This is a genomic window from Acidovorax sp. GW458-11-26-14-TSB4 (assembly GCF_059423865.1).
The window spans coordinates 1-111,396 of record NZ_JBWKYR010000004.1 but is presented as its reverse complement, the minus strand read 5'-3'; the positions used below and the strand labels follow the sequence as shown (position 1 = coordinate 111,396).

Annotated in this window: 97 protein-coding genes and 4 pseudogenes (1 of these 101 only partly in view); 46 read left to right on the top strand and 55 right to left on the bottom strand. The window is 68.7% G+C overall.

Going from position 1 to position 111,396, the window contains the following annotated elements; all coding sequences use genetic code 11:
* Positions 1-760, top strand: the 3' portion of a protein-coding gene (locus AC07X5_RS11085; protein WP_494770184.1) for a porin. Its footprint begins 272 nt before the window's first position; the window shows 760 of its 1,032 coding nt (coding positions 273-1,032); its start codon lies beyond the left edge, outside the window; its stop codon occupies positions 758-760.
* Positions 761-774: 14 nt separating this feature from the next.
* Positions 775-1,749, top strand: coding sequence for a Bug family tripartite tricarboxylate transporter substrate binding protein (locus AC07X5_RS11080; RefSeq protein ID WP_494770183.1), 975 nt, complete (start codon positions 775-777; stop codon positions 1,747-1,749).
* A gap of 277 nt (positions 1,750-2,026) precedes the next feature.
* Here the strand turns inward: AC07X5_RS11080 and AC07X5_RS11075 are convergent, their stop codons facing one another.
* On the bottom strand, positions 2,027-2,617 hold the full coding sequence (locus tag AC07X5_RS11075; protein ID WP_494770182.1) for a hypothetical protein: 591 nt from the start codon (positions 2,615-2,617) through the stop codon (positions 2,027-2,029).
* 683 nt (positions 2,618-3,300) lie between these two features.
* On the opposite strand from AC07X5_RS11075, the gene AC07X5_RS11070 reads away from it, so the two are divergent.
* Entirely contained in the window at positions 3,301-4,491 is a 1,191-nt protein-coding gene (locus AC07X5_RS11070; protein ID WP_494770181.1) for an MFS transporter, read from the top strand.
* A gap of 19 nt (positions 4,492-4,510) precedes the next feature.
* On the opposite strand, the pseudogene AC07X5_RS11065 reads toward AC07X5_RS11070, so the two are convergent.
* From AC07X5_RS11065 to AC07X5_RS11055, 3 pseudogenes are all read right to left on the bottom strand, one after another.
* Positions 4,511-5,320 (bottom strand): annotated as a pseudogene (locus tag AC07X5_RS11065) (aminotransferase-like domain-containing protein); the annotation flags it as partial.
* A gap of 264 nt (positions 5,321-5,584) precedes the next feature.
* Positions 5,585-5,905: pseudogene (locus AC07X5_RS11060) on the bottom strand (aminotransferase class I/II-fold pyridoxal phosphate-dependent enzyme); the annotation flags it as partial.
* Positions 5,906-6,004: 99 nt separating this feature from the next.
* Positions 6,005-6,238: pseudogene (locus AC07X5_RS11055) on the bottom strand (GntR family transcriptional regulator); the annotation flags it as partial.
* A 106-nt stretch (positions 6,239-6,344) separates the two neighbouring features.
* Between AC07X5_RS11055 and AC07X5_RS11050 the strand changes: the two are divergent.
* Positions 6,345-7,010 carry a pyridoxamine 5'-phosphate oxidase family protein gene (locus AC07X5_RS11050; RefSeq protein ID WP_494770180.1) on the top strand — a complete coding sequence of 222 codons (666 nt, stop codon included), beginning with the start codon at positions 6,345-6,347 and terminating at the stop codon, positions 7,008-7,010.
* On the opposite strand, the gene ispF is transcribed toward AC07X5_RS11050, so the two are convergent.
* The 3 genes from ispF to AC07X5_RS11035 are packed head-to-tail and all read right to left on the bottom strand — an operon-like array spanning position 6,998 to position 10,381.
* Positions 6,998-7,477 (bottom strand): 2-C-methyl-D-erythritol 2,4-cyclodiphosphate synthase, encoded by a 480-nt coding sequence (gene ispF, locus AC07X5_RS11045; protein ID WP_409960745.1) that lies wholly within the window; start codon positions 7,475-7,477, stop codon positions 6,998-7,000. The genes AC07X5_RS11050 and ispF overlap by 13 nt on opposite strands.
* A 32-nt stretch (positions 7,478-7,509) precedes the next feature.
* Complete coding sequence (locus tag AC07X5_RS11040) at positions 7,510-8,409, bottom strand: IspD/TarI family cytidylyltransferase (RefSeq protein WP_494770179.1); 900 nt, start codon at positions 8,407-8,409, stop codon at positions 7,510-7,512.
* Positions 8,410-8,455: 46 nt separating this feature from the next.
* The gene (locus AC07X5_RS11035) at positions 8,456-10,381 is read right to left on the bottom strand and encodes a DUF4253 domain-containing protein (protein ID WP_494770178.1); all 1,926 of its coding nucleotides are present in this window, start codon (positions 10,379-10,381) and stop codon (positions 8,456-8,458) included.
* 166 nt (positions 10,382-10,547) lie between these two features.
* On the opposite strand from AC07X5_RS11035, the gene mfd reads away from it, so the two are divergent.
* The 5 genes from mfd (at position 10,548) to AC07X5_RS11010 (ending at position 17,370) form a co-directional block, all read left to right on the top strand.
* On the top strand, positions 10,548-14,027 hold the full coding sequence (gene mfd, locus AC07X5_RS11030; protein WP_494770177.1) for a transcription-repair coupling factor: 3,480 nt from the start codon (positions 10,548-10,550) through the stop codon (positions 14,025-14,027).
* A gap of 53 nt (positions 14,028-14,080) precedes the next feature.
* Positions 14,081-14,863, top strand: a complete 783-nt coding sequence (locus tag AC07X5_RS11025) for an AraC family transcriptional regulator (protein ID WP_494770176.1) — start codon at positions 14,081-14,083, stop codon at positions 14,861-14,863.
* Positions 14,864-14,970: 107 nt separating this feature from the next.
* Positions 14,971-15,954, top strand: a complete 984-nt coding sequence (locus AC07X5_RS11020) for a Bug family tripartite tricarboxylate transporter substrate binding protein (RefSeq protein WP_494770175.1) — start codon at positions 14,971-14,973, stop codon at positions 15,952-15,954.
* A complete protein-coding gene (locus tag AC07X5_RS11015) occupies positions 15,947-16,867 on the top strand; it encodes a PhzF family phenazine biosynthesis protein (RefSeq protein WP_494770174.1) in 921 nt (306 codons plus the stop codon). Before AC07X5_RS11020 ends, AC07X5_RS11015 begins: the two co-directional genes overlap by 8 nt.
* Entirely contained in the window at positions 16,864-17,370 is a 507-nt protein-coding gene (locus tag AC07X5_RS11010) for a RidA family protein (RefSeq protein ID WP_494770173.1), read from the top strand. The genes AC07X5_RS11015 and AC07X5_RS11010 overlap by 4 nt, the downstream gene beginning before the upstream one ends.
* A gap of 152 nt (positions 17,371-17,522) precedes the next feature.
* On the opposite strand, the gene AC07X5_RS11005 is transcribed toward AC07X5_RS11010, so the two are convergent.
* Complete coding sequence (locus tag AC07X5_RS11005) at positions 17,523-19,892, bottom strand: putative bifunctional diguanylate cyclase/phosphodiesterase (protein WP_494770172.1); 2,370 nt, start codon at positions 19,890-19,892, stop codon at positions 17,523-17,525.
* Positions 19,893-20,180: 288 nt separating this feature from the next.
* Here AC07X5_RS11005 and AC07X5_RS11000 point away from each other — a divergent pair, with 288 nt between their 5' ends.
* From AC07X5_RS11000 to AC07X5_RS10990, 3 genes are all read left to right on the top strand, one after another.
* The gene (locus tag AC07X5_RS11000) at positions 20,181-21,098 is read left to right on the top strand and encodes a diguanylate cyclase domain-containing protein (RefSeq protein WP_494770171.1); all 918 of its coding nucleotides are present in this window, start codon (positions 20,181-20,183) and stop codon (positions 21,096-21,098) included.
* A gap of 5 nt (positions 21,099-21,103) precedes the next feature.
* Positions 21,104-25,612 (top strand): PAS domain S-box protein, encoded by a 4,509-nt coding sequence (locus tag AC07X5_RS10995; RefSeq protein ID WP_494770170.1) that lies wholly within the window; start codon positions 21,104-21,106, stop codon positions 25,610-25,612.
* A 165-nt stretch (positions 25,613-25,777) separates the two neighbouring features.
* Positions 25,778-26,761: a Bug family tripartite tricarboxylate transporter substrate binding protein gene (locus AC07X5_RS10990; RefSeq protein ID WP_494770169.1), complete on the top strand. Its 984-nt coding sequence runs from the start codon at positions 25,778-25,780 to the stop codon at positions 26,759-26,761.
* Here the strand turns inward: AC07X5_RS10990 and AC07X5_RS10985 are convergent.
* The 3 genes from AC07X5_RS10985 to AC07X5_RS10975 all read right to left on the bottom strand — a co-directional run bounded on the left by AC07X5_RS10985 (position 26,712) and on the right by AC07X5_RS10975 (position 29,429).
* On the bottom strand, positions 26,712-27,527 hold the full coding sequence (locus AC07X5_RS10985; RefSeq protein WP_494770168.1) for a CPBP family intramembrane glutamic endopeptidase: 816 nt from the start codon (positions 27,525-27,527) through the stop codon (positions 26,712-26,714). The two genes, AC07X5_RS10990 and AC07X5_RS10985, sit on opposite strands and share 50 nt — an antisense overlap.
* Before the next feature lie 12 nt (positions 27,528-27,539).
* Positions 27,540-28,211: a hypothetical protein gene (locus tag AC07X5_RS10980; RefSeq protein ID WP_494770167.1), complete on the bottom strand. Its 672-nt coding sequence runs from the start codon at positions 28,209-28,211 to the stop codon at positions 27,540-27,542.
* Between the two features lie 435 nt (positions 28,212-28,646).
* Complete coding sequence (locus AC07X5_RS10975) at positions 28,647-29,429, bottom strand: hypothetical protein (protein ID WP_494770166.1); 783 nt, start codon at positions 29,427-29,429, stop codon at positions 28,647-28,649.
* A gap of 176 nt (positions 29,430-29,605) precedes the next feature.
* Between AC07X5_RS10975 and AC07X5_RS10970 the strand changes: the two genes are divergently transcribed.
* On the top strand, positions 29,606-31,966 hold the full coding sequence (locus AC07X5_RS10970) for a DNA polymerase II (RefSeq protein WP_494770165.1): 2,361 nt from the start codon (positions 29,606-29,608) through the stop codon (positions 31,964-31,966).
* On the opposite strand, the gene AC07X5_RS10965 is transcribed toward AC07X5_RS10970, so the two are convergent.
* From AC07X5_RS10965 to AC07X5_RS10945, 5 genes are all read right to left on the bottom strand, one after another.
* On the bottom strand, positions 31,963-32,382 hold the full coding sequence (locus AC07X5_RS10965) for a hypothetical protein (RefSeq protein WP_494770164.1): 420 nt from the start codon (positions 32,380-32,382) through the stop codon (positions 31,963-31,965). The two genes, AC07X5_RS10970 and AC07X5_RS10965, sit on opposite strands and share 4 nt — an antisense overlap.
* Positions 32,379-33,836 (bottom strand): carotenoid oxygenase family protein, encoded by a 1,458-nt coding sequence (locus AC07X5_RS10960; protein WP_494770163.1) that lies wholly within the window; start codon positions 33,834-33,836, stop codon positions 32,379-32,381. Before AC07X5_RS10960 ends, AC07X5_RS10965 begins: the two co-directional genes overlap by 4 nt.
* A 111-nt stretch (positions 33,837-33,947) precedes the next feature.
* Complete coding sequence (locus tag AC07X5_RS10955; RefSeq protein WP_494770162.1) at positions 33,948-35,150, bottom strand: alpha/beta hydrolase family protein; 1,203 nt, start codon at positions 35,148-35,150, stop codon at positions 33,948-33,950.
* 62 nt (positions 35,151-35,212) lie between these two features.
* Complete coding sequence (locus AC07X5_RS10950) at positions 35,213-36,859, bottom strand: serine hydrolase domain-containing protein (RefSeq protein ID WP_494770161.1); 1,647 nt, start codon at positions 36,857-36,859, stop codon at positions 35,213-35,215.
* Between the two features lie 47 nt (positions 36,860-36,906).
* Positions 36,907-37,869: a LysR family transcriptional regulator gene (locus AC07X5_RS10945; protein WP_494770160.1), complete on the bottom strand. Its 963-nt coding sequence runs from the start codon at positions 37,867-37,869 to the stop codon at positions 36,907-36,909.
* A gap of 112 nt (positions 37,870-37,981) precedes the next feature.
* Between AC07X5_RS10945 and pdxA the strand changes: the two genes are divergently transcribed.
* A complete protein-coding gene (gene pdxA, locus AC07X5_RS10940) occupies positions 37,982-39,730 on the top strand; it encodes a 4-hydroxythreonine-4-phosphate dehydrogenase PdxA (RefSeq protein WP_494770159.1) in 1,749 nt (582 codons plus the stop codon).
* Here pdxA and AC07X5_RS10935 read toward each other — a convergent pair.
* Entirely contained in the window at positions 39,678-40,148 is a 471-nt protein-coding gene (locus AC07X5_RS10935) for a MarR family winged helix-turn-helix transcriptional regulator (protein ID WP_494770158.1), read from the bottom strand. The two genes, pdxA and AC07X5_RS10935, sit on opposite strands and share 53 nt — an antisense overlap.
* A 71-nt stretch (positions 40,149-40,219) precedes the next feature.
* Here AC07X5_RS10935 and AC07X5_RS10930 point away from each other — a divergent pair, with 71 nt between their 5' ends.
* A complete protein-coding gene (locus AC07X5_RS10930; protein WP_494770157.1) occupies positions 40,220-41,134 on the top strand; it encodes a haloalkane dehalogenase in 915 nt (304 codons plus the stop codon).
* On the opposite strand, the gene AC07X5_RS10925 is transcribed toward AC07X5_RS10930, so the two are convergent.
* Entirely contained in the window at positions 41,085-42,062 is a 978-nt protein-coding gene (locus AC07X5_RS10925; protein WP_494770156.1) for a tripartite tricarboxylate transporter substrate binding protein, read from the bottom strand. The two genes, AC07X5_RS10930 and AC07X5_RS10925, sit on opposite strands and share 50 nt — an antisense overlap.
* Positions 42,063-42,215: 153 nt before the next feature.
* Here AC07X5_RS10925 and serB point away from each other — a divergent pair, with 153 nt between their 5' ends.
* Together serB and AC07X5_RS10915 are read left to right on the top strand one after the other, a co-directional pair.
* On the top strand, positions 42,216-42,929 hold the full coding sequence (serB, locus tag AC07X5_RS10920; RefSeq protein ID WP_494770155.1) for a phosphoserine phosphatase SerB: 714 nt from the start codon (positions 42,216-42,218) through the stop codon (positions 42,927-42,929).
* An 80-nt stretch (positions 42,930-43,009) separates the two neighbouring features.
* Entirely contained in the window at positions 43,010-43,495 is a 486-nt protein-coding gene (locus AC07X5_RS10915) for a redoxin domain-containing protein (RefSeq protein WP_494770154.1), read from the top strand.
* Positions 43,496-43,541: 46 nt separating this feature from the next.
* Here the strand turns inward: AC07X5_RS10915 and AC07X5_RS10910 are convergent.
* A pseudogene (locus AC07X5_RS10910) lies at positions 43,542-43,988 on the bottom strand (LysR substrate-binding domain-containing protein); the annotation flags it as partial.
* Between the two features lie 34 nt (positions 43,989-44,022).
* Positions 44,023-44,676 carry a lysophospholipid acyltransferase family protein gene (locus AC07X5_RS10905; protein WP_409955608.1) on the bottom strand — a complete coding sequence of 218 codons (654 nt, stop codon included), beginning with the start codon at positions 44,674-44,676 and terminating at the stop codon, positions 44,023-44,025.
* 1,037 nt (positions 44,677-45,713) lie between these two features.
* Between AC07X5_RS10905 and AC07X5_RS10900 the strand changes: the two genes are divergently transcribed.
* From AC07X5_RS10900 to AC07X5_RS10890, 3 genes are read left to right on the top strand one after another with little or no spacing between them, the layout of a single operon-like run.
* Positions 45,714-46,202: a (2Fe-2S)-binding protein gene (locus tag AC07X5_RS10900; protein ID WP_494770153.1), complete on the top strand. Its 489-nt coding sequence runs from the start codon at positions 45,714-45,716 to the stop codon at positions 46,200-46,202.
* Positions 46,199-48,337, top strand: a complete 2,139-nt coding sequence (locus AC07X5_RS10895) for a xanthine dehydrogenase family protein molybdopterin-binding subunit (RefSeq protein ID WP_494770152.1) — start codon at positions 46,199-46,201, stop codon at positions 48,335-48,337. The genes AC07X5_RS10900 and AC07X5_RS10895 overlap by 4 nt, the downstream gene beginning before the upstream one ends.
* A 19-nt stretch (positions 48,338-48,356) precedes the next feature.
* Positions 48,357-49,289: a helix-turn-helix transcriptional regulator gene (locus AC07X5_RS10890; RefSeq protein ID WP_494770151.1), complete on the top strand. Its 933-nt coding sequence runs from the start codon at positions 48,357-48,359 to the stop codon at positions 49,287-49,289.
* Positions 49,290-49,295: 6 nt separating this feature from the next.
* Here the strand turns inward: AC07X5_RS10890 and AC07X5_RS10885 are convergent, their stop codons facing one another.
* Positions 49,296-50,291, bottom strand: coding sequence for a LysR family transcriptional regulator (locus tag AC07X5_RS10885; protein WP_494770150.1), 996 nt, complete (start codon positions 50,289-50,291; stop codon positions 49,296-49,298).
* Between the two features lie 280 nt (positions 50,292-50,571).
* Here AC07X5_RS10885 and AC07X5_RS10880 point away from each other — a divergent pair, with 280 nt between their 5' ends.
* Genes AC07X5_RS10880 through AC07X5_RS10870 form a run of 3 tightly spaced genes read left to right on the top strand, consistent with a single transcriptional unit; the run spans position 50,572 to position 53,679 of the window.
* A complete protein-coding gene (locus tag AC07X5_RS10880; protein ID WP_494770149.1) occupies positions 50,572-51,666 on the top strand; it encodes an aromatic ring-hydroxylating dioxygenase subunit alpha in 1,095 nt (364 codons plus the stop codon).
* Between the two features lie 31 nt (positions 51,667-51,697).
* Positions 51,698-52,678 carry a tripartite tricarboxylate transporter substrate binding protein gene (locus AC07X5_RS10875; RefSeq protein ID WP_494770148.1) on the top strand — a complete coding sequence of 327 codons (981 nt, stop codon included), beginning with the start codon at positions 51,698-51,700 and terminating at the stop codon, positions 52,676-52,678.
* Entirely contained in the window at positions 52,675-53,679 is a 1,005-nt protein-coding gene (locus AC07X5_RS10870; RefSeq protein WP_494770147.1) for a PDR/VanB family oxidoreductase, read from the top strand. The genes AC07X5_RS10875 and AC07X5_RS10870 overlap by 4 nt, the downstream gene beginning before the upstream one ends.
* A 108-nt stretch (positions 53,680-53,787) precedes the next feature.
* Here AC07X5_RS10870 and prpR read toward each other — a convergent pair whose 3' ends face one another.
* On the bottom strand, positions 53,788-55,758 hold the full coding sequence (gene prpR / locus AC07X5_RS10865; RefSeq protein ID WP_494770146.1) for a propionate catabolism operon regulatory protein PrpR: 1,971 nt from the start codon (positions 55,756-55,758) through the stop codon (positions 53,788-53,790).
* Positions 55,759-56,019: 261 nt separating this feature from the next.
* Here prpR and AC07X5_RS10860 point away from each other — a divergent pair, with 261 nt between their 5' ends.
* The 3 genes from AC07X5_RS10860 (at position 56,020) to AC07X5_RS10850 (ending at position 58,431) form a co-directional block, all read left to right on the top strand.
* Complete coding sequence (locus AC07X5_RS10860) at positions 56,020-56,931, top strand: Bug family tripartite tricarboxylate transporter substrate binding protein (RefSeq protein ID WP_494770429.1); 912 nt, start codon at positions 56,020-56,022, stop codon at positions 56,929-56,931.
* Between the two features lie 41 nt (positions 56,932-56,972).
* Positions 56,973-57,833 (top strand): isocitrate lyase/PEP mutase family protein, encoded by an 861-nt coding sequence (locus AC07X5_RS10855; RefSeq protein WP_494770145.1) that lies wholly within the window; start codon positions 56,973-56,975, stop codon positions 57,831-57,833.
* A gap of 133 nt (positions 57,834-57,966) precedes the next feature.
* A complete protein-coding gene (locus AC07X5_RS10850) occupies positions 57,967-58,431 on the top strand; it encodes a group III truncated hemoglobin (RefSeq protein ID WP_494770144.1) in 465 nt (154 codons plus the stop codon).
* 21 nt (positions 58,432-58,452) lie between these two features.
* On the opposite strand, the gene AC07X5_RS10845 is transcribed toward AC07X5_RS10850, so the two are convergent.
* The 3 genes from AC07X5_RS10845 to AC07X5_RS10835 are packed head-to-tail and all read right to left on the bottom strand — an operon-like array spanning position 58,453 to position 59,792.
* Complete coding sequence (locus AC07X5_RS10845) at positions 58,453-59,127, bottom strand: hypothetical protein (protein WP_494770143.1); 675 nt, start codon at positions 59,125-59,127, stop codon at positions 58,453-58,455.
* Positions 59,128-59,143: 16 nt separating this feature from the next.
* Complete coding sequence (locus AC07X5_RS10840; RefSeq protein ID WP_494770142.1) at positions 59,144-59,317, bottom strand: LiaI-LiaF-like domain-containing protein; 174 nt, start codon at positions 59,315-59,317, stop codon at positions 59,144-59,146.
* A gap of 52 nt (positions 59,318-59,369) precedes the next feature.
* Positions 59,370-59,792 (bottom strand): hypothetical protein, encoded by a 423-nt coding sequence (locus AC07X5_RS10835; protein WP_494770141.1) that lies wholly within the window; start codon positions 59,790-59,792, stop codon positions 59,370-59,372.
* Between the two features lie 180 nt (positions 59,793-59,972).
* Between AC07X5_RS10835 and AC07X5_RS10830 the strand changes: the two genes are divergently transcribed.
* Complete coding sequence (locus AC07X5_RS10830) at positions 59,973-61,007, top strand: serine hydrolase domain-containing protein (protein ID WP_494770140.1); 1,035 nt, start codon at positions 59,973-59,975, stop codon at positions 61,005-61,007.
* Positions 61,008-61,024: 17 nt separating this feature from the next.
* Positions 61,025-63,646: a DUF7825 domain-containing protein gene (locus tag AC07X5_RS10825; RefSeq protein WP_494770139.1), complete on the top strand. Its 2,622-nt coding sequence runs from the start codon at positions 61,025-61,027 to the stop codon at positions 63,644-63,646.
* Here the strand turns inward: AC07X5_RS10825 and AC07X5_RS10820 are convergent.
* The 6 genes from AC07X5_RS10820 to AC07X5_RS10795 form a co-directional block, all read right to left on the bottom strand.
* Positions 63,627-64,097 (bottom strand): hypothetical protein, encoded by a 471-nt coding sequence (locus AC07X5_RS10820; protein ID WP_494609975.1) that lies wholly within the window; start codon positions 64,095-64,097, stop codon positions 63,627-63,629. The two genes, AC07X5_RS10825 and AC07X5_RS10820, sit on opposite strands and share 20 nt — an antisense overlap.
* A 4-nt stretch (positions 64,098-64,101) precedes the next feature.
* The gene (locus AC07X5_RS10815) at positions 64,102-64,521 is read right to left on the bottom strand and encodes a hypothetical protein (protein WP_409954778.1); all 420 of its coding nucleotides are present in this window, start codon (positions 64,519-64,521) and stop codon (positions 64,102-64,104) included.
* Between the two features lie 93 nt (positions 64,522-64,614).
* A complete protein-coding gene (locus AC07X5_RS10810) occupies positions 64,615-65,844 on the bottom strand; it encodes a GAF domain-containing sensor histidine kinase (protein WP_494770138.1) in 1,230 nt (409 codons plus the stop codon).
* Between the two features lie 101 nt (positions 65,845-65,945).
* Positions 65,946-66,131: a hypothetical protein gene (locus tag AC07X5_RS10805; protein WP_494770137.1), complete on the bottom strand. Its 186-nt coding sequence runs from the start codon at positions 66,129-66,131 to the stop codon at positions 65,946-65,948.
* A 95-nt stretch (positions 66,132-66,226) separates the two neighbouring features.
* The gene (locus AC07X5_RS10800; RefSeq protein WP_494770136.1) at positions 66,227-66,391 is read right to left on the bottom strand and encodes a hypothetical protein; all 165 of its coding nucleotides are present in this window, start codon (positions 66,389-66,391) and stop codon (positions 66,227-66,229) included.
* Between the two features lie 266 nt (positions 66,392-66,657).
* On the bottom strand, positions 66,658-67,929 hold the full coding sequence (locus AC07X5_RS10795; RefSeq protein ID WP_494770135.1) for an alpha-hydroxy acid oxidase: 1,272 nt from the start codon (positions 67,927-67,929) through the stop codon (positions 66,658-66,660).
* Between the two features lie 102 nt (positions 67,930-68,031).
* Here AC07X5_RS10795 and AC07X5_RS10790 point away from each other — a divergent pair, with 102 nt between their 5' ends.
* Together AC07X5_RS10790 and AC07X5_RS10785 are read left to right on the top strand one after the other, a co-directional pair.
* The gene (locus AC07X5_RS10790) at positions 68,032-68,934 is read left to right on the top strand and encodes a LysR family transcriptional regulator (RefSeq protein WP_494770134.1); all 903 of its coding nucleotides are present in this window, start codon (positions 68,032-68,034) and stop codon (positions 68,932-68,934) included.
* Positions 68,935-69,004: 70 nt separating this feature from the next.
* Entirely contained in the window at positions 69,005-70,021 is a 1,017-nt protein-coding gene (locus AC07X5_RS10785; protein ID WP_494770133.1) for a phosphotransferase enzyme family protein, read from the top strand.
* Positions 70,022-70,042: 21 nt separating this feature from the next.
* On the opposite strand, the gene AC07X5_RS10780 is transcribed toward AC07X5_RS10785, so the two are convergent.
* From AC07X5_RS10780 to AC07X5_RS10755, 6 genes are read right to left on the bottom strand one after another with little or no spacing between them, the layout of a single operon-like run.
* The gene (locus tag AC07X5_RS10780; protein ID WP_494770132.1) at positions 70,043-71,014 is read right to left on the bottom strand and encodes a Bug family tripartite tricarboxylate transporter substrate binding protein; all 972 of its coding nucleotides are present in this window, start codon (positions 71,012-71,014) and stop codon (positions 70,043-70,045) included.
* Positions 71,015-71,061: 47 nt separating this feature from the next.
* Positions 71,062-72,237, bottom strand: coding sequence for a 2-methylaconitate cis-trans isomerase PrpF family protein (locus tag AC07X5_RS10775; RefSeq protein WP_494770131.1), 1,176 nt, complete (start codon positions 72,235-72,237; stop codon positions 71,062-71,064).
* 7 nt (positions 72,238-72,244) lie between these two features.
* On the bottom strand, positions 72,245-73,243 hold the full coding sequence (locus AC07X5_RS10770) for a tripartite tricarboxylate transporter substrate binding protein (RefSeq protein WP_494770130.1): 999 nt from the start codon (positions 73,241-73,243) through the stop codon (positions 72,245-72,247).
* 46 nt (positions 73,244-73,289) lie between these two features.
* On the bottom strand, positions 73,290-73,913 hold the full coding sequence (leuD, locus tag AC07X5_RS10765) for a 3-isopropylmalate dehydratase small subunit (RefSeq protein WP_494770428.1): 624 nt from the start codon (positions 73,911-73,913) through the stop codon (positions 73,290-73,292).
* 14 nt (positions 73,914-73,927) lie between these two features.
* Complete coding sequence (gene leuC / locus AC07X5_RS10760) at positions 73,928-75,343, bottom strand: 3-isopropylmalate dehydratase large subunit (protein WP_494770129.1); 1,416 nt, start codon at positions 75,341-75,343, stop codon at positions 73,928-73,930.
* Position 75,344: 1 nt separating this feature from the next.
* Positions 75,345-76,223: an isocitrate lyase/PEP mutase family protein gene (locus AC07X5_RS10755; RefSeq protein ID WP_494770128.1), complete on the bottom strand. Its 879-nt coding sequence runs from the start codon at positions 76,221-76,223 to the stop codon at positions 75,345-75,347.
* Positions 76,224-76,334: 111 nt separating this feature from the next.
* Here AC07X5_RS10755 and AC07X5_RS10750 point away from each other — a divergent pair, with 111 nt between their 5' ends.
* Together AC07X5_RS10750 and AC07X5_RS10745 are read left to right on the top strand one after the other, a co-directional pair.
* Positions 76,335-77,123: a GntR family transcriptional regulator gene (locus tag AC07X5_RS10750; RefSeq protein WP_409954767.1), complete on the top strand. Its 789-nt coding sequence runs from the start codon at positions 76,335-76,337 to the stop codon at positions 77,121-77,123.
* Between the two features lie 646 nt (positions 77,124-77,769).
* The gene (locus tag AC07X5_RS10745; protein WP_494770127.1) at positions 77,770-78,723 is read left to right on the top strand and encodes a DMT family transporter; all 954 of its coding nucleotides are present in this window, start codon (positions 77,770-77,772) and stop codon (positions 78,721-78,723) included.
* Between the two features lie 10 nt (positions 78,724-78,733).
* Here AC07X5_RS10745 and AC07X5_RS10740 read toward each other — a convergent pair whose 3' ends face one another.
* Complete coding sequence (locus AC07X5_RS10740) at positions 78,734-79,516, bottom strand: AraC family transcriptional regulator (protein ID WP_494770126.1); 783 nt, start codon at positions 79,514-79,516, stop codon at positions 78,734-78,736.
* A gap of 84 nt (positions 79,517-79,600) precedes the next feature.
* Here AC07X5_RS10740 and AC07X5_RS10735 point away from each other — a divergent pair, with 84 nt between their 5' ends.
* Positions 79,601-80,443: a phytanoyl-CoA dioxygenase family protein gene (locus AC07X5_RS10735; protein ID WP_494770125.1), complete on the top strand. Its 843-nt coding sequence runs from the start codon at positions 79,601-79,603 to the stop codon at positions 80,441-80,443.
* A gap of 29 nt (positions 80,444-80,472) precedes the next feature.
* Here AC07X5_RS10735 and AC07X5_RS10730 read toward each other — a convergent pair whose 3' ends face one another.
* The 4 genes from AC07X5_RS10730 to AC07X5_RS10715 form a co-directional block, all read right to left on the bottom strand.
* Positions 80,473-80,961, bottom strand: coding sequence for a hypothetical protein (locus AC07X5_RS10730; protein ID WP_409960778.1), 489 nt, complete (start codon positions 80,959-80,961; stop codon positions 80,473-80,475).
* A gap of 123 nt (positions 80,962-81,084) precedes the next feature.
* Positions 81,085-81,297, bottom strand: a complete 213-nt coding sequence (locus AC07X5_RS10725) for a DUF3820 family protein (protein WP_494770124.1) — start codon at positions 81,295-81,297, stop codon at positions 81,085-81,087.
* A 16-nt stretch (positions 81,298-81,313) separates the two neighbouring features.
* Positions 81,314-81,706 carry a translation initiation factor Sui1 gene (locus AC07X5_RS10720; protein WP_494770123.1) on the bottom strand — a complete coding sequence of 131 codons (393 nt, stop codon included), beginning with the start codon at positions 81,704-81,706 and terminating at the stop codon, positions 81,314-81,316.
* 2 nt (positions 81,707-81,708) lie between these two features.
* A complete protein-coding gene (locus AC07X5_RS10715) occupies positions 81,709-82,200 on the bottom strand; it encodes a DUF2721 domain-containing protein (protein WP_494770122.1) in 492 nt (163 codons plus the stop codon).
* Positions 82,201-82,326: 126 nt separating this feature from the next.
* Here AC07X5_RS10715 and AC07X5_RS10710 point away from each other — a divergent pair, with 126 nt between their 5' ends.
* Positions 82,327-83,634: a DEAD/DEAH box helicase gene (locus AC07X5_RS10710; RefSeq protein WP_494770121.1), complete on the top strand. Its 1,308-nt coding sequence runs from the start codon at positions 82,327-82,329 to the stop codon at positions 83,632-83,634.
* 110 nt (positions 83,635-83,744) lie between these two features.
* On the opposite strand, the gene AC07X5_RS10705 is transcribed toward AC07X5_RS10710, so the two are convergent.
* A complete protein-coding gene (locus AC07X5_RS10705; RefSeq protein ID WP_494770120.1) occupies positions 83,745-84,092 on the bottom strand; it encodes a DUF6172 family protein in 348 nt (115 codons plus the stop codon).
* Between the two features lie 186 nt (positions 84,093-84,278).
* On the opposite strand from AC07X5_RS10705, the gene AC07X5_RS10700 reads away from it, so the two are divergent.
* The 3 genes from AC07X5_RS10700 (at position 84,279) to AC07X5_RS10690 (ending at position 87,483) form a co-directional block, all read left to right on the top strand.
* On the top strand, positions 84,279-84,872 hold the full coding sequence (locus AC07X5_RS10700; RefSeq protein WP_494770119.1) for a LemA family protein: 594 nt from the start codon (positions 84,279-84,281) through the stop codon (positions 84,870-84,872).
* A gap of 29 nt (positions 84,873-84,901) precedes the next feature.
* Positions 84,902-86,002 carry a M48 family metalloprotease gene (locus AC07X5_RS10695; protein ID WP_494770118.1) on the top strand — a complete coding sequence of 367 codons (1,101 nt, stop codon included), beginning with the start codon at positions 84,902-84,904 and terminating at the stop codon, positions 86,000-86,002.
* A gap of 194 nt (positions 86,003-86,196) precedes the next feature.
* Positions 86,197-87,483, top strand: a complete 1,287-nt coding sequence (locus tag AC07X5_RS10690; RefSeq protein WP_494770117.1) for a sensor domain-containing diguanylate cyclase — start codon at positions 86,197-86,199, stop codon at positions 87,481-87,483.
* Positions 87,484-87,507: 24 nt separating this feature from the next.
* Here the strand turns inward: AC07X5_RS10690 and AC07X5_RS10685 are convergent, their stop codons facing one another.
* Positions 87,508-88,893: a DUF2142 domain-containing protein gene (locus tag AC07X5_RS10685; protein ID WP_494770116.1), complete on the bottom strand. Its 1,386-nt coding sequence runs from the start codon at positions 88,891-88,893 to the stop codon at positions 87,508-87,510.
* A 324-nt stretch (positions 88,894-89,217) separates the two neighbouring features.
* Between AC07X5_RS10685 and AC07X5_RS10680 the strand changes: the two genes are divergently transcribed.
* Positions 89,218-89,832, top strand: a complete 615-nt coding sequence (locus AC07X5_RS10680; protein ID WP_409960769.1) for a 3'-5' exonuclease — start codon at positions 89,218-89,220, stop codon at positions 89,830-89,832.
* Here AC07X5_RS10680 and AC07X5_RS10675 read toward each other — a convergent pair whose 3' ends face one another.
* Positions 89,833-91,917 (bottom strand): oxidoreductase, encoded by a 2,085-nt coding sequence (locus AC07X5_RS10675; protein ID WP_494770115.1) that lies wholly within the window; start codon positions 91,915-91,917, stop codon positions 89,833-89,835.
* Positions 91,918-92,022: 105 nt separating this feature from the next.
* Between AC07X5_RS10675 and AC07X5_RS10670 the strand changes: the two genes are divergently transcribed.
* A complete protein-coding gene (locus AC07X5_RS10670) occupies positions 92,023-92,658 on the top strand; it encodes a TetR/AcrR family transcriptional regulator (protein WP_494770114.1) in 636 nt (211 codons plus the stop codon).
* Between the two features lie 7 nt (positions 92,659-92,665).
* Here the strand turns inward: AC07X5_RS10670 and AC07X5_RS10665 are convergent, their stop codons facing one another.
* Entirely contained in the window at positions 92,666-93,061 is a 396-nt protein-coding gene (locus AC07X5_RS10665; RefSeq protein ID WP_494770113.1) for a hypothetical protein, read from the bottom strand.
* Positions 93,062-93,333: 272 nt separating this feature from the next.
* On the opposite strand from AC07X5_RS10665, the gene AC07X5_RS10660 reads away from it, so the two are divergent.
* The 4 genes from AC07X5_RS10660 to AC07X5_RS10645 are packed head-to-tail and all read left to right on the top strand — an operon-like array spanning position 93,334 to position 95,125.
* Positions 93,334-93,999, top strand: a complete 666-nt coding sequence (locus AC07X5_RS10660; RefSeq protein ID WP_494770112.1) for a hypothetical protein — start codon at positions 93,334-93,336, stop codon at positions 93,997-93,999.
* A 19-nt stretch (positions 94,000-94,018) separates the two neighbouring features.
* On the top strand, positions 94,019-94,558 hold the full coding sequence (locus AC07X5_RS10655) for a hypothetical protein (RefSeq protein WP_494770111.1): 540 nt from the start codon (positions 94,019-94,021) through the stop codon (positions 94,556-94,558).
* Between the two features lie 45 nt (positions 94,559-94,603).
* Positions 94,604-94,912, top strand: a complete 309-nt coding sequence (locus AC07X5_RS10650) for a hypothetical protein (protein ID WP_494770110.1) — start codon at positions 94,604-94,606, stop codon at positions 94,910-94,912.
* Positions 94,913-94,915: 3 nt separating this feature from the next.
* The gene (locus AC07X5_RS10645; RefSeq protein ID WP_494770109.1) at positions 94,916-95,125 is read left to right on the top strand and encodes a hypothetical protein; all 210 of its coding nucleotides are present in this window, start codon (positions 94,916-94,918) and stop codon (positions 95,123-95,125) included.
* An 18-nt stretch (positions 95,126-95,143) separates the two neighbouring features.
* Here the strand turns inward: AC07X5_RS10645 and AC07X5_RS10640 are convergent, their stop codons facing one another.
* Together AC07X5_RS10640 and AC07X5_RS10635 are read right to left on the bottom strand one after the other, a co-directional pair.
* Positions 95,144-95,386 carry a SlyX family protein gene (locus AC07X5_RS10640; RefSeq protein ID WP_494770108.1) on the bottom strand — a complete coding sequence of 81 codons (243 nt, stop codon included), beginning with the start codon at positions 95,384-95,386 and terminating at the stop codon, positions 95,144-95,146.
* Positions 95,386-96,576 carry an aminotransferase-like domain-containing protein gene (locus AC07X5_RS10635; RefSeq protein WP_494770107.1) on the bottom strand — a complete coding sequence of 397 codons (1,191 nt, stop codon included), beginning with the start codon at positions 96,574-96,576 and terminating at the stop codon, positions 95,386-95,388. The genes AC07X5_RS10640 and AC07X5_RS10635 overlap by 1 nt, the downstream gene beginning before the upstream one ends.
* A 108-nt stretch (positions 96,577-96,684) precedes the next feature.
* Between AC07X5_RS10635 and AC07X5_RS10630 the strand changes: the two genes are divergently transcribed.
* The gene (locus AC07X5_RS10630) at positions 96,685-97,161 is read left to right on the top strand and encodes an AraC family transcriptional regulator (protein WP_494770106.1); all 477 of its coding nucleotides are present in this window, start codon (positions 96,685-96,687) and stop codon (positions 97,159-97,161) included.
* A gap of 15 nt (positions 97,162-97,176) precedes the next feature.
* Here the strand turns inward: AC07X5_RS10630 and AC07X5_RS10625 are convergent, their stop codons facing one another.
* From AC07X5_RS10625 to AC07X5_RS10600, 6 genes are all read right to left on the bottom strand, one after another.
* Positions 97,177-98,055 carry an NmrA family NAD(P)-binding protein gene (locus tag AC07X5_RS10625; protein ID WP_494770105.1) on the bottom strand — a complete coding sequence of 293 codons (879 nt, stop codon included), beginning with the start codon at positions 98,053-98,055 and terminating at the stop codon, positions 97,177-97,179.
* Between the two features lie 76 nt (positions 98,056-98,131).
* Positions 98,132-98,878 (bottom strand): helix-turn-helix transcriptional regulator, encoded by a 747-nt coding sequence (locus AC07X5_RS10620; RefSeq protein WP_494770104.1) that lies wholly within the window; start codon positions 98,876-98,878, stop codon positions 98,132-98,134.
* 229 nt (positions 98,879-99,107) lie between these two features.
* Positions 99,108-104,759 (bottom strand): DUF4347 domain-containing protein, encoded by a 5,652-nt coding sequence (locus AC07X5_RS10615; protein ID WP_494770103.1) that lies wholly within the window; start codon positions 104,757-104,759, stop codon positions 99,108-99,110.
* A 345-nt stretch (positions 104,760-105,104) separates the two neighbouring features.
* Positions 105,105-106,154, bottom strand: a complete 1,050-nt coding sequence (locus AC07X5_RS10610) for an alpha/beta hydrolase family protein (protein WP_494770102.1) — start codon at positions 106,152-106,154, stop codon at positions 105,105-105,107.
* Positions 106,155-106,320: 166 nt separating this feature from the next.
* Positions 106,321-107,313, bottom strand: coding sequence for a Bug family tripartite tricarboxylate transporter substrate binding protein (locus AC07X5_RS10605; RefSeq protein WP_494770101.1), 993 nt, complete (start codon positions 107,311-107,313; stop codon positions 106,321-106,323).
* A 67-nt stretch (positions 107,314-107,380) separates the two neighbouring features.
* Positions 107,381-108,856, bottom strand: a complete 1,476-nt coding sequence (locus AC07X5_RS10600; protein WP_494770100.1) for an amidase — start codon at positions 108,854-108,856, stop codon at positions 107,381-107,383.
* A 121-nt stretch (positions 108,857-108,977) separates the two neighbouring features.
* On the opposite strand from AC07X5_RS10600, the gene AC07X5_RS10595 reads away from it, so the two are divergent.
* A complete protein-coding gene (locus AC07X5_RS10595) occupies positions 108,978-109,895 on the top strand; it encodes a LysR family transcriptional regulator (RefSeq protein WP_494770099.1) in 918 nt (305 codons plus the stop codon).
* A 4-nt stretch (positions 109,896-109,899) separates the two neighbouring features.
* On the opposite strand, the gene AC07X5_RS10590 is transcribed toward AC07X5_RS10595, so the two are convergent.
* Complete coding sequence (locus AC07X5_RS10590; RefSeq protein ID WP_494609946.1) at positions 109,900-110,316, bottom strand: GNAT family N-acetyltransferase; 417 nt, start codon at positions 110,314-110,316, stop codon at positions 109,900-109,902.
* A gap of 265 nt (positions 110,317-110,581) precedes the next feature.
* Between AC07X5_RS10590 and nth the strand changes: the two genes are divergently transcribed.
* The gene (nth, locus tag AC07X5_RS10585; protein ID WP_409958655.1) at positions 110,582-111,220 is read left to right on the top strand and encodes an endonuclease III; all 639 of its coding nucleotides are present in this window, start codon (positions 110,582-110,584) and stop codon (positions 111,218-111,220) included.
* Positions 111,221-111,396: the final 176 nt, after the last annotated feature.

Here is a 111,396-nt window from a genome sequence, read left to right as displayed (position 1 = left end):
CGGCCTGTACTCGCGCTTTCAGCTGGAGCACCGCTTCGCCGCCGACACCGGCGCACCCAGCAACGCCAGCGTGTACTGGCTGGGCCGCTCGGTGGTGGCCGTGGGCAGCAAGGACTGGGGCGAGGTGTATGCCGGCCGCGAATACTCGGCCGCCTACACCGTGGCGCTGAACGCCGACCCGACCTACTGGAGCTATGTGAGCCAGCTCGGCTCGGCCTACACCTACGCCAACTACACGCCGGTGGCCGCCACGGTGGAAGCCTCCAATATCCGCTGGGCCAACACGGTCGGCTACAAGTCGCCCACCATCGCGGGCGTGAGCGCCGAGATCGCCAGCGCCCTGGGCGAGGGCACGCGCAGCAACGCCACCTCGGGCAACCTGCAGTACAAGAACGGGCCGGTATGGGTGGGTGCGGCGTTCGACCGGCTCGATTCCAGCACCCACATGGAGCTGGTGGCGGGCGGCTACGATTTCGGCGTGGTGCAGGCCAAGGCCAGCATCAGCCGCGCCAAGGGCGGGCTCAACGGCGATGCCACGGCCTACAGCGTCTCGGCCCTGGTGCCCCTGAGCTTTGGCCGCACCTACATCATGTATGGCAGCCTCAAGCCCGCAACCAAGCTCGATTCGCAGATGATCGGCCTGGGCCTGCAATACGACCTGAGCAAGCGCACTTTGCTCTACACCAACCTGGGCACCGCCAAGCGCGACGGGCTCACCCGCACCACGGCGATCGATTTCGGCGTGAAGCACACGTTCTGACCAGGAGGCATGCCATGCAACGCAGACACCTCCTGACCCAGATGACCGCAGCCGCGGCGTGCGCGGCGGCCCCAGGCCTGGTGCACGCCCAGGGCGACAAGCCTATCTCCCTGATCGTGGGCTACTCGGCCGGCGGCAGCGCCGACCTGGTGGCGCGCATCGTGGGGGCAGAGCTGGGCAAACGCCTGTCGCGCACCGTGATCATCGAGAACGTGGCGGGCGCCAGCGGCATGCTGGCCGCGCAGCGCGTGCTGGGCGGCCCCACCGACGGCAGCCTGCTCTACATGGGCGGCACCGACACGGTGGTGGTGCCCATGGTCAACCCCAAGGTCAAGCTCGACTGGGAGAACGACCTGGTGCCCGTGGGCCGCATGAGCACCGTGCCCATGGTCTTCGCCGTGCCCAAGGCTGCGCCGTACACCAGCCTGGCCGACCTGATCGGGGCGCTGCGCAAGGGCGGCAAGGACAGCATCAACTTCGCCACGCCGGGCATCGGCACCATGCAGCACCTGTACGGCGCGCTCATCAACAAGCAGGCAAGGGTATCGATGCTGCACGTGCCCTACCGCGGCGGCACGCACATCACCAACGACCTGGTGGGTGGCCAGGTGGACAGCGCCATGCTGGTGCTTTCCACGGCCATGCCCTTCCTCAAGGACGGCAAAATCAAGGCCCTGTCGGTCTCCGACACGGTGCGTGTGCCCCAGTTGCCCGACGTCAAGCGCATCGGCGAGGAAGACGGCTTCAACGGCATGTCCCTGCCGCTGTGGCAAGGCCTGTTTCTCAAGGCCGGCACGCCCGCCGCCACCGTGGCGGCGTACGACAAGGCCCTGAAGGAGACGCTGGCCCAGCCCGAGCTGCGCCAGAAGCTGCTGGACGCCGGCATCACCGTGGCGCCCCTGGGCGGCCCCGAGTTCAAGGCCTTCATCAAGCCGCAGGCGGCGCTGTACCGGGACATCTTGACCACATCGAAGATCACGATGGAGTGACCGCGGCGCGGCAAGGCCGAGGACCGTTTGCGCAAGGCACCGCCTGTTGGCGCCGATGTAGAAGTAAGCCATTGCTGACCCATGTGCCGACGACCCCGTGAACCACGCGAGTGGCTCTTTACCCACACGCCTGTTGGGTGCGGGGGCGGAACAAGTGGCGCAGTCGAAGGTCGGCGCGGCGGCTCACTCCGGTCTCGGCGGCAGCAAGCCTGACCGTCGGCATCCGTCTGGTCCAGCCCAAGGCGCGATCAATCAGCCTTCGCGGAAGGCGGTTGCCTCAACCCGGTGTCTGCCCCGACTTGGTAGACGCAGCGGACTTCACCAGCCGCGCGATCTCACCACCGCACGCGCTGAAGTTGCTGGCATATTCCTCGGGGTTGTCGAACATCACCTGGGCTTGCATCAGGCGGTCGAGTTCCTGTTTCGCGTAGACCAGGATGCCCGCGCTGTTGCCGCCCGAGGCCCAGGGATAGTCCAGCTCGCGGAACTGGCGCGCGATGTCGCGGTGAATGCGCACATGCGTCTGCTCGTGTTTCATCACGTGCGCATACGCACAGCTGCCCGGCGGGAGCTCGCTGGCCACGCGCAGCACCGGTTTGATGTAATCCAGCCGCACGACGACGCCCTGGCAACTGGTTTGCGGCATCACCGCCAGCTTGGTCTCGACAACGACGTGGCCGAGTTGCGTACCGCTGCGGCCGGCGCCCGCGCCGATCTTCGTCAGTTCGGCGGCGGGTTTGGTGTTGTCCACCTCCGGGTCGGCGAACCAAGCCGCACTGAAACGCACCGCCCTGTCGCAGGGAGGCAGGTTGGCGGACTGCGCCTGGAAGCAGGCGCCGGCCAGCAGCAGAGCGAGGAGGCTTTTCATCGTAACCTTCTAATTATCGGCAAGACGCGCTCGTCCTGAAGCGGTGGCCGCAAAGCGGCTAGCCTGACAGAGGCGCACGAGCATGCCCGGCGCCGGCTGGTCGCCGGTTGGCGTTTTTCACGAACATGGCGTAGAACATGGTAGAAGGCGTTCTCCATGCCTTCCGCCGCAGGCTTGCTCTTGAGCAAGCTCTTCGCTTTGCGGATCAATTGCCGCCTGCGTGCGGTACGAGGCCTCTTCCATCGAAGGCTGGAGACCTGGCAATCAAGTTTGCACCGTCGGCGCTCGGACCGAGATGCTGAGCGAAGTCCGATCGCTGCGACGCGAACACGACTTCTCCCCGGACAACGCCATTGAATCCGTTGGCTTCGCACTATTCGCCGTGCTTCCTTCGAATGCCTTCGCTCGTGCGTTGGACGCACTGCCGCTCGAACTGCGCGAGCTTTGGAGCGGAGTTGGTACGTCCGCATGGAATCTGCCGGCTTCGTCGCGCGAGGCCCAACCATCCGCTCGACCGGACAGCCTGCGGCCAACGAAGCAGACCAGGAATCACCAACGGGCTATCTGGGTGTCGGCCTGTGTGCCTGCGCCCCAAGCCCGCGCACTGCACAATCCCCTGCATGCCACCGCAGCATTCCTCTTCCACGCCCCCTTCATCATCACGCACACGACCCCTCTGGCTGATGCTCCTGGTCCTGCTGTCAGGCTTTGCGCTCAGCCAGGCGTACCGCACCACCGCCTCCATCGTGGCCCAGGGGCTGCAGGCGGACTTTGGCCTGGGGGCCTCGTCGCTGGGCGCGTTTGCCGGGTTGTTCGGCCTGTCGTTCGGCATCGCGCAGTTGCTCATGGGCATTGGCCTGGACCGCTATGGCCTGCGCCGCACGGTGCTGGCGGCGGCGCCGCTGGGCATCGCGGGCGCCGCCTTGTCGGCGATGGCGCCCAGTTATGGCTGGCTGATGGCCGGGCAGGTGCTGATCGGGGTCGGTTACTCACCGGCGTTCGTGGCGTGCACGCTGTTCATTGCACGGTATTTTTCGGTCGAGCGGTTTGCCTTCTACTCGGGCATGAGCATGGGGGTCGGCAGCCTGGGCCTGATCTTCACCGGCACGCCGCTGGCCTGGGTGGTGCAGCACTGGGGATGGCGCACGGGTTTCGGCCTGCTCGCCGTGCTGAGCGCGCTGTCGTGGCTGCTGATCCTAGTGCTGGTGCATGAACCAGCGGTCCCTGATGCACCGCCGACCCCGCAGGAAAGCTGGGGCCAGTCGCTGGCGCGCTTTGCCGAGCTGCTCACCGTGCCGCACACCTGGGGCATCGTGGTGCTGGGCATGTCGTGCTATGCGGCGTTCCTGACGCTGCGCGGCCTGTGGCTGGGGCCCTTGCTGACCGAGCGTTTTGGCTTCTCGCTGCTGGACAGCGGCAATGTGGCGCTGGCGCTGTCGTTGATCGCGGTCTTCACCCCGGCTGCATTCGGGCGCATGGACCCGGGCACCCACCGGCGCCGCGCCTGGATCGGCAACGCCTCGCTGCTGATGGCCAGCCTGTTCGCGGTGCTGGCCTTCCTGCACCACGGTGCCGGCACCGTGGCGCTTATTTTTCTGATGGGGCTGCTGTCCGGCTATGGCGTGCTGCAGTACAGCGACGCACGCGCCTCCTACCCGGCCGAGATGACCGGGCGCGCACTGTCGCTGTACACCATGTCCATGTTCCTGGGCGTGGCCCTGATGCAATCGGTGACCGGCGTGGTGGCGGCCTGGGCCGGGGCGTGGGGCATCGAGCCATACCGGATGGTGTGCCTGGCGATTGCGGCGTGGCTGGCGCTGGCTTCGCTGGCCTTCCGGCTCCTGCCGATATCTCCGCTGATCCAGCAACGCTGAATCCGCTCAAGGCGGCGGTTCAGCCCCGCACCACGCCCGCCAGCTTTTTCACCAGCGGCTCCATGGCCTCTACCGGCACTTGCGCATAGCCGAGCAGAAAGCCGCGCCAGGGCTGGGCGCGCAGGCCCACGGCGTGCAGGCTCAGGGCCGGGGCCATGATGCCGTGCTGCGCCATGAGGCGCGCGCTCAGCGCCACGTCGTCGGCGGCACCATCGTGCAGGCGCAGCGCCAGGTGCATGCCGGCCGTGCCGCCGTGCACGCTGGCCACGCCGCCCAGGTGCTGCGCCAGCGCCGCCACCAGCGCATCGCGGCGCTGGCGGTACAGGCGGCGCATGCGCCGCAGGTGCAGGGCGAACTGGCCGCTCACGATGAATTCGGCCAGTGCGCGCTGCTCTGCCGTGCGCCCGCGCGGTGCGGCGCGGTCCAGCAGCAGCGCCAGCGCGGGGGCCAGGGCCGTGGGCACCACCATGAAGCCGATGCGCAGGCCCGGGAACATGGTCTTGCTGAAGGTGCCCAGGTAGAGCACGGGCGCATCGGGCGCCAGGCCCTGCATGCAGGCCAGGGGCGGGCCGTCGTGGCGGAACTCGCTGTCGTAGTCGTCTTCGATCACCAGGGAGCCGGCCTGGCGCGCCCCGTCGATCAGCGCCAGGCGCCGCGCCAGGCTCAGCACGCTGCCCACCGGGTACTGGTGCGAGGGTGTGGTGTAGACCAGCCGCGGCCGCTGGCGCAGCCAGTCGCTGGCCGAGGGGGCCATGCCTTCGGCATCCACCACGATGCCCACGGTCTTGAGCTGCGCCGCGCGGAAGGCCGCCACCGCGCCCCGAGAGCCTGTTCAAGATCTTTTTGCAGCCGCGTTGGAGTGCAATCGGGATGAGTGGATGCTTCGGATGCGCCGCATGGGCTCATGCCCATGCAAGCAGCCGGGGCGTGCAATCGCCCGATTTCACTCCAACCCGAAGGGCAAGTGCCTTTTCGGGCGGTCTGCGGCGTTGCGGCGCTTGCCAATAGCCGAGCTATTGGCTGCGCACCGCGCCTTGCATCCCATCCCGAATAGGCACTTGCGCGGCTCCAAAAAGATCTTGAACAGGCTCTGATAGCCGGGGTTCTCCATCCACACCTTGTCGCCGGCATCGGCAAACGCGCGGGCGGCCAGGTCCAGGCTGCCTTGCGTGCCGTCGGTGATGAACACCTGCGCGGCATCGACCAGCGCGCCGCGCGCCACGCGCAGGTGGCCGGCAATGGCCTCGCGTAGCGCGGGCTCGCCGGCCGGGTCGGCGTAGTTGAGTTCTGCGGGCGTGAGCGAGGACCAGGCCCGGTCCAGCAGGCGCCGCCAGCGCTGCACAGGGAAATCGCCGAGCGCGGGCACGCCGGGCGCGAAAGCGGCTGCGGTCTCCGAGCCGGGCAGCAGCGGCATGTGCTGCGCGCGCCGCGACAGGCTGGCGCGCGGCGCTGGTTCGCCCCGGGGCGCAGCCCCCAGCAGCCGGCCGGCCAGGGGCGCGACCACGCTGCCGCGCCGGCTGGCCGCTATGAATCCTTCACTCGCCAATTGCTCATAGGCATAGAGCACGCTGTTGCGCGCCACGCCCAGCTCGGCCGCCAGCGTGCGGCTGGCGGGCAGGCGCGCGCCGCTGGCCAGCGTGCCGCTGCGGATGCCCTGGCGCAGGCACTCGTGCAACTGGCGCTGCTGCGGCCAGCGCAGGTGCGCGGCCTGTGCCTTGAAGGCATCGAACAGAAGCTGGAACTCCATCGCGTTTCTGTGGCCCTAGAAAATAGTGGTTCTGTGGGTCTTATTCTGGCACCACGAAGGTCCTACATTCCGATCCCTCAGCAACATCCCACCGGAACCACGACCCGTGAACGACACCGCCGCCACCGCCCTGCCCCCCTCCGACCGCACCCGCGTGCGCCGCGTGGCCGAGAACGCCCGCTACGAGCGCGCCACGCTGCACGCCATCATCGACGCGGCCTACCTGTGCCATGTGGCCTTTGCCGACGACAAGGGCACGCACTGCATCCCCACGGCCTGCTGGCGTGAGGGCGAGCACTTGTACATACATGGCTCCAACGGCGGGCGCCTGGTCAAGTGGCTGGGCAAGGGCATACAGGCTTGCGTCACCATCACCCACCTCGACGGCCTGGTGCTGGCGCGCTCGGCCTTCAACCACTCGATGAACTACCGCTCGGCCATGGTCTATGGCCGCTTCGAACCCGTGGCCGACAAGCACGCATCGCTGGCGGCGCTGATGGACCACCTGGCCGTGGGCCGTCAGGGCGAGGTCCGCGCCGGCAACGACAAGGAGTTTGCGGCCACCACGGTGATGCGCATTGCGCTGACTGAAGCCGCCTGCAAGGTGCGCAGCGGCCCGCCGGTGGACGATGAAGAGGACATGCAGCACCCGGTGTGGGCTGGCGTGCTGCCGCTGGTGCAAGTGCGCGGCGCACCCGTGGCTGACCCGCTGAACGCGGTGACCACGCCGGGCTATGTGGCAGCCTGGGCTGCGGAAGCTCAGGCCTTGTAGATCAAGGCCGCAGCCCGCGCCTCCATGGCAAGCCCCTGGCCCACGGGCCCCAGGCGCTCGGCCGTCTTGGCCTTCACGTTGACCTGATCGGGCTGCACCTGCAGGGCTTTGGCGATGCACTCGCGCATGCCCGGAATGTGCGCGGCCAGGCGCGGGGCCTGGGCCACCACGGTGCTGTCGACGTTGCCGATGGCGTAGCCAGCGGCACGCACGCGGCGCGCGGCCTCGGCCAGCAGCACGGCCGAATCGGCACCGCGGAACTGGGCATCGGTGTCGGGGAAATGCCGGCCGATGTCGCCCAGGCCCGCCGCGCCGAGGATGGCGTCGGTGATGGCGTGCAGCAGCACGTCGGCATCGGAATGCCCGAGCAGGCCCATGGTGTGGGGAATCGTGACACCGCCAATGACCAGCGGGCGCCCTGGGACCAGGGCATGCACATCCCACCCTTCACCAATCCTGAAATTCATGTGTTCCTTCGGTCTCACCCCTGCGGGGCGGATTAAAAAATAGTCTTGCGCCCAGTTTCGCTGGCGCCCAGCCCGCGATCGCCGCCAAAGCGCGACAGCGTGGTGCCGTGGCCGCGCTGCGCCAGCACGGCCTCGGCCAGCGCGAAGTCGTCGGGGTATGTGACCTTGAAGTTCTGCGCACCGCCGGGCACCAGGCGCGGGTGCAGGCCCATGGCCTCCATGGCGCTGGCCTCGTCGGTGACATTGGTGCCCACCTTGGCCAGCGCATCGAGCAGCGGGCCGATGCGGAACATCTGCGGCGTCTGCGCCAGCCATTTGTTGCTGCGGTCCACGGTGGAGGCCACACGCACGCCGCCCGGCCCGTCGATGGAGGTCTTGAGCGTGTCGGCCAGCTGGTGCGCCAGCAGGCCGCCCACGGAATCACCGGCGCAGGCGTCGATGAGCCGGTCGATCTGCTCGGCCGTCACCAGGCAGCGCGCGGCGTCGTGAACCAGCACCCAGTCATCGCGCTGGGCGCCGCGCTCCTGCAGCGCCCTGATGCCGCCCTGTACCGTGGCCGCGCGCGTGGGGCCGCCGCAGTCCACCACGAAGTACGAGGGGTGCGGATGCTGGTCCAGGTACCGGTCGCCCGGCGCCACGGCCACCAGCGTGCCCGCCAGGCGGGCCACCCCCGCAAACGCGGCCAGGGTGTGCATCACCATGGGGTGGCCGGCCACCAGGTGGTACTGCTTGGGCAGCGTGGGGGCCAGTGGCTCGCCCGCGGCCCCGGCCAGGGCGCCAAAGGCAGAGATGGTGGAACCCGCCGGAGCCGCTGGCGGCGCCGCCACGGCGCGCGAGCCCGTGCCCGCACAGGGCACCAGCGCCCAGAAACGCCCCGGCGTGGGGGCATGCGGGGCGGCAAGCGAGGGTTGCAGCAGCGGGTCGATGGTCATGAGGCCGCCATTTTAGGAGGCTTGGCCCCTCGCCACCGCCGATGGGTCACGGCCTTTCGTGCAGGAACCAGGTGCCATGCCCCATCAGGCCCAAGGCATGGTGGCGCAAGGGAATGCCGGGCAGTGTCAGGGTGCAGGGCGCCGCCAGATCGTGCTCACGCGCCAGCTCCAAGGCCGTATCGAAGTCCCCCGGCGGTTGGCGCACCTCGAATTCCAGCATGGTGCCGTAGTGTGCCCACAGCTCTGCGCCATGCCGCTCGCGCCAGCGGCGCAGCAGTGCAATGAAGCCGTCGGCGGGGCCCCGCTCCATGCCGTACCAGTGCAGGTAGGCCAGGGCTTCTTCGCTGTGCGGCGTGGGCAGCAGCACCAGCCAGGCGTTGTCGGGGTCGAAGCGCTCCTGGCGGCCACGCTCGGGGTCGGCCACGCCCTGGGCTTCTTCCAGCGCTGCCAGCCAGCGCTCAAAGCGCAGGCGGTCGCCCGCACAGTCGGCCCAGACGGCGTCAAAACCAGCCTCGTCGGCGGCCACACCCGCGGCATCGAGTTCGCTGCGCCAGGCTTCCACCTGGTCTTCTTCGTCCAGCGGATAGGAGGACTCTGCCAGTTCAGCCAGCAGGTCCTGCGGGTCGAGGCCGCGCGCGGTCGAGACCAGGGAGCGCGGCGACACATCGTCGCGCGCCGCGCCCTGCTCGTAGGGGAAGCGCATGAACAGATCGTCGGCCAGGGCCTCGGCGCCAGGCGCCTCGGAACCCCCGGTCCAGAGGGTGGTCACCACGGGCCAGCGGCCGCTGCCCTGCTCCACCAGTGCCCGCGCCGCCTGCCACAGGGCCTGGCGCTCGCCCACAGGCACCTGCGCGGCCCAGGCGATCTGGCCGCTGTCCGCGCCAGCATGGCCGGGCACCGGCAGCGCCAGCCAGTCCAGCCCCGCCAGGGGCGTGCCCTGCAGGCGGGCCAGCCAGGCTTCGCGCGGCTCCGCAGGGGTGCCTGCGACCTCTGCGGGCGGCGCGGAATCCGCAGGCGCAGGCACGGAGCGTGTGCCCAGGGCCGCGAGCCAGCCGGCCACGGCCGTTTCGTCCAGGCCCACAGCCTGTGCCAGTTGGCCCGCGCGCAGCAGGCGCGCAGCGGCGGGCACCACGGCCAGGTCGAGCAGCCCGGTCGCGGCGGCCCGCGCATCGTGGGCCAGCCAGGCGGCGGCCACTTCCACCGCGTCGCCGTCCCGCCCCTCGTGTGCCAGCAGCAGCCAGGCGGCCTGCCAGATGTTGTGCACCAGGTAGCCACCGGCAAAGCCCGTGGCGCGCAGGTACGCGGCCATGGCGCGCGCAATGGCCAGCGTGCCGGTGGCCTCGGCCGCGGGCGCCACGTCGATGTGTCCGGCAGATTGCAGCTGCGCCAGCATGGCGGCCACCTCCTCCTCGGGCAGGCCCAGGGCGGCCAAATCGTCGGCCGTGGGAACATCACCGCCCAGGGCATCCTGCACGCCAGGCAGCTGCGCCACGCGCGCCTTAAGCACCAGTTCGGCATCCATGCAGAAGGCGCCAAAGGCCGCATGCGGGCGCGGGTCGCCAGCGGCGCCCTGGCGCTGCACCAGCGTGGCCAGGAAGTCGGGCGACCAGCCCTCGCCCGCGGGTGCCAGCTGCAGCCGGCCCGGTTGGGCCAGCGACTGCAGCAATGCCTGCGCTTGCTGGCTGGCCCAGTCGGCCAGCAGGGCCGGGTCCATGGCCTCCTGCCCACCCACGGCCGGGCAAGCCCGGCCCGCCAGCAGCGCCACCGGGGGCAGTAGCCGCTGCACCTGCGTGACCAGGGCGCCGTGTGCGGGCAACCGCCAGGCGCCCTGGGGCACCAGCATCAGCGCCAGGGCGGCCAGGGCTGTTGGCGCGTGGCCGGCCACGGCGGCCAGGCGTGCGCTGTCCAGCAGTTCTTCCAGGGCGCCATCGAGGCGTTTGTCGTGCAAATGGTGCGTGGTCAGTGCGGTCATGAACTCCCCCTTTTGCGGGAGTGTAAGAGCCTCCCATGTCATCTTGGTGCACCGCCTTCGGCATGAAACATGCACAGGTCCTAAAATGGTCTGTTGGCCCCCATTTTGCCCCGTGCGCGCCCTGCGCCCAGGGGATGCGGTGGCCCAGACGACCGACTCCGTCCGCATGGAACTGCCCAAACTCTCCCCCGGAAAACGCTTCACCCTGCCCCGCCCCGTGGGCAGCGCCGATTCGCTGCTGCTGGCCCGCCTGGCCGAACGTGACAAGGCGGCAGGCCGCACCACCGCCATCGTCACGGCCGAGGCCACCGATGCACAGCGCCTCATCGAGGAAATGGCGTTTTTCGCGCCCAGCCTGCGCTGCGCCCTGTTCCCCGACTGGGAGACGCTGCCCTACGACACCTTCTCCCCGCACCAGGACCTGATCAGCGAGCGCCTGGCCACCCTCTGGCGCATCAGCCAAAAGGACAAGGACACCGGGGCCGACGTGGTGCTGGTGCCCGCCACCACGGCGCTGTACCGGCTCGCGCCGCCGTCCTTCCTGGCGGGCTACACCTTCCACTTCAAGGTCAAGCAAAAGCTCGACGAAGCCAAATTCAAGGCCCAGCTCACGCTGGCCGGCTACAGCCATGTATCCCAGGTGGTGAGCCCGGGCGAGTACGCGGTGCGCGGCGGGCTGATCGACCTGTTCCCCATGGGCTCGCTGGTGCCCTACCGGGTGGACCTGTTCGACAACGAGATCGACAGCATCCGCACCTTCGACCCCGACAGCCAGCGCAGCCTGTACCCCGTGCCCGAGGTGCGCCTGCTGCCCGGGCGCGAATTCCCCATGGACGATGATGCCCGGGCCAAATTCCGCAGCCGCTGGCGCGAGATGCTGGAGGGCGACCCCACCAAGAGCCGCATCTACAAGGACATGGGCAACGGCGTGGCCACGGCCGGCATCGAGTACTACCTGCCGCTGTTCTTCGACGACACGGCCACCGTGTTCGACTACCTGGGCGGCGAGGCCACCGTGGTGCTGCACGGCGACCTGGAGCCGGCCTTCCAGCGCTTCTGGCAGGACACGAAAGACCGCTTTCGCCTGGTTCAGGGCGATCCCGAGCGCCCGGCGCTGCCGCCTGAATCGTTGTTCCTCTCGGCCGACCAGTTCTACACGCGCGCCAAGGAGCATGCCCAGCTGTCCATCCGCCCCGGCGTGGAGGACGTGGACGACAACCCGCACTTCCACAAGCTCGGCGACCTGTCGGTGGTGCGCGGGGCCGAGGACCCGCTGGCCCGGCTGCACGCCCACATCCGCAACACCCAGCACCGCGTGCTGCTGCTGGCCGAAAGCGATGGCCGGCGCGAGAGCCTGCTCGACTTTCTGCGCGCCAGCGGGGTGAACCCGCCGGCCTTCGACTCGCTGGCCGAGTTCCAGGGCACGGCCGACGAAAAGGTGGGCATCGCCACCGCCGGCCTCACCGTGGGCTTCAGCTGGGTCGAGGACGGCATCGACTTCGTGACCGAGACCGAGCTGTTTGCCGCCGGCCCCACCACGCGGCGGCGCAAGAAGCAGGAGCAGGTGAGCGACGTCGAGGCGCTCATCAAGGACCTGGCCGAGCTCAACGTGGGCGACCCCGTGGTGCACAGCGCCCACGGCATCGGCCGCTACCGCGGCCTGGTCAACATGGACGTGGGCAACAAGAACCCCGACGGCACGCCCGCCATGCAGGAGTTCCTGCACCTGGAGTACGCCGACAAGGCCGTGCTCTACGTGCCCGTGAGCCAGCTGCAGCTCATCAGCCGCTACACCGGCGTGAGCGCTGACGAAGCGCCGCTGCACAAGCTGGGCAGCGGCCAGTGGGAAAAGGCCAAGCGCAAGGCCGCCGAGCAGGTGCGCGACAGCGCGGCCGAGCTGCTCAACATCTACGCCCGCCGCGCCGCGCGCGAGGGCCACGCCTTCCGCTACAGCCCGCAGGACTACGAGACCTTTGCCAACGACTTCGGCTTCGAGGAAACCGCCGACCAGAACGCCGCCATCCACGCGGTGATCCAGGACATGATCAGCCCCCGCCCCATGGACCGCCTGGTCTGCGGCGACGTGGGCTTCGGCAAGACCGAGGTGGCGCTGCGCGCGGCCTTCGTCGCCGTCACCGGCGGTAAGCAAGTGGCCTTCCTCGCCCCCACCACGCTGCTGGCCGAGCAGCACTACCAGACCCTGGTGGACCGCTTCAGCAAGTGGCCCGTGAAGGTGGCCGAGGTCTCGCGCTTTCGCTCGGGCAAGGAGATCACCGCTGCCATCAAGGGCATCGGCGACGGCACGGTGGACATCGTGGTGGGCACGCACAAGCTGCTCTCCGAATCCACCAAGTTCCACAACCTGGGCCTGCTCATCATCGACGAGGAGCACCGCTTCGGCGTGCGCCACAAGGAGCAGATGAAGGCCCTGCGCGCCGAGGTGGACGTGCTCACGCTCACCGCCACCCCCATCCCGCGCACGCTGGGCATGGCGCTCGAAGGGCTGCGCGACCTGTCGGTCATCGCCACCGCGCCACAGCGGCGCCTGGCGATCAAGACCTTCGTGCGCAACGAGGGCACGGGCGTGATCCGCGAAGCCGTGCTGCGCGAACTGAAGCGCGGCGGGCAGGTGTACTTCCTGCACAACGAGGTGGAGACCATCGAGAACCGCCGCCAGAAGCTCGAAGAGATACTGCCCGAGGCCCGCATCGCCGTGGCCCACGGCCAGATGCCCGAGCGCGAGCTCGAACGCGTGATGCGCGACTTCGTGGCCCAGCGCTACAACATCCTCTTGTGCTCGACCATCATCGAGACCGGCATCGACGTGCCCACGGCCAACACCATCATCATGAGCCGCGCCGACAAGTTCGGCCTGGCGCAGCTGCACCAGCTGCGCGGGCGCGTGGGCCGCAGCCACCACCAGGCGTATGCCTACCTCATGGTGCCCGACACCGAGGGCCTGACCAAGCAGGCCGCGCAGCGCCTGGATGCCATCCAGCAGATGGAGGAACTGGGCAGCGGCTTCTACCTGGCCATGCACGACCTGGAGATCCGCGGCGCGGGCGAGGTGCTGGGCGAGAACCAGAGCGGCAACATGCTGGAGGTGGGCTTCCAGCTCTACAACGAGATGCTGGCCGAGGCCGTCAAGTCGCTCAAGGCCGGCAAGGAGCCCGACCTGCTGTCGCCCCTGTCGGTCACCACCGACATCAACCTGCATGCCCCTGCCCTGCTGCCTGACGACTACTGCGGCGACGTGCACCTGCGCCTGTCGTTCTACAAGAAGCTGGCCACGGCCAAGAACCCCGACCAGATCGACGGCCTGCTCGAAGAGATCGTGGACCGCTTCGGCAAGCTGCCGCCGCAGGCCCAGACCCTCATCGACGTGCACCGCCTGCGCGTGCTGAGCCAGCCCTACGGCGTGGTAAAGGTCGATGCCGCCCCGGGCGTCATCCACATCACCTTCAAGCCCCAGCCGCCCATCGACCCGATGCGCATCATCGAGCTGATCCAGAAGAACAAGCACATCAAGCTGGCAGGCAACGAGAAGCTGCGCATCGAGCGCGAACTGAAGGACCCCAAGGACCGCGCGCAGATGGTGCGGGACATACTGCGGTCGCTGGGGCAGCCGCAGGCGGCAACCGCCTGAATTTGCGTGTGGCGGGCCCATCTGGCACGATTCCCTGCAAAGGTGTTGTTGACATGACAAGCCCCGCTGCCCCGCGCCCACCCCAGCTCTCGCCCAAGCTGCCCCAGTTGGCGGCCCAGGGCTTCGCGCTGCGCCACAGCCGGCAGCCGCATTACGAGTTCGACTGGCATGTGCACGACTGCGCCATGCTGCTGTGGCCGCGCAAGGGCGCGCCGCGCAGCGCCTGGCAGCACGAGGGAGGGTCTGGCGACGGCACCGGTTTCGAGCAGATGCTGCTCACCCGCAGCCAGGCCATCCTGCTGCCCGTGGCCACGGCGCACCGCACCCAGTCCACCACGCAGCAACAGGAGCATGGAGAGCTGTACCTGGCACCCGAGATCGCGTGCACGCTGAACGGGCGCGGCGCCCTGCGGCTCGATGCGGCGGCCCTGTCCATGCTGGACGCGCTGCTGGCCCCCGCCCTCCACCCACGCGCCGCCGAGCCCCTGGTGCAGGCCGTGGTGCGGCAGATCACCCGCGCCCGCCCGCTGGAACTGGCGAGGCCCCGCTCACCGGCACGGCAGATGGCGGCACGCTTTGCCCAGGCGCTGGACTGGAACGAGCCCCTGCCCGGCATCGACGCCATCGCCTGCGAGCTGGGCACCTCCACCCGCCAGTTGCAGCGCGCCTGCCAGGACGAGTTCGGCCAGAGCCCCGTGGCGCTGCGCCGGCAGATGCTGGCCGCGCATGCGCGCCGGCTGCTGACCACCGGCCTGCCGCTGGCGCAGGTGAGCGTGCAATTGGGCTTTGCCACCAGCGGCCACCTCACGCGCCTGCTGAAAGCCGTAGCGCACTGACGCGCTTGCGGCGCCTGTCGCAAATCGGATCGCGACCTGTCGCATCCTGGTTGTCCGGATCGCCCGCCGGTTCCTAGCATGGGACCTCCTTCGTGATGGAGTTCGCCATGCCCGCCTCGCCCCCCGTTTCCCACCTCCGCAGGGCCGCCCTGCTCGCCCTGGCCAGCACCTGCGCGCCCTTGCTCGCGCAGACACCCGCCTGGCCCGCCAAACCCATCACCCTGGTCGTGCCCTTCCGGGCCGGTGGCGGCACCGACCTGGTGGCGCGCGCGCTGCAGCCGCGGCTGCAGAAGGAGCTGGGCCAGCCCCTGGTGATCGACAACCGCGCAGGCGCCGGCGGCACCCTGGGTTCGGCCCTGGTGGCCCGCGCCCCGGCGGACGGCTACACCGCCGGCGTGGCCACCACCAGCACCCATGCGGTCAGCGTGAGCGTGTACCCCAAGCTGCCGTTCGACCTGGCCAAGGACTTCGCCTACGCCGGCTTCATCGGCACCTCCCCCTATGTGCTGGCCACCACGGTCGCCCTGGGCAAGCCCGACACCAAGGCCCTGCTGGCCGCGCTCAAGGCCAGGCCCGAGGGCTTCAGCTTCGCGTCGGTGGGCGCGGGCACGGTCTCGCACCTGCTGGGCGAGCAGTTCAAAACCGTGGCCAAGGTGCCGCTGGTGCACATCCCCTACCGCGGGGCGGCGCCGGCCTACACCGACCTGATCTCGGGCCAGGTGCAGCTGATGTTCGACAACCCCGCCGGCCTGGTGCCCTACATCCGCGCGGGCCGCATCCACGCCGTGGCCACCACGGCGCCCAACGCACTGCTCACTGGCGTGCCCACCTTCCAGCAGCAGGGTATGCCGGGGTTCGACCAGTCGCTGTGGTACGGCATCGTCTTTCCCGCGCAGACACCCAAGGCCGTGGTGGAGCGCTTCAACCAAGCACTCAACAGCGTGCTCTCCGACCGCGCCGTGGCCGCCGAGTTGGCCGCGCTGGGCGTGAACGCCGCACCCGGCACGCCCGATGCGCTGCAAGCCGCCGTGGTGCGCGACACGGCCTATTGGGGCCGCATCGCCAAGACGGTAGGAGCCCGCGTTGACTGAGCACACCCTCCCCTTTCCCGCCTCGCTGCCTGCCGCCGGCCAGGTCGTCCTGATCCGCGTGTTCGTCAACGGCCCGGGCGGCGGCAACCCTGTGCCTCTGGTGGCCGATGCACGCGGCATGGACGCCGCTCAGATGCAGGACATCGCCCGCGCCCACGGGCACGAGTCGGCCTTCGTGCTGCCGGCCGATGCGCCCGGGGCCGACTGGCGCCTGCGCTTTTTCGTGCCGCACCACGAGATGGAGATGTGCGGCCACGCCACCGTGGGCACGCTGTGGGCGCTGCGCCGCTGGGGCCTGTGGACCTCGCCCACGGCCCGCGTGCAGACCCTGAGCGGCCTGGTGGACGTGGAGTGGGACGCGGCACGCCAGCGCGTGTGGATATCGCAGCCCGCCGTGCGCGAAGAGGTGCTGGACGCCAGCGCAGCCGCCCTGGTGGCCCGCACGCTGCACCTTGACGACGCCATGCCCCGGCCCACAACCAACGCCGCCACCAGCCGCGTGAAGACCCTGGTGCCCCTGCCCGATGTGGCCGCGCTGCAGGCCCTGGCGCCGGACTTCGCGGCCATGGAATCCACCTGCGACGCCATTGCCTCCACCGGCCTGTACCCCTATGCGCTGGCCACCGGCGGGCAGGTGGCGGCAGAGCCCACCGTGTTCGCGCGCCAGTTCCCGCGCAAGTCCGGCTACCCCGAAGACGCCGCCACCGGCATCGCCGCTGCCGCCCTGTGGGGCCACCTGGCCGCCGCCGGCACTATCGCCGTGGGCAGCCCCGCCCAGCCCGTGGTCTGCACCGTGCGCCAGGGCGATGCCATGGGCAGCCCCTCGGCCATCGCCGTGCGGCCGCGCTTCGATGCACAGGGCAACGTGGCAGGCTGCTGGCTCAGCGGCGAAGTGGTGGAGGGCATGGCATGAGCCCCGGCGCCTCGACATCACCCGAGCAGCGCCTGGCCGCCGCCGGCCTGGTGCTGCCACCGGCGCCCCAGCCGCGTGGCAGCTATGCACCCTGCCATGTGCACGAAGTGGCGCCAGGCCAGCGCTGGGTGGCCGTGAGCGGCCAGACCAGCCGCGTCGATGGCAAGCCCCTCTCGGGCATCTGCGAGGCCGACGCCGACCTGGAGCCAGCGCGCCACGCTGCACGCGTGGCCATGCTCAACGCCCTGGCGGCCCTGCGCACGGCCTGCGGTGGTGGGCTGGCCCGGGTGCAGCATGTCATGCGCCTGCGCGGCTTTGTGCGCTCGGGCGCCGGCTTTGGCGCGCACCCCCTCGTGCTCGATGCCGCCTCCGACGTGCTGGCCATCGCGTTTCCGCAGCATGCGCTGCCGGCACGCAGCGTCGTGGGCGTGGCCAGCCTGCCCGATGGGGTGTGGGTGGAGCTGGAGCTTGATGCACTGCTCTCACCTGCGACCAGCGGCTAGACATCATGGTCGCATGCAGGGCCTGTTCACACTATTTTCGAGGTCGCGAAGGCCCTGGGCAGAAGAAGGCCCATCTCCGGTACCGTGGATGGCGCACCTGAGTGTGCCGAGCCACATGCGCAAAGCAACTGCCGGGCAGGGAGCGCATGCAATCAGCGCTCCCAGGGCTGATCGACTGCGGCCTCGAACTCCTGCAGCGGGGCCGGCCGGCCATACAAATAGCCCTGGTAGCGGGCGCAGCCATGGCGCGCCAGCAGGTCGCGCTGCTCCACGGTTTCCACGCCTTCGGCGATCACCTGCAGGCCCAGCCCCTGTCCAAGCGCCACCACGGCACGCACGATGGAGGCATCGTTGGCGTTCGTGGCAATGTCGCGCACGAACGACTGGTCAATCTTGAGCTGGTCCAGCGGCATGCGCTGCAGGTAGCTGAGCGACGAGAACCCCGTGCCGAAGTCATCCAGCGAAAAGCTGATACCCAAGGCCCTGAGCGCCTGCATCTTGTCCACCACTTTATCCACGTCCGTGGCCAGAACGCTCTCTGTCAGCTCCAGCTTCAGGCGATGGGGATTGGCCCCCGTAGCGTCCAGCACGCTGCGCACGCTTTGCAGGTAGCCCGGGTCGCTGAACTCCCGGGCGCTCACATTCACAGCCAGCACCAGGTGGTTGCGCTTTGGATGTGCAGCCCACTGGCACAGGGTGCGGCAGGCAGTCTCCAGCACCCATCGGCCAATGGGCAGGACAAGGCCCGTCTCTTCCGCCAGCGGTATGAAACGGGCGGGAGAAACCATGCCCTGCACAGGATGATTCCAGCGCACCAACAGCTCCGCCCCCTGCAGGTTCGATGGCAGATGAACCTGGGGCTGGTAGAAAACCACCAACTGACCCGGGATGGCAGCCCTGAGATCCTGCTCGAACTGCACCCGTTCGTGCAGTGCTTCGCGCATGCTCCGGTCAAATATCGCCACCTGGCCCTTGCCGCGCTTCTTGGCCTCCAGCATGGCCAGTTCGGCGCCCTGCAGTACCTCGTCCGCCGAGGCAGCGTGGTCTCCCACCATGGCCACCCCGATCGAGGCCTGCGCCATGCAGGCACCGTCATCGAGGAGGAACGGCACGTCGAACTGCGACAGTGCGGCGGTCGCCATCGCTGCGGCGCGCCCCTGCGCCAAGCCGGTGCTGTGGCCCAGGCCTTGCAGCAGCACCAGGAATTCGTCCCCACCGATGCGCGCCAGAACGGCGCCTGCGCCCTCCAGTTGGCGCAGGCGGTCGGCCACGGCAACCAGCAGTTGGTCGCCCACCTCGTGCCCTCGGGTGTTGTTGAGCACCGTGAAATTGTCCAGATTGGCCAACAGCAACGCCCCAAAGGAATGGCGCTCGCGTGCGTGCCCAATGGCATCCTGCAACCGGGCCAGCAGCTCACTGCGGTTGAGCAGGCCCGTAAGCCGGTCATGGTGGGCCAGTTGGTCCATGGCAGCGCCCAGCACCAGGGTCTCGTCCACCGCCTTGCGGCGCAGCGGCTCCGGCCTCTGGATCGCATCGCGTGCATGGCCTCTGGCCGCGTCGGCCAGCTCTACAATGGGTCGCACCACGCGCCCCGCCACCAGCCAGGACAGCAGTGCAAACAACGCGGCCAGCAGCGCCGTGGTTGTCAGCATCAGCTTGCGCAGCTGGTAGATTGGCGCATGTGCGGTGTCGATGCCTTCGCGCACCACCACCGTCCAGCCCAGGCCATCGGCGGGAACGGATGCCACCACCTTCTGGGTCGCCACCAGATAGGCCGTGTCGGACTCCATGGCCCGCAGGGAGGCGCTTGGCAGCCTTTTGAGACGATTGGAACTCAGCAGCCATTCTCCCTTGCGATTGGCGATCAGCACTTCGACGGTGTTCTTCTTTCGGCGCTTGGTCACGGTGTCGGAGACCACCTTCTTCACCCAATCCCAGTGCAGGTGCCCAGCCAGCACACCCTGGGCGGTGCCCCGCGGGTCCAGCAGCGGGGCCGCCACATCGAGAAAGCGCAGCGGCTCCCCGTCGGGGCGCGGTGCCAGGTAGCGCGCCAGCAGCACGGCATCGTGCGGGTCGCCGACGAAGCCTCCGCGCAGGCCGGCTGCAAACCAGGGACGCAGCGAGACATCAGCGCCCTGCAGCAGCCCTCCAGAAGCAGCGATCACCTGCCCCCGCGCATCGGCCAGGCCGATCCAGGCGTAGGTGGGCTCGCGGGCATGGAGCTCGTCCATGGACTTGCGGACCGAATCCACATCGATGGCACTGCGGCCGGCGATCATGTCCGCCATCAGGGCCATCTCGCGCTGCCGGTTGTTCATGTCCTCGTTGAGCTCGTGGGCGATTTCGTCGGCCACGGCGTTCAGGGCTTCGCGCGCCGAGCTGCGCAGGCCGTCTTCCAGATGCCACTCCATGAACATCGTCAGCGCCAGCCCCACCACGATGCCCGAGCCGCCCATGACGGCCGAGAAGCGCGCCCGCACACTGCGGAACGGTGAAATCCGGTTCAGCAACCTGTTGATCATGAAGCCCCTCCACAGGGCAGATTCTGGCGGGCAACGGCGGGATTGATAAGCGCTTTGTTGCGCGGCGGGAGATTTCGGCGTCTGGAATTGACGCAGATCAAGCCTGCACGGCAAGGCAAGCTGCAAGCTGCAAACTGCCCGTGAAAATCGAGCATTGGCGTAAGAGCCGTATCAATGAAGAAGCCCTACGCCGCCAGCTTGCGCATGACGAGCTTCCACGCTCCCTGAGAAGGCACTGCGCAAAATGTGCTTGCCTGGGTCGCCGGCGAAATCCAGAATGAGAAACGCATGAACCCGAGCATCCTCATCGTTGATGACAATGCCGCCATGATCCAGGTCCTGTCCGGGATGCTGAAGGGCGTGGCACAACTGCGGTTTGCGACACGCGGCCAGGATGCGCTGGATCTGATGGCACGCTCCATACCGGATCTGGTGCTGTTGGACACCGAAATGCCCGGCATGGGAGGCTATGAGGTATGCGCCGCCATGAAAGCGGACCCCCGTCTTGCCGATATTCCCGTGATTTTTGTCACCAGCCACGGCGAAACCGAAGCCGAGGTCCGGGCGCTGGAGGCGGGTGCCGTCGACTTCATCACCAAGCCCGTGAACGCTGCATTGCTGCTCGCACGCGTGCGCACACAGTTGAGGATAAAAACCTTGACGGATGAGCTGCGCAATCTCGCAACCACCGACGGGCTGACCGGCGTGAGCAACCGCCGCCATTTCGACGAACTGCTGCAGCGCGAGTGGCAACGCTGCGCTCGCAGCGCTGTGCCCCTTTCCCTGTTGATGGTCGATGTGGACCATTTCAAACGCTACAACGACCACTATGGCCACCCTGCCGGCGACAGCTGCCTGAAGGCCGTGGCGCGGGCCCTGCTGTCCGTGGCGCAACGCCCCGGTGACCGCGTCGGAAGGCTGGGCGGGGAGGAGTTCGCCATCCTGCTGCCGGACACCGATGCGGCAGGTGCCATGGATCTGGCCGAACGCGCACTGCAGGCCGTGCGTGCGCTGCGCATGCCCCATGCGCAGTCAATCCACGCAGACCATGTGACCATCAGCGTGGGGGTGGCGACATACCAGGCGCAAGATGGGCCCCTGGGCGATGGCGCACCGCAAAAGCTCATCGGCCAGGCCGACAAGGCGCTTTACGCTGCCAAGAACGGCGGCCGAGATTGCTGGCGCGGTTTCGACCCAGAGGCCTGACAACCGTGGCTCCCGCCTCGCGCCACGCCAACCACAGCGGGACCCGCCTGGCAAGGCACTCGGTACTGCTGGCGCTCCTGGTGGCGTGCCTGACCCTGGTCGCGGCCGTGGTGGCCTACGACAAACGACTGCAGCAAAACCAGGCCACGCTGAGCCAGCGTTTTGAGCGGCTCAAGGGGCGTGTCATGGAGGAGATATCCGTGCGCATGCGCCAGTACGAGTACGGGCTGCGCGGCACCCGAGGGGCGGTGGTGGCGGCGGGGGATGACCTGGACCATGATGCCTTTCTGCGCTACAGCCAAAGCCGTGACTTTGATCGCGAGTTCCCGGGCGCTCGGGGCTTCGGGTACATCCACAGGGTTGCAAAAGAAGACGAGGCAGACTTCGTTCGCAGGGTGGGTGCCGAAGGCTGGACCGATTTCAGCATCCGCCAGTTCGAACCGCATGACGGCGACCGCTACATCATCCAGTACATCGAACCCCTGGGCCGCAACAGCCCGGTCGTGGGACTGGACATCGCTTCCGAGCCTTCGCGCCGCGCCACGGCTTTGACAGCCATGCGCACCGGCCAGGCCGCCCTGAGCGGTCCCATCACCCTGATCCAGGACGCGGGCACCCCCTCTAGCGGCTTACTGCTCATGCTGCCGGTCTACCGCTCCGGGGCCTCGACCGACACCCCGGAAGTCCGCGAGCGGGTGCTGCGCGGCTGGGTGTACGCACCGCTGCAGATGGACGAAGTCCTGCGCGGGCTGGATGTGGAGTCGGGGTATTTCCGGCTGCGCATTCGCGACCGGCAGGCACCCCAAAACCACTGGCTCTATGGCAGCCAGGCAGATACGCCGGCATGGCCAGAGTCCGACGCGCTCACCACCCTGCCATTGTTCGGCCGCGAGTGGGAGGTGGACATGCAGCCCACACCCGCCTTCGTGGCGTCCCTCGACCTTCCGCCGGAGAACCGCGAGGTGGTCATGGTGATCCTGCTGGGCATGGCAGCGGCGGCGCTGGCCATTGCCGTGCAGCACCTGATGCACCGGTCGCGCAGCCAGTCGCTGGAACAGGCCCGGCGGGCGGCGATCGTGCAGGGATCGGACGACGCCATCATCGTGCAGACCCTGCATGGCGTGATCACCGACTGGAACGACGGAGCCATGCGCCTCTTCGGCTACGAGGCAGGGGAGGTGCTGGGCCACACCGCGCAGGAACTCCTGGTGCCTGCCGGGCGCGAGGGCGAGGATGAGTCCATGCTGGCGATGGTGGCCCGGGGCCAGCGGGTCAAGGCCTACGAGACGTCGCGGCGCCACCGCGATGGCACGCTGATCGATGTCTCGGTGTCCGCCAGCCCCATCAAGGACAGCCATGGCCGCATCGTCGGCTTGGCCAAGACCCTGCGCGATGTGCGCGAAATGCGCGCCGCCGCGCTGCGGGTCATCGAGTTGAATGCCAGCCTGGAAGACCAGGTGCGCGAGCGCACGCGCGACCTGGAGTCCGCACGGCACGCGCTGCAGACGGTGCTGGATGCCATGCCCTCACAGATCGGCTACTGGGGCACGGACCAGCGCAACCGGGTTGCCAATCGGGCGTATGGCGAATGGTTCCACATGGACCCCGCCGCAGTGCCGGGCATGCACCTGCGCGACCTGATCGGCGATGACCTGTACGAAGTCTCCGCCCCCCACGTGCAGGCAGCGCTGCGGGGCGAGGCGCGCATGTTCGAGCAGAGCCGGCACGGCAGCGAGGGAGCTGCGCAACGCCATTCCCTGGTGCACTACCTGCCGGATACTGCCGATGGGCAGGTCAAGGGCTTCTACGCCTTCGTGCACGACGTGACGGAGCTCACCGAAAGCCGCCTGCAGTTGGCAGCGGTTCAGCGGGACAACGCGGCGCTGCTGGAAACGCTGAACCAGCACAGCATCGTGTCCGTGGCCGACCGCCAGGGCCGCATCGTGGACGTCAACGATGCGTTTTGCCGCATCTCCGGATTTGAACGCCATGAGCTCTTAGGGCAGAACCACCGCATCGTGAACTCGGGCACGCATGGCGCGGCATTCTGGGTCGACATGTGGCGCACCATCAGCGCGGGGCGCAGCTGGCGTGCCGAAGTGTGCAACCGCTCCAAGAGCGGTGCGCTGTACTGGGTGGACAGCGTTGTGGCGCCGTTCATTGATGCCCAGGGGCGGGTGGAAAAATATGTCTCGATACGGACAGACATCACCGACCGCAAACGCACCGAGATGCAACTGCAAAGCACGCTCACGCTGCTGCGCACGGTTCTGGAAGCCTCCACACAGGTCGCCATCGTGGCCACCGATGAAGAGGGTGTGGTGACCGTGTTCAACCGCGGGGCCGAACTGCTGCTGGGGGTTTCGGCCGACCAGGTCGTCGGCAGGGGAAACGCTGCAGACTTCGTGGAAGCCGGCGAACTTTCGCCGGAGGGCGGCCAGGCAGGAGCAGAGTTGGCTCCCGGGGATGACCTTTCACCCGAGGTTCGGATGGCCCTGATCCATACCGCCAGCCAGGACCCCTTGCGCCAGTGGCGCCTGGCGCGTTCCGACGGAGGCCGGGTGCCCGTGTCGCTGGCGATGACGCGCATGGCCGATGCGTCCGGCACATTCATCGGGTACCTGGGCATCGCCCATGACATAGGCACTCGGCTTGCGCAGGAGAAGTCGCTGCGCAACGCGATGCAGCAGGCGCGGGAGGCCAGCGACGCAAAAAGCCGCTTTCTGGCCAACATGAGCCACGAGATCCGAACGCCGATGAATGCGGTGATCGGTCTGTCCTATCTGCTGGCGCGCACCGCGCTCGACAGCGAACAGCAAGGCATGCTGCGGCAGCTGCAGGTTGCCGGCAAGGCCTTGCTGGCCGTCATCAACGATGTGCTCGACCTGTCCAAGATCGAAGCCGGCGAAGTGGTCCTGGAAAGCCTGCCGCTGGATATCGACCAGATGGTGCGCGAGGTGTCCGCGCTGGTGGAGCCACAGGCCCAGGCCAAGGGCATCGCCTACACAGTGGACGTCCAGGCGCCGCCAGCTTTCACACTGGAGGGTGACATCACGCGGCTGCGCCAGGTCCTGACCAACCTGCTGAGCAACGCGGTGAAGTTCACCGACCAGGGGGAAGTACGGCTCACGGTGCGCTTTGAGGAGCGGGCGGGCAGCACGATGGAGATACGCTTCCTGGTGAGCGACACCGGCATCGGCATCTCCGAGGAATCCAGGCAACGCCTGTTCGCGCCCTTCGTGCAGGCAGACACGTCCACCACCCGCCGCTTCGGGGGCACCGGGCTGGGCCTGTCCATCGTCAAACAGCTGGTGGAGCTGATGGCAGGGCGCGTAGAGTTGCGCAGTGAAATCGGCCGGGGCAGCCAGTTTTTGGTGACCGTGCCCCTGCACCGGTCCATGGGCGGCCAGCCAGCTGCTGCACCCGACGCGCCTCTTCCCGAGGGGCAGGGGCTGAGCGGGGTCTCGCTGCTGGTGGTGGACGACAACGAGGTGAACCAGGAAGTGGCCGCCCGCATCCTGACCAGCGAGGGCGCACACGTCAGCGTGGCAAGGCATGGGCAGGCCGCGCTGGATCTTCTCACCCAGGACCCGCACCGCTTCGATGCCGTGCTGATGGACGTGCACATGCCAGTGCTCGATGGCCTGGACGCCACCCGCCAGATACGCACCGCCCTCGGCCTGGCGCAATTGCCCATCATCGGCCTGACGGCAGGGGTCTCGTCTGCAGAACGCGAAGAGGCCCTGGTGGCCGGGATGAATGCCATTGTCGGCAAGCCATTCGATCCGCCGATGCTCGTCAAAACCATCCGCCGCAATCTGCGGGGCCAGGGCGATATCGCCAGCCAGCACCCGCAAGCGCCGGCCGCAGAGCCCCCCGCCGATTGGCCGAGCATCGAGGGCGTGTCTGCCCGGCTGGCGTTCTCGCGGCTCCAGGGCTCCGTCCCCCTGCTGTGGCAGATGCTGCGCCGGATATCGGACACACTGGACGCCGTCGGCACGCTGCTGGATGCGGAGACACCAGTGCCCGCTTCAGGCACGCAGCCGCCCGCCGCACCGCAATTGGTGGCGTTGCTGCACGACATCAAGGGCATGTCCGGCACCGTCGGGGCCGAACAGATGCACGCCCTGTCCGCGCAGGCGGAAGCATCGGCACGCGGCGGCCAGACCGCGGACATCGCTGCGCTGGCGGCAGCGATGCAGAAGATTGCAAAACGCTGGGCGCTGAAGCCCGATGGCGTTCCAGCGCCCCAACCTGCGGCAGCGCCCGCAACTGCCGAGCCTTTGGCACAAGATACCTGGGAACAGATCACGCAACTCAAGCACCTTCTGGCCACCCAGGACCTTGATGCACTCGACTGGGCCCGCCAGCTCGAACCGGCACTCGCCGCGCATTTGGGGGCCGACCACATGGCCGCCTTGCGGCGCCACATGGAGGAGCTCGATTTTGCCAGCGCCAGGACTGTGCTTGAACGCCTGGTACCGGCATCCGCAACACCGGGGCAGGCAGGCTGATCTGGCGGCCCGCGGGTCAACAACAGGACGGCGCCGAGCGGCCTCCAAGCCCAATTGACGGGGCGCAGCACCCCAGCAGGCAATGTGCGCTGGTACAGGACTTGCATGAAGATGCGCATGGCACACGCCCCCTTCATTCGCCAAGCCTCTGAGGAGCCAAGCACCATGCAACGCCGCAACTTGATTTCCACCTTCGCCTGCGCCCTGCTCGCACCGGGCCTTGCCAGCACCGCCCTTGCGCAAGCCGCAAGCTACCCCGACCGCCCCGTCAAGGTCATCGTGGCCCTGCCCGCCGGCGGCAGCGCCGACATGATCGCGCGCGTGGTCACGCAAAAGATGGCAGCCGAGCTGGGCCAGCCTTTCGTGGTGGACAACAAGGCCGGGGCTTCGGGCCAGATCGGCACGCCCCTGGTGTCGCGCGCCGCGCCCGATGGCTATACGCTGATGGTTTCGCCGGCCTCGTTCCTCACCACCAACAAGAGCATCTTCAAGACCCTGCCCTACGACCCCGAGGCCGACTTCGTTCCCGTCACCAAGTTCGTGAACCAGCCCATGGTGCTGGTGGTCAAGGACAAGCAGAAGTTTCCCACCGTGGCGGCCGTACTGGCCGCCGCCAAGGCCGCGCCCGGCAAGCTGACCTATGCCTCATCGGGCGACGGCAGCCCGCAGCACCTGGCGGGGCTGATGTTCACCACCCGCACCAGGACCGAGCTGCTGCACGTGCCCTACAAGGGCGGCGCCCCGGCCATCAACGACGCCCTGGCCGGCACGGTGGACATGCTGTTCGCCGTGCTGCCCGAGGCGTTGCCGCACATCCAGTCGGGCAAGCTGCACGCACTGGGGCTGATGGCGCCCCAGCGCGTTTCCACCCTGGCCCAGACCCCCACCATGGTGGAAGCCGGCGCGCCCGAGATGAACCTGTCGGCCTGGGTCGGCCTGCTCGCCCCGGCCAAGACACCCCAGCCCATCATCGACCGGCTGCAGCGCGCCGCGCATGCCGCCCTGGCCGACCCCGAGACCAAGGCCAAGCTGGCGGCCAGCGGCATGGAGGTGGCGCCCGGCACCAGCCAGCAGCTCAAGGACGCGATCACGCAGGAAATCAAGGTCCATGCGGAGCTGGTGAAGGCGGCGGGGCTGGCGCCGCAGTAGCGCCATCCCCGGGTTTCGCGCACGCCTCAGCTCCAGCCCCACGGCGAAGCACCAGCACCACCACGGCGATGGAAGCCACATAGGTGCCGCCCAGAAAGACGAGCGCGCCAAGGCTCTGCGGGCCCTTCCCCAGACCATGCGCGATGCTCGAAAAATCCCACAGGGCGTGCAACGCCATCGCCACCCACAGGTTGCCGGTGAGCCGGCGCACGAGGTACAGCCCCGTGCCCGCGCAGAAGGCCAGAACGACCTGCACCAGGGCTGCCGCACCCACACCGAAGAAGGCGTTGGTGGCGTGCAGCAGGCCAAACAGCGCGCTCGACCAGAACCACACCCAGGCCTCGGACCGCAGTGAATGGCGCAGGCCCACCAGCAGGATGCCGCGGTGGACCATCTCTTCGCAGAACCCCACCAGCAGCATGGCGGCGGCCAGCACCAGCACGTGTTCGATGCCGATGGCGGCCCAGACGGTGCTGTACAGGTTCATGCCGATGAACCCGAGCATGGGCACCAGCACTGCGGCCAGGTACAGGGGCTGGCGCAGCGCTGGTTCGCGGGTCGCCAGCGACCACCACCCCGCCAGCGCATTGAAAGCGCACAGCACCATGGCCGCAATACCCAGCGGCACGATGATGCCGCGCAGCAGGTTCGCCTGCGCACCCAGCGCCGCGTAGTCGATGTTCAGGTAAGTCCATGCAGCGAAGACCCAGCCCATGTAGGCAAGGTACACGCCCAGACCGATCCACCAACGGGGTTGAATGCGCATGACGCCCTCGTTTCAGAAGTTGGCGACCAAAGCCACGACCACCAGCACACAGGTGCAGGCCCACACCAGCACACCGAGCGCCATGGCCAGCGCGGCCAGCCGGCCGATGCCGAGCCGGGCCCGGAACCAGGCTGCCTGCACGCCCACCAACCACACGAATGCCAGTGCGCAGGCGATGGCACCAGCCATCGCGTGGGCCGGGCCAGGCATCTGTGTGGCAATGAGGCCCAGTGACACCACCAGCGCGAACGGCGATGTCAGGTAGCACAGGGCAAAAAAGGGCTGCCGCAACGCGCTGCGGGATGCCGCCTGGCGGCGCTTGCGCAACAGCAGCACGGCCGCCGTCAGGGGGATCAGGCTGAACAGCAGGCTGCGAAAGATGAGCAGGTTCTGCGGCGAATCGAGAATGGCCTTGGCCAGGGGCGCCGCACCCTGCGCCTGCGGAACATGCAGTGCCAGCCCCACTGCATTGGCAAGAAAAAGGGTGATCAGCAGCAACAGTGGCGGGCTCACCGCGTCATCGTAGGCAAGGGGCTTGTCTGCGGCCTCTTCCTGCTCGGCATAGGCCATGGCCTGCAGTGGCTGGAAGACAATCCGCAGCAGCGTTCGGGGGTAGAAGAACAGCAGCGCGATCGCCTCGAAGACGAACTCCTCCAGGCTGCGCAGCAACTTCACCAGATCCATGGCGTCCCCTGCCCGGCGTTGCACCGGCTGCACATCAACACGGCCCCGGCATGCCCGCAGGCACGCTCCCGTGCAGCCCTGTCGGCCAGATATTGGCTCCCGATGGATTCCATACGCTGTGGCCTCTGCGAGGCACGAAGTGGGTGGATGGCTGCCATCGTATCAGCGGCTGCCAGCGGCCCCGGGAGCGAGCCCCTGGTTTGCGGCGCAGCCCAAGGTAGTCGATAGCTTCATTTGTATGTCGGCTTGACTTGGGGTGTGCTCACAGCGCTGGGCAAGCCACACCGCAGCTCAAGGTGCCCTGCAGGCGGCGCGGAAGCGCTCAACGGGCTCGCGCCGGCACGCGAAGTGCTTGCCCTGGGCGATGTGGAGACATCGATCACCTGAAGCGCCACGCCCTGCTGCGGGCGCTTGAAGCCGGTGAGGGAGACGCCCTCAATGCCCCCCGAACCGCCCCACCTGCGCAAGCCCGCCCGCAAGGCTCCACAGGGTGATGCACCACCCGTCGCAGCCCTCGCTGACCACCAGCCCTGGCAGGTCGGTGGCTTGGTCGATATCGGCAAAGCTGACGGGCTTGCCGGGTACTTCGCCAAGGTACGACACGCCATTGCCCTTCTTCGCGAACACATGGTGCCTGCGCGCATGGTAGAAAGCGGTGCGATCCTCCACCACCCGCCCGGGCACGATGATGGCCAGGGTTGGGCTGCCAGGCTGGCTCACCACCGATGCCGTGGCGAGCTTCAGTTGCCGCTGCACCGCGCCAAACCGCTTGGAGTCTGAGCGCAGCAGCGCCGCAATGGCCTGCACCTCCGGCGCAGAGATACGGCGCGTGGCCCACCGGGTGGTGCGCACAGGCGCCATGGAAAACAGCCCGAACTGCCGCGTATCCGATTGGGGCGATTCGCCCTGCACCGTGGCTTCGGCCGAATCCCATTGCTCCTGCCCCGAAGCGTTCTTGGGCACATCCATCTTGCACTGGTACTTCACGCCGGTCTGGATGGAAAAGACACCACGGCCCGCATTGCAGTGGCGCGCCAGCGTTCGGACATGGGCGGGGTCGTCGAACTGCACCACCACCGGTCCATCATCGGGCGACAGCCACGCGAAGAAAAGGCCGGGGCGCGCGCTGTGGCTTTCCTTGGCCTCACCGGCAACCGATGGCGCGACGACGGCCAGGCCAAGAATGAGCGCCGGGATTCCCCGCTGAAGCACCCGCATGCTGTTTTCCCCCGCAATGGATCTCGCAAAGCCAGCAGGATAAGCGCAACGCTGTGGCCACGGCCAGAACAAGCTGAGGCAGCCTGTGCATCCCCACCCATCCTTCGGCGAGAATCAGCACCCAAGTCTGCCCGCCCCTCTGCCCCTGCCTGCCTCGTCGTGTGCCGTCCATCCAAATGAAGGGTTTCATCCTCACACGCCACTGGCGGGACACACCGGCGGGCACCGAAATCGAATACTGGCTGGCGACGGACGCCGGCCCGTTGAAGGTGCTGCTGACCGGCCAGACCTCGGTGGCCTTCGTCGAAGCGCGGCACCAGGGCACGGTGGACGCGCAGCTCGTGGCCCTGCCCGGTGTGGAACTGCGCCCGCTCGACCTCAAGAGCTTTCAGCAGCAGCCCGTGATCGGGGTCTACGCCAGGCACTATCGCCAGCTGGGGCGGCTGGCCCACTCGCTGCAGCAGTTGGGCATCTCGCTGCTTGAAGCCGATGTGCGCCCGCACGAGCGCTACCTGATGGAGCGCTTCATCACCGCCGGCGTGCTGGTGGAAGGCGGGCGCAGCGAGGGCAACGGCGCCCGCGTGGACTGCCGGCTGCTGCCCGCGCCCGACTACCGGCCGGCGCTGAAAGTAGTTTCGCTGGACATCGAGACCAGCCAGCACCAGGACCTGTACTCGATTGCGCTCGACGGCATGCCCGAGCGCGTGGTGTACATGCTGGGCGATGCCCCGGCCGAGCCGCAGGAGCCCCCGGGCTTTGCACTGGTCTACTGCGCCACACGCCAGGCCATGATCGAGCAGCTCAACGGCTGGTTCGCGCGCAATGACCCGGACGTGGTCATCGGCTGGAACGTGATCCAGTTCGACCTGCGCGTGCTGCAAAAGACGGCGGACGACTGCGCCACGCCCCTGCTGCTGGGCCGCGAGGGCCGGCCCATTGCCTGGCGCACGCACCCTGGCAAGCAGGGCTACCTCTTCGCGCCCATGCCCGGGCGGGTGGTAATCGACGGCATCGAGGCGCTGCGGGCCGCGGTGTGGAGCTTTGCTTCATTCAGCCTGGAGAACGTTTCGCAGCAGTTGCTTGGCGAGGGCAAGGAGATCGGCGACGAGTACGACAAGATGGCCGAGATCGAGCGGCGCTACCAGCACGACAAGCCCGCGCTGGCCACCTACAACATCCGCGACTGCGAACTGGTGTTGCGCATCTTCGACAAGGCCCGGCTGCTGCAGTTCGCGATGGAGCGCGCGCACACCACCGGCCTGCAGATGGACCACTTCGGCGGCTCCATCGCCGCGTTCAGCCACCACTACCTGCCGCGCATGCACCGCCTGGGCTACGTGGCCCCGAATGTGGGCGAGGTCCAGGGCCGGTCATCCCCCGGCGGCTATGTCATGGATTCGAAGCCCGGCTTCTACGACTCGGTGGTGGTGCTCGACTACAAGAGCCTGTACCCCTCGATCATCCGCACCTTCCTGGTCGACCCGGTGGGCTACGTGGAAGGCCTGCACGCCAGCGACGCGGCGCCGCTCATCAAGGGCCCGCTGGGCACGCGCTTCTCGCGCGAGCGGCATTGCCTGCCCGAGATCGTCACCACCCTCTGGCGCGCACGCGACGAGGCCAAGCGCGCGAAGAACGAGCCCCTGTCGCAGGCGCTCAAGCTGGTGATGAACTCCTTTGCCGGGGTGCTGGGTGCGACGGAATGCCGCTTCTTCAACCCGCAGGTGATTTCCGCGATCACCCTGCGCGGCCATGCCATGGTGAAAGCCACGCGCGAGTTCGTGGAGGAGCGCGGCTATGAAGCCATCTACGGCGACACCGATTCGATCTTCATCTGGCTCAAGCGCACCCACACCAACGAAGAGGCCCACGCCGTGGCCGCCGGGCTGGTCCGGGACATCAATGCCTGGTGGACACGCACCCTGCGCGAGGAGCAAGACCTCGACAACCACCTCGAGATCGAGTTCGACACGCACTACAAGAAGTTCTTCATGCCCACCATCCGCGGCTCGGACGTGGGCAGCAAGAAGCGCTACGCCGGCCTGAGCGTGGACGTGGAGGGCAAGGAGGAAATGGTCTACCGCGGCCTGGAGATGGCGCGCAGCGACTGGACGCCCCTGGCCCGGCAGTTCCAGGAGGGGCTGCTCTCGCGCGTCTTCCAGGGCGCGCCCTACCGGGACTTCGTGGCCGACTACGCCCAGGCCACGCTGGCCGGGCACAAGGACGAGCTGCTCGTCTACCGCAAGCGCCTGCGCCACCGCCTGGACGCCTACGTGGCCAACGTACCGCCGCAGGTGCGAGCCGCCCGCATGGCCGACGACTACAACACCCGCGTGGGCCGCCCCCAGCAGTACCAGAATGGCGGCTGGATCCGCTACGTGATGGCGCTGAACGGGCCCGAACCGCTGGAGACACGCCAGTCCCCCATCGACTACGGGCACTACCTGGACAAGCAGTTGCAGCCGATTGCGGATGCCATTTTGCAGCCGCTGGGCGAGAGTTTTGCCAGCCTGACCTCGGCCCAGCAGGACCTTTTCTAGGCCGACGCGTTCACATGCTGGCCCGCCTGGGCCAACTGCAAACGCCACCGCCATTCGCGTGCCGCCAAGCCGCCCACGAAAGCCGCCTCCAGCACCAGGTGCCCCAGCCCGAGCCAGTTAGCGCTGCCTGCAAAGTGCACGGCCATGGCCACGCAGGCCAGCGCCCATGCCCCGTTGGCCACCACCAGCAGGATGATGAGCGCAAGCGGCCTGCGCCGGCGCAATGCCAGCGAGAAGGAGTAGCTGCCGTAGGCCAGGTTGGCGATGGCGATGAACACGAGCCAATCCGGCGGCAATCCGTAAAGACGCGCCAGCCAGGGCCACAGCAGCATCACCGCGCCACCAGCCAGGGCCGCAGCGGTGCAGTCGATCCACAGCAGGTGCTTTGCAACCGCCGGGGGCGGCCAGCGGCTCATCCCGCCATCCATGCCGGCTTCCACGCCGCATGGAAACCGAAGGGCACCACCTGCGGCAGGTGCAGCGTGGCCAGGCAGCGCATGCTGGCCGGGTCGATCACACCGACCACCGTGCCCGCGTCGCCCTCGGCCAGCGTGGGCACCAGCAGCACGCCGTCGTCCTCGGCGGTGGAGCCTGGGCGGTCCACGAACAGCGGCTCCATCTGCACGGCAGCTTCGCGCTGCCAGGTGCCGGCAATGCGCCCGCCGTCCAGGTCCAGCTTCACCGTGCGGTCGAACATGGGGGCCTGGCCTGCGGGGTCGAAGCCCGCAAACCAGGCATGGCGCGACTGCTTCTTGCCCCAGTAGGCGCCATGCACCGAAGGCAGCTCCACGCTGGCACCGTCCACCAGGGGCCGCGGCTGTGCGTCGCTGCGGCCGGGCTCCAGCCGGTAGCGCTGCACGCGGTGCTGCACGCCCACGGGCTGGCCCGCGCGCAGACGCTCCATCCGCAGCGCGGCAAAAATCTCGGGGCCATCGGTGGTGCACAGGTCCAGCACCAGCGTGGCCGGGGTACGGCCATCGGGGCTGGGCTCGTCCCAGGCCTGCACGGCATGGAAGCCAGTCATGGCCGGCACGGCCCAGCTGCGCACGCTGCCATCGGTGAGCGAGATGGCATCGATGCGCGATCCCGCCTCGCCCTTCCAGGCAAAGCTGTCGATGAAGCCCTTGCCCGAGAATGCCAGCTTGAGCGCATTGAGCCGCATCGCCGGCTGCCACACGATGGCGTGCGTGGGCGTCATCGCAAACGCATGCAGATACCCGGCCTGGCGCACGGACCAGCGCGCCACCACCTCGCGCGTGCGGCTGCCCGCCACGATCTTGAACAGCTTGTAGGTGCACTTGGGCCCGAGCTCCAGGCCCACGTTCCAGTAGGTGCCCTGCGCATCGGTCATGCCATGGGCCGACATCACGTGGATGACCTCGCGGTCGTCGTACACGATGCGCCCCGTGGTGGCCAGCGTGTCGGGGTCGAAGCTGGTGAGCAGCGGCGTCTCGGTCTGCGCCACCCACTGCGAGCCGATGCGCGCCATCACCACCGCCCCGTTGTCCGTCACATTCGGATGGCGCAGGTGGCGCATGCGCGTGAAGAAGCCCGCCGGATCTGCCGTGCCGAAGGCCGCCCGCGCCGGCTTGCGCGCCGCCAGGCTCTCGCGCAGGTCATCGGTCTGCAGGTAGCGGCTGCGGTAGCTGGCGCTGGCCCCGCCTACCTCCCCCGGCGCCAGCCGCACCCGGTGCAGCATGGCCAGGCCATCGAACCAGTGCGCGTAGCTGCCATGCGGCAGATCCCACAGCGCCGGGCCATTGAGCAGCAGGCTGCCGCCGAGCATCCAGGAGGGGACCTGGCCTCGCACCTCGACCGGGGTGTCGGGGAGCTCGCGGGCGGTGGATTGGAGGCCGCGCAGGCGGGTCATGGGGAGGGACTGCATCGGGGATGCGGTCTGGCTGGAGAGCATCATGGGCACTGGTTGAACTGGTTTTATGCGTCCATCATGGGTCAACCCCAGCGAAGGCCGCAGTGAAATTTAACCGGACTGGTTTGACAGATGCCGGCCTTGAACGCCGAGAAGAGGCTGCACAAAAGGGCCCCACAGACCACTGAACCCAAGGATGTTGTGGCCGTCCTGCCCTGCCTCTGTGGCAAGCACACGAAAACTTCCTTGGCCGCCCGCAGCCAAGAAGGCCCCAAAATTCTTGCGGCTGTGGACCAGGCCATAAAACGGGTCATTGTCCGCGTACAGCCAGAGCGTGGGTCCCGTGAAACCAGCGCCCCTCATGGCAAGCCCGCCGTTGATCTCGTCGGCCGTGGCCTGCTCATCCACCCAGCCACCGACGAAGTTGAGGACGCCTTGGAACATACCAGGCCGGGCGCCCGCAGCGGCCAGCGCCAGAAAACCGCCGCGGGAGTGGCCGCCGGTCAGCAACCGATCATGGTCCACATCGGGCCGCTCCAGAAGGTGCGCCACGGCACATTCCACGTCGTGCAGGGCGTGCTCGAAGCCTTCCAATGCGCACTCTGGCCGATGGGAATATCCCGAGCCATCGGGCTCAAGGCCCTCGGCATACACTCCGCCGGACTTGCCACGTCCCCGGCGCTGGGGAAACACCACCATCCAGCCCCGGTCGTTGAAGAACCTGGCGAGGGCCGGGCTGGTCACCGTGCTGGTGAACACAACCGAATCATTACCCATGCCTGTGGAGCCGTGGTGAAAGAGCAGCGTAGGGAAAGGTCCGTGCCCCGGGGGCTTGTAGGTCACCATCTCCAGGCAGATGGCTCGCCCTTCCTGGTCCAGCGCCCCGGTGGGCAGGTACTCGCTCACTCTGTGCCCACCTGCGTACTGCTGCGTGAGTACCCCGGCCATGCGGCCTACTGCATCGCGCCAGAGAAGCTCCACCACATCCGGGTTCCGCATCCTGAAGCGGACGAATGCGCCATCTTGGAGGTTCGCCTGGAGTTCGCCTTCATACCAGTCAGCCACTACCCGTTCGCTCTGCGGACCTCTGCGCGCCGAGGCGCGTGCGCACACGACGATCGCGCCATCTGCAGACACCTTCTCGACGATCAGCTTCACGTCGCTTGTGCGCCCCTGGTCAGCCCATCCCGACCAGGCACCGCACCATGCGGTGATGGAGACCGGCAGACCGGGCGGTGGAGACTCGATGCACACATCAGGCGGCACGATGGCAGGCACCGTGCTCTCGGACGGCTCCGGTTCGAGCGAGGCCATGTAGGCTGGCCATGCCGTCGCCACGCGTTCGTGTTGGAGGCTGGAAGTCGTCACAGAGGTTGTCACTCCGCCCGCCCCCGCACCTGCCCCTTGAACCCCCAGTTGTTCTCCAACCCCAAATTCACCGCCTTGCCGCCGTCCTCGAACTTGAGCGTGACCACCGTGACCTCCCCATCCGCCACCGAGCGCGAGATCAACTGAAACGTCTGCGCATCGAGCCAGTGGCCCTTGACGGCGATGACGGCGTTGGGGCCTTGCGGGGCGGTGCGGTACTTGCCATCCAGCCCCAGCGGGCCGGTGACCGGCTCGCGCGGCACATCGGGGCGGCTGGGGTCAAAGCTGGCCTCGTAGCGCGGGCTCGCGGGGGTGAAGTCCAGCACCAGGCGCTGCAGGCCCAGGGCGTTGCGCTCCAGCAGCCAGGCCTTGCGCGACACGGTGGCGGCCAGCTCGGGCGTGGGGCCCACGGGGTTGGGGCTGGGCTTGTCCACCCCGGCGTCGCGGATGCGGGCGGCGAGCTGGTCTTGCGCGGCGGCATCGGCCGGCAAGGGCTCGCGGGAGCGCACGGCGGCGGTGACGTGGTCGATGAACGCGGGCAGCGGGTAGTTGCGCCGGCCCGTGACGGCGACCACCACGTCGATGTCGGGCAGCACCACGATGAGCTGGCGGTTGAAGCCGGCCGTGAAGTAGGCGCGTTTGGACGGAATGCTCCACCAGCCGTTGGCGTATTTGAAGGCGGGTGCAGCGCTGCCAAAGCCCATGTCCACCACCGGATTGAACACTTGCTCCACCCAGGCGGCGGGCAGCAGTTGGCGGCCGTTCCACTGGCCCCGGCGCAGGTACAGGTAGCCGATGCGCGCCATGTCGCGCGGGTGCAGGTACAGGCCCCAGCCGCCGACTTCCAGGCCCTGCGGGTCCTTCTTCCAGCGCACGTCGGTGATGCCCAGGGGGCCGAACAGGCGCTTTTGCGCATAGGACAGGGTGCTGCCGCCGGTCTTTTGCGCCACGATGGCCGAGAGCAGGTGGGTGTTGCCGCTGTTGTAGTTGAAGCCCGCGCCGGGCGCCTGGGCCATGGGGCGGTCGAGCACAAAGCCCTGCCAGTCGCGCGCGCGGCCCAACTGCAGCATGGTCTCGGGCACGGCGTCGCTGAGCGGCTCGATCCAGTGCAGACCCGAGGTCATGTCGAGCAGATGGCCCAAGGCCATGGCCTTCTTGGCTGCGTCCACATTGGCGACCTTGCGGTCGGCAAAGAATTCGAGCACGGGTGCATCGCGCGAGGCGATCAGCCCGTCCTGGATGGCCATGCCGGTGAGCGTGGCGACGACTCCCTTGGTGGTGGAGTTGACGGCGTGCTTGAGCCCTTCGCGGTAAGGGGCGTAGAAGGCCTCGGCGACCAGGCTGCCGTGGCGGGTGACGAGCAGGCTGTCCATGCCCTGCGCGGCGCCAAAGTCGACGAGCTTGGCCAGCGCCGCAGAGTCCATGCCCTGCGCCTCGGGCGTGCTCTCGGCCCAGTCGTCACCGGGCCAGAGGGTGGTGGACGGCGCGGTCGCCGATGATGCAGCCGATGCGGTGGGCGCCGCGGCGTCCTGCTGCGCCCCTGCCGTGAACGGTGCGGCGGCGCTGGCCAGCAGCACGGCCGTGGCCTGCCGGCGGTTGATCGCTGCGGCTGCTGCCGATTTACCCGTCGCCTTGTCGTGCCTGTGCATTGCCATCGCCAGCCTCCCTTTGCGCATGTTGTGCTGGAATCATATGCGGGCGGCTACGCTTGCCTGGGCCCCCTTTTGGGGGACTGTTGGCGTTTGCCCACGGCGGGCAGCGGTGGTGGCACCAGGCCTTCGCACGCTGCGCGCAGCCACACCAGCACGGTGTGGAAGACATCGCCATCGTCCACGGCCGCGCGCGGCGCCATGAGCTGGTAGCAGCTGCCATCGGCCACAAAGCCGCGCGGCGCGCACAGCACACCGCTGGCAAGGTCGTCGGCCACCAGGGCCAGGGGGCCGATGGCCACGCCGGCACCGGCCACGGCGGCCTGCAGGCTTTGGTAGAAATGCTCGAAGCGGATGGCGCGCGTGGGCTGCAGCGGTGTGCCGGCCAGCGCGGACCAGCTCTCCCATGCGTCCGGCCGGGTGGCGGTGTGCAGCAGCACGCCCTGCAGGGCAGCGCCTTGCTGCGGCCCGAGGGCGGCGGCCACATCGGGGCGGCACACAGGGCCGATGTGCTCGTGCACAAAGGGCTCGGCCAGCACGCCATCGTCCAGTGCAAAGTCGTTGCGGCGAATGGCCAGGTCGATGCCGTCGCGCTCGAAGTGCACCACGCCGCCGGCCGAGACCAGGCGCAGCTCGCGCTCGCCGCCAATGGCCGCCTGCAAATGAGCCAAACGTGGGATGAGCCACCGGATCAGCAAGGTGGGCTCGCACGACAGCACCAGCGGCCGGCCCGGCCCCGCCGTGCGGCGTGCCCGCGCCAGGGCGGCGCGCAGGCGGTCGAGCGTCGCGGCCACGTCATCGGCCAGCACCTGGGCCGTGGGCGTGGCCACTACCGCGCGGCTGCTGCGCTGGAACAGCGCAAAGCCGAGCTCACCTTCCAGCTCGCGCACGGCGCGGCTCACGGCGCCATCGGTCACATGCAATTCGCGCGCAGCGCGCCAGACGCTGCCATGGCGCACCGTGGCCTCGAAAGCGCGCAGGGCGGACAGCGGGGGCAGGCGGGTGTCTGGCGGCATGGTTGAAGGCTTGATTGAGTTCTGCTCAATCATGCCTGAGATCAAATCGGTTTTCTTCATCCCACGAAAAGAGCACAGTCACTGCTTCTGATTGACTGGTATGCAAACGATGATGAGAACTGCAGCGAATGGTGCCCTCCCCCTGGCCATCACCATGGGCGACCCGGCCGGCATAGGCCCCGAGATCATTGCCAAGTGGGCGGCGGCACGCCCCAAGGGGGCTGCGCCGTATGTGGTGCTAGGCGACGCCGGCGCGCTGCAACGGGCGCTGGCACTGGTGGGCGCGCCCTTGCAGGTGCGGCCCATGGGCGACCGATTGGAGGACCTGAACGAAGCCTTGCAGCAAGGCGCCCTGCCCCTGCTGCAGGCCTGCGCGCCACTGCCTGACGATCTGCCCATGGGCCGGGTGGATGCGCGCGCCGGGGCCGCCGCCCACGCCTGCGTGCAGCGCGCCATTGACCTGGCACTGGCGGGCCGGGTGGCCGGCATCGTGACCGCGCCGTTGCACAAGGAGGCGCTGCGCGCCGCCGGTGTGCTGCACCCCGGCCATACCGAGATGCTGGCCGAGCGCGCGGGTACCACCGACTTCGCGATGGTGCTGGCCAATGGCGAGCTGCGGGTGCTGCTGGTCTCCATCCATCTGGCGCTGCGCGACGCGGTTGCCGCGGTGACGCCGGAGAGCGAGCTGCGCGCCATCCGCCTGGCGCACCGTGCCTGCCTGGGCTTTGGCATTGCACAGCCGCGCGTGGCGGTGGCAGGGCTCAACCCGCATGCGGGCGAGGGCGGGCTGTTCGGCCATGAAGACCGGGACATCATCGCCCCGGCCATCGCCGCGGCGCACGCCGAAGGCATCGACGCCACGGGCCCCTGGCCGGGGGACACGGTGTTCATGCGCGCGCGCCAGGGTGCGTTCGACATCGTGGTGGCGCAATACCACGACCAGGGCCTGATCCCCGTGAAGTACCTGGGTGTGGACCAGGGCGTGAACATCACCGTGGGCCTGCCGTTCGTGCGCACCTCGGTGGACCATGGCACGGCCTTCGACATCGCGGGCACGGGCCGGGCCGATGCGTCAAGCCTGGCACATGCGGTAGAGCAGGCGGCCGCCATGGCGGCGGCGCAGGTGCCGCCCGCGCTACCGGACTTCATCTTCATGCTGACCCGGCACGACCGCACCATTGCCGACGCGCTGGAGCAACTGCCCGCCGTTCTGGCTGCGGGGGTGCGGCACATCGGATTCAAGGACATCGGCCTGCCCTGGCCCGAGCTGCAGCACCTGGCCGATGCCATCCACGCGGGCGGCGCGCAAAGCTACCTGGAGGTGGTGAGCCAGGACGTGGCCAGCGAGCTCGCATCGGCCCGCGCCGCCGTGGCGCTGGGGGTGGACGTGCTGATGGGCGGCACGCGGCCCGAGGCGGTGCTGCCGCTGCTGCACGGCCGCCCCATCCGCTACTACCCGTTTGCCGGGCAGGTCACGGGCCACCCGAGCGTACTGCAGGGCAGCGTGCAGGACATCGTGGCCAGCGCGCGCCGCATTGCGGCGATGCCCGGGGTGCATGGGCTGGACTTGCTGGCCTACCGGTTTGCGGGCGATGCGGGCCAGGTGCCGGCGCTTATCCAGCAGGTCTGCGCAGCGGTTGGCAAGCCCGTGGTGGTCGCCGGCTCCATCGACCGCGCCGAGCGTGTCGCGGTTGTGGCCGCGGGCGGTGCTGCGGGGTTCACGGTGGGCACGGCGGCGCTCGATGGGACGTTTGAGACCAAAGAGCCGGGGCTGGGCGCCCAGCTGCTTGCCATCCAGCGGCTTCAGCTCACTCGGCCCCCGACTGCAAGCGCCCCAGCAACCGCGCCAGCGCTTCCTTGACCGCATCGAGCTCTCCCGGCCCTACCAGGGCCGCCCACTGCGCCTCGGTGCGGCTGCCCGCGGCCATGGCCAGCGGCCGGATCTGCTGGCCCCGCGCGGTGAGGAACACCAGGCGCGAGCGCTTGTCCGTGGGGCTGGGGCGGCGCTCCACATAGCCGAGCTTTTCCAGCTCGTCCACCGTCTGCGCCATCGACTGCTTGCGCACGCGCGCCAACTGCGTGAGCTCGCTCACGGGCATGCCTTCGGGCGGGACAAAGGTGAACACGCTGGCATGCGCCGCGCGCACGTCGCCAAAGCCGGCCTCGGCCAGGGCATCGTCCACCGCGCCGGAGAACTGCTGGTGCAGCAGGCGCAGCAGCACGCCCAGGGAGCCGGGTGTGCTGGCGGCGGCCGTGGTGGAAGTGGTCGATGGGTTCATGGCTAATTTGACAGGTACCTGTCCATTTCACTAAACTAGACAGGTACCTTACCATTTTTGAAAGTCGCCTCATGCCCGCCATTTCCGTTCTCGACTCGCAGATCCACTACGAAGACACCGGCACCCCAGGGGCCGGGCCGGCCTGGGTGTTTCTGCATGGCAACCCCGTCTCGTCTTACCTGTGGCGCAAGGTGCTGCCCCGTGTGCAGGGGCTGGGCCGCGGCCTTGCACCGGACCTGATCGGCATGGGGCGCTCGGGCAAGCCCGACATCGCCTACAGCTACGACGACCATGCGCGCTACCTCGCGGCCTGGTTCGATGCGATGGACCTGCAGGATGTCGTGCTCGTGGGCATCGACTGGGGTGCGTCCCTCGCCTTCGACTGGGCGCGCACGCATGCGCACCGGGTGCGCGGCATCGCGTTCATGGAGACCATCGTCAAGCCCATGGCCTGGGCGGACTTCCCCGCAGCGGCACGGCCACGCTTCGAGGCGTTTCGCACGCCGGGGCTGGGCGAGCGGCTGGTCATCGAAGAGAACCAGTTCCTCGCAGGCTCGCTCACCGCCACGGTGCTCACGCCGTTGGCGGCGGCCGACCGTGCGGTGTACGAGGCACCGTATGCCACGCCTGAAAGCCGGCGTCCGCTGCTGGCCTGGCCGCGTGCCATGCCCATCGAAGCGTCGCCCGCCGACGTGGTGGCGCGCGTCGAGGCCTATGGCGACTGGCTGGGCAGGTCCGGTGATGTACCGAAGCTGCTGCTCACCTTCACTGGATCGCCCACGCTGATGATTGGCCCGGCCATGGAGGCCTGGTGCCGCGCCAACATCGCAAGCCTTACGGTGCGGGACTGCGGCGCTGCAGGCCACCTGGCGCCCGAGGACCAGCCCGGGCGCATTGCCGATGCGCTCGTGGCCTGGGCGGCCAGCGCCCTTGTGCCTACTGCTTCTGGATGCCTGCCTGCTGGATCACATCGCCCCAGCGCTTGATCTCGCGCGCAAAGAAGTCGGCCTGCGCCTGGGGCGTGCCACCGCTGGCCTGCACGCCCAGTTGCAGCAGCCGGGCCTTGACATCGGGCGCGTTGAGCGCGGCATTGGTATCCCTGTTCAGCCGCGCAATGATGTCGGGCGGCGTGCCCGCCGGCGCGGCAAAGGCGTTCCACGAGGCCACGTTGAACTGCGGCGCACCGCTCTCGGCCACGGTGGGCACCTGGGGCAGCGCGGGCGAGCGCTTCTCACCCATCACGGCCAGGGCGTGGAGCGTGTTGCCCGAAATCTGCGCCAGCACCGGCGCCAGGATCTCCACGGCCGCATCCACCTGCTCGCCCAGCAGGGCGCTGACCACGGCCGATGTGCTGTTGAACGGCACGATGGCCACGTCGATGCCCAGGCTGTGCTTGAACAGCTCGGCCGCAAGGTGCTGGGTGCTGCCGATGTTGATGGTGCCGATGTTGAGCTTGCCGGGGTTGGCCTTGGCATAGGCCAGCAACGCAGCGATGTCCTTGAAGCGCGACTTGCTGCTGGCGACGAGGGCGATGTCGAAGGTGCCGAGCAGGGACACCGGGGCGAAGCTCTTCACCGGGTCGAACGGCAGGCTCTTGAACAGGCCGGCGCTCACTGCATTGCCATTGGACATGAGCAGCAGCGTGCGGCCATCGGGCGCTGCCTTGGCCACCGCGTCGGCCGCGACGATGCCGCCAGCGCCGGGCTTGTTGTCCACCACGATGGGCTGGCCCGTGGCCTCGGTCATCTTCTGCGCCACCGTGCGCGCCGTGAGGTCGGCCACGCCGCCGGGGCCAAACGGCACGACCAGGCGGATGGGGCGCTTGTCGGCGGACTGTGCCGATACGCCCGTGCAAACGGCGGCGGCCAGCAGCAGCAACAGGGCCCGGCGCTCAGGGTTCAAAGGAAAAGTCATGCTTTGTACTATGACAAAAACGGGATTGTGCTACCACAAGGCACAGGCACTGAGAGCTATGCCCCATCGGCATAGGTACCCGGGCCGTAGGAGGGGGGCACCCTGGTGGGCGATACCATTGGGGGGTTCCGATCTCCGAACCTGCCTCTTTCCATGAAAAACGCCACCGAATTCGCCCCCGGCCTCGTCGTCCAGGGCATCGACGCCCCGCTGTCCCTGTCGAGCTACAAGCTGATCGCCTTCGACATGGACTCCACCCTGATCAACATCGAGTGCGTGGACGAGATCGCCGACGCCGCCGGCCGCAAGGCCGAGGTGGCCGCCATCACCGAGGCGGCCATGCAGGGCCTCATCACCGACTACAAGGAAAGCCTGCGCCAGCGTGTAGCCCTGCTCAAGGGCGTGACCGTGGCCCATATGGAGCAGGTGTTCAGCGAGCGCCTGCGCTTCAACCCCGGCGCCAAGGAACTGGTCAGCGCCGCCAAGGCTGCGGGCCTGACCACGCTGCTGGTTTCGGGCGGCTTCACCTTCTTTGCCGACCGCGTGAAGGCGGGCCTGGGGATCGACTTTGCCCGCTCCAACATGCTCGAAGTGGAGAACGGCCTGCTCACCGGCCGCATGCTGGACCAGGCCTGGGGCGACATCTGCGACGGCGCAGAGAAGCGCCGCACCCTGCTCGAAGTGGCCTCGCTCATGGGCATTGCGCCCTCGCAGGCGATTGCCGTGGGCGACGGCGCCAACGACCTGCCCATGATGGGCGCAGCCGGCCTGTCGGTGGCCTACCACGCCAAGCCCACGGTGCGTGCGCAGGCCAAGGTGGCGATCAATGAAGGCGGTCTCGACCGCTTGCTGGAAGTGCTGCGCTGACTATCTCTGCCCTGCCCCACCGCGCCTGGCAATCGCTGCGCCGAGGCTGGCGCCAGCACCTCGCCACCTTACTGCTGGCCGTGCTGGTGGTGGCCGGCGTGGATGCCTGGCGCACGCGCGACCTGCCCACAGGCCCCGCGCCCGACGCGGCCATCGCCCTGGCCGATGGCACCACCACCACGCTGGACCAATGGCGCGCCCAGCACCCGGGCCGCGCCGTGGCCCTGCATTTCTGGGCCGAGTGGTGCCCGGTGTGCAAATTCGAAGAGCCATCGGTCGCCAGCCTGTCCGCGGACTGGCCCGTGCTGGGCGTTGCCATGCAGTCCGGTAACGCCCAGCGCGTCTCCCAGGTACAGCGCCAGCGCGGCATGCCCTGGCCCACGGCGGTGGACCCGCAGGCCGAGCTGTCGCGCGCCTGGGGCGTGCGCGTGGTGCCCGCCCTGGTGGTGGTGGATGCGCATGGCGATGTGCGCTTTGCGACCAGCGGCTACACCCCGGGCTGGGGCATGCGCTGGCGGCTGTGGTGGGCGCAGGCGGTGCCCAGCCTGCGCGCCTTGACGGGCTGAGCAAGGCCCACGCCGGATCGGTCATCCGCTTCGCCCCGTCCTGCACCCATTCCATGAAGGCCAGTTGCCCCGGTGCTGCAGGCCGGTCCCGGTCGATGCACACGAAGTAGCCGCGCCCCGTGGAGACCGGCAGCGCAAAAGGCATCACCAGTTCACCGCTGCGCAGTTCGCGCTCGATCAGGCAGGGCTGGTTGATGGCGATGCCCACACCTTCCTTGGCCGCGAAGATCAGGTTCATGCTCAGGTCATAGACGGGGCACGGTTTGAGCTCGCGCTGCAGGCCGGCGGCGTTGGCCCAGCGCGCCCAGTTGTCGGGAAAGTTGGTGCAGGGCCTGTCAACACTGATTTCGGGGTCGCGAAGGCCCTTCCCTTCGGCTTGCCCGACCGGGCGCTTGAGGCGTGGCGCCACCTGCGGTGCGTACACGGCAAATGGCTGCGCTTTGCGCCTAGGTCGCACGCGTTCTGGCCGCCTGCTCGGACACGCCGGATTCATCCATACCTTCTGAGCCGGCACTGCGCGAAGCGCCTCAGTCGGGGCGCTGCTCCGCAACGCGCTTCATCGCCTCATCCATCGCCACCGTGAGTGCCAGGGCCGATTCCTTGTTGGCCGTGGCATCGGGCGGCAGCACGATGGGCGGCCCGAAGGTGATGCGGATGCGCGGGCGGGTGAAGAAGTGGCTGGCGCGGATCTCGCCCGGCCCGTCGAAGTGCGCCGGCACGATCTGGCCCTTGGCGCGCAGGCAGATGGTGGCAGCGCCGCGCTTGGCCTCGGGGTTCTCGGCATTGCGCGTGCCCCCGGGGAAGATCAGCACCAGCTGGCCCGCCTGCACCAGCGAGACCACCTGCCGGATGGTGGCGGTCGAGGGGCTGCCCCGGTCCACCGGAAAGCCGCCGCCCGAACTCACGAACCAGGCGCCGAGTTTGGTTTCGAACAGCTCCTTCTTGGCCATCTGGTGCAGCTTGCGCGGCAGCGCGGCATAGCCCACCCACAGCGGATCGGCCCAGCCCACGTGGTTGCACACCACGATCTTGCCGCCCGGCGTGTCCAGATGCTCGGCCCCGATCACCGTGACCCGGGCCACCCGCGACATGAGCACGCGCAGCACGCGCACGAAGAGGTTGGGCTTTTGCAGGGCGGGGGACGCAGAAGCGGAATCCGAAGAGGGTGTGGCGGTGGTCATCAACTACAAACAAAGGCGGCGGTCGGGAAGGCGCGGGGGGTGGGGGGCGGTTTGCGGCCCGCCTGCCACCGGAATGATAAGCCTGTGTGACAGTTCGCCACGGCAGATTCCCTTTACGGGGGGTGCCAACTGCAACGCAATGTGTGGCCCGGGACCTGTGCAGGCTGACTGCGCCGGTCCCCAGCGGCGTCGCTGTCCTTGGCACATGCTCCAGTTGGAAGACAGTTCTGGCTGCAGAAGTCGGCATGGCAACGGCGGGCTGTCTCCTGAGGTTGCCGGGATGTGTGACCGGCTGTTCAGCGCTTGTTTGGCTGCATGCCTTTGTTGAGAGCGGAGGCCGGGTCTCGGCCCGGCGGCCGAGGTACCTTTCTTTGCGTCGCCAGAAACGTACCCCAAAGAAAGGCGACCCCGCTGCCCGTGTCCCCCTCGCCGGTGGCGAGGGGGCAGCCTGCGATCCCAGGCCCTGCGCTTCTCGGCACGGTCAGAAGGGGGTGGGAACGGGCTCCACAAGGGCCATTGCTTCGCTCGGCCCCAGTTGCCTCGCTGCGCTTGGCCTGGGCAGGGCCGCCGCGCCAGTTGCGTCGGCAGCGCGCAGCGCGTAACCGACACCCGGCGCGGCTGCGCAGCAGCAGCCGGGTGGTACCCGCTCCCCACCCCTGCTGGCTGCGCCGAGAAGCGCAGGGCCTGGGGTGGGTTCGTGTGCCGAAGGACACACGCACTTCGTGATCTGGCTCGTCGCGGATGTTTGAGCGGAGTTCGAAGAACGCAGCGAGTTCCGCGACGCCACCCCAGGACCGAGCATCGCAGGTCGCCCGCAGCGAAGCGGAGGGACGCAGACTGGGGGCCGCCTTCTCTTTGGTGACTTTCTCTTGGCGGCCCAAGAGAAAGTTACTGCGCCGCCGGGCGCACATCCCGGCCTCCGCCCTCAACCAAGGCATGCGCCCACCACAACCCCAGATGGCGCAATTCTTCAAGACACACAACCCCCTCGACCCAGACACTGCGCCCATCCCCATAGCACAGGCCGGAGACGCAACATGCACCTCACCATCAACGGACAAACCCACCCCGTACCCGAGGGCTGGGAACACGAACCCCTCCTCTGGCTCCTGCGCGAAACCGCCGGCCTCGTCGGCACCCGTTTCGGCTGCGGCGCAGGCCTGTGCGGCGCCTGCACGGTGCTGGTGGACGGCGAGGCCGCCCGCGCCTGCCTGCTCACGGCCCAGGCGCTGCAGGGCCGAGCCATCACCACCATCGAAGGGCTGGCCGCGGCAGACGGCACCCTGCACCCCGTGCAGCAGGCCTGGATGGAGCACAAGGTCCCCCAGTGCGGCTACTGCCAGAGCGGCCAGATCATGGGCGCCGTGGCCCTGCTGCGCGCCACGCCCCGGCCCGACGATGCGCAGATCGACGCTGCCATGGCCGGCCACCTGTGCCGCTGCGGCACCCAGCGGCGCATCCGTGCCGCGATCCACCATGCAGCAGCGGGCCCGGGCCCATCACCCACCGCCAAGGCAGCGCCATGAAGCGCCGCCACCTGCTGGCCGGCACAGGCCTGGCCGCCATCACCGTGGTGTTCGGTGCCGGCTGCTCGCTGGTGCCCGTGATCCCCAAGCGCCCCGCCCCGACGCCCGAGAACGCCCAGGGCTGGATACGCCATGGTGCCGACGGCCGCTACACCCTGTGGGTGCCCTGCACCGAGATGGGCCAGCAGATCAGCACCGCGCTGCAGTCCCTGGCCGCGGCCGAACTGGGCGTGGAGCCGCAGGCCGTGCAGCTGCGCCTGCCGGGCACGGGCGACATCGCCCGCGTGCGCGCCACCGTGGGCAGCGCCAGCGTGCAGGACTTTGCCCTGCCCCTGGCCCAGGCCTGCGCCACCCTGCGCGAGGCGCTGGCCAGTGGCGTTGCCCAGGCAGGCAGCAGCACCACTGTGCAAGCCCAGCCGCTGCCGGCCAGCGCGTTGCGCAGCTTCCAGGCCCTGGCGTCCGCGCCGCCCGTGGCGCCGGAGTCTGGGCCTGTGGCACCTGCGCCCGGGCAACTGCACGCCATCGTCACCGGCCAGCCCCTGTTCGCAGGCGATGCGCGCCTGCCCGGCATGCTCTATGGCCGGGTGCTGCGCGCGCCGGCATCGGCCGAGCTGGATTCGCACCCCGGCGCCATGGACGAGGCCGCCGCCCGCGCCGACCCGGCCTGCGTGGCCGTGGTGCGCAGCCCGCTGCTGCGGCAGATGAGCAGCCTGGGCGTGGGCATCGTGGCGCGCAGCCCGGCCGCGCTGGACCGCATCGAGGCCGCGCTGGCCGTGCAGTGGGAGGTGCAAGGGGGCTTTGAGCCCGCCGAGATCGCAGAACGCATCGACATCGACCAGCACCTGGCGCACGGTTCCCTGCGCCATGTACCGCGCGGCGACACCATGCCCGAGGGCGAGGCCTGGAGCATCGACCTGCGCATGGACATCCCGCTGGCCGCGCACGCTCCCATCGAGCCACGCAGCGCCACCGCAGTCTGGAGCCCCAAGGCACAGAACGGTCATCCCGTGCTGCGCGTCTGGGCCGGCACGCAGGACCTGTTCTATGTCCGCGACGTGCTGGCGCGCCACCTCGCGCTCGATGCCGAGCGCATCGCGGTGCAGGCCTGCCGCGTGGGCGGCGGCTTTGGCGGGCGCACGCTGTGCACGGTGGAGCTCGAAGCCGCCGTGCTCGCGCAGGCCGTGGGCGCGCCGGTCAAGGTGCACTGGAGCCGGGCCCAGGAGTTCGCCCAGGGCTTCCAGCGCCCGCCGTCGAGCCACCGGGTGCGGGCCCGCGTGCGCCAAGGCCAGGTCACGCACTGGTGGCATGCGTTCGCCAGCAGCCACATCCTCTTCACGCCCGCAGCCATGCCACCGTGGATGCAGGCCCTGGCCGACTTCGCGGGCGACAGCGGCGTGGCACGTGGCTCGCAGCTGGCCTACGCCGTGCCGCAGCAGCGCACCGAGTTCACCGCCCAGCGCCTGCCGGTGCACACGGGCCCCTGGCGCGGCCTGGGCGCGGGCCCCAACACCCTGGTGGTGGAAAGCGCCATGGACGAATGCGCGCGCCAGGCCGGCGCCGACCCGCTGGCCTGGCGCCTGGCCCATACCACCGACAAGCGCCTGGCCGCCGCGTTCGAGCGCGTGGCGCGCGAGGCGCGCTGGCCGGAGCGCCCCGCCAGCGACGCCACCACCCTGCGCGGGCGCGGCATTGCCGGTGGCATCTACAAGGGCGTGAGCTACGCCGCTGCCGTGGCCGACGTGGCGGTGGACCGCGCCAGCGGCCAGGCGCGCGTAACGGCGATGTGGTGCGCCCACGATTGCGGCCTGGTGCTGCAGCCCGACGGCGTGCGCGCCCAGACCGAGGGCAACCTGGTCTGGTGCCTGGGGCTGGTGCTGCACGAAGAACTGCCCATGGCCGCATCGCGCGTGGCGGCCGCCACCTTTGCCGACTATGCGCTGCCACGCATGGGCGATGTACCGCCCCTGCATGTGCACCTGATCGAGAACAGCAGCGCGCCGCCGACCGGCGCGGGCGAGACGGCCATGGTGGCCGGCGCGGGCGCCATTGCCAACGCGCTGCGCGACGCCACGGGCCACCGGTTCACGCGTTTCCCGGTGCGCAGCGAGCATGTCTTGCACGCCCTGAAGGCGTGAAGCACGCACAATGCCCGCCATGCAGGACGACGATCACAACGACTTCGCCAGCGCCGCCATGGTCCGCCTGCTGGTGCGCGCCATGGCAGCGCAGGGCCTGGCGCTGCCACCCGGCCTGCCCGCACCCGCGGCCCTGGCCGGCAGCCATGTGCCGCTGGACTGCAAGCGCGCCGTGGTGCAGGCGGTGCTGGCCCAGGGCGGCCCGGCCCTGCTGCTGAACCTGGCACGCCAGGTGCACGGGTTGCAGGGCGACCCGCTGCACCGTGCGCTACTGGGCGCCAGCGATGTGCCCGGCCTGCTGGCGCAGGACCCGGGCCGCGTCAGCCTGCACCACCATGCACGCCCCGGCAAAGGGGGTGCACCGTTGCCGCCGGAGAGCCTGGCCGTTCTGGGGGTGCTGCTCGGCTGCTGCGAGGCATTGGGCGTGCCCGGCCTGGCGGTGCACCTGGGCGGCGGCACCGCACTGCCGCTATCAGCGGGACCCGACCTCGCGGCAGCACTGGCCACTGCCATCGCCCAGGGCCATGCCAGCCACTGGGCCTTGCACTGGCAGCCTACCGCCGTGGCCGCCATGCCCGAAGCCGCACCGACGCCCGGCCCGCAGTCCACCCTGTGCGACGCCCTGCCCTGGCCGGCCCTGGCCCACCAAATTGCCCGGCGCGTGCTGCACGACCCCGCTGGCGAGCACTCCGTCCAGGCACTGGCCCGCTCGCAAGGCCAGGCCAGCCGCACCCTGCAGCGCCACTTGGCCGCGCACGGCCTGAGCTGCCGCACCATTGCCACCGAAGCGCGCACGCGCAGCGCCGCGCAGTGGTTGCTGGACACGCCCCATGGCATCGCCGAGATCGGTTTCGCCTGCGGCTTTGCCGACCAGCCCCACTTCACGCGCGAGTTTGCGCGCCAGGTGGGCATGACACCGGCACGCTACCGACAGGCGTTCACCGCTGGATGAAAGCAGCTACGCCTTGCGCGCACGCTTCGGTTTGCGCGCAGGGGCGGGTGCGGCATGGGCCGCCCGGTCGCCCAGCCACACATCGGGGTAGTGCTCGAAGGTCTGCTTCATCAGCTCGCGCAGCCAGATGATGGCCGGGTCGTGGTGAAAGCGCGAGTGCCAGTGCTGGTTGAGCGCGAACGGCGGCAGGGTCACCGGCGGCGGCACCATGCGCACGCTGCCGTAGCCCTTGAAGACCTCGGCCAGTTGCAGCGGCACGGTGGCGATGAGTTCGGGGTGCGCGTCCATGAGCAGCGGCACCACCAGGAAGTGCGGCGTGGTGAGGAACAGGTTGCGCTTGACGCCCTGGCGCTCCAGCTCGCTGTCGTAGGCGCCGCTCACGCTGCCCGACAGCGTCACGGCGATCTGCGGCATCTTCTCAAACTGCGCCAGCGTGAGCGTGTCGCCCACCGCGGTGTTGCGCGCGCTCACGATGGTGACGAAGGAGTGCATGAACAGCCGCTGCTGGAACAGCCCCTCGGGCGCGCTGCGCATGGAGCCCACGGCCAGGTCGGCCTCGCCCGAGGCCAGCACCGCCTCGACCTGCGCGGGCGGCACCTGCAGCGTGTGCAGCGTGCAGTGCGGCGCCTCGCGGCGCAGGCGGCTGATGAGCGGGGGCAGAAAGACCAGCTCGCCCATGTCCGTCATGCACAGGGTGAAGGCGCGGTGCGCCGTGGCGGGGTCAAAGCGCGCCTCGGACAGCACCTGCTGGCGCAGGATGGCCATCATGCCGAGCACCGGGTCCACCAGGCCCTGGGCCTTGCGCGTGGGCACCATGCCCGTGGCCGTGCTCACGAACAGCGGGTCGTCGAAGAACGCGCGCAGCCGGTTGAGCGCGTGGCTCATGGCGCTCTGGCTCAAATTCAGGCCCTGGGCGGCGCGCGTGACGCTGCGCTCGCGCACCAGGGCATCGAACACGGTCAGCAGGTTGAGGTCAAGGTCTCCGATATGCACCGTGTTCATTCCTTGCATGCACTGCATGTTGTTTACGAATAATGGCCTGCTGCCTATGCTTGCGTCAAGCGTTCACCAAGAGGAACGCATCCCACCCGGAGACAAGCCCATGGCAGCCATGACCCCGCCGACCCCTTCCAGCGCGTAACGCGCTCACCCGCTGCACCCTGCAGCACCGCACCCTTGCCGATCAACGCCTTTGCGGCCACCGCCCTGCGGTGCGCCCGTGGCATGCCTCGCCCTGAAAACGCCGAGGCCCGACCTGCACACACAACGGAGCCCCCAACCCATGTTCATCAAGAACACCTGGTACGTCTGCGCCTGGGACCACGAAGTCCCGCACGAAGGCATGTTCGCCCGCACCATCACCGGCATCCCCATCCTGTTGTACCGCGACAGCACGGGCGCCATCGTCGCGCTGGAGGACCGCTGCTGCCATCGCGGCGCCCCGCTGTCGGCGGGCCGGCGCGAAGGCGACTGCGTGCGCTGCATGTACCACGGCCTCAAGTTCGACAGCAGCGGCCAGTGCGTGGAGGCGCCCGCGCAGGACCGCATCCCTCACCAGGCGCGGGTGCGCAAGTTCCCGGTGGTGGAGCGCCACCGCTGGGTGTGGATCTGGATGGGCGATGCCGGCCGCGCCGACCCAGCGCTGATCCCCGATACCCAGTGGCTGGACCACCCCGACTGGCGCAGCCAGGACGGCTACATCCACTACGACGTGAACTACCTGCTGATCTGCGACAACCTGCTGGACTTCTCGCACCTGCCCTTCGTGCACCCGGGCACGCTGGGCGGCAGCGCCGACTACGCCGCCGCTAGGCCGCAGGTGGAGCGCATCGAGGGCGGCGTGCGCATCACGCGCTGGGCCATCGCCACCGAGGCACCGGCCTTTGCCAAGGCGGTGAAGACCTGGCCCGGCAAGGTGGACCGCTGGAACATCTACAACTTCACCATCCCCGCCGTGCTGCTCATGGACTCGGGCATGGCGCCCACCGGCACCGGCGCGCAGGAGGGCGCGCGCGTGGACGCGGCCGAGTTCCGCGGCTGCCAGGCCATCACGCCCGAGACGGCGAACTCCACGCACTATTTCTTTGCCCACCCGCACAACTTCGCCATCGACCAGCCCGAGGTGACGGCCTCCATCCACCAGGCCGTGGTGACCGCCTTCGACGAGGACCGCGACATCATCACCGCGCAGCAAAAGAGCCTCGCCCTCGCGCCCGATTTCAAGATGGTGCCCTTTGCCATGGACGCTGCGCTATCGCAGTTCCGCTGGGTGGTGCAGCAGCGCCTGCAGCAGGAGGCGGCCGAGGAAGCGCTCAAGGCCGCGCAGGCCGGCGCGCAGCCGGTGCACATCGTGCGCCCGGCGCCCCAGACGACCTGATCCCCCACAACAACCCCAGGAGACAAACCCAATGCTGACCACCCACCTCGTGCGCACCCTGGCGCTCGCCGCCCTGCTGCCTGCCGCCGCTCTGGCCCAGGACGCCCCCTACCCTGCCAAGCCCGTGCGCGTGGTCGTGCCCTACCCGGCGGGCGGCGCCACCGACTTCATTGCCCGCAGCATCGGCGAGCGCCTGTCCAAATCGCTGGGCCAGGCCATCGTGGTGGACAACAAGCCCGGCGCCGCAGGCGGGCTGGGCGCCGGGGAAGTGGCGCGCGCCAAGGCCGACGGCTACACCCTGCTGCTCACCATCACCGACACACAGATCAACAACACGGCGCTGTTCAAGTCGCTGCCCTACGACCCGCAAAAGGACTTCGCCTTCATCACCCAGGTGGTGCGCAGCCCGGCCCTGGTCTCGGTGAATGCCGAGACACCGGTCAAGAGCATGCAGGACCTCAAGCAGTTGGTGGCCGGCAGGAAGGGCAAACTCAGCTATGCCTCCTGGGGCATCGGTGGCCTGGGGCACCTGGCGGGCGAAAGCCTCAACCGCGAACTGCAGGCCGACATGGTGCACTCGCCCCAGCGCGGCGAGGGGCCGGTGGTGACGGACCTGCTGTCCAAGACAGTGGACATCGGCCTATCGAGCGTGGCCAGCGCCAAGCAGCATGTGCAGGCCGGCAAGCTCACGCCCCTGGCCGTGCTGGGCCGCGAGCGCTCCACCGCGCTGCCGCAGGTGCCCACCTTGCGCGAGCTGGGCTTTGCCGACCCGCTGTTCGACACCAATGTGTGGATCGCCGTGCTGGCCCCGGCCCGCACACCCGCGCCCATCGTCAGGCGCCTGGCCGACGAGATACGCGCCATCGTCGCCACGCCCGAGCTGGCAGCGCAGTACACCGAACGCGGCTTTGAGGTGATGAACACCACGCCCGAGCAGTTCGCCGCCAGCTACCGGGCCGAGTTCGGGGTCATCACCAAACGCATGCGCGACTTCGGCGTGGAGGCGCAGTGAACCCGCTGGCCCCCGCCCCCTTGCTGGCCCTGCGCGTGCATGCCGTGCGCGCCGAGGCGCGCGACGTGCTCTCCATCGAACTGCGCAGCACGGACGGCGCCGCGCTGCCGCCCTTCAGGCCCGGCGCGCACCTGGAAATCACGCTGCCCGCTGGCACCGATGGCCGGCCGGCCCTGGTGCGCCACTACTCGCTGTGCAACAGCGCGGCAGAAACGCACCGCTACGTCGTCGCCGTAGGCCTGGCGCCCGCCAGCCGCGGCGGATCGCTGGCCGTGCACGAGCAGCTGCGCGTGGGCCAGGTGCTGCAGGTGCGCCCGCCGCGCAACCACTTCGCGCTGGCCGAGGGGGCCGCGCACTACCGTTTCATCGCAGGCGGCATCGGCATCACGCCCATTGTGTCCATGCTGCGCTGGTGCGAAGCCCATGGCCAGCCCTGGTCGCTGCTGTACTGCACCCGCAGCCGCGTGCGCACCGCCTTCTACGAGGAGCTGCGCGCCTACGGCACGCGCGTGCAGTTCCACTTCGATGACGAGGCAGAAGGCCGGCATGTGGACCTGGCGCAGATACTCTCCCCCGCGGCCGATGGTGAGCACATCTACTGCTGCGGCCCCGCCCCGCTGATGCGCGCCGTGCAGACCGCGAGCGCAGAGCGCCCGCCCGGCACCGTGCACTTCGAGTGGTTCTCGGCAGGCGAGCCCGCGCCCGACGCGCCTACTGCGCCAGCGGACACCGAGCGAGGCTTCGACATTGTCCTGGCGCAAAGCGGCCAGCGGCTCCATGTGCCGCCCGACCAGAGCATCCTCGATACGCTGGAACAGCACGGCATGGCCGTGCCCTTTGCCTGCCGCGAAGGCCTGTGCCGCACCTGCGAGACGGGTCTGTGCAGCGGTGAGGCCGACCACCGGGATATGGTGCTGAGCGATGCGGAGCGGGCGGCGCAGAAGACCATATTGCTGTGCGTTTCGCGCGCCAAAAGTGCGGTGCTGGAGCTGGACCTGTAAGAGATCGCCACGCGAAAGCCAGATACGATGAGGTCCCAACCCCCAATTGGATAGAGTACTTGGCTACGAACCAAGGGGTCTTGAGTCTGCTCCCTGCGCAGCACACTCTTACGCCTTGGCCTCTTCCTCCCGCAACCTCCGCCACAGCGTCGACCGGCTGATGCCCAGCAGGGCGCAGGCCTCGTCCTGATCTCCCTGCACCGACTGCAGCACCTCGCGCACCCGCTGGCGCTCTGCTGCCATGCGCGCGCCCTTGAGCAGGCGCTCGCGCACGGGTGCCGGGCGCTGTTGCGTGCATTCGGGAAACACCTCCAGCAGCCGCGCGCGGTCCAGCCGCCCGCCCGGGGCCAGCCAAGCGTGGCAGGCCAGCAGGCGCTCGACCAGGTTCTCCAGCTCGCGCACATTGCCGGGCCAGCCGTAGCCTGCGGCCAGGTCCAGCAGCGCGGCCAGCCAGGCCGTGGCCTGCGCCTGCGGCACGCCCGCTGCGGCCGTGCGGCGCGCCAGCAGGCTGGTGGCCAGTGCGGCGATGTCGCCCGCGCGCTCGCGCAGGGGCGGGGTGGCGATGCGCAGCACCGCCAGGCGGTAGTACAGGTCGCGCCGGAACAGGCCGCGCTCCACCTGGGCCGCCAGGTCGGCATGGGTGGCCGCGATCACGCGCAGGTCCACCGGCACCGCCGCGGTGGCCCCCAGGCGCAGCACCTCGCGCTCCTGCAGCACGCGCAGCAACCGGGTCTGCAGGGCCAGCGGCATGTCGCCGATCTCGTCGAGGAACAGGGTGCCCGTGTGGGCGGCCTCGATCAGCCCGGTCTTGCCGCCGCGCCGCGCGCCGGTGAAGGCGCCTTCTTCATAGCCGAACAACTCGCTCTCGAGCAGGCTTTCGCTGAGCGCGGCGCAGTTCACCGCCAGAAAGGGCTGGCTCGCGCGCCGGCTGGCGGCGTGGATGCCCTGGGCCACCAGTTCCTTGCCCGTGCCGCTTTCGCCGGTGACGAGCACTGTGGCATCGCTGGCCGCGCACTGCAGCGCCAGTTCGCGCACGCGCCGGGCGGCGGGGCTGGTGCCGGCAAAGGCCTCGATGCGGTAGCGCGCGGGCGCGCCGCGCTGGCGCTGGTTGGCGCGCAGGTGGCGGTCGGCGCGCTGGATGACGGCCGGGTCGCGGCACACCAGCAGGGCGCCGGTGACCTCGCCGCCCTCGATGATGGGCGCGCGCCGCACGACCAGGGTGCGCGCGCCGATCTGCAGCACCTCTTCGGCCGGGGCTTCGTCTTGCAGCCGCAGCGTGGCGCCCAGGTCGAGCACGGGGTCCACCTCACTGAGCACGCGGCCGGCCAGCTGCGCAGCGGGGGCACCCAGCAGTTGGGCCATGGTGGGGTTCAGGGCCTCGATGCGCTGGCGCGTGTCCACTGCGACCACGCCGTCCTGCAACTGGCCGAGGATGGTGCCCAGGCGTTCGTGGCGCGCGCGCTCCGCACGGCTGTGGCGGGCCAGGTGCACGGCATCGTGCAGCGCCTGGCGCACGGCCTCGTCCGAGTACATGAGCACGCTGGCGATGCCGGCCTGCTCCGCCAGGTCGGACACCAGGCCCGGCGCCACCACCGCCCCCACCCCGGCCGCGCATAGGGCCTCCACGCAGGCGGGCGCGTCCTCCGGGTTGCGGTAGCTGAACTGGGCAATGCCCATGCCGAACAGCGCATCGAGCTGGGCCAGGTGCTGCGACGGCCCGTCGAACGACACCAGCCCCACCCGGGGCGACAGGGCCCGCGCCGCGGCCAGCGCACGCATCAGGTCAAAGCCCCGCACCTCCACCATGGCCACCGGAATGTCCAGGTGCTGGCGCAGCCACTCGCCGCTGGCACCCGCGGCCACCACGGCATCCACGGGGCTTTCGGCATGCAGGGCCCGCACCGCCGCCACGGCCTCGTCGAAGGCCTGGCCCACGAGTTCGATCTGCGCCTGCGCCGCCACCTCGGGCACCAGGCGTGCCAGCACCCGGCCCAGGCGATGCCGGGCCACGGCGACGATGCGCAGGGGCCGGGTGGCCGGCGGCACTAAGTGGGTCGGGGCGAGGCTTGGAGTGTTCATGTCAATTCATTTCATTGTCTCACTATTGAAATGAAAATGAATCAACGGCATCCGAATGCCCCGTAGAAATTCGAAAAAAGTGCTTATGAATCAATAGCTTGAAGTCTCATCTACGGAACAGCAGCCGGTGGCACACTGATTGCAGAAATGGTGGAGCGAATCCGCGACCCCTTCATCCAACAACAGGAGACATCCATGAACCACTTCCGCCGCCGCACCCTGCTGGCCTGCGCAGCTGCCGCCGCCGCCTGCGCCCTGCCCATGGCGGCACAGGCCCAGGCCTGGCCGGCCAAGACCATCCGCTTCGTCGTGCCGTTCTCGTCCGGCGGGGCCAACGACCTGATGGCGCGTGCCGCGGCCGAAGGCGCCGCCAAGGCGCTGGGCCAGCCGGTCATCATCGACAACCGCCCCGGCGCGGGCGGCTCGCTGGGGGCAGACCTGGTGGCCAAGAGCGCGCCCGACGGCTACACCTTCCTGATCAGCGCGGCCGGCGTCATCTCCAACAGCATGATCAAAAAGTCCCTGCCCTTCAAGGACGAGGACCTGGTGCCCGTGGCCATGATCGGCCTGGCGCCCTCGGTGGTGGTGGTGCCCAAGTCGGCGCCGTACGAGAACCTGCGTGACTTCGTCGAGGCATCGAAGAAGGGCGTGGGCTTCAACTTCGCCACGGCCGGCACCGGCAGCACGCCCCACTTCGTGGCCGAGATGCTCAACGTGAAATACGGCGCCAAGCTGCAGCCCGTGCCCTACAAGAGCGGCTCAGAGAGCACCACCGCCGTGCTGGGCGGGCAGGTGGACGGCACGTCCGAGGCCAGCATCATCGCGCTGCCGCACATCCGCGGCGACGGCAAGTTCAAGGCCCTGGCCACCACCTGGACGCAGCGCATCTCGGCCTATCCGCAACTGTCTACTGCAGTGGAGCAAGGCTTTCCTGAGCTGCAGATCGCCCATTGGGCCGGCCTGCACGCACCGCGCGGCACGCCCGCCGAGATCCTGGACAAGGTGGCCGCCGCCGTGGACAAGGCCATGCAGGACCCCGCCGCCGCCGCCAAGCTCAAGGGCATGGGGATCGAGCCCATTGGCGGCACGCGCGCGGAGTTCGTGAAGTTCGTCGATGCCGAACGCAAGCGCCTGGGCGAGATCGTCAAGGCCGCGCAGATGCAGGAGAAGTGAGCCGCGCTCCCTCCGCCTATCGTTCCTCTTCCCTTAGAACCATGAATACCAAGCAGCAACTGCGCGCCCTGGTCGAGGCGCGTCGCGGCACCCTCGTGCCGGGGGCCTTCAACGCCCTCTCGGCCCGGGTCATCGAAGACCTGGGCTACGAGGCCCTGTACATCACCGGTGCGGGCGTCACCAACATGTGGTTCGGCATGCCGGACCAGGGCTTCGTGGGTCTTTCCGAGATGGCCGAGCACACGGCCCGCATCCGCGACGCGGTGGGCCTGCCGCTCATCGTCGATGCCGACACCGGCTTCGGCAACGCACTCAACGTGCGCCACACCGTGCGCACGCTGGAGCGCGCGGGTGCCGACTGCATCCAGTTCGAGGACCAGGTCGCACCCAAGCGCTGCGGGCACTTTGCGGGCAAGGACGTGATCAGCACCGAAGAGGCCGTCAGCAAGATCAAGGCCGCCGCCGATGCACGGCAGGACAGCGACCTCTTGATCCTGGCGCGCACCGATGCCTGCGCCGTGCACGGCTTCGAGGCGGCTGTCGAGCGCGCGCAGCGTTTTGCCGAAGCGGGCGCCGACATCCTCTTCGTCGAAGCCGTCACCACGGCCGACGAGATCCGCACCCTGCCCCAGCGGCTGGCCCGCCCCCAGCTCATGAACATGGTGGTGGGCGGCAAGACCCCCATCTTCAGCGCCGACGAACTGGCCGGCCTGGGCTATGGGCTGGTGCTCTATGCCAACGCCGCCCTGCAGGGCGCCGTCGCCGGCATGCAGAAGGCGCTGACGGCGCTGCGCGACAACCGGCAGTTGCAGGAAGACCCGGCCCTGGTGGCGCCGTTCGCCGAACGCCAGCGACTCGTGGGCAAGCCGGCCTGGGACGCGCTGGAGCGGCGCTACAGCTGAGGGTGCGCCCAGGGCTGTACCCTAGGCCTCCCTTGCGCCAGGTCAAAGAGACCACCAGCACCATGGTCAAAATAGAGATTCATTTGAATACCTCTTAAAATAAACATATAAAATGCATCTTTAAAGGACCGCCATGAACGCCCGTGATCCCGCCGCCTTCCACCCAGGCCCCGAAGCGACGACGATTCACCTGGAGCCCAGCGCCGACAGCATGGCCACGCTGGTGCATGCTTTCTACGCCGATGTGCGCGCACACCCGCTGCTGGGCCCGGTGTTCGAAGCCGCGCTGCATGGCCGCTGGGACGAGCACCTGGCGCGGCTGGTGGACTTCTGGTGCACGGTGGCGCTGGGGCAGCGGCGCTTCAAGGGCGGCGACGTGTTCGGCAAGCACATGGCGCTTTCGGGCGTCACGCCCGCGCACTTTGCCGCCTGGGTGGGGCTGTGGCAACAGCACACCAGCCGCCTGTTCGCGCCCGACTTTGCGCAGGAGCTGCAGATTGCGGCGCATGGCATTGCGCGCAATCTGTTCCGTGGGTACTTCGGGGCAGAGCCCGCTTTCGCGGAGGCACGCGAGAGGGATACGGCACCCCACGGGTGACCGCCCCCCGTGGCAGGCGGGCTACTCCGCCGGCTGCACGGCCTGCAGGCCGCGCCGGACTACGGCCAGACTCGCCTCGGGCAGCAGTGCATCCGCAGAACCCAGCTGGGCCGCCAACAGGGAGCGGCGCAGTTCCAATTCGGCCAGGGTAGCGCTGGCGCGGGTGACGGATTCCTTCATCGCGGCCTCGGCGTCGTCGCTCTGGCCAAAGGCCTTTTCCATGCGCTCCAGCAGCGCGGGCCGGTCGCTGTCGCGGGCATCCTTGAGCTCGGCCGCAATGCGCGCGCCCTCGCGGTCCAGCGCCTCGGCATGCGTGGCCTTGCGGCGCGCGTCCTGCAAGTCTTTCACCAGGCTCTGCGCTGCCTTGAGGTAGTTCAGTGACGCCGTGGCCAGTTCAGGCCGGGCCGATGCGTCGATGCGCTGCAGCGCCGCGGCGGCGGCACCCACAGCGGCAGCGGCCTCGTCCGCCTGCTGGAACAGGCCGGTTGCGGCCGGGGCCTGGAAATCCGCCAGCAGCTCCACGCTGCGGCCCGCACGCCCGCTGGCGCCCTGCACCTGAGCGCTGACCGCCTCCACCAGCCTGCCCGGCGCCAGCTTCTCTGCCGCGCCCGCCCCTGCAGCCAGCGCCAGTGCCGCCACCAGCGCCGCAGCCATCCTCTTGCCCATCACCGCATCCCCTGGAAAAAAAGCGGCCATGGTAGCGGATGCCAGGCTACTTGCCCTTGGTGCCCGGGGTGAAGAACAAGGCCACGCCGATGGCGATCAGCGCCACCGGCCACCAGGTCAGCAGCAGCTCCTTGAGGCTGATGCTGATGAGCCCCAGGTTGGTCAGCAGGAAGAACACCCCCAGCACGACCAGAACGATTGCAGCGACATTCCCCTTCATGGCAGTTCCTCCAAAATTGTGGCGGACCGCTGGATGCGGACTCTGCCAGCCATTATGGGGCTACGGAGGCTGCCGAGCGCAGCACTGCCAGGTGCGCGCCCAGCACGCAGCAGGCCGGCGTGACGAAGATGCCCGCCAGGTTGAACCACAGCGGCAGCTCGCTCCAGAAGGCAAAGCCCACCAGCGTGCTCAGCAGGCCCACGGCCAGTCCGTTGAAATAGGGGTAGATGACCGCGATGCGCGCCGCGACATGGCCCCCCAGCACGCTGACCAGCGCGCCCAGCACCATGCTCCAGACCAGGTAGCCGTCGTCATCGGCCAGATCGGCCAGCGCCTGGATGATCTGTTCCTCGCTCTGCCCTTCCATGGCCAGCAGCATGCCTTGCAGCGACACCAGCAGCACGCCGGCAAGGATGGACAGGGCCAGCAACAGCGAGGTGCCCACGACAAGGGCCTTGAAGTTGATTCGGTTCACCGTAAACGCTTTCAGGGTGGGTAGTGGGCGTAATGTACTGCGCACAGGCGCCGGCTTTTTTGCAAGCACGCGGCGTGCCCGGCCAAGCGTTTGGATAGTATCGGCAACACAACCAGTCCATTGGAAGGAGGGCATCCGATGCAGGCAATGGCAAGAATCAGTGCACCGTGGCGGCGGTTCGTGGGCATCGCCTTGGTGCTCCTGGCAGGCCAAGCAGCGGCCGCGCCAGCCACGGCCCCGGTGCCCGGTGCCGAGTGGGACAGCATCGCATCCCCAGAAGCGGTGGGCTGGTCCGCCCCGAAACTGGCGCAGGTGCGCGAGTACTCCAAAGGCATCGGCACGTCGGCCATGGTGTTGGTGGTCAACGGCCAGGTGCTCGATGAGTGGGGCCGTACGCGGGACCGCTCGGACATCCGGTCCATCCGCAAGAGCATCCTGAACGGGCTGGTGGGCATGGCCGTCGGCGAAGGCAAGCTGCGCCTGGACGCCACCCTGGCCGAGCTGAGCATCGACGACAACGCGCCTTCGCTGACCGAGGCTGAAAAACGCGCCACTGTGGGCGACCTGCTCAAAGCCCGCTCCGGTGTGTACCACCCCACCCTGTACGAGACTCCGGCCATGGCACAGGCCCGCCCGGCACGCGGCAGCCACCCGCCAGGGAGTTTTTGGTACTACAACAATTGGGACTTCAATGCGCTCAACACCATCTACGAAGCGCAGGCCAAGACCCGCTTCTACGCCGCCTTCACCGAGCGCCTGGCCCAGCCGCTGCAGATGCAGGACTGGCGCATGCAGGACGGCGCGTACTTCACGGGTGAGGCGTCTGTACACGCCGCCTACCCCATGCACATGTCGGCCCGCGACCTGGCGCGCTTCGGGCTGCTGTACCTGCGCGGCGGCCAATGGGGTGGCAAGCAACTGATCCCGGCCGCATGGATCCAGCAAAGCCTGCAGCCCTATTCCGATGCCGGGGAGGACGGCGGCTACGGCCACCTGTGGTGGGTTGCGGTGGACGGGCGCCACCTGCCGGGCGTCCGGGTGCCGGAGGGCACGTTTTCGGCCCAGGGCTTCGGCGGGCACATGGTGGTTGTGGTGCCGTCCCATGACCTGGTGGTGGTGCACCGCGTGGACACCGACATTCCCGGCAATGTGATGAGCGATGTGCTGTTAGGGCAGCTTCTGCAGCGCATCCTCGATGCCCGCCTGGGCAAGTGAGCCAGAATCGACCGCCCATGCTCCAGTTCGCCCACACCTACCGCTATGCCGAGCGCTCGTCCGTGGATGTGGGGAGCGGCGCCGCACCGCACCTGCGCCTGGCCACCTCGTCGCCCGGCGAGGTCGCGCACCCGCATTTCTTCGAGGGCCGGCTGCACCAGCCGCAACTGGCCGCGCAGCTGCTGAGCGCCGTGCACCTGCTCGTGGGCTCGCGCTTTTTCACGCCGGCCAACAGCGTGGCCAAGGCCGTTGCGCTGGCCGACCCGGTCGTCACGGCGGGCAGCGGCATGCTGCGGCTCGAGGGTTTTTCGGCCTGCTGCAGCACCTACATCCGCGTGGACCTGGAGCCGGCCGCCTATGCTGGCGACATCGTCGGCAAGGGCACGACCAATATCGACTTCAACGCGCCCATGCGCGCCGCGCTGGCCCAGGTGCGCGATGCCGACGGGCTGGCCCTGTCGGTGGGCAGTGCCGCCTTCACGCTGCACAGCGGTGGCGCGCAGGTGGTGGAGAAGAAGGTGGAGCTGCCCCTGCGCTGGCTGCGCAGCATGGTGGCGGTGCAGACCTACCAGTCGGCCATGCGCAAGGTGTTCGAGGTGGATGCCATACCGGCACTGCGCTTTGTGCGGGGCCTGCCCCGGGCCTCGACCAGCAAGACGCCGCTGTGGGTGGTGGCCGGCCCGCAAGGCCTGCGCACCACGGCGCAGAACGATGGCGGCGGCGTGCGCTTCACCGACAGCAGCCGGCTGCGTGTGCTCGAAAACCTGCTGCCCAAGGCCGAGGCCGCCACGCCCTTGGTTTCAGCCACGGCCAAGGGCCAGGTGCTGGCAGCGCTGGGGCTGCTGGGCCAGGTGGCGAAGAACGATGCGGCCCTGGCCCACCAGGCCAGCGGCATTGCCGCGCTGGCCCTGGGCCACACCGCGGCCGATGTGCACAAGAAGGCCATCGCCTTCCTCGCAAAATGGGGCCTGGACGATGCGGGCCGAGAGCTGGCACGCGGCTACCTGTCCTTTGTCTCGGCCGTCAACCGGCCGGCGCTGGCCGCGCTGGTGGGCGAGGCCGATGCAGCGCCGACGGCCATGGCTGCGGCCACCCCCGGGCCCGCACAGGCACCACGCAGGATCTCGCCACTGGATGCCAGCCGCGCGCTGGCCCCGCTGGAGTGGGTCGCCGACGTGGTCGAGCGCATGGCCTATGTACTTGAGAACCCGGCCGATGTGGACGAGTGGGAGCGCGTTGCAGGGGCCCTGGTGCGGCTGGCGCCCATCACCGCCGCGGACAAGGCGGCCTTTCTGGCGCTGCAAAAGCGCAGCCGCAAGCTGGAGTGGCCTGCCAAACCCCTGCCCTTCGCGCTGGCCCGCGTGATGGCCGCTGCGGTGGATGGCGAGGGCACGGCCGAGGACGTGATGCGGGTGCCTGGCGATGCACCCACCCGCGCGGAGCACTTCATCGGTCCGCGCGTGCAGGGCCTCATCGCCCAGGCGCTCGCAGGCCAGGGCCTCACGCCTCTGTCCACGCCCACGCACCGGGGTGGCTTCATCGATCCGCGGCAACTGGTGCAGCGCATCCAGGCACAACTGCGCGCCGGGGTCATGGCCCCCCTGTCCGAACAGGTACTGGCGCTGATGCGGCTGGTGCCGGCCCCCATGGACGAGACGGCGGCGCGCACCGCGCTCGCAGAGGCGCAAGGCCTCACAGCCCCCGCCCCGCTGGTACAGGCACTGCGCTACGCACTGGGCGATGGCACGGTCAAGGTGCCGGCGGACGCTGCAGCACGCCCTCTGTTCCTCGCCGCCGCACGCGTGCGCTCACCCCACGCGGACGATGCCCCCACGCTCGCTGCCTATGGCGACCTGGGCCCGGACGGCCCACTGCACCCTCGCCTGGGCTGGCATGTCCTGAGCCGCAGCACCGAGTACGGGTACACCTTCCACCACCTGTACCTCAGACACCAACCCGCGCTGCAGCCGCAGGAGCACGCGCAGCCCCACCACACCGCCCTGGCCCTGTGCGCCAAGCACCTGGCCGATACGCGCTGGAGCACCGAGCACGAGGCGGCCCACATCCGCTTTGCCGCCAGCCTGCTGCCCTCGGGCCTGGAGCCGCTGTTTGCCGAGGCCGCACGCACCATGGGCAACAATGTGGATTGGAACGAGGCACAGTGGCAGAACCGCGCCTACCTCGACCTGCTGCTGGAGCCCACCACCCCGCTCACACCCATGGCCGTGCTGCTGCTGGCCGTGGCCCTGGCCGGCAAGGAGCCCGGGCAGGCGGCTCTGGCCGTGGATGCGCTGGTGCAGGGCGTGCAGGACGGGCGGCTCGATGTCCATGCCCTGGGGCGCACGCTGGCAAGCCTATGGGCCACACCCCTGGTCAAGGGCCCGCGCTATGCCAAGAGCCTGGCCGCCGCGGCCCAGGCGCATGCGGCCATGCGGGTGGCCGTATTCACCCTGCTCTGCGCGATGCTGGAAGAGCCCATGACCACCTGGCGCAAGGACCAGGCGCCCCTGCTGGAGCTGTTGCTCGAGCTGCACCTGGCGCAGGGCCTGGCCCTGCCGGCCAGCACCACGGCCGCCCTGGCCGCCATGAAGCTGGGCGGCAAGGGCAAGGCGGCCCAGCTCAAGCTGCTGGGCCGCTAGCGTAGCTCAGGCCCGCGCTGGCCATGAAGCCCTTGGGGTCGAAACGGCTCCAGGCCTCACCCCAGGGAAAGGACACCGAATGGTTTCCGAAATTGCGGCCCAGTTGCTGGTGCAGCACGCGGCGTACGAAGGCGATTTCGTTGTCGATGGCCTTCTGCGTGGGCCAGCCGTCCTCCTCCTGGGCGCCGGGCAGGCCCACGCCCATGAGCACCATGTTCAGCAGGCCCTCGTGGAAGCCCACCGACAACCAGCACGGCATGCCGCCGAAGTCGAAACCGCTGAAGGACGACCACGCGTAGCCATTGCCATGGTCGTGCGTGCCCTTGAAGAACTCCGCCATCCGCGCTTCGGCCTGCGCCTTGGCCAGCCCCTGGTGCCAGGATCGGCCCGAGGGCTGCAGCACCAGGGCCCCGTCGTCGGGGGCTATCACCAGGGCTTCGCGTTGGGGCATGCGCTCAGCGGCTGCGCCGCGCCACCAGCCAGCCCCCGAACCAGCAGCCCGCCACGGTGAAGAAGGCATTGGCCAGGTCGAACCACCAGTCCCAGCCCGAACCGGTGCCGATGGCCAGGCCGATGGAGATGGCGGTGAGCAAAAGCGCCACCACCAGGTTGTTGGCATACGGGTGCGCCGGCGCCAGCCGCGCCGTGACGTAGCCGCCCGGTATGCACATGGCCCCGCCCGCCAGCAGCAGCGCCAGCGTGCCCAGGTTGCCGTCCAGGAACTCGGTCACCATCTGGGCCATCTGCGCGTCGCCCGCCCCCTGGGCCTGGAACCACCACGAGGCCAGGTACCACAGGCCATAGGCAATGGCGGGCAGGAGCAGCAGCATCAACACGACGCCGGCAAGGATGGCTTTGAAACTGAATCGGTGCACGAATGGCTTCCTTGGGTGCAGGGAGGAGGTTGGTTGCGCGATGGTACCCGCCCGGCCCGCGCATGGCACCATCGCCCGCGCCGGGGCACGGGCTTATGCCACCGTGCTTGCAGCAGGCCCCTGGGTGGCCGGCAGGCGTGCCGTGAAGCAGGTGCCGCTTTCGCGCGAAGAGCGCACCTGCAGCGTGCCGCCATGCGCACGCACGATCTGCGCGCAGATGTGCAGGCCCAGGCCCAGGCCGCCCCCGGGCGCACTCTCCACCGGGCGCCAGAAGGGCTCGAAGATCCGGTCGAGGTTGGCGGCCGCGATGGGCTCGCCGCCATTGGCGACTGCGATGGTGAGCCAGCCCTGGTCGAGCGAGACGTCCACGCCCACGGGCTGTTCGTTGCCACCGTAGGCGAGTGCATTGCCGAGCAGGTTGGACAGCAGTTGCTGCACGCGGCCCATATCGCAATCCACCACCCCGGACAGCCGGTACTGCTCCACGATCTGCGAGTCGGGGTGCGCGTCGCGCAACTCGCCCACCACCTGGCGCAACGCGGCCTGCAGGTCGGGCACCGCCTCGATGCGCACCCCCATGCCGGCGCCCAGCCGCGCGCGTGCGAAGTCGAGCACGTCGTCGATCAGGTGCGACATGCGCTGCGTGGTGGCGCGCAGCCGCTGGCCATAGCGGGCCACGGCGGCGTCGTCCTCGCGGCGCGCCAGGATCTCGCCGATGGCCCCCACCGAGGCCAGCGGGTTGCGCAGGTCATGCCCCAGCACGGCGATGAACTGGTCGCGCAGCTCGGCCGTGGCCTGTGCATCGAGCAGCGCGGTTTCGGTGGCCTCCTGGCGCTGCTCCACATCGAGCTGGCGCCCGATCAGCTCGGCGAAGCTCTGGAACATGGACACCGTCTTGGGGTTGGCCAGCTGGTTGGGGCTGGGGTCGATGGCGCACAGGTTGCCGAAGTAATCCCCATTGGGCCGCACGATGGGCACGGAGATGTAGCTCTCGATGTTGTACAGCCGCGGTGTGTGGTGCGTGGCGTAGGTCGGGTCGGTGCTGGCGTGGTCGAAGACCACGGGCTGGCGCGCGGCGCGCGACTCCTTGCACAGGGTGGTGTGCACGTCGAGCTGGCCGCCGGGCAGCAGGCCGAAGTTGATCTGGTCTTCCACCGCGCAGGCGGTCCAGGTGCCGTCGGTCACCCGCGCCACGGCGGCAAAGCGCATGCCGGTGTTGTCGCAGACGATGCGCAGCAGCGACGGCACGGCGCTGATGCGGGAGACGGCGGCAATGTCGCGGGCTATGGAGGCGGGGCTGTCGTCCACACGGGGCCTGGGCAAGGGATACGAGGCAGCCATTACAGCACGCATGCCAAAAGGCCGCTGTGTCCTGGGACATGGTCCGGCCCTCGCACCCCGGCCCCGGCGCTGCCGCCAGGGCCTCAATGCACCACACCGGACCTGGACACCACTGCGCGCTTGGCGACCCCCTTGCCGTGGCGCAGGAAACGGTGCTGCATGGACACGAACCTTTCGCCCCGGTGGGTGATGGACATCCCCGGCGCGAAGCGCAGGAAGGCCGCGAGCGACTTCTTGCAGACCCTGCCGTGCTCGGGGATCACGGGCATCCAGCCGCGCCAAGCAAGCTGGCTGGCGCGAGCCCGCTTTTTTTCACTGCTGCGTGGCGCGCATCGGCACGGCCAGCGATCTGCGCCTGGAAGTTCTATGCGGAGGAGCGGCCGTCGAGAATGCCGTTGGCCAGCTCCAGCAGCGGCTGCGTGAGGTCCGCATCCAGGCCGCTGGCCAGCAGTTGGTCCCGGGCCTGCCTGGCGACCGCGGCGGACTCTTCGGTGCGGCCGCTGGCACCCAGCAGGTCCGCCAGCAGCACCTCGAGCTACAGGCGCTGGAGCCGGTCACGCACCCCATCCTGCGACCCGCCTGGGGGAACAGGCCCCAACCCCTGACGCACGGTGTCAATGGCCTCGTCCAGCCGCCCCCGGCTGGCCAGCAGGGTGGCTTTGACGAGACATTGCTGCAGGTGCATGGGATGGCTATGCGGAGTGGGTTTGTGCTCACCACTATGGCGCAGGCGCTCAGCCATGGCCGGCGCCGTGGTGGACACGGTGGCCATGGCGAGGGTGTGGCCGTCGGCGGTCAGAGGGGGTGATTCGATCCGGCAGGCTGCAGCGCCAGCGGCCAGGGCGTGCGCCGGTCCACCAGGTGCTGCGGGCCCAGCTCGGCGCAGGAGCAGACACCCAACAGGGCCAGGTTGCGGTCCACCTCCGCGCGCAGCAGGCCGATGGCGGCGGCCACGCCGGCTTCGCCATCCACGGCGGCAGCGTAGTTGAAGGGCCGGCCCACGAACACCGCCTGCGCGCCCAGCGCCAGGGCCTTGGCCACGTCGGTGCCGCGGCGGATGCCGCCGTCCAGCATCACCACCATGGCGCCGCCCGCCTGATCGGCAATGGCGGGCAGCACGCGCAGCGGGGCCACGGCCCCGTCGAGCTGGCGGCCGCCGTGGTTGCTGACGATGATGCCATCTGCCCCATGCTGGCGCGCCAGGGCCGCGTCGTGCGGACTCAAGATGCCCTTGACCACCAGGGCGCCACGCCACTGGCGCCTTATGTGGGCGATGTGGCTCCAGTCCAGGTGCTCGCGCCCGGAAAAGTCACGCTGCACGCGCGAGGACAGGATGGGTGCGCCGCGCTCGGCGAACGAGTTCTCGAAATGCGGCATGCCATGGCGCACCAGGGTGCGCAGCAGGTTGCCCAGCAGCCAGCGCGGGCGCACCAGGCCGTCCCACGCCAGTCGTGGGCTGGGGCGCAACGGGGTGGAAAAGCCCGCGCGCAGGTTGTTCTCGCGGTTGCCGGCGACGGGGATGTCCACCGTCACCACCAGGGTCTGCACGCCCGCTGCCTCCACGCGCTGCAGCAGTCCGTCGATGCGCTCGATGGCGCCCGGCAGGTAGGCCTGGAACCAGGTACCCGGCGCAGCGGCCATCACCTCCTCCAGCCGGATCAGCGAGCTGCCGCTCTGCACCGCGGGTATGCCCGCCGCCGCGGCCGCGCGCGCCAACACCAGGTCGCCCCGGTAGGCCGACAGCGCCGTGATGCCCATGGGTGCAATGCCGAAAGGGCTGGCATAGCGCGTGCCGAACAGCGTGACCCCCTGCTCGCGCTGGGCCACGTTGCACAGCACGCGCGGCACCAGGGCCAGCTCATCGAAGGCCTGGCGGTTGTCGGCCAGGGCACGGTTGTCCTCGGCCGCGCCGGACACATAGCCAAAGATGGGGCGCGGCAGCACGCGGCGCGCTGCGGCCTCGAAGTCGTCGAGCGAGAGCAGGTCGCGCGTGCGCCCGCGGCGGCGTGCACCGTTGAAGGCTTGCCAGGCGCTGGTGGGCTCGGGGGCGGGGGAATGGGCAGGCATGGGGGGCTCCGTTCGGGTATGGAGGGCAGTATCCGGAATCCGCGAAAATCAAGAAAGCGAATTTAAGGACATTGGTTCATTCGCCAATTCGAAACAAATGCCATGACGCTCAAGCAACTCGAAGCCTTCTACTGGGCCGCCACCTGCAGCAGCTTTGCACTGGCGGCCGAGCGCGTGCACCTGTCGGTGTCATCCCTGTCCAAGCGCATCGCCGAGCTGGAGGCTTCGCTGGGCCAGACCCTGTTTGACCGCACGGGCCACCGCGCCGCGCTGACCGAGGCCGGCGCGCGCCTGCTGCCCCTTGCGGGCGCGCTGCTGCAGCAGGCCGACCAGTTGCAGCAGCAGATGGGCAGCCCCACCGCCAGCCTGCGCGGCCCCTGCCGCCTGGGTGTGGGTGAACTCACGGCCATGACCTGGCTGCCGCGCCTGGTGGCCGCCATCGCCAGCGCCCACCCCGACCTGGAGCTGAGCGTGCACGTGGACGTGGGTGCTGCGCTGGCCGAGCGCCTGGACAAGGGTGCGCTGGACGTGGCCGTGATCGCCGGCCCGGCCAGCCGAACAGCCCTCACCGCCGTGCCGATTGCACAGGCGGCCTTCACCTGGTGCGCCCGGCCCGAGGTCGCGGCCAGCGTGCGCAGCATGAACGCGGCCACCCTGCAGGCCCACCCGCTGGTGGCCCTGCCGCCGGGCTCGGGCGTCACCCAGCTCATCGACGATTGGCTGCGCCAGGCCGGCGCCCAGCCCGTGCGCCGCCTGCACTGCAACCACTGGGGCGCCATCGCCGGCCTGCTGGCGCACAGCGGCGGCATCGGCCTGCTGCCCCAGGGCTGGGCCCGGGCCCTGCAGCGGCGCGACGTGCTGCGGCAGCTCAAGAGCCCCGTGCCCCTGGGCGAGCTGGGCTATGGGCTGCACCACCGGCGCGATGACCTGCGACCGCTGGTGGGCGCGCTGCGGGTGCTTGCGGCGCGGGAAGCGGACTTTACGGTGGCGGGCAGCGTGTTCTGAAACGCGCCCTGCGCGGCTGCCCCCTGGTTTCAGGCAGAATCCCCGGCCCTCCACGCCACAGGCCCTGCCCATGACCGCTGCTGCCCCTATCGAGATCGCCCAGTCCACCCCCACGGGCGCAGGCATCGCCCGCACCGTGGAACGGCACTACGCCCTGGGCGAGGTAGCCCACTGCGAGCTGATGCGGCGCGGCTTCAACCAGGTGTATGCGCTGCGCTTTGCCGATGGCCGGCAGGCCGTGGCACGGCTGTGCGCCGACCGCCCGCGTGGCGCGCCCAACACCGCCTATGAAACGGCCATGCTCTGGCACCTCAAGGCCGCCGGTGCACCGGTGGCCGCCCCCCTGGCGACGCGCGATGGCGCGGCCGGCATCGACCTTGCGCTGCCCGAGGGACCACGTCCGCTGGTGCTGTTCGAGCACCTTCCGGGCGAATGGCCGGGCGAATCGGCGGTGGACACCGAAGCCACGGGCCGTGGCCTGGCTCTGCTGCATGCGCAGGCGCAGGGCTATGCCGGGCCACCCAGCCTGTACCAACTGGACCTGCCCGACCTGCTGCGCACCCCGCTGCAGCAACTGTGTGCGGCACCCGCCATGGACGACGGCCTGCGCGCCGCCTACTCGGCGCTGGCCGGACGCCTGGACGCGCGCATATCCCCACTGCTGCCCTCGCTCACCCGCGTGGCCTGCCATGGCGACTGCCACGGCGCCAACAATTTCATGACCGATGGGCCCAATGGCACGCGCGTGGCCTCGTTCTTCGACTTCGACGACTGCGGCCCTGGCCTGCTGGCCTATGAGCTGTGCGTCTACCTGTGGAACACCCTGCCGCGCAAGGCCGGCGGTGTGCTCGACGAGGCAGGCCTCACGCGCTGGCGCCGCTACCTCGCAGGCTACCGCAGCGTGCGCCCGCTCGCGCAGGCGGACTTCGATGCCATCGCCGCCTTCCTGGCCGTGCGCCATTTCTGGATCATGGGCGAGACCGCCGGGCGCCATGCCACCTGGGGCACGCAGACCATGCCGACAAGCCATTTGCGCAGCACGCTCAAGATCATGGAGTACTGGGAATCCGTCACGACACCGGAGTGAGCCGCTGCGCCGCCCCGCCGGTCAGTCGATCTGCACCCCGGAATCCGTCACCGCCTGCCCCCACTTCTTCACCTCGCCTTGCAGGAATCGGCCGAAGTCCGCAGGCGCAGCGGAGATCGCCAAATCCCCCCCGGTGGCGCGGATGGACTCCTGGATCTCGGGGGTGGCCGCGGCGCGGCGAATGGCGGCGTGCAGGGCATCCACCACGGCCGGCGGCGTGCCGGCCGGGGCCAGGAAGCCTACCCAGGAACTGATGTCGAAGCCCTTGAGTCCCTGCTCGTCCACCGTGCCTACGTTGGGCACCTGGCTGTTGCGCTGCAGGCCCGAGACGGCCAGGGCCTTGAGCTTGCCCGACTTGACCTGGGGCAGCGTGGAGGCCATGGCGTCGAACATGATGGGCACCTGCCCGCCCATCACATCGTTGAGCGCAGCGGGCGAGCCCTTGTAGGGAATGTGGTTGAGCTGCAGGCCGGCCTGCTTTTCCAGCACCACCATGGCCAGGTGGGCGGTGATGCCGTTGCCGCCCGAGGCGAAGTCCACCTTGCCCGGGCGGGCCTTGGCATACGCCACCAGCTCGGGCAAGTTATTGGCCGGGAAGGACGGCGTGGCCACCAGCAGCAGCGCCCCCGTGCTCACCTGCGTGATGGGCGCGAAGTCCTTGAGCGTGTCGTAGGGCAGCTTCTTGTACAGCGTGGGGTTCACGGCCATCTGGCCCAGGGTGCCGAGCAGGATGGTGCTGCCATCGGGCGTGCTCTTCTTCACCTCTTGCGCGCCCAGGCTGCCGTTGGCGCCGGGGCGGTTGTCCACGATGACGGGCTGGCCGATCTCCTTGCCCAGTGCGGCGGCGAAGTTGCGGGCCACGATATCGACCGTCTGCCCCGCCGGGTAGCCGACGACGATGCGCAGCGGCTTGGCGGGAAGCGGTCCCTGGGCCTGCGCGGTCGAGAAGAAAGCCAGCGCGAATGCGGCGCCGAGTGCGAGCTTGGATTTCATGGTGTCTTGTCTCCGGTATTCAGTCGTCGTTGTTCGTTGCGGGCGGTTCACTCGACAGGCACATAGACGGTGCCAGCCATCAGCCGCCGAGCGGTGCGGGTGAGGCCCAGGGCCTCGAAAGCGGTCTGCGCGGGTGTGGCACCGGCCCGCGCCACCACCTTGACCTCCATCACCCCCAGCGGGTGGCCGATGCGCAGAGTCGAGGTGCCGGCAGCCCGCTCGCCGATGGCCTGGTGCACCAGCGTGCCGGGGATGCGCGAGGCGGCGGCCGTGCACATCGACCCCGTGCCCGCCATGCTGTCATGGCACTGGCCCAGGAACACCAGGCGCGCGCGCAGGTCGCAGTCGCTGGCCGCCACCGCGGCCTGGTTCACATCCACATAGTCCGCGGGCGGCGCCACGATCACGGCCAGCGGCAGTCCAGGCAGGTGCATCTGGTCCCAGGATTTGTACAGGCCGATCTGCGCACCCGCCCTGCCCTGGATCTCGCCGATGGTTTCGATCAGCGCGCGGTCGGCCGAGATGGCGGGCGGCAGCTCGCTGCCGGTCAGGCCCAGCGAGGCAGCGGCGATGAACACGCAGGGCGTGGCCGCATCGACCACGGACACGTCGATGCACCGGCCGTCCCGCAACGTGAGCGTGTCCACCACGCTACCCGTGGGCAGCAGCTGGCCGGTCTTGGCGCCGATGGTGTCGGTGTAGTCCATCAAGATCTCGGCACCCGTGCCGGGCACGCCGGCAATGGCGCAGTCGCCCAGCACACGCGCCTTGCCGCCTTGCACCTGCACGCGGGACACGAGCAGGGTGCCGGTGTTGGTGTTGTGGATGCGCACGGTGGTCACAGGCTGGGTCACGGTGACCAGGCCCTCGTCGATGGCAAACGGCGCCACGGCCGAGGAGATGTTGCCGCAGTTGGCGTCGTAGCCCACGAGGTCGCGGTCCACGTCCACCTGGGCGAAGGTGTAGTCCACGTCGGCATCGGCACGCTCGGAGCGGCGGATGATGGCCACCTTGGACGTGACCAGGCGGGAGCCGCCCAGGCCGTCGATCTGCAGCACGTCGGGCGTGCCCATGGCGCGCTTGAGCAGGCGATCGCGCGCGGGGCCGGGCGGGGGTACGTCGGCCTCGTGGAAGAACAGGGCCTTGCTGGTGCCGCCGCGCATCAGCACGCAGCGCACCTCGGTCTGCTCGGCACGGCCATCGTCGGAATGGATATGGGACATGGTGCGTTCACTCCAGGGGGTAGCGCTTGACGAGGGCGCCCAGGCGCTCGCTCTCGTGCTGCACCTGCGCAGCGAATTCGGCGGGGCTGTTGACCACCGGCTCGGCACCGGCGGCGGCAATGGTCTTTTGCACGTCGGTATCCTTCACCGCCTCGCGCAGCGCGGCGACGATGCCCTGCGTGGCGGCCGCAGGCGTGTCCTTGGGCGCGAACAGGCCGAACCAGGTGACGGACTGGAACTGCGGGAAGCCTGCCTCTGCCGTGGTGGGCACATCGGGCAGCGCGGCTGCGCGCTTCGTGCCCTGCGTGGCCAGGATGCGCAGCGTGCCGGCCTTGTGGTGCGGCAGCGCGGCGGTGATGCCGGTGAACGAGAAATTGACGTTGTTGGCGATCATGTCGGTGACGATGGCGCCCGTGCCGCGGTAGTTGACGGTGATGAGGTTGGCAATGCCCGCCTCGTCGGCCAGCTGCTTGCCGCTGATGCGCGCCAGGCTCTCGCCGCTGGCCAGCGAGCAGGGCGTGGCAACCGCCTTGCAGTGCTGGAACAGCTCGGCCAGCGTCTTCACCGGCAGCTTGGCGCTGGCCACGATAGCGGCAGGCGACTGCGAGACCGCCGTCACCGGCGTAAGCCGCGCCAGCGGGTCGATGCCCTTGAGCCCCGGCATGTATTTGGTGAGCACGATGGCCGGTACCTGCAGCAGCAGGGTGTGGCCATCGGCCTTGGCCTCCATCACGCGGCGCGAGCCGATGAGGCCGTCGGCCCCGGGCATGTTCTCCACCACCACGGGCTGGCCCCAGAGCACGCCGAGCTGTTTGGCCACGGCGCGCGCCGTGGCGTCGGTGCCGCCGCCTGCGGCGTAGGGCACGACCAGGGTGACGGGGTGGGTGGGCTTCCATACCACCTGCTGCGCCTGGGCATGGGCGCCGGGGGCCAGCGCGGCGGCAGCTGCGGCCAGCGCCGCGGAGGCAGCGCGCCAGGGCGGCCTGAAGAAGGTCGAAGGGGTCATGCTGTCTTGTCTCACTTTGTCGTTTTAGGGAATTGCTTGTGCGCACTCAGGCCGCGTGTTCCGCGGGCCAGGCCCATGGCCGCCGCTGCCGGTCGGCCGCCTGCCAGGCGCAGATCAAGGTGTCGTCCTTCAGGGTCAGGCCGATGTCGTCCAGGCCGTGCAGCAGGCCCTCACGCCGCAGGGGATCGATGGCGAAGGGCGCCACGCTGCCGTCGGGTGCTGCCAGCGTGCACTGCGTGAGGTCCACCGTCATCGCGTCGCCGTTGGCGCATTGCCGGGCCAGCGCCTCGATGGCGTCGGGCGCCAGGCGAATCGGCAGCATGCCGTTCTGGAAGCAGTTGTTGAAGAAGATGTCGCCAAAGCTGGGCGCGATGACGCAGCGCACCCCCATGCCCTGCAGCGCCCAGACCGCACCCTCGCGCGAGGAGCCGCAGCCGAAGTTTTCTCCCGCCAGCAGAATCGGCGCGCCGCGGAAGGCCGGCTGGTTGAAGACGAAGCTGGGGTCGTCGCTGCCGTCCTCGCGGTAGCGCAGCGCCTCCATCGCATAGGGGCCCAATCGGCTGCGGTCGCCGATGGTAGTGAGCCGCTCGATGCGGATGATCACGTCGGTGTCCACATTGGCGCGCGGCAGCCAGGCGGCCGGGCCGGTGAGCGTGGTGAAGGGCTGCATGCCGGTGCTGATGCTCATGGTGCGGTCTCCAGCAGCAGGTGGGCAGGGTCGGTGATGGCGCCCGCAATGGCCGCTGCCGCCGCCATGGCCGGGCTGGCCAGGTGGGTGCGCGCCCCCGGCCCCTGGCGGCCCACGAAGTTGCGATTGGAGGTGGAGACCGAGCGCTGCTGCGGCGGCACCTGCTCGCCATTGGCGGCCACGCACATGCTGCAGCCCGGCTCGCGCCAGGCAAAGCCCGCCGCCTCAAACAGCGTGTGCAGGCCTTCGGCCTCGGCCGCGCGCTTGACGTTCTCGGACCCGGGCACCACCCAGGCCGTGACGCCGGCTGCCACATGCCGGCCGCGCGCCACCTCGGCCGCGGCACGCAGATCCGACAGGCGCGAGTTGGCGCAGGAGCCGATGAACACCCAGTCCACCGGCGTGCCGGCAATCGCCTGCCCTGCGGCCAGGCCCATGTAGTCGAGCGCGGCGGCCAGGGTGTCACGCTCGGCCTCTTGCTCTGCGGCCTGCGGGTCGGGCACTTGGCCGTCGATGGCGATGGCATGCTCGGGGCTGGTGCCCCAGGTGATGGTGGGGCGCACGGTGGCGGCGTCGATCAGCACTTCGCAGTCGAACAGGGCACCGGTATCGCTGGGCAGCGTGCGCCAGTGGGCTACGGCAGCGTCAAAGGCCGCGCCCTGCGGCGCAAAGGCCCTGCCGCGCAGGAAGTCGAAAGTGCGCTCATCGGGCGCCACCATGCCAAAGCGCGCGCCCAGCTCCACCGACAGGTTGCACAGCGTGAGGCGGCCTTCCACGTCCATGGCCTCGATGGCCTCGCCCGCAAATTCGACGGCATGGCCCACGCCCGCCGCCGCGCCGAGCAGGCCGATGGTGTGCAGCGCCAGGTCCTTGGCGGTGACGCCGGGGCGCAGGCGCCCTTCGCAGCGCACGCGCATCTGTTTGGGCTTTTGCTGGCGCAGCGTCTGCGTGGCCAGTGCGTGCGTGCTCTCCGACGAGCCCACGCCGAAGGCCATGGCCCCCAGGCCGCCATTGGTGCAGGTGTGGCTGTCGCCGCAGATCACCGTGAGGCCGGGCAGCACGATGCCCAACTCGGGCCCCATCACGTGCACGATGCCCTGCCCGGGCTGGCCCAGGTCGAACAGGCGCACACCCATGGCAGCGCTCTGCGCCTTGAGCGCCCCGTGCAGCCGCCCGCCCAGCGGGAAGGTGGTGGCCACACGGCCGGGCAGGCTCGACACGGCGTGGTCGGGCGTGGCGAACACCAGCTCCCGGTCGTGCAGCGGCAGGCCGCGCGCGGCCACCTCGGCCAGCGCGGGCGGGCCCGAGAGGTCGTGCAGCAGGTGGCGGTCGATGTGCAGCAGCGCCCAGCCATCGCCGAGCTCGCGCACCACGTGCGCGTCCCACACCTTGTCGAACAATGTGCGTGCCATGTCAGCTTCCCATGGTGGCGCCGGCATTGAAGCGCGTGCGCAGGGCGTCCCACTCGTCTGCGCCAAAGCGCCGGAAGGTCTGCGCCACGCTGGCCGTGACGGCGGGCGGCAGGTGTGTGGCCTTGAGCTCGGCCAGCGCGGCATCGCCCGCCTCGATGGCGGCCTTGAGCATCAGCCCGGGCAGGATGGCGAGCTTGTAGCCCATGGCCTCGGCTTCGCGCAGGTCGATGTTGGGTGTGCGCCCACCGGGCACCACGTTGAGCAGGCAAGGCCCGTTCACGCGCCGGGGCACGGCGGCCATTTCCTCCAAGCTCTGCGTGGCCTCGACAAAGGCCATGTCGGCGCCGGCCTCCAGCGCCGCATTGGCGCGCCACAGAGCTTCTTCAAAGCCCAGCATGGCGCGCGCATCGGTGCGGGCGATGAGCACGAACTCCGGCGTGCGCCGCGCCTGCACGGCCGCTCGGATCTTGGAGACGAAGTCCTCGCGCGAGACAACCTCCTTGCCATCCAGGTGGCCGCAGCGCTTGGGCGCCACCTGGTCCTCGATGTGGATGGCGGCCACTCCGCGCGCCTCGAACTCGCGCACGGTGCGCGTCACGTTGAGCTCGTTGCCGTAGCCGGTGTCGGCATCGGCGATCAGCGGCACGCCGATGGCGCGCGCCATGACGGCGGCGTTGTCCACCATCTCGCCCATGTTGAGCAGGCCGAAGTCGGGGTAGCCGCGTGCGGCCGAAGTGCCGGCGCCGGTCATGTAGACGGCGCTGAAGCCGGCCTGCTCGATCAGCCGCGCACCGATGCCGTCATAGGCGCCGGGGGCGATGACCATGCCGGGGGCGGCCAGCTGTTGCCGCAGGGTGGGAACGGGAGTGCCCATCGTCATCGTGTTGTCTCCAGGGTGTAGTGGTCTTGCGCGTTGGGCACTGCGTCGTCGCAAGTTGTATTCAGTATAGTACAACATAACAACAAGTCAACCCGCTATGCTCGGGGCACCATGAATTCACCGACTCCCGCTTTCGCCACCGCCAAGGGCACCTCCCTGCACCGCCAGCTGTTCCTGGTGCTGCGCGACCAGATCTCGCAAGGCCTGTTCGCCGACGGCGCGCTGCCCGGCGAGGAGGCGCTGTGCGAGCGCTTCGGCGTGTCGCGCGTGACGGTGCGGCGCGCGCTGGCTGATTTGGCGGCGCAGGGCCTGGTGGAGCGGCGGCATGGCAAGGGCACCTTCGTGGCGCCCAACCTGCCGCTGCCGCGCCGCGTGCCCAGCCTGAGCGTGATCGACAGCCTGCGCAAGACCGCGCAGGAGACCGAGGTGCAGGTGCTGGAGGTGACCCAGGCCGAGCCCCCGCGCGATGTGGCCTCGCTGCTGCTGCTGCCCCCCGGGGCCAAGGCCATGCACGCGCTGCGCCTGCGCAGCCACATCGGCGGCGCGCCCGCGCTGCTCACGGACGCCTGGGTGCCGCAGGACATCGGCCAGCGCGCCACGGCGGCGGCCCTGAAGAAGAAGGCGCTCTACGAGATCCTGATGGCCCAGGGCGTGCAGTTCGGCCGCGTGGTGCAGGAGATCAGCGCCGTGGTGGCCGACCCGCAGCGCGCGGGGCTGCTGAAGACCGAGGTGGGGGGGCCGATGTTGCGGTTGGTAAGGTTGCTGCACGACATGGATGAGCGGCCGGTGATGTACCTCACTGCCTATATGCCGGCAGAGCGGAGCCGGATACTTATGGAGATACCGGGGGCTACTGTCAATACCTTGACGGCGGGGCAGATCGTGCATGACGTGCCTTGATTCCTTTGTCCTCGACGCGAGTGGTTACTACATGCCTTGATGGAGGGCGGGAGCCGGTTTATGCGCCCGGCGAGGCTGCTGTTTTGATGACGTGCCTCTGCCGAGGACGGGAGCCGGGTCTCGGCCCGGCGGCCGAGGTACCTTTCTTTGCGTCGCCAAAGAAACGTACCCCAAAGAAAGGCGACCCCGCTGCCCGTGTCCCCCTCGCCGCAGGCGAGGGGGCAGCCTGGGGGTCGCCTTTTCTTGGCCCACCTTCTTTTGGCGACGCGAAAGAAGGTGGGTGCGCCGCCGGGCGCACATCCCGGCTCCCGCCCTCGGCAAAAGAGCAGAATCCCCCAAGGCCAACAAGCCAAAAACCAAGCCCCCCCACCAGCCATCCAGAAAAAAAAAGCCCGCACAAAGGCGGGCAACTTGCTTTCACAAGGGAGGTATCGACTACGGGTGGGTCGACAGAAAAATAATAGCCCGCCCCCTCCAAAAAAGCATGTGAAGTAGTTCACGCTTCACCCATTTGCGATTGATGAACGAACCCCTCCCATTGGTGACCAAATAGCATCAATGCCCAGGCCAATCTGGCGCCCAATCACAGGTTCAGACGGCCCCAGACAATGCCAGCAACAAGACAAAACAAAACAGGCGCCCCTAAATGACCACCACCACAACCCCCCAGGCCCCACAACAGACAACCAGCAACACCCGCGCCTGGGTGGTCGATCTGGTCCTCCTGGCCGCGCTGTGGGGCGCATCCTTCCTCTTCATGCGCATGGGCGCCGCCGAGTTCGGGGCCCTGCCCACAGCGGCGGCGCGGGTCAGCATCGGCGCGGCCTTTCTGTTCCCGCTGATGATGCTGCGCGGCCAAGGCCCGGCCCTGGTGCAGCACTGGCGCGCCAGCATGGCCCTCGGGGTGTTCAACTCCGGCCTGCCGTTCGCCCTGTTCAGCTTTGCGCTGCTCACCATCAACAGCAGCCTGGCCGCAGTGCTCAACGCCACGGCGCCGATGTTCGGGGCCCTGGTGGCGTGGGTCTGGTTCCGCGAGCGGCCCAGCGGCTGGCGCCTGGTGGGGCTGGCCATCGGCTTCATCGGCGTGGTCATGCTGGCCAGCGGCAGTGCCGGGCTGCGCGACGGCGATGGCGCGGGCGGCAACCACAACGCAGCGCTCTGGGCCATCGGCGCCTGCCTGCTGGCCTGCTTGTGCTACGGGATTGCGGCGAGTGCGACGCGCCGCTACCTGACCGGTGTACCGCCCCTGGCCACGGCCACCGGTAGCCAGATCGGAGCGGCCCTGCTGCTCATCGTGCCGGCCGTCCTGTACTGGCCCCAGCACATGCCCTCGCTGCGGGCCTGGCTGGCCATTGCGGCGCTGGGCGTGCTGTGCACGGGCGTGGCGTACTTCCTGTTCTTCCGGCTGATCGAGCGCGCAGGCCCGGCGCGGGCGCTCACCGTCACCTTCTTGCTGCCGGTGTTCGCAACCTTCTATGGGGTTGTCTTTCTGGACGAGCGCATCACGCAGTGGATGCTGGTCTGCGCGGCCGTCATCGTCTGCGGCGTGGGGCTGTCCACGGGCTTCATTGCGCCGAAGAAGCGCGCTGCAAAGACCTGACTGAGTTCCATCAGCCGGCCTTGCTCCGCAGGTACGCCTGCGGCGTCACGCCCAGCTGCTTGTGGAACATGGCGATGAAGGCCGAGGGCGCGCTGTAGCCCAGCTCCAGCGCCACGTCCTTGACCGCACGGCCGGCCTCCAGCAGCGCGATGCCGCGCACCACTTTCAGGCGCTGGCGCCATTCGCCCAGGGACATGTGCAGGTCGCGCTCGCAGCGCCGCGCCAGGGTGCGCTCGGTGGTGTGCACGGTGGCGGCCCATTCGGCCAGCGGGCGGTTGTCCCAGGGGCTGGCCTGCAGGGCGTCGAGCACCCTGCTCAGCAGCGGGTCCTGCGAGGTCGGCAAATAGCTGTCATGGCCGGGCGCCACGCGCAGTTCGTCCAGCAGCACCTCGAACAGGCGCTGCTCGGGCGGGCTGTGCGGGGCCTCGATGCCACGCTCGCGCAGCGTCTCCAGCACGGCCTGTATCAGCGGGCTGATGACCATGGTGCAGGCCTGCGCCGGCAGCGCCGCGCACAAGGGCTCGGGTACGTAGACCGTGGCATAGCTCGCCGCATGGCGGTTGCGGGAGGCATGCTCCAGGTGCGGCGGTATCCACACACCGTATTGGGGCGGCGCCAGAAACACCTGGCCGCCCATGCCCACCTCGATCACGCCCGACAGCGCATGCACGAACTGCCCTGCGGCATGGCTGTCGGCCGGGTCGGCACCGCCGGGCTGCAGGTGCACCACCTTGAACAGCAGCATGGCGGTCTGTGCGGAGGGCTTGCGCCGGTGCATCTTGTCTGGCTCCATTGATCGCTTGTCCGAACAGGCATATTTCATCGAATCACGTCAATTTAAACTGATACCGCCCGCACCACCCAGGAGACACACGCCATGCCCACCAACCACCCCGGCGAATTCAACCCCCAGTCCCCCGCCCGCGCCATGGCCGAGAAGTTCGCGCGCGATGGCGTGGTCTGCCTGCGCGGCGTGCTGCGCCCGGCCGAAGTCGAGCGGCTGCGCGAGGGCATCGACGCCAACCTGGCCGCGCCCAGCCCGCGCGCCAAGGTGGCCAGCCGCCCCGACGACCCGGGCTTCTTCATCGAGGACTTCTGCAACTGGCAGGAGATACCGGCGTACTGGGACGTGATCTCGCAATCGGCCCTGCCCGAAATCGCGGCCAAGCTCACGGGCAGCCGCCAGATACGCCTGTACCACGACCACATGCTCACCAAGGAGTCGGGCACGCGCCAGCGCACGCCCTGGCACCAGGACCAGCCCTACTACAACATCGAAGGCAGCCAGAACGTGAGCTTCTGGATCCCCGTCGATCCGGTCTCGCGCGCCGCCACGCTGGAGCTGGTGGCCGGCTCGCACCGCGGCCCCTGGCTGATGCCGCGCACCTTCATGACCAACGAGGCGAAATGGTTCCCCGAGGGCGCCCTGGCCGACCTGCCCGACATCGAGGCCGACCGCACGGCCTACGACATCCGCGGCTGGGCCGTGGAGCCGGGGGACGCCATCGCCTTCAACATGCTGACCCTGCACGCCTCGGCGGGCCTGGAGCCCGGCCGCCGGCGCCGCGTGTTCTCGGTGCGCATGATCGGCGACGACGTCACGCACGCGCCGCGGCGCTGGAAGACCTCACCGGATTTTCCGGGGCTGGTGGACGAGTTGCCGGCGGGGGCGCCGATGGAGCATGCTTTGTTTCCGGTGCTGTGGCGTGCGGGCGCGTGAGAAAAAGCGGCCTGGGCTTGCGCAGCCATTCAAGCCTCCGGCACGTAGAACAACCGGTCTGCATGATCGACAAAGTAGGCGGCCAGGTATTCCAGCCTGTCTAGGTCAATGGAAAACCCATGGCTGAACTCGTCATAAGCCTGTGACGTTGACTCGAACGACCCCGAAGTCCCCAGCCAAGCTTGGTACGCAGCCTTCAGTGCAGCCGCCTCACCAGCCAGGCCCACCTCGCAGTAGCTCTCCAGAATGCGATCCATCGCATCATGGCGATTGTCAAAAGCAGACCATCCGCTGCGTTGGCATTGCGCTTCCCAATCAAAGAGATACGCGACCTGCGCGTAGGCGCGGGGCAAAGACTCTTCTGGTATGTCCGAATAGAACAAGAGGCTGCCGAACACCATGAAAGCATCGATCCAGCCACGATGGTTCTCCGCCTTCCAGAATTCAATCGGATAATCTTTGGGCAGATGCTTTCGGCTGACAGTCTCTTCCAGCAGCGGTATGACGACAAACGGCAATCGCATTCTTCTTCCCCCTTTTTATTGATGAACCGAACGCATGGAGTGCACCTGAGTCCGGTCCATGCATCCTACCCAAAAGCGGCGCCAACGGACGCCACCCACAGTTCGAAATGAGGGAACTCACCTCCCCCTGAGCGGCCTCAGCAGATCCGACAGCCCGTTGTGGTCGATCTCATGCATCAGCGCCAGCAACTGCCCCAGCTGCCCCTTGGGGAATCCCTCGCGCGCAAACCAGTTGAGGTAGTTGCCGGGCAGGTCGGCGATCAGCGTGCCCTTGTGCTTGCCGTAGGGCATCTCCATCGTCACCAGTTTCTGTAGTTTCTCCGCGTCCATGGCAAGGCTTTCTTTTTCAGCCGCCCGCGCGCTTGACCTTGTGGCCGAGCTTTTGCAGCGCGGCCATCACGCGGTCCACATGGTCGCCCTGGACCTCGATCACGCCGTCCTTTACCGTGCCGCCACTGCCGCAGGCGGCCTTGAGCTGCTTGCCCAGTTGGTCCAGCGCGGCGGCATCGGCCAGCACGCCCTTGACCAGGGTGACGGCCTTGCCGCCGCGGCCCTTGGTTTCGCGCGAGACGCGCACGATGCCGTCGCCTGCGGGCACGGCCGCCTTGGCCAGTTCCTTGCAGGCGCACTGGGCGATGGGCTGGCGGCAGTCGGGGCACATGCGGCCCGCATCGGTGGAGTAGACCAGACCGCCCAGGCTGGCGAGGTCGGCCAGGGATTTCTTGGGAGCGGGGGCCATGCTTATTGCTGCTCCCGGGGCTTGTCGGCAGGGTTGGCGCCGAGCTCGTTTTGCAGCATGTGGAAGTTGAGCAGGCGCGTGGCCATCACGGTTTCGGCGAGAAAGCACACCAGCGCGAGCAGAAAGGACACCACGCCCGCCAGGAAGCCGGCGATGGCCAGGCGGTTGGCCTGGTAGTCCAGCGTTTCGCCCAGGAACAGCAGGATGATGGTGATGCCGATGAGAAAGGCGCAGAAGGTCAGCAGCGCAATGCAGCCATTGGCCAGCCGGCCGCGCAGGCGCAGCTCACCCAGCTCGACGTAGGCGCGGGCGGTGTACTCGGGGTCGTTGTTGGCGCGGGCGCGGTCTTCCACCACGCGGGCGCGGTCGATGATGCGGGCCAGCCGGCCGGCCACGGCGCCGATCATGCCGGAGACGGCGGTGAGCAGGAAAACGGGCGCCACCGCCAATTGAATGCCGTGGGTGATGGCGGAAGGGTCGGTCGGAATGGCCATGGACTGGGACAGCGTGGGATTATGCCGTCCGATTATCTATGCGCACGGCCCATGCCAAGTGCAGGACAATCGGGGGATTGTCCCAATCCATTCTGCGCTCGTGCCCATGGCACCGGCGCCCAGCCCATGCCTTTTGCCGCCCTCGGTCTCTCCCCTGCCCTTGCCCATGCCGCCCAGGCCGCAGGCTTCACGGCGCCCACGCCCATCCAGACCGAGGCGATCCCCCCGATTCTGGACGGCAGGGACCTGCTGGGCATCGCGCAGACCGGCTCGGGAAAGACGGCGGCGTTCGGCCTGCCCCTGCTGCAGCTGGTGCAGATGGGCGCCACCGGCCAGTCGACCCGCCCGATCCAGGCCCTGGTGCTGGTGCCCACGCGCGAGCTGGCGGCCCAGGTGGGCGAGGTGCTGCGCGACCTGGCGCGCCACCTGGTGCAGCAGCCGCCCAAGGTGGCGGTGGTGTTCGGCGGTGTCTCCATCAACCCGCAGCTCATGGCGCTGCGCGGCGGGGCCGACGTCATCGTGGCCACCCCAGGCCGCCTGCTCGACCTGGTGGAGCACAACGCCGTGCGCCTGGGCCAGGTGGCCCACCTGGTGCTGGACGAGGCCGACCGCCTGCTCGACCTGGGCTTTGCCGAGGAACTGCAGCGCGTGCTGGCCCTGCTGCCGGCCAAGCGGCAGAACCTGTTCTTTTCGGCCACCTTCCCCACGGCCGTGCAGGCCCTGGCCGACGGCCTGCTGCGCCAGCCGGTGCGCGTGGAGATCGCCGCCACGCCGGAACACACGCCCGACATCGCGCAGCGCGCCATTGCGGTGGACGACAAGCGCCGCACCCAGTTGCTGCGCCATCTGGTGAAAGAGCATGCATGGTCGCGCGTGCTGGTCTTCGTGGCCACGCAGTACGCGGCCGAGCACGTGGCCGAAAAGCTGTACAAGGCCGGCATCTACGCCAGCCCTTTCCACGGCGGACTGAGCCAGGGCGCGCGCAAGCAGGTGCTGCAGGAGTTCAAGGACGAGCGCTGGCAGGTGGTGGTGACCACCGACCTGGCCGCGCGAGGCATCGACATCGCGCAGCTGCCCGCCGTGGTCAACTACGACCTGCCGCGCTCGGCCGATGACTATGTTCACCGTATCGGCCGCACCGGCCGTGCGGGCGAGAGCGGCGTGGCAGTGAGCTTCGTGATGCCTGAAGCGACCGCACATTTCAGGCTGATCGAAAAGCGCCAGGGCCTGGCCCTGCCGCTGGAGGTGATCGCCGGCTTCGAGCCCACCGAGGTGGCGCCGCCTGCCACGCCTGCAGCCCCGGGCACGGGCGGCATCAAGGGCCGCCGCCCGAGCAAGAAGGACAAGCTGCGTGCCGCGGCGGCAGTTGCCGAGGCCGAAGCAGCCGCCGAAGCCGCGCGCCCCCGGGGCAAGAAGCCGCCCAAACCCGAATAACTGCCGCCTGCGGCCACAAAAAAACCGGCTGCCCCGTGAAGGGCAAGCCGGCTGGCGTGCAGAAGGCAACAAGGGCGCCCCGAGGGAACGGCCCAGCAGCCCGGGGTTCTTCAGTCTTCGCTGTCGTCGTCTTCAGCGCCCATGCCGTCGTTGGCATCGTCGCGCTCGCCTGCAGGCCGCGCGGTGCGCTTGCCCGGCTTGGCCAGGATCTCGACGTAGAACTGCTTGCCGCCCTCGGCCACCACGCCGTTGATCAGCCCGGTGAGGGCCGACAGATGCACCGCCGTAGCCGCTTCCTTGGTGGCGCCGAACTGGCAATCGAAGTCCCAGAAGTCAGCGCCTGCGGGGATTTCGCGGCGCCGTTCGCGCTTGATGTACTTGCGGATGTCGTGCTTGACGGCTTCCAGAACGCGGTCTGGATTCTTGCCTTCGACATGGAGTTGAAAAGTTTTTCTCATGGGCGATGGTACCTCCTGCCGCCCAGGCGGACAGATCGGGTAACCATCCATGTTGGCATACATGCCTGCCGTGGCGCAATTCCCTTGCGGATTTCAGCTATCGGCCCTGGCGCAAAACCCGCTCTATAAGATGGACAGCAACAAAGGCCTTGAACAGGCCGCAATTCATAACAACGGAGGTGCACTATGTCTACTGGAGGCTGGATTCTTTCTGCGGTGCTGGTGGTCGCGCTGGTATGGGCCATCGCGATCTACAACCGCCTCGTGCAATTGCGCAACCGCATTGCCAACGCGTTCGCACAGATCGATGTGCAGCTCAAAAGGCGCCATGACCTGATCCCCAACCTGGTGGAGGTGGCGCGCGGCTACATGGCGCACGAGGCATCCACGCTCGAAGCCGTGGTCAAGGCGCGCGGCAATGCGCAAAGCGCTGCCAGCGCCGCCCGTGCAGCCCCCGCCAGCGCCAATGCCCTGGGTGCGCTGGCCGCGGCCGAGGGCGTGCTTGGCGGCAGCCTGGGCCGGCTGATGGCCCTGGCCGAGGCCTACCCCGAGCTCAAGGCCGACACGACCATGAAGTCGCTGAGCGAGGAGCTCACCAGCACCGAAAACCGCCTCGGGTTCGCACGCCAGGCCTACAACGACCAGGTGCTGGAGTTCAACGACCTGGCCCAGCAGTTCCCCGACCTGATCGTGGCACGGCTGCTGGGCTTCGTAAGCTCGCCCATGCTCGAATCGACCCAAAGCGCGGAAGAACGCGCCACACCCAAAGTCCAGTTCTGATCCGTCCACGCCAACGCGAGGACTGATCCATGAAGTTCTGGAACCACCAGGAAGATGCGCGCAGCGCAACGCGCCGCCTGCTGCTGGGCTTTGCCATCGCCGTGGTGCTGCTGGTCGCGGCCGTGCACGGGGCGCTGGTGGTGGCCTGGCTGCTGATGGCGGCCGTGCTGCCGGGCAACCTGCCCTACCCTGCGGGCTTTCTGGCCGCCAACGTCGGCGTATCGCTGCTGCTGGTGCTGGGGGGCTGGTGGGTGGAAACCTCCAACCTGCGCGGTGGCGGCATCAAGCTGGCGACGCGGGCCGGGGCGCGCGAGCTGCGGCCCTCGATCTCGCATGCCGAGCAGCGCCTGGCCAACATCGTCGACGAGCTGTGCATTGCCGCCAGCATGCGCCGCCCGCAGGTGATGGTGGTGCCGCGCGTCGACGCCATCAACGCCTTTGCCGCCGGCTGGGACGAGAAGGACGCCGTGCTCGCCGTCACCCAGGGCGCGCTCGATTACCTCAACCGCGAGGAACTGCAGGGCCTGGTGGCGCATGAGCTGAGCCATCTGCACGAGGGCGACACACGCCTGAAGATGCAGCTGGCGGGCATGGTGTTCGGGCTGGAGCTGGTCTACAACTTCGGCGACACGATGCGCGAGCGGCGCGGCCTGTCGTGGTGGTTCGGCTCGGCCATCATGCTCGCGGGCCTGGCCGGCTGGCTCACCGGGCGCATGCTCAAGGCGGCCGTGTCGCGCCAGCGCGAGTACCTGGCAGACGCCCGCGCCGTGCAGTGGACGCGCAGCAAAGACGGCCTGGGCGGCGTGCTGCGCAAGGTGATGGGACAGCGCCGCGACACCCCTGCCGGCTATGCCCAGGACCACCGCCACACCGGCCTGGCCCTGCCCTCGGTGCAGCACATGCTGCTGGTGGACGTGGAAGGCGGCAGCCGCCTGGAGCGCCGGCTCGACACCCACCCCACGCTCGAAGACCGCGTGCGCCGTGTCTATGGCCGGCCCATGCAGCCGGTGGCTGTCGCCCCGGTGACCGTGGAGCCCGAGGCCGCGCGCCGCGGCAGCGCGGCCACTGGTGCAGTGCCAGGGGAACCGACCATCGCTTCGCTGGTGGACCCGTTCGCCCGGTTCACCTGAGCCAGCCGCCCCGGGGCGCAGACGCGGCGCCGGCCTACGCCCCCCGGGAGCCGCTTCGGCGACCATCCGATGTGGTGCGCCAACCAAGATGGCGCCAGGAAGCCCCGCACCGGCCAACAACCATTGCCAAACAGTTGGCGGCGTTTTGCGCGCCCGGTGCCACAATGCACCACTACGTATTGTTACAACAGCGCATGCACCACGATCAGGACCTGTTGCAACTGCTGCCTGCCGCCGCTTTGGTGGTCACGCCTGCCGGCGCCATCCTGCGGGCCAACGCGGCCGGCGTGGCCCTGCTGGAGGCCGACAGCGAGCAGGCCCTGCTGGGCCGCATTCTCGGCCACTTCGTGCATCCCATGGACAAGGCGCGCTCCAGCCAGCGCATCGAGCGCGTGAAGGAGCCCGACCATGCGGGCCGGCCCAACAAGTCCTCCGAGTTCCGCGTGCGCACCGACAAAGGCCAGCTGCGCATGGTGCTGGTGTCCAGCGTGGCCATCCAATGGCAGGGCGCGCCGGCCCTGCTGATGTGCGGCATGGACATGACGCACCAGAGTGAAATCCAGGAGCAGTTGCGCGAGAGCGAGCACAACTTCCGCCGCCTGTTCGACAACATGCAGGACGTGTACTACCGCACCAACGCCCAGGGCGTGGTACAGCACGTGGGGCCGGGGGTGCGCCGCGTGCTGGGCTACGAGCCGCACGAGATCGAAGGCCGCACGGCCGAGTCCTACTACCCCGAGAGCAAGGACCGCGATGCCTTCAAGGTGGCCATCCAGGAAAACGGCGAGGTGGCCGACTTCCCCGGGCAGATGGTGCGGCGCGATGGCACGGTGATCGACATCTCCATCAGCAGCCATGCGCTGTACGACCACCAGGGCCAGTTCGCCGGGGTGGAGGGCATCTACCGCGACGTGACGCAGCGCAAGAACCTGGAGCGCGAGCTGCACCGCCTGGCCACCACCGACATGCTGACCGGCATGGCCAACCGCCGCGCCTTTCTGGAGACCGCCGACGCTGCCTACCGCACCGCACGCGAGCACGGCACGCCGCTCACGCTGCTGATGCTGGACGTGGACCATTTCAAATCCATCAACGACCGCTTCGGCCACCTGGAGGGCGACCGCGCCCTGGTGGCCTTTGCCCGCGCCGTGATGGACGGGCTGCGCCCCGGCGACGCGGTGGGCCGCCTGGGCGGAGAGGAATTCGGCGTGCTGCTGCAGGGCACCACGCTGGCCCAGGGCCATGAGGTCGCCGTGCGGCTGCTCAACTGCGTGCGCACGCTGGAGCTGGCGGGAGTGGATGCGGCTGGCAGCCACCATTACCGCATCACGGCCAGCATGGGCCTGGGCACGCTCAGGGGCAGCGACCGCAGCCTGCGCGACCTGCTGGACCGGGCCGACCAGGCGCTCTACCAGGCCAAACGCCAAGGGCGCGACCGGATTGCGCTGGCCGATGCCGACCTGGATAGCGAAGGCTATTGAGTGGCGTCCGCGTCGCGTGCGCGCTCAGAAGTCGAACACCGCCGCGCCCATGCCATAGCGCCCGTGCAAGGTCGTAGCGAGAACGCCCAGGCAAAACGCGGCATACAGCAGGATGAAAAGCCTTTGGGCGGTTGCCGATTGCGCTGGCGCACCCCTCGGGCGCACAGGCCCCAGGGCCGCCGCCAGCAGCATGGCAGGGATGATGAAGTAGCGCCCCTGCAGGCCCTGGACGACGCGCGCGGGGTAGTCGTTCCAGGTCACGGCCAGGGCAAAGAAGGCCAGCAGCGCACTGCCCAAGGCGGCGACCAGCAGCGTGGCGCGGATGCCGAGATCGGCCCTCTCGTAGCGGGTCCCTGCCACGGTCAGCAGGGCCGCCAGCAGCAGGCCGCCGCCAATGGCGGCCAGTGCGAAGTCTGGAATGGGCGCATCGGCCCAGCCCAGGTTGCCCACGAACGACGAGGCGATGAGCTGGCCCTGGAACGGGTCGGCAATGGTCCGCCCCACCAGGTGCAGGAATTCGAGCGGGTCGCGCAGGTAGGCACTGATGATCTGCCCGGTGGAGTGCGCGCGCACCACGCGGTGGTCCTGGGTGTGCAGCAAGCCGTACAGTGTCCAGCCGGCGCTGGCCGCCAGCAACGTGGCCGAGGCCGCCAGGCGTTGCCAGGACCCGTGCCGCAGCAGCAGCACCAGGGGCAGCAGCACCATGGGAAGCAGGTTGGTGCGCGACGTGACCAGCAGGAAGATGGAGAAATAGAAAGCGAACGACTGCCAGCGCGTGGCCTTGCCTTCGTGCCACTGCAGCAGAAACAAGGACAGCACCAGCAATGCCAGCGCAAAGCACAACCCGTCGATGGTGGGCGAGATGATCTGGAACAGCGCCATCGGCATGAGCACCAGGGCCTGCACCAACAGCGCGGGCCGCGCTATCTGCCAGGCCCAGAAGACCAGGCCGAACACCAGCAGGGTGACCAGCATGCGGGTGAACTGGTAGCTGTGGCCCAGGGAGAGATCGAACTCCCGCGACAGCTTGAGCCCCAGTGCATGCGGCAGGTAGATGAAGGGCGCGTAGTACCCCGTGGCCGAGGCATTGACGAAGATCTCCCCATCCTGCCAGTCGTACCGGGTGGCCTGGTCCATGAGCCAGGCGGGCGACAGGCTCCGGTCCCGGTGCGGCCCCACGATCTTCTGCATCCACTGCGAGAACATGAAGAAATGGGTGTCCACCCAGCCCCCCGTTCTGCCGCGCGCCCCAGGCTCCTCGCCCTGGAGCAAGGGCTGGCCGTGGGCCACCATGTCGGCCCGCAGCAGGTGCACGATTTCATCGGGCGACTGGAAGGCCGGAATCAGCTGCATCATGCCGCAGGCCACCGCAAACGCCAGCGCGAACCACGCCAGGCGGACTCTTTGCACGCCACCCATGCCCCGCCGCACAATGGCAGGTACAAAGCGAGGCCAGCCAGAAGGGTCAGGGTGCAAAAACAAATGAAACAGGGTTCAAGTAAAAAATAGACAGCGACCATCCCAGCTGGCGAGAACCATCTTAGCCAGGGAGATCGCGGCGGCGATTGCCTGCAGCGCTCAAACGCACGTCAGGCGTGACCTACATCACCACAAGCGCTTCTTTATCGTCCACCAGCCCAGGCACCGGCATGCGACGCGCGCGCCGGGCATGATGGCAGGCGGCTACGCCTGCTGCAATCGATCTTGCATCTGGATTCATTTCTACAATAGCCCATGACCCGACCATTCACCGAGCGCACTGTTCCCGGCAAGGAGGAGATCGCGCTGCTCGCACCATTTGCGCGCCTTCCCCCCGACCGCATTGCCCTGGTGGCCACGGCCGAGCAGGCCCGCCAAGCCGGGGAGGAACTCGCCGCGAGCCCGGTCTGGGGCTTCGACACCGAATCCAAGCCCACCTTCGTGCAGGGCGAAGCATCGGACGGCCCGCACGTGGTGCAGCTGTCCACCCTCGACAAGGCCTGGGTGTTCCAGCTGCACGACCGGGATTGCCGCCACCTGGTGGCCGAGTTGCTGGCCCGGCCCGGCGTGACCAAGGCGGGTTTTGGCCTCGGTGACGACAAGAAACGCATCGAGGCCAAGCTGGGCGTGGTGCCCGAGGGCGTGCTGGAACTCAACCACGTGTTCCGCCAGCAGGGCTACCGCAAGGACATGGGCGTCAAGGGCGCCGTGGCCGTGCTGTTCAACCAGCGCTTCATCAAGTCCAAGAAGGCCGCCACCTCCAACTGGGCCAACCCCCGACTCACCGAATCGCAGCTGGTGTACGCCGCCAACGATGCCTATGCAGCGGCGCGGGTGTACCACGCGCTGGGGCTGCCAATGAACGCCTGACTACAGCACGGCAGCCAGTCGCGCCGCCTGGTCGATGGCGCGCTTGGCGTCGAGCTCGCCCGCCTCCAGCGCACCGCCCACCACATGGGGCTTCCTGCCCAGGGCCAGCAGCTCGTCGGCCAGGGTGCGCAGCGGCAGCTGGCCGGCGCACAGCACCACGGTGTCGCAGGGGATCCAGGTCGGGTCCTCGCGCTGCTCGCCGTAGGAGACCAGCAGGCCCTCGTCGGCAATGCGCTCGTAGTTCACGCCGCCCACCATCTGCACCTGCTTCATCTTCAGCGTGGTGCGGTGGATCCAGCCCGTGGTCTTGCCCAGGCCCTCCCCGAGCTTGCCCTTCTTGCGTTGCAGCAGCGTGACCTGGCGCGCTGGCGGTGTGACCTGCGGGCCCTTGGGGGCCAGGCCGCCGCGTGCCTCGGCGGGGTCGGTGATGCCCCACTCCGCCTGCCAGGCGGGCAGGTCCAGCGTGGTGGAGTGGCCTTCATGGACCAGGAACTCCGCCACGTCGAAACCGATGCCGCCGGCACCGATCACAGCCACGCGCTCGCCCACGGGCTTGCGATGGCGCAGTACGTCGATGTAGCTGAGCACCTTGGGATGCTCCTGCCCAGGGATCTTCGGGTCGCGCGGGCTCACGCCCGTGGCGATCACCACCTCGTCGTAGCCCGTGAGGTCGGCCGCCTGCACGGCGGTACCGAGGTGCAGTTGCACACCGGTGTCCTCCACCCGCGTGGCCAGGTAGCGCAGCATCTCGTGGAACTCTTCCTTGCCCGGCACCTGCTTGGCCATGTTGAGCTGGCCGCCGATGGCATCGGCGGCATCGAACAGGTGCACCTCGTGCCCGCGCTCGGCGGCCACGGTGGCGGCGGTCAGGCCGGCTGGCCCCGCGCCCACCACCGCGATGCGCTTGGGCTTTTGCTGCGGCGCCAGGGGCTTGTAGACCAGCAGCGTCTCGTGGCAGGCGCGCGGGTTCACCAGGCAACTGCTGGTCTTGGCCTTGAACACATGGTCCAGGCAGGCCTGGTTGCAGGCGATGCAGGTGTTGATGCGGTCGGCCTTGCCCGCTGCCGCCTTGTTCACAAAGGCCGGGTCGGCCAGCAGCGGGCGCGCCATGGAGACCATGTCGGCACAGCCATCGGCCAGCACCTGTTCGGCCACCTCGGGCGTGTTGATGCGGTTGGAGGTGACGAGCGGCGTGGCGATGCCGGCGGCCGCGAACTCGGCCTTCATCTTCTGCGTGACCCAGGCAAACGCCGCGCGCGGCACGCTGGTGGCGATGGTCGGTATGCGCGCCTCGTGCCAGCCGATGCCGGTGTTGACGATGCTGGCGCCGCCCGTAGCCACGGCCTTGCCCAGGGTGACGATCTCGTCCCAGGCGCTGCCGCCGGGCACCAGGTCGATCATGGACAGGCGGTAGATGATGATGAAGTCCGGTCCCACGGCCTCGCGCATGCGCGCCAGGATCTCCACCGGCAGGCGCATGCGCTGGCTGTAGTCGCCACCCCAGGCATCGGTGCGCCGGTTGGTGGCGGCGGAGAGGAACTGGTTGATCAGGTAGCCCTCGGAGCCCATGACTTCCACACCGTCGTAGCCCGCCTCGCGCGCCCGCTGGGCGCAGTTGACGAAGGCGCGGATTTGCCGCTCGACCCCGCCGGCCGACAGCGCAAACGGTGTAAACGGCGTGATCGGTGACTGCAGCCGCGAGGGCGCCACTGCCAGCGGGTGGTAGGCATAGCGGCCGGTGTGCAGTATCTGCAGCGCGATCTTGCCGCCCGCGCCATGCACGGCCTCGGTCACCACCCTATGGCGGCGCGCCGCGCCCGCGGTGGACAGCGTGCCCGCGAACGGCTTGGTCCATCCCGCGATGTTGGGCGCGAAGCCCCCCGTCACGATCAGCCCCACCCCGCCCTCGGCCCGCTCGCGGAAATAGGCCGCCATGCGTGAGAGGTCGCGCGCATCTTCGAGCCCCGTGTGCATGGAGCCCATGAGCACGCGGTTCTTGATCTGGGTGAACCCGAGGTCCAACGGGGCGAGCAGGCGGGGATATAGGGCGTGGCCGGGCGGCAGCTCGCTGGCGATGGATTGCATGGGGATGGGCGCGTGGGGACGCAAATGGTTGAAGATGCAGCCAGAAACACCTTCTCAGGCGCTTCTAGAATACTTTTCTAGAACTTTATTCTAGAATGCACTTCCATGGCAAGCCGCAGTTCCACCAAGCCCCCCGCCTCCACCCCGCCCGCAGAAGTCACCGACCGCCGCCAGGAGATCCTGAACGCAGCGCTCGCCTGCGCCGCGCAGGCGGGGGTGGAGGCCGTCAGCATCGACGGCGTGCGCGCGCGCTGCGGCGCCAGCGTGGGCAGCATCTACCACCACTTCGGCAGCAGGGAGGGCATCGTCGCGGCGCTGTTCTTCGAGATCTTCCACACGCAGTCGCGCAGCATCCAGGCCCAGCTCGATGCGTCCGTCGGTGTGGAGGCCGGTGTGCAGGCCCTGGTCACCGGCTACCTGGACTGGGTGGTGGCGCAGCCGGTACAGGCGCGATTTCTGTTCCAGGCACGCGGCCTGGTGGCCGCCGGCCCGCGCAGCGCCGAACTGGCCGAGGCCGCGCGCGGCCGCAACCAAGCCCTGGTGGCATGGTTCGAGCCACATCGGCAAGGCGGCGCATTGCGTAACCTGCCCTGCGAGCTCATGCCTTCGCTGGTGATGGGCCCGGTGCAGAGCTATTGCCGCGCCTGGCTGTCGGAGCGTGCGGGCCAGGGGGCACTGCCCTCGCCGGACGTCTACCGCAGCGAACTCGCGGCGGCGGCATGGCGGGCGGTACGGGCCTGAAGCCCCGTCAGCCGGACCCACCGCGCTTGCGGGCGAGAATCCGGTGCGCCAGCCAGCAGAGCAAGGCACCTGCGGGCCCGATGACCAGCAGGTTCCACAGCGGCATGAACAGCAGGCCGAGCGCCGCCGTCGATCCCTTGGGGGCGATGAAGACGGTGTAGTGCATGAACCCGTCCGCCACAAGGCATGCCGCTGCGGCTCCCAGAGCCCACACCACGTGGCGCCCCCGTGCCAGCACCGCAGCAATGGCATAAGGGGCACTCGACCAGAGCAGCAGGCCGATGAGAAAAGCGATGGCGCCCGAGCCGCCCTCGGCCTTGAAAAGGGCGGTGTAGAGGTGCAGCGCCACGCCCGCGCTGCACAGGGTCAGGGCGGTGGTCTTCGCGGGGTGGGAGGATGGCATGGCATTCCACCGGTAAAGGACGGTCTTGGGCAGTTGGGCAGGCGTGGCCGCAGGGCTTCGAGGTCTTGATGGCGGCGTCGCGCGGATGCCCGCCGCGCCCGATGATAGTCCGGTGTGGACGCCTGGCGGCAGCGCATGGGTGCGGCCACGCCGTTGTGGCAGAAAGCCCAAGGAACTGTGCGGCTTACAAAAAGCCTTGGACTGATGCTGAACCCGTTTACGATTTCGCGGCAAGCGCTTTCCAAAATGGCGTACCTGAGGCACTTCCGTTCATGCTGGGCAAAGACTTCGACCGTATCGCAGACGCGTACCTGCTCCATCAATCCATTGTCCCTGCATGGACCGGGGTGGGTCCGGGCAGCTTTATCCGCAACGACGTCGGCGGCTTCGACAAACTGGCCTTCGACCCCGGCCGTGGCTTCGAGAACTTCGCCGTGCTGATTTCCTACCAGCCCTCGGACCTCACGGATTTCATGGAAGCGCTGCAGGGCCAACCCTACGACCCTGTCAGCAGCGGATTCATCTGCGGCCCCTACCTCAGCCTTGGCAAAGTGGGCCCACGCAGGCACACCTGGCCCTGCCGTACCCAGGAACAACTGCTCTCGTCCCTGGAACGCGTCGTGACCGCGCTCGCCCAGATGGGCGAACCCTGGCTCGCCTCGCTGCGCGACCCCCAGGTGCTGGCGCAGCAGACCGATCCCATTGCGGCAGCCATCGCCGGGTACGCCTGGGAGCGGGCTGGTCACCTGCAGAACGCGCATGCGTGCTACCTCGACTGGCTGCAGCGCCTGGAGGACGGGCAGGAGCTGCTGCAGCGCCAACGCAAGAACCTTCCGCCCCAGAGGATGCAGGAATACCTCTTTCTGGCACAGAAGATGGGCCTGAACAACGAACTGACGGCAAGGTTCCAGGCAGTACTGGCGCAGGCCAGCTATTGAACGCGGGCACATAGCCAGCATGGCAAGTACCTACCGATTCATCGCAGACCCCGCAGACCCATCGCCGGTCCTGGCATGGTTCCGGGCCCTCGCTACGCCCCCGGTAGAGGTGCCGACCGCGCGCGCCACGGTGCTGCATTTTGCGCACCTGGGGGCGCTGGCGTACCGGGCCGATGGCCAGATCGACGCGACCCGCTCGCCCGTGGTCACGGTGTTTTCACCAAAGGTGAAACGGGGCGTGCTCTGGACGGTGGGCGAGGTCCATTTTCTCGCCAGCCCCCTGCGCAGCCTGTTCCCCGAGTTGCACCGGGTGGGCAAGGACTTTGCCCGCTGGCTCGCAGGGCACGACTGCGTGTTCTCCCGCAAATCCGGCCCCCACGAATTCGACTACTACCTGGAGGGATCCGTACGCAACTACGACTCGCCGGTGCAGGCGTTCCCCGCAGCGCTGGCCGCCCTCGCCCAGGGGCAGTACTTCGTTGCCGAGGAGGACAACGATGTGCGCCTTGACCAGTTGTGCCGGGCGCTTCGCCTGCGTGGCGTCGCTTGCAGTCCTTGAACGCTGCGCCACCGCCGATCCACCGCCACCCCGCCAAGACCGACCATGCTCAAGCAGGACAAGGAAGACTTCATTGCATTCGCCAGCGGTGGCCGCGAACATACGGCCCAGGTGGTGCAGCGCCTGAATGCGCGCGGGTTGGGCCACTTCGAGGACCATCCCCTGTCCGCCAAACTGGTGCGGCAGCATCTGGCCGGGCTGGTCTCCCTGTGGGATGACAACCCGGTCCCCGGTGCGCGCGATTGGGTGCTGCAGTTCGTCGCCGATGCCCAGATCGCCGATGCGCAGGTCCGGCCCATGATCCAGGCGGCGCTGGCCGACAAAGACTGCCCTTTTCTACCGACGGTGCTCTAAACCATGGGCACCGCCCCTGCCCTGTTCGAGGACTGCGGAGACCTGCTGTTCGCGCTGGCCAGCCACCCAGACCACGAGGTGCGCTGGCGGGTTGCGTACTTCATCTCCAAGGTGCGCAACCGCAGCGAGCCCATGGTCCGCGCCATCCACCTGCTGAAGCTCGATCGCTACGACACGACGCAGGTGTATGTCAGGGCCTGCGGCGTCAGCTGACCTCCACGGTGCTTCGCCTCAATAGTGCGGCGGCAACTCGTCCCGCAGGTTGCGCGGTGCCCCGCCCGCGCCACCATCCGGCGCCTGCTGCCGCAGTTGGATGACCTCCTGCGTGAGCCGGTCGATCAGCTCCTGCTGGCGGTAGATGGTCAGGTTGAGCTGGTCCAGCAGGTCCTCGGTGAAGCTGGCCTTGATCTCCAGGCTCTCCAGCCGCTCGACAATGCGCTGCTGGTCCGCGTCCGGAACCGAGGTCGGCTCCATCAGAGGGCCTGACCGAGGCGCGCCACGCCTTCGCGGATCTTCTCCACATCGGCCGTGGCGAACGACAGGCGCAGGGTTGCGTTGTCCGGGTTGGCGCAGAAGAACGGCGTGCCGGGCACGAAGGCCACGCCCTTCTCGATGGCGCGCTTGGCCAGCACGTTGCCGTCGGCCACCTTGCCGCCGGCACCCGTGAGGCGCGCCCACACGAACAGGCCGCCCTGGGGCTGCACGAACTCGATGGCGTCGCCCAGCTCCTTGCGCAGCGCGTCGCCCATGGCCTGGGCACGCTCGGCGTACACCTTGCGCACCTTGGCCAGCGTGGCGGGCATGCGACCGGCCTTGAGGTACTGGGCGGCCGTGGCCTGGGCGAAGGTACTGGTGTGCGCATCGCTGAACTGCTTGCACATGGTGGCCTTGCCCAGCAGCTCGGCGGGGGCGATCATCCAGCCCACGCGCAGGCCGGGCGAGAGCACCTTGCTCATGGAGCCGCAGTGCGCCAGCAGTTCCCGGCTGCCGGGCACGGTGGCCGACAGGTTGAGCAGGCTGGGCGGGGGGGCTTCGCCGAAGTACAGGTCGCCGTAGGGGTCGTCCTCGACGATCAGGGTCTGGTGCTTCACAGCCATCTCCAGCACGGCCTTGCGGCGTTCCAGGCTGAGCATGGCGCCGCTGGGGTTGCCGAAGGTGGGGATCAGGTAGACGAATTTGGGCTTGTGCTCGGCAATGAGCTTTTCCAGCTCGTCGGTCTTCACGCCGTTGGCGTCGATGGGCGCGCTGATCAGTTCGGCGCCGTACAGGCGGAAGCACTGGATGGTGGCCAGGAAGGTCGGGCCTTCGACGATGACCTTGTCGCCGGGGCTGATGAGGGTCTTGCCCAGCAGGTCCAGCGCCTGCTGGCTGCCGGTGGTGACGATCAGGTTCTCGGGGGCCAGGTCCGTGGCTCCCTTGCTGGCCATGAAGGCGGCGAGCTGTTCGCGCAGGGGCTGGTAGCCTTCGGTGGCACCGTACTGCAGCGCGGCGCCGGGTTCGTCCGTCAGGGCCTGGTTGCTGGCCTCGCGGATGCCGTCCACGTCGAACATGGCGCTGTCGGGAAAGCCGCCGGCAAAGCTGATGATGCCCGGCTTGCCCAGGAGCTTGAAGAGCTCGCGGATGGCAGAGGTTTCTACATTGTTCAGGCGGTCGGCGAATTGCATGGAGTGGAATTCCGGTGGACGGTTAATCCGCCATTGTCGCCAATTGGCGCGCAGGTTTCCTGCGGCGTAGACTTGCCCTTCGACAGAATTCCCCTGGAGACCTGTGCCATGCCCCTGGAAATCCGCCAGCTACCGAAGATGCGCCTTGCCTACATGCGCCACACGGGACCCTACGGCCCGGCCCTGGGTACGCTGTGGGAGCGCTTTGGCCAATGGTGCGCCGAGCACCGCCTGAGCGAGCCGCGCCCCAAGTTCTATGGCATCAGCCTGGACGACCCGGCCTGCACGCCGCCGGAGCAATGCCGCTACGACGCCTGCGTGCAGGTCGGCGTGGGCCTGCGCACGGGGACCGAAGCACAGGTGCAGGACTTTGCGGGCGGCGACTACATCTGCCAGCACTTCCATGGCACCGGCACCCAGCTCGGCGCGGCCTGGGCCGGCATGGGCGCCCCGGGGCAAATCCCCGAGGGCTGGGTGCTGGATGCGCGGCCGGCCGTGGAGGTCTATGACGAGGACTTTGCCATGGACCCGGAGACGGGGGCCTTTGCGTGCTGGCTGTATGCAGCGGTGCGCCGGCAGGACTGAGCTGCCGGCGGGCCGTCAACTCCCGGGCACCAGCGGGCGCAGCGCCTCGAGCAGCCCGGTCGTGCCATGGCGCACCTCGCCTCCACCTGGCTCGACGTCGATCAGTCCCCCACGCTGGTGGGCGTCATAGATGCCTACGAGCAAGCGGGCCGTGCTCTCGCTCACGATGCGGGCGAAACGCTCCATCCACTGCGCGCGGGGGATGGCCTGGGCGGTGACGGTGCGCCCGAGCAGTTCACCCAGGGCGGCCGCCACATCGCTCGCAGCGTAGCGGCGCGGCCCTTCGGCGTGGACGGCCCGTGCGCCGCTTGCCAGGCCCGGGTGCAGCAACAGGTCCGCCGCGATGCGGCCCACATCCTGCGCCGATACCGTGGGGAAAGGCCTGTCGATCTGCAGGTGGAAGGTCGGCAGGACGCCCGTGGCTGCAGCCACCGGAATCAGGCCGTGCCAGCCTTCCATGTGCTCGGCCGACCGCAGGAACACCTTGGGCATCGGCAGCGGGCGCAGGCTTTCCTCAAAGCCGTGGAACACGCTGGGCATGCCGATGTCTTCGGCGACATGCGCGCCGTAGTCGGAGATCGCCAGCACCAAGCCTGGGCGCGCCTGCTCCAGCGCCCTCACCATGCTGTCGATGGAGCGGCGCATGTCGTCCACCGCATCGGGCGCCTGGGGCGTTGGCGGGCAGATGAGCTGCACGGCCTGGGCACCCGCGAGCGCCTGTCCCAGGGCCTCGGGGTCTTGCAGATCGGCCAAAACGACCTCGCACCCGATGGCGGCCAGGCGGCTGGCCAGGGTGGCGTCCCGCAGGATCGCCCGAACCGGCGCGCCGGCCTCGCGCAACGCCAATGAGGTGGAATAGCCGACCTTTCCGGCGGCTCCGACAATTGCAAACATGCTTGAAGTCCTTGGATCAAAAAAGAGTCCCAAGGATGGCGGTCCGGGCCAGCGCCGTCGCGCAGATTCAGACCGCCTATGGCAGCTTCGGGCCGATTTCGCGCGCCGGGCGGGCGATGTCGCCGGGGGTGTGCCCCAGCAGCCTGCGCATGGTGGAGGCCATGTGGCTCTGGTGGGCAAAGCCCGCCGCAGCCGCCACCTCGCTGGCCGGCATGGCGGTGCTGCTGAGCAGGGCCCGGGCATGTTCGACGCGGCGGCGGATGACGTACTGGTGCACGGGCATGCCGGTGCTGTTGCGAAACAGGGTCTTCAGGCGCGTGGCGCTGAGGCCGGCCACCTGCGCCAGGTCGGCCAGGCGCAGCGGGTGGGCCAGGTGGCATTCGATGAAGTCAGTGAGGCGGCGCAGCTGGCGTGCCGGCATCTTCGGCGCGGTGCGGCCCTGTGGCGCCAGGGCGTGGCCGCCTGCTGTCTCGATCAGCCGCACGGCCAGGGCGTTGGCCAGCAGGTCGATGTACAGCGGGTCGGAGGGAAGCTCTGCCTCCAGGTCGGCCTTGATGGCCCAGCCTATGGCCTCGATGCGCGTGTCGCGCAGCTGAAGCCGGGGCACCAACTGCGCCCTGGTGGCCGGCAGGCCGAGATCCTGCGCCACCTGGTCGAGCAGCTGGGGGCGCAGGCCCAAGCGCAGGATGTGGCAGTCGGCATCGTCCTCCCAGGAGCCGCCCACGCCGGCAGGCACCACGTCGATGTCCCCGGGCTTCTGCACACGGCGCATGCGCTCGCCGCCGCACTCGCAATCGGCGTGAACGGGCGGACCGAAATGCATGCCCAGGCTGTGCATCTTGCCGGCACATGCACCCGGCCGCGGGAGATGTGCAAAAAGTCGGCGCGCAGGCCGGTCCATGCCCGCCCGGCGCTGGTCAGCAGGACCTGCGGTGCGAGCGATGGTGGAACGGATGGAGAGGAAGGCATGGTCAACAGGGTTCGACGGGCGTGGGCAGCGCCATGCTGGCCGGCAGCCCACATCGCATCAGGCGAACTCTACACGCTCGCCATCAGGCGAATTCGATTCCCTTGGCCGCCAGCCCGACCAGGTCAATCCGGGTGGCATTGGCATCCAGGTGCGCCGCCATCACCACCAGATCGGCCGCGCTGACCCCGCCAGCCATGATGTCCGTCAGGATCTTGAGCTCCGGCGCCGTGCCCGCCCGGCCCACCACATTGGTCCACAGGGTTTGCGCAATCTGCGTGGGCGTGCTCACCCCCAGCAGCTGCAGCCCCAGGCCCGCAATGGTCTGGCTGCTGGCCCCGGCATCCAGTGCCCGGATCACCTCGCCCACCACGCCCTTGTTGGCCAGGATGGCCGGGCCGCCCAGCGCGCCCAGCAGCTTGGCGGCCTCGCCCGCGTTGCCGTTGATGTCCAGCGCCAGCTTGGTGTCCGTGAGGGTGACGCGCTCCACGTTGCTCACGTTCAGCATGGCCCCATCGGTCAGGCGCTGCAGCGTGTAGCTACCGCTTGTGTTGTGCTGCACGAAGGTCTGCCCCAGCGTGGCCGGGATGACCACGGTGTCGATGCCGGCACCGACATCCACATAGCGTGCCAGGCCCAGTGTGGGGGTGATGGTGTTGTTGCCGGCGTCACCGCTGACAATCACATCGCGCACGGCATCGACGCGGATCGCCCCCCCGCCGGCCATGCCTTCGAGCAGTTGCGCGGGGGTCTTGCCGGCACTTTGCTGCGGGAACACCTGGGCGAACAGGGTGGCCACCTGCTCGGCACTCTGGCCTGCGAGGGTCTGGATGGCGGCGCCTTCACTCTGGTTCAGATCGCGGCCCAGCCACTTCTGGAACAGATAGGCAGCGGCCTCCTCGGCCGCACTGTGCGCCACCGTGAGGCTGGGCCCGGTGGCAAAGCGCACCTGCTCCACATCGACCAGCCAGTCGGAGACACCCGAAGCGGTGTGCGTGAGCTTGATGCCGGCGCCCTCCAGGGTCACGGTGTAGTCGGTGCGCGCGCCTTCCTGGATGGCCACGTCAAACCCGGTACCGCCGTTCAGGCGGTCACTGCCCGTGCCTCCGGACAACAGGTCATTGCCTGCGCCGCCAAACACGATGTCGTCGCCCGCATCGCCATAGACCTGGTCATCGCCAGCCTCGCTACCCACGGTGTCGTTGCCGGCGCCGCCGTGGATCACGTCGTCATCGGGGCCGAGCACGATCCACTGGGCGCCGCCATCGCCGCTGGCCACGTTCTGGCCGGCGCCGCCGATCAGGCGCACGTTGCCCACCACCGCCACGAACTCGATGTTGTCCACCTGAATCACCGAGCCCGCAGGCAGGCTGCGTGCGTCGATGATGACCGCCTGCTTTCCGTCGGCGGGGTTGGTGCTGCCGGTGATGACCAACGGCACGTTCGGATCGAAGCCGGCCCCTGCGGTGGGCTTGAGGATCTGCACGCTCAAGGGCTCGTTGGGCGGCATGCTGGCAAAGAACACCTGGCCGGCATTGATCAGCTCGGGGTTGGTACCGGCAACGCGCTCGATGCGGAAACCCAGTTCGGCCAGCGCGGCGGAACCGGTGCTCGTGCCCGCAAGACCCTCGGCCTGCAGGCCCACACCAGTGGGCACGCTGACCTGCACGATGGGGTGTCCATCGGGGCCCTTGACCAGCGGAATGTCGGCCAGCGGCGAGGGGGTTCCGGGCACGTCAGGGCGGGTGGACACCACCACCGGGATGGTGGTGATGGTGGAGCCGCCGGGGCCGGGCTCGGTGGTGACGGGCACGCCGTCCACGGTGGTCGCCGGTGGGGTCGCAGGGGCCTCAGCCGCTACGGTGGTGAAATTGTAGGTGGTGTTGTCGGTGACGGCCGTGGCGTAGTTGCCCGCCGTGTCCACGAGGGCGTTGGCATCCCAGTTCACATGGTAGGCCGTACCCTCGGCCAGGGCCGACGCGGGCGTGATGACCAGGTGGCCGCTGCTGTTGAGGGTGACCGTGGCGGCAATGTTGCCTGGCGTTCCCACCTTGCGCAGGTAGACCTTGCTCAGATCGCTCAAGGCGTCCAGGGCCTCGCTGAAGGGCAGCACGATGGCGCCAGTGGTCGGTGCCGTTCCGGCATTGTCTGCGGGCGTGCCTGCGGCGCCATTGGGTGTGGGGGCCGTATTGTCGATCGCGTAGGTGTGCGAGTAGGCTGTGCCATGGTTGCCCGCGGCATCGCTCACGCGCACCTTGAGCGTATTGCTGCCGCTCAGCGTCTGGCCCACCAGCGACCAAGTGTCGGTGCCCACTGCACTCGCCGCCAAAGTCCAGGTGCCGCCATCGTCGAGCGAGACGTAAACACGCTCTCCTGCCGCCAGGTTGGAAGTCAACGTGCCGCTGACGGTCTGCGCCGCGGTTTTGGTAATGAAGTCGCTGTCGGACGTGCCTGTGTCAGCCAAGAAGGCAGCGCTGTCCACCGTATTCGTCGGCGCGGCCGTGTCGATGACGATGTCTTTGTTGGCGCCCAGCGAACCGGCCGTGCCGGGCGTGGCCAGCGTGAGCGCAGCGTTCTGATGCGCCCCACCAGCCTCGATGATGGTTGCGCCGTTCAGCATCAGTGCGGAGGTGGAGCTGTAGTCCAGGTCAGCGCTGTTCTGGCCGGCTCCGACGGCGTAGCTGAAGGTCAGCGTGCTGGTGCCGGTGCCGCCGACGTAGACGGCGCTGCCGCCGCTTGCCAGCGCCAGGGTGGGCGTGCCGCCGGTGGTATCGACATCGACGGCGCTGGAGAATGCCACGGTGATGGTGATGGTCTGGGTGGTGCCGTAGCTGCCATCGGGTGTGCTGGCGCTGACGCCGGTGACGCTGGCCTGGTTGCCATCGACGTTCACCGCGGCGGTGCTGCCCACGCTGTTGAGGGTGGTCACGGCATCGTTGCCGGCAGCGTCCTGCAGGAGGCCACCGTTCGCCGACAGCGCGCCCACGGTGATGCCGTTGGCGTCGATGTCGCCGCTGGGCACGGTGTAGCGAAACAGCAATGCGCTGGTGCTGGAGCCGGATACATAGTCGGCATGGCGTGTGGTGCTGCCGACCACGAGCGCGATGCGCGGCGTTCCGCCGAAGCTGTCGACGATGACCGCTTCGCTGAAGCTGACCGTGAAGTCCAGCACACCGTTGGCGTAGTAGGTGCCATTGGGAGGCACCGTCACCGAGGTGACGGTGGGTGCGCTGGTATCCACGGTGATGGTCAGACCGGCGGAGGTGGCCGAGACATTGCCGGCGGTGTCGGTGGACACGGCGGTGATGGTGTGGCTGCCCTGGGTCAGCACGCCAGTGGTGTAGGTCCAGCCACCGGCACCAGCGATGACGGTGCCGAGCACCGTGGCACCTTCGTACAGGGTGACCGTGCTGCCGTTTTCTGCCGTGCCGCTGAACGTGGGAGTGGTGTCGAGGGTGATGTTGTCGTTGTTGGGTGTGCCGGTGTCACTGGCCGTGGCCAAGTCTGGCGTGCCGGGCGTGGCCGGGGTGCTGGTGTCCAGCGTATAGGCCTTGCTGTGCGGGGTGCCCTCGTTACCTGCAGCGTCGACCACCTTCAGTTGCAGCGTGTTGCTGCCGGCGAGCGTGACGCCATTCCAGCTCAGTGTGGTGCTGCTGAGCTTGCTGGTGATGTCGGTCCAATGGGCGCCATTGTCGAGCGAACCGTACAGAATATCGCCGGCCATCACCGAATTGCTCAGTGTGGCGCCGATGGTCTGGCTGGCAGTCTTCGTGATGAAGTCGGTACTGCTGGCACCGGTGTCGGCCGACAGCGTCAGATTGCTGAAGGTGATGGTCGGCGCGGTGGTGTCATAGGTGTAGACCTGCGAAAGCACGTCACCATCGTTGCCAGCGGTGTCGCTCACCTTGACCTTGAGCGTATTGCTGGCAACGAGCGAGACGCCGCCAAGCGACCAGGTGTTGTTGCCAACTGTCGTCGTGGCTGCAGACCAACTGGCCCCGTTGTCGCGTGAGACGTATACCCTGTCTCCCACCACCATGTTGGCCGACAGGGTGCCGCTGATGGTCTGCGACGCCGTGTTGGTGATGAAGTCTGTACCGGATGTGCCGCTGTCGTTGGAGAAGCTGGCGGTTGCAATGGTAGTTCCCGGTGCAGTGGTGTCCAGCGTGTAGTTCTGAAAGCTCAGGCTGCTGTCGTTGTCTGCGGAGTCGGTGACCTTGAACATGACTGAGTTGTTGCCGGCGCTGAGGGTGGCGCCGGTCCAGGTCAGCGAGGTGCCGCTGACCTTGCTCGTGATGTTGGTCCAGTTGCTGCCGCCGTTGGTCGACCCCCAGACCGTGTCAGAGCCCGCGGGTGCACCGCTGAGCGTGGCACTGATGGTCTGGCTGGCAGTCCTGGTGATGAAATCGGTATTGCTGAAGCCCGTATCGGACGACAGCGCAATGCTGCTGAAGGTGGTGGTCGGCGACACGATGTCCAGCGCATAGGTGTGCGAGAAGGCGGTGCTGGCAGCATCCGCGTTGGCAACCCGCGCAAGAAAGGTGTTGCTGCCGGCCAGGGTGGTCGTTGTGCTCCAGGCCTTGGTGCCCTCCGTGTACGTGGTGGCATCGCTCCACGAACTGCCGTTGTCGTAGGACACCTGGACTTTTTCACCCGTACCCAGGTTCGCCGACAACGTACCGCTGATGAGCTGCGAAGCTGTGTTGGTGATGAAGTCGGTCTGGCTGCTGCCGGTGTCGGTGCCCAGGCTGGCGCTGCTGACCTTGGCGGCCGGTGGCAGCAGCTTGACGTCGCTGATGTTGAAGTTTTGAAAGCTCGTGTACTTGGTCGAGGTGACCGTGATGCTGCGCATGTCGTTGAGCGCAGTATCAAAGCTGGAAAAGGTGGACCGGGAGCCCTTGTCATTGACACCGGTCTGGGTATAGCCGGAGATGGTGCCGTCGGCCCAGGTGATGCTGAAGTCCATCGAGCCGGATTCGGCCAGCACCTCAAACGAGTTGATGTCGAAGCTGTAGCCGGCCTCGACGGCGATGGTCATGAGGACGCCTTCGCCGCCAGCCGAGACATACGGATAGAGAGCGTCGTTCGGAGATTCGTCGTAGATGTACATTTCCGGGCCGCTGAAGGTGATGGCGTGGCCCGATACGGTCTTGCCGATGCTGGTGGCCGGCGTTACATCACCGCCGTCGACGCCGTTGACAAAACTCAGCACATCGAGCACGCCGTCGTACTCCGCCAGCGCCAGCGGGCTGGCCTCGATGCTGCCCATGTGGCTTTCCAACGCCCAGTTGCCGCCCAGGCGGGCGGAACCCGTGAGGTCGGTCGAGGCGGCCACGTCAGCACCCGCCAGCCGGGCCAGTGTCGATACGAACTGCGCGCCCACGTCGCCCGCCGCCAGATTGCAGGCATACACCAGAAGGTCGCCGCCGGGTGCCATGGCACGGCCGATGGCGGCCAGTGGAGCGCTGTGTGCCGCCAGGTTGCTGTCCAGCACGGTACTGCCCAGCAGCAGCGATCCCGCGCTGCCATGCGCCAGCACATGCACTGCGGTCACGTCGCCCCTGTCGCCCAATGCAGCGGCCATTTGCGCCAGACCATCGTGCGTGGCTTCAATGCGCACGACTTCCACATCGTGCCCCAGGTCCCGCAGCAGGATGTCGATGTCTTCGACGCGGCTGTCGACGAAAGCCACTTCGCGCCCGGCAGAAGTGGATGGGACAAGGGAGGTATTGCTCATGGAAGGGGGCTTCTCGGGATGGGATCGGCCCTCGTGCGAAGCGCACAGAGGGCTCTCAAAAGGAATGCGATTTGTGAAGGCTGTCATGCGTTTTCCGACGCACGATGCCTCTCACCTCGCGCAGGGAGACCCATCCCACAGGACGGTGTTACTTATTGAAAATAAGTGAATCCGATGTAGGGGTCAATACAAACATGGGCGTTTACACAAAATATACAAACGCATCCACAAGGCTGGGCAGTGAATGCGCCCCACCCGCCATCCCGTCTCCACCATCCCGTCACCGAAAAGCGCCTGCGCGAACGCGGTGCCCATCGCTCCCCCGGCCGCTGGGCTCGTTCGACTTCAGCGCCACTGCCGCGCAAAGAACTCCACCACCTCATTCTCCAGCTGTGGCTGGTAGGCCACGCGGTCGAAGCCCGGCGGGTTGGCCGCGGCATCACCGGCATCCGAAGGCAGCGGCATCGAGGGTTGCGCCATGAAGGCGAAGTGCCCTGCCCCCGCCGCCGTGCTGGCCTGTGCCTTGGGCATGTGTTCGGCAACGCGGCCGCCGTGGTACTTGCCGACCAGCACGGTATCGCGCTCGGCCACGATGACACGCACGGGCACGGCGACGGCCGCCAAGCTCTCGGGGGTGAAGACCACGGCCAAGGGTGCGAGGGCGACGATGGCCCGGATGCGCGGATCGGGCACGGAGACGCGCTGCGCGTCACGGCCCGGGGCGGCCGCAGGCGCCGCCAGGGCCGCCGGAAGCGGACCGGTGGCAGGCAGCTTGCCCAGGGAACAGAACATGGGGTCGTCCTGCACGCTGCGGCAGTGCTCGGCGGCGCGCTGGGGTTCGGCCTCGGCCCCGGCCAGCGCCAGCACGGTGTAGCCGCCGGCGGAATGGCCTACCGCGCCGATGCGGCCGGCCGGAATGCGGCTGCCCCAATCGGGGCTGGCCAGCAAGGCATCGAGCACGCGGCTGACCTGGCGCGGGCGCTCGCCGAAGTAGTGGCCGGAGGTGACCATGGAGCGGTCCTGCCAGTTATCGCCCGGGTGGCGCAGGGCAGCGACGAGGTAGCCATCCCTGGCCAGCCGCGTGGCCAGGTTGTGGTGGCCCACTTCGGAGCCACCCGTGCCGTGCGAGATCAGCACCAGGCCCTTGAGCGGCGCCTGCGCAGCGGGTGCACCGGGTGCCACCACCGGCTGCCAGGGGCCCATGGGCAGGGCACGGGCCGGCGCAGCGGTGGGGTAGAACAGCGCGACCTGGATGGGGGTGTCGCCGGGAACGGTGAGCGTGCGGTAGCCCGCCTGTTGTCCTTGTTGCTGCGCTTGTGTGGCTTGCGCGCCGGCCTGGCCAGCCAGGCCCAGCAGGGCTGCGGCGGCGAGCGTCTGGAACAGCAGGTGCATCATGGTGTGTGCCTCAGTGGTTGGACCGCGAAAACAGCGGCATGGACGGCACTGTAGGCAGGCTGGCTGGCCCGGCATACCGGCTTGCGACGAAATGCCGGGAGGCGTCGCCAAATGCCGGGATGCAGGCGCGGGCGACGTCCATGCGGCAACGCCCGCCATGGCAAATTCAATCGCTCCGGATATCCGCCCGGGCAGCCACCGCGCGCATGGCCGGCAACTCACGCTCGATGCGCGCACGCAGGCCGCCGCCGTTGGACCACGCAGGGGTCATGCCGATGTCCACCAGCTTCTTCCTGAACTCGGCCGAGGCCATGGTGTCGGCCAGGGCCTTCTCCAGCTTGCCTTGCACCGGCGCGGGCAGCCCAGCCGGGCCGACGAAGGCGAACCAGGAGCCCATGTCGAAGCCGGGGTAATCGCTCTCCGCGACGGTGGGCACGTTGGGCAGCAGCGCCAGGCGCTGCGCGCCCAGGGCCACGATGGGCTTGATCTTGCCGGCCTTGATGAGCGGAGTGGAGGCCACCACCGTATCGACCGCGAACTGCACCTGCCCGCCCATCAGCGCCGTGAGGTTGGGCGCGCTGCCGTTGAAGGGCACATGCAGCATCTTCGCGCCGGTGGTGGACTTGAGCACCTCGCCGCCGAAATGCACCGACGAGCCGGTGCCGTAGGAGCCGTACGAGAACTTCTCGGGCGCGGCCTTGGTCTGGGCGATAACCTCCTTGAACGTGCTGCCGGGAGTGTCGTTGTGGGCCACCAGCAGCAGGCCCATGTCGGCCACCAGGCCCAGCGGCGTGAAGCTGCGCACCGGGTCGTACGGCAGGTTGCTGCGGATGGCAGGGTTCAGCGTGAAGGTGGTGTTGGCGCCCAGCAGCAGGGTGTAGCCATCGGCAGGCGCCTTGGCGACGATGGAGGCGCCCACCACCGTGCCGGCACCGGCCCGGTTCTCGACCACCATGGGCTGGCCCAGGCGCTCCCCCAGGGCGGTGGCCAGCAGCCGGCCCAGGATGTCGGTGGCGCCGCCGGGTGCAAAGGGCACGATGAGCTTGATTGGCCGGTCGGGGTAGCCTTGTTGCGCCCACGCCCCGGCCGGCGCCGCCAGCAGGGCCGCAGCGGCCACGAGACACGACAGAAAACGGGAACGCGGCATGGCGACGGGCATGGAAAGGCTCTCCGGAAAGAAGACAGGGGGCGACAGGAACGGTGAAGGGGCAAGGTCGCCCGAGGCCTCAGCGCAACAGCGGGCTGGGCACCCGGGAGTAGCCGCTGGCCAGGTCATACGCGTGGCCGATCTGCAGCACGGCGGCATCGGACTGCACGGGGCCGATGACCTGCAGACCGGCGGGCAGGCCTTCGGGGCCGAAGCCCGCGGGGGCCGCCAGCGCAGGCAGGCCGGCCATGGTGGCGGGCACCACGGCCTCCATCCAGCGGTGGTAGGTGTCCATGCGGCGGCCGGCCACCTCGTGCGGCCAGTCCAGGCTGGCGTCGAAGGGGAACACCTGGGCAGCGGGCAGCACCAGGAAGTCGAAGCGCGTGAACAGCCCGCGCAGGGCCTGGTACCAGGCCGTGCGCACGCGCGCCGCGTCATAGACCTGCATGGCGGTGAGGGTGAGGCCACGCTGTATCTCCCACACCGCCTCGGGCTTGAGTTGGGCGCGCTTGGCGCCGTCGTGGTACAGGGCCGCATTGGCGCCGGCCACGCTGAAGCTGCGCAGGTCGAGCCAGGCATTCCACAGCTGCGCCAGGTCGAAATCGACCACCGCCTTCTCGACCGTGCAGCCCACGGTGCGGAAGTGGTCGAGGGCCTTTTCGCAGGTGGTGTAGACCCCGGTTTCAGTGGGCAGGTAGCCGCCCAAGTCGCCCAGCCAGCCGATGCGCATGCCCTTGAAGTCGCGCTGCAGCGGCTGGCCGAAGGCGGCCACGTCGTCGCTGCGGCGCGTGAGCGGCAGGCGCGCGTCGAACCCGGCCTGCACCGACAGCAGCAGCGCCAGGTCGGGTATGTTGCGCGCCATGGGCCCGGTCACGCTGAACTGCTGGAAGAACACCTCCTCGGCCGGGCCGTGCGGCACCAGGCCGGGCGAGGTGCGCAGGCCATACACGTTGTTGAACGCAGCCGGCGTGCGCAGCGATCCCATCATGTCCGAACCATCAGCCACGGGCAGCATGTGCAGGGCCACGGCCACCCCCGCCCCGCCGCTGCTGCCGCCGGCCGAGCGCGCCGGGTCGAAGGCATTGCGCGTGGTGCCGTACACCGGGTTGTAGGTGTGCCCGCCCAGGCCAAACTCGGGCGAATTGGTGCGTCCGATGAAGAGCGCACCGCTGGCGCGCATGCGCTCGTAGGCCACCGCATCGGTGCTGGTGACCTGGCCCGCAAAGAGCGGGGAGCCACGCGTGGTGACCATGCCGGCAGCAGGCGCGATGTCCTTGGGCGCCTGGGGCATGCCGTGCAGCGGACCCAGGCTCTGGCCTCGCGCCAGCTGCGCGTCGCGCTCGGCGGCCTGGCCGCGCAGGGCATCGCGGTCGGCCATGGCCACCAGGGCGTTGACCACGGGGTTCAGGCGGTCCACCTGGGCCAGGTAGGCATCGAGCACCTCCACACACGAGACCTCGCGGGCCTGGATGGCGCGCGACAGGCCCACCGCCGTATGGGCGACGATGCCGCTGGGCGCGATGCCCGTGGACGGCAGGGTGGAGAGGTCAGGCATGGCGGTGATGGATGAATGTGTCATTTCAAAGTCAGCATAGGCAGGCGGCTGCTTTTCTACAATCGCTGATTTCTTCAGTTACCTTTGCGTTTTACGCAAACCGCCGCCCCAGGGGACTTCCATGCTTTCCAGCCGCCTCCAAGACACGGCCCTGCGCTACTTCCTGGAAGTGGTGCGCAGCGGCTCCGTGAGTGAAGCCGCTGTGCGCCTGAACGTATCGCCCTCGGCCGTGAGCCGGCAGGTCGCCGCACTCGAAGATTTGCTGGGCCTGCCGCTGTTCGAGCGGCGACCGCGCGGCATGGCGCCCAGCGCGGCGGGCGAATTGCTGGCCGCCCACGCCCGCCGCGGCGCCATGGAGGCCGACCGCGTGGTGGCCGACATCCAGGCGCTGCAGGGCCTGCACACCGGCCTGGTGCGGGTGTGCAGCTCGGCCGGCTTCGCCATCGAGTTCCTGCCGCGCGTGATGGCGCAGTTCCGCCAGCAGTACCCGGGCATCCAGTTCCATGTCCGGGTGGCCAGCCCGGCGGCAGTGACCACGGCCGTGCTCCACGGCGATGCCGACGTCGGCCTGACCTACAGCCGTTCCGCCGAGCGCGACATCCGCGTGCAGCACCGCGAGGCCTCGCCCGTCATCGCCATCATGCGGCCCGACCATGCGCTGGCGCGCTTCAAGTCGGTCACGCTGGCACAGATGCACCCCTACCCCATCGCCCTGCCCGAGCGCGACAACACCGTGCGCCAGCTGTTCGACATCGGCTGCAGCCAGCGCGGCCTGGTGTTCGAGCCGGTGCTGGTGTGCAACCACTTCGAGACGCTGACCCACTTCGTGCTGCACGGCGGCGGGCTGTCGATATCGGGCGAGGTGACGGTGCGCGACCGCGTGCGCCGCGGCGAGCTGCATGCCGCCCAGATCCGCGAACGGGGCATGAGCGAGCGCGCCGTGGAACTGCAGACGCTGAGCGGCCGCACCCTGCCCGCGGCGGCGCGCATGTTCCTGGAATTCCTGAGCGCACAGCTGGTGGCGCGGGAAGGGGGGTGATCAATCAGGTCAAGGGCTTGATCAGCACGTACAAGGTGAGCCCCGGGATGTAGTTGTCGATCTGGGCATGACCCCGGTACCCGGCACGCTCGTACATTGCGGCCGTCTTTTGCGACAGCGATTCGATGAGGCTTTCGCTGCATCCGGCTCCTCTGGCGGCCTCCTCGATGCCGGCCAGCAGTCTGCTGCCAAGGCCTTTGCGCCGATGCCCGGCATCCACCCAGAGGTATTCCACATACAGCCGGTCCAGCTCGATCCGACCCACCGCGCCACCGATCAGGTGACCGTTTTCGCGGACCAGGCAGGCCAGCGGCTGAGGCTCTCCTGCACCGACGGATGCACGGTCATGGGCAATGACCGCCTTGGAGATCTGCGCAACCACCCGCCCTTCAGGCGCAAAAGAAGTCTCTAGCTCGTTCATGTTCCACCGCAGCGATTTTTCTGCTGATCTGTTGCGCCACGTAGCCTGCGCCCCGTAGCGCATGGACCCCTTTGCAAAAATGGTGCTGTTCAGGGGTTCACCGCAAACAGCGCCGACGTGCTGCAAGCAAGCAGGCAAGCCATGCAGTCTAGGCAACACCGCATCAATTCGCCGTAAAAAGACGGGGGGAAGCCATCAAATCGCCGTCAAGAACCCTCTGCAGGACAATGCCGCATCCGACAAGAAGACATCCCCCCACCCCACCATGAAAACCGAGCAGATCGAGCCCTTCTTCGCCGCCCTCAAGGCGGCCAACCCCATGCCCAACACGGAGCTGGAGTACACCACCCCGTTCGAACTGCTGGCCGCCGTGCTGCTTTCGGCCCAAGCCACCGACGTGGGTGTGAACAAGGCCACGCGCAAGCTGTTCCCGGTGGCGGGCACGCCGCAGGCCATCCTGGACCTGGGGCTGGAGGGGCTGGAGGGCTACATCAAGACCATCGGCCTGTACCGCACCAAGGCCAAGAACCTGCTGGAGACCTGCCGCATCCTGGTCGAGCAGCATGGCAGCGTGGTGCCGCGCACGCGCGAGGAACTGGAAGCCCTGCCCGGCGTGGGGCGCAAGACGGCCAACGTGGTCCTCAACGTGGCCTTCGGCCAGCCCACGATGGCGGTGGATACGCACATCTTTCGCGTGAGCAACCGCACGGGGCTTGCGCCTGGAAAGGATCCGTTGGCGGTGGAGTTGCAGTTGATGAAGCGGGTGCCCGAAGCGTATGCGGTGGATTCGCACCACTGGCTCATTCTGCTGGGGCGGTATGTGTGCCAGGCGCGCAAGCCGCGGTGTTGGGAGTGTGTGGTGCCGCGGTATTGCGACTTTGAGCCGAAGACGCCGGCACCTTGAGCCTTGAGCCTTGTTGGCGGTGGTTGGGCTATGCCTTGATTGAGGGCGGGGGCCGGGGTGTGCGCCCGGCGGCGCACCTACCTTCTTTTGCGTCGCCAAGAGGGTGTAGAAGAAATCTATTTGAGCCGCGCAAGGAGCATGCGAGCCTGCGCCAGCCAGACCCAAGCGGCAGCGTA

What these genes read in the sequence shown, in the direction of transcription:
- AC07X5_RS11035 (WP_494770178.1), bottom strand. Translation starts at nt 10,381, where the DNA reads ATGACCGCACTGACCACGCACCATTTGCACGACAAACGCCTCGATGGC.
- AC07X5_RS10660 (WP_494770112.1), top strand. Translation starts at nt 93,334, where the DNA reads ATGCTGGGCAAAGACTTCGACCGTATCGCAGACGCGTACCTGCTCCAT.
- AC07X5_RS10745 (WP_494770127.1), top strand. Translation starts at nt 77,770, where the DNA reads ATGACCACCACCACAACCCCCCAGGCCCCACAACAGACAACCAGCAAC.
- AC07X5_RS10960 (WP_494770163.1), bottom strand. Translation starts at nt 33,836, where the DNA reads ATGACCCGCCTGCGCGGCCTCCAATCCACCGCCCGCGAGCTCCCCGAC.
- AC07X5_RS10640 (WP_494770108.1), bottom strand. Translation starts at nt 95,386, where the DNA reads ATGGAGCCGACCTCGGTTCCGGACGCGGACCAGCAGCGCATTGTCGAG.
- AC07X5_RS10735 (WP_494770125.1), top strand. Translation starts at nt 79,601, where the DNA reads ATGCCCACCAACCACCCCGGCGAATTCAACCCCCAGTCCCCCGCCCGC.
- AC07X5_RS10785 (WP_494770133.1), top strand. Translation starts at nt 69,005, where the DNA reads ATGACCGCTGCTGCCCCTATCGAGATCGCCCAGTCCACCCCCACGGGC.
- AC07X5_RS10705 (WP_494770120.1), bottom strand. Translation starts at nt 84,092, where the DNA reads ATGAGAAAAACTTTTCAACTCCATGTCGAAGGCAAGAATCCAGACCGC.
- AC07X5_RS10615 (WP_494770103.1), bottom strand. Translation starts at nt 104,759, where the DNA reads ATGAGCAATACCTCCCTTGTCCCATCCACTTCTGCCGGGCGCGAAGTG.
- AC07X5_RS11040 (WP_494770179.1), bottom strand. Translation starts at nt 8,409, where the DNA reads ATGACCATCGACCCGCTGCTGCAACCCTCGCTTGCCGCCCCGCATGCC.
- AC07X5_RS10980 (WP_494770167.1), bottom strand. Translation starts at nt 28,211, where the DNA reads ATGGATCTGGTGAAGTTGCTGCGCAGCCTGGAGGAGTTCGTCTTCGAG.
- AC07X5_RS10625 (WP_494770105.1), bottom strand. Translation starts at nt 98,055, where the DNA reads ATGTTTGCAATTGTCGGAGCCGCCGGAAAGGTCGGCTATTCCACCTCA.
- AC07X5_RS10600 (WP_494770100.1), bottom strand. Translation starts at nt 108,856, where the DNA reads ATGCCTGACCTCTCCACCCTGCCGTCCACGGGCATCGCGCCCAGCGGC.
- AC07X5_RS10605 (WP_494770101.1), bottom strand. Translation starts at nt 107,313, where the DNA reads ATGCCCGTCGCCATGCCGCGTTCCCGTTTTCTGTCGTGTCTCGTGGCC.
- AC07X5_RS10805 (WP_494770137.1), bottom strand. Translation starts at nt 66,131, where the DNA reads ATGCCCGTGATCCCCGAGCACGGCAGGGTCTGCAAGAAGTCGCTCGCG.
- AC07X5_RS10680 (WP_409960769.1), top strand. Translation starts at nt 89,218, where the DNA reads ATGACCCGACCATTCACCGAGCGCACTGTTCCCGGCAAGGAGGAGATC.
- AC07X5_RS10845 (WP_494770143.1), bottom strand. Translation starts at nt 59,127, where the DNA reads ATGGCCGCTTTTTTTCCAGGGGATGCGGTGATGGGCAAGAGGATGGCT.
- AC07X5_RS10755 (WP_494770128.1), bottom strand. Translation starts at nt 76,223, where the DNA reads ATGACGATGGGCACTCCCGTTCCCACCCTGCGGCAACAGCTGGCCGCC.
- AC07X5_RS10900 (WP_494770153.1), top strand. Translation starts at nt 45,714, where the DNA reads ATGCACCTCACCATCAACGGACAAACCCACCCCGTACCCGAGGGCTGG.
- AC07X5_RS10620 (WP_494770104.1), bottom strand. Translation starts at nt 98,878, where the DNA reads ATGCATTTCGGTCCGCCCGTTCACGCCGATTGCGAGTGCGGCGGCGAG.
- AC07X5_RS10935 (WP_494770158.1), bottom strand. Translation starts at nt 40,148, where the DNA reads ATGAACCCATCGACCACTTCCACCACGGCCGCCGCCAGCACACCCGGC.
- AC07X5_RS11075 (WP_494770182.1), bottom strand. Translation starts at nt 2,617, where the DNA reads ATGAAAAGCCTCCTCGCTCTGCTGCTGGCCGGCGCCTGCTTCCAGGCG.
- AC07X5_RS10855 (WP_494770145.1), top strand. Translation starts at nt 56,973, where the DNA reads ATGAATACCAAGCAGCAACTGCGCGCCCTGGTCGAGGCGCGTCGCGGC.
- AC07X5_RS10955 (WP_494770162.1), bottom strand. Translation starts at nt 35,150, where the DNA reads ATGGCCTCGCTCGAACCGGAGCCGTCCGAGAGCACGGTGCCTGCCATC.
- AC07X5_RS10985 (WP_494770168.1), bottom strand. Translation starts at nt 27,527, where the DNA reads ATGCGCATTCAACCCCGTTGGTGGATCGGTCTGGGCGTGTACCTTGCC.
- AC07X5_RS10695 (WP_494770118.1), top strand. Translation starts at nt 84,902, where the DNA reads ATGAAGTTCTGGAACCACCAGGAAGATGCGCGCAGCGCAACGCGCCGC.
- AC07X5_RS10655 (WP_494770111.1), top strand. Translation starts at nt 94,019, where the DNA reads ATGGCAAGTACCTACCGATTCATCGCAGACCCCGCAGACCCATCGCCG.
- mfd (WP_494770177.1), top strand. Translation starts at nt 10,548, where the DNA reads ATGGAACTGCCCAAACTCTCCCCCGGAAAACGCTTCACCCTGCCCCGC.
- AC07X5_RS10750 (WP_409954767.1), top strand. Translation starts at nt 76,335, where the DNA reads ATGAATTCACCGACTCCCGCTTTCGCCACCGCCAAGGGCACCTCCCTG.
- AC07X5_RS10925 (WP_494770156.1), bottom strand. Translation starts at nt 42,062, where the DNA reads ATGACTTTTCCTTTGAACCCTGAGCGCCGGGCCCTGTTGCTGCTGCTG.
- AC07X5_RS10880 (WP_494770149.1), top strand. Translation starts at nt 50,572, where the DNA reads ATGTTCATCAAGAACACCTGGTACGTCTGCGCCTGGGACCACGAAGTC.
- AC07X5_RS11000 (WP_494770171.1), top strand. Translation starts at nt 20,181, where the DNA reads ATGAACCCGAGCATCCTCATCGTTGATGACAATGCCGCCATGATCCAG.
- AC07X5_RS10675 (WP_494770115.1), bottom strand. Translation starts at nt 91,917, where the DNA reads ATGCAATCCATCGCCAGCGAGCTGCCGCCCGGCCACGCCCTATATCCC.
- AC07X5_RS11010 (WP_494770173.1), top strand. Translation starts at nt 16,864, where the DNA reads ATGAGCCCCGGCGCCTCGACATCACCCGAGCAGCGCCTGGCCGCCGCC.
- AC07X5_RS10775 (WP_494770131.1), bottom strand. Translation starts at nt 72,237, where the DNA reads ATGTCCCATATCCATTCCGACGATGGCCGTGCCGAGCAGACCGAGGTG.
- AC07X5_RS10965 (WP_494770164.1), bottom strand. Translation starts at nt 32,382, where the DNA reads ATGAGCCGCTGGCCGCCCCCGGCGGTTGCAAAGCACCTGCTGTGGATC.
- AC07X5_RS10930 (WP_494770157.1), top strand. Translation starts at nt 40,220, where the DNA reads ATGCCCGCCATTTCCGTTCTCGACTCGCAGATCCACTACGAAGACACC.
- AC07X5_RS10860 (WP_494770429.1), top strand. Translation starts at nt 56,020, where the DNA reads ATGGCGGCACAGGCCCAGGCCTGGCCGGCCAAGACCATCCGCTTCGTC.
- AC07X5_RS10690 (WP_494770117.1), top strand. Translation starts at nt 86,197, where the DNA reads ATGCACCACGATCAGGACCTGTTGCAACTGCTGCCTGCCGCCGCTTTG.
- AC07X5_RS10770 (WP_494770130.1), bottom strand. Translation starts at nt 73,243, where the DNA reads ATGACCCCTTCGACCTTCTTCAGGCCGCCCTGGCGCGCTGCCTCCGCG.
- AC07X5_RS11070 (WP_494770181.1), top strand. Translation starts at nt 3,301, where the DNA reads ATGCTCCTGGTCCTGCTGTCAGGCTTTGCGCTCAGCCAGGCGTACCGC.
- AC07X5_RS11020 (WP_494770175.1), top strand. Translation starts at nt 14,971, where the DNA reads ATGCCCGCCTCGCCCCCCGTTTCCCACCTCCGCAGGGCCGCCCTGCTC.
- AC07X5_RS11005 (WP_494770172.1), bottom strand. Translation starts at nt 19,892, where the DNA reads ATGATCAACAGGTTGCTGAACCGGATTTCACCGTTCCGCAGTGTGCGG.
- AC07X5_RS10950 (WP_494770161.1), bottom strand. Translation starts at nt 36,859, where the DNA reads ATGGCAATGCACAGGCACGACAAGGCGACGGGTAAATCGGCAGCAGCC.
- leuD (WP_494770428.1), bottom strand. Translation starts at nt 73,913, where the DNA reads ATGCAGCCCTTCACCACGCTCACCGGCCCGGCCGCCTGGCTGCCGCGC.
- AC07X5_RS10970 (WP_494770165.1), top strand. Translation starts at nt 29,606, where the DNA reads ATGAAGGGTTTCATCCTCACACGCCACTGGCGGGACACACCGGCGGGC.
- nth (WP_409958655.1), top strand. Translation starts at nt 110,582, where the DNA reads ATGAAAACCGAGCAGATCGAGCCCTTCTTCGCCGCCCTCAAGGCGGCC.
- ispF (WP_409960745.1), bottom strand. Translation starts at nt 7,477, where the DNA reads ATGAATTTCAGGATTGGTGAAGGGTGGGATGTGCATGCCCTGGTCCCA.
- AC07X5_RS10975 (WP_494770166.1), bottom strand. Translation starts at nt 29,429, where the DNA reads ATGCGGGTGCTTCAGCGGGGAATCCCGGCGCTCATTCTTGGCCTGGCC.
- serB (WP_494770155.1), top strand. Translation starts at nt 42,216, where the DNA reads ATGAAAAACGCCACCGAATTCGCCCCCGGCCTCGTCGTCCAGGGCATC.
- AC07X5_RS10905 (WP_409955608.1), bottom strand. Translation starts at nt 44,676, where the DNA reads ATGACCACCGCCACACCCTCTTCGGATTCCGCTTCTGCGTCCCCCGCC.
- AC07X5_RS10875 (WP_494770148.1), top strand. Translation starts at nt 51,698, where the DNA reads ATGCTGACCACCCACCTCGTGCGCACCCTGGCGCTCGCCGCCCTGCTG.
- AC07X5_RS10725 (WP_494770124.1), bottom strand. Translation starts at nt 81,297, where the DNA reads ATGGACGCGGAGAAACTACAGAAACTGGTGACGATGGAGATGCCCTAC.
- pdxA (WP_494770159.1), top strand. Translation starts at nt 37,982, where the DNA reads ATGAGAACTGCAGCGAATGGTGCCCTCCCCCTGGCCATCACCATGGGC.
- AC07X5_RS10630 (WP_494770106.1), top strand. Translation starts at nt 96,685, where the DNA reads ATGCCCCTGGAAATCCGCCAGCTACCGAAGATGCGCCTTGCCTACATG.
- AC07X5_RS10595 (WP_494770099.1), top strand. Translation starts at nt 108,978, where the DNA reads ATGCTTTCCAGCCGCCTCCAAGACACGGCCCTGCGCTACTTCCTGGAA.
- AC07X5_RS10945 (WP_494770160.1), bottom strand. Translation starts at nt 37,869, where the DNA reads ATGCCGCCAGACACCCGCCTGCCCCCGCTGTCCGCCCTGCGCGCTTTC.
- AC07X5_RS10850 (WP_494770144.1), top strand. Translation starts at nt 57,967, where the DNA reads ATGAACGCCCGTGATCCCGCCGCCTTCCACCCAGGCCCCGAAGCGACG.
- AC07X5_RS10890 (WP_494770151.1), top strand. Translation starts at nt 48,357, where the DNA reads ATGCAGGACGACGATCACAACGACTTCGCCAGCGCCGCCATGGTCCGC.
- AC07X5_RS10700 (WP_494770119.1), top strand. Translation starts at nt 84,279, where the DNA reads ATGTCTACTGGAGGCTGGATTCTTTCTGCGGTGCTGGTGGTCGCGCTG.
- AC07X5_RS10780 (WP_494770132.1), bottom strand. Translation starts at nt 71,014, where the DNA reads ATGAAATCCAAGCTCGCACTCGGCGCCGCATTCGCGCTGGCTTTCTTC.
- AC07X5_RS10895 (WP_494770152.1), top strand. Translation starts at nt 46,199, where the DNA reads ATGAAGCGCCGCCACCTGCTGGCCGGCACAGGCCTGGCCGCCATCACC.
- AC07X5_RS10650 (WP_494770110.1), top strand. Translation starts at nt 94,604, where the DNA reads ATGCTCAAGCAGGACAAGGAAGACTTCATTGCATTCGCCAGCGGTGGC.
- AC07X5_RS10740 (WP_494770126.1), bottom strand. Translation starts at nt 79,516, where the DNA reads ATGGAGCCAGACAAGATGCACCGGCGCAAGCCCTCCGCACAGACCGCC.
- AC07X5_RS10710 (WP_494770121.1), top strand. Translation starts at nt 82,327, where the DNA reads ATGCCTTTTGCCGCCCTCGGTCTCTCCCCTGCCCTTGCCCATGCCGCC.
- AC07X5_RS10665 (WP_494770113.1), bottom strand. Translation starts at nt 93,061, where the DNA reads ATGCCATCCTCCCACCCCGCGAAGACCACCGCCCTGACCCTGTGCAGC.
- AC07X5_RS10840 (WP_494770142.1), bottom strand. Translation starts at nt 59,317, where the DNA reads ATGAAGGGGAATGTCGCTGCAATCGTTCTGGTCGTGCTGGGGGTGTTC.
- AC07X5_RS10590 (WP_494609946.1), bottom strand. Translation starts at nt 110,316, where the DNA reads ATGAACGAGCTAGAGACTTCTTTTGCGCCTGAAGGGCGGGTGGTTGCG.
- AC07X5_RS10720 (WP_494770123.1), bottom strand. Translation starts at nt 81,706, where the DNA reads ATGGCCCCCGCTCCCAAGAAATCCCTGGCCGACCTCGCCAGCCTGGGC.
- AC07X5_RS10885 (WP_494770150.1), bottom strand. Translation starts at nt 50,291, where the DNA reads ATGAACACGGTGCATATCGGAGACCTTGACCTCAACCTGCTGACCGTG.
- AC07X5_RS10790 (WP_494770134.1), top strand. Translation starts at nt 68,032, where the DNA reads ATGACGCTCAAGCAACTCGAAGCCTTCTACTGGGCCGCCACCTGCAGC.
- AC07X5_RS10635 (WP_494770107.1), bottom strand. Translation starts at nt 96,576, where the DNA reads ATGCAATTCGCCGACCGCCTGAACAATGTAGAAACCTCTGCCATCCGC.
- AC07X5_RS11080 (WP_494770183.1), top strand. Translation starts at nt 775, where the DNA reads ATGCAACGCAGACACCTCCTGACCCAGATGACCGCAGCCGCGGCGTGC.
- prpR (WP_494770146.1), bottom strand. Translation starts at nt 55,758, where the DNA reads ATGAACACTCCAAGCCTCGCCCCGACCCACTTAGTGCCGCCGGCCACC.
- leuC (WP_494770129.1), bottom strand. Translation starts at nt 75,343, where the DNA reads ATGGCACGCACATTGTTCGACAAGGTGTGGGACGCGCACGTGGTGCGC.
- AC07X5_RS10670 (WP_494770114.1), top strand. Translation starts at nt 92,023, where the DNA reads ATGGCAAGCCGCAGTTCCACCAAGCCCCCCGCCTCCACCCCGCCCGCA.
- AC07X5_RS11025 (WP_494770176.1), top strand. Translation starts at nt 14,081, where the DNA reads ATGACAAGCCCCGCTGCCCCGCGCCCACCCCAGCTCTCGCCCAAGCTG.
- AC07X5_RS10990 (WP_494770169.1), top strand. Translation starts at nt 25,778, where the DNA reads ATGCAACGCCGCAACTTGATTTCCACCTTCGCCTGCGCCCTGCTCGCA.
- AC07X5_RS10820 (WP_494609975.1), bottom strand. Translation starts at nt 64,097, where the DNA reads ATGCCCCAACGCGAAGCCCTGGTGATAGCCCCCGACGACGGGGCCCTG.
- AC07X5_RS10825 (WP_494770139.1), top strand. Translation starts at nt 61,025, where the DNA reads ATGCTCCAGTTCGCCCACACCTACCGCTATGCCGAGCGCTCGTCCGTG.
- AC07X5_RS10715 (WP_494770122.1), bottom strand. Translation starts at nt 82,200, where the DNA reads ATGGCCATTCCGACCGACCCTTCCGCCATCACCCACGGCATTCAATTG.
- AC07X5_RS10645 (WP_494770109.1), top strand. Translation starts at nt 94,916, where the DNA reads ATGGGCACCGCCCCTGCCCTGTTCGAGGACTGCGGAGACCTGCTGTTC.
- AC07X5_RS10610 (WP_494770102.1), bottom strand. Translation starts at nt 106,154, where the DNA reads ATGATGCACCTGCTGTTCCAGACGCTCGCCGCCGCAGCCCTGCTGGGC.
- AC07X5_RS10795 (WP_494770135.1), bottom strand. Translation starts at nt 67,929, where the DNA reads ATGCCTGCCCATTCCCCCGCCCCCGAGCCCACCAGCGCCTGGCAAGCC.